The following is a 115,343-nucleotide window of genomic DNA, read 5'->3' on the forward strand; positions in this document are numbered from 1 at the left end:
TTTCTGGCACTTCCATTAATGATTACAATTTTCATGCGTGTATCCTCCAACTTCCGATTTGTATTTCTGTTTGTTTTAAAAATGGGCAACTCCGATTGGAATTGCCCACTCATTGCACTAATTATGCGATTTTTTCTTGCTTGCACCGATTTCTGCATCAATTGATGTAAGTTTGATGTAAATCGTTGTTTTTTTAGTTTTTTATCAAATGAAGTACGTCCCGTCTATTCGGTAAAACGGTACATCTTTACATCACGTCGACTGGCGTCTCCGTGCGTTTTTCGCCTTATGTCGGTGTTCGCAAGCGCACACCGCCGCAAGGCTCAGTTTCTCATCTTAATAGAGCTTTGCACCTGCTGGAATGTGGTTATCAACCATCAGAAGATGAAGCTTTTCTTCGCCTTCTTCTTCATGAATAGCACTGAGGAGCATACCGCAAGAGTCAATGCCCATCATAGCTCTCGGTGGAAGATTTGTGATAGCAATAAGAGTCTTTCCAACCAGTTCTTCCGGCTCATAAAAGCTATGAATACCGCTTAAAATGGTTCTGTCTGTGCCTGTTCCGTCATCAAGAGTAAACTGTAACAGCTTCTTTGACTTCGGTACTGCAACGCACTCTTTAACCTTTACTGCACGGAAATCTGACTTGCTGAATGTATCAAAATCAACCATTTCTTCAAACAATGGCTCGACTTTTACCTTAGAAAAATCAATCTTTTCAACCGGTTTTTCAGCCTCTGCCGAAGCTGCTTCGGAAGTCTTGGAAGCTTTCTTATCAGCGTCCAGTGACTTCATCGTCGGGAACAGCAGTACGTCACGGATTGCCTGGGAATCGGTCAGCAGCATAACCAGACGGTCGATACCGTATCCGATACCACCTGTCGGCGGCATACCGATCTCCAGTGCATTCAGGAAGTCTTCATCCGTATGATTTGCTTCCTCATCGCCAGCAGCAAACGCCTCTTCCTGTGCTTTGAAACGTTCTCTCTGATCGATCGGATCATTTAACTCAGAGTATGCGTTACACATCTCGCGGCCGTAGATATACATCTCGAAGCGCTCAACCAGCTCCGGATTGGACGGTTTTCTTTTGGTCAGCGGAGATACCTCAACCGGGTGATCCATAACGAAGGTCGGCTGAATCATCTTCTCCTCGCAGAACTCCTCGAAGAACAGGTTGATGATATCACCCTTCTTATGGCGCTCCTCAAATACAACATTGTGCTCTCTTGCGATTGCCTTTGCTTCCTCGTCAGTTTTAACAGTGTTGAAATCAACGCCGGAGTATTTCTTAACTGCATCGATCATGGTGATGCGCTCGAACGGCTTGGACATATCAATCACAGTGCCGTTATAGCTGATGACAGAGCTTCCGCAGACTTTCTCAGCCAGGTAGCGGAACATACTCTCGGTCAGTTCCATCATGCCCTCATAGTCGGTGTATGCCTGATACAGCTCCATCAGGGTAAATTCCGGGTTGTGACGGGTATCAACGCCCTCGTTACGGAATACACGGCCGATCTCGTAAACACGCTCTAAGCCGCCTACGATCAGTCTCTTTAAGTAGAGTTCCAGAGAAATACGCAGTTTTACATCTTCATCCAGAGCATTATAATGGGTCTCAAACGGACGGGCAGCCGCACCGCCGGCATTAGCTACCAGCATCGGGGTCTCCACTTCCATAAATCCGCGTCCATCCAGGAAATTGCGGATCTCCTTGAGGATCTGAGAACGTTTTACAAAGGTGTCTTTTACTTCCGGATTCATGATGAGATCCACATATCTCTGACGATAACGGATATCCGTGTTGGTCAGTCCGTGAAATTTCTCCGGCAGAATCTGCAGACTCTTGGACAGCAGTACGATGGACTCTGCGTGAACGGAGATCTCACCCATCTTGGTGCGGAATACGGTACCCTTGATTCCGACAATATCACCGATATCCATCTTCTTGAAATCTTTATAAGCCTCTTCGCCTACGCTGTCTCTGGCAACATAAGACTGGATATTGCCCTTTAAATCCTGCACATTGCAGAAAGATGCCTTACCCATCACACGTTTGGACATCATACGTCCTGCGATCGTAACCTCTTTGCCATCCATCTGCTCAAAGTTATCCTTGATCTCGCTGCTGTGTGCAGTTACATCAAATTTTGTAATCTGGAACGGATCCTTTCCGTTGTCCTGAAGGTCTTTCAGTTTCTCGCGGCGCACCTTTAATAACTGATTTAAGTCCTTCTCTTCGTTCTTATTCTGCTGATTCTGCTCTGCCACTTTCTCTTTCACTCCTTCGTCTCTTTATGATACTCGCTGGATGTCCAGGATCTTGTACTGGATAACGCCCGCCTGTGTCTCTACGTCTACGGTCTCGCCAGCTTTCTTGCCAAGCAGGGCACGACCAACCGGAGACTCGTTGGAGATCTTACCATCTAAGCTGTTTGCCTCGGTGGAACCTACGATCTTAAATTCCATCTCTTCATCCTCTTCGACATCCAGTACCTTTACCTGGCATCCGATGCTGATCTTATCCAGATCGATCTCATCCTCAACAACAACCTCTGCGTTTTTCAACAGTTTCTCAAGGTCTACGATTCTTGCCTCGATGTCTCTCTGTTCATCTTTTGCTGCATCATACTCAGCGTTCTCAGACAGGTCGCCCTGCTCTCTCGCCTCTTTGATCTTCTGTGCGATCTCCTGGCGTTTATTTACTTTCAGATCATGAAGTTCATCTTCATACTTTTTCAATCCTGTGTAAGTTAAAATGTTCTTCTTTTCTGCCATGACAGCTATCCTTCCTTCTATCGATTCATCATTGAATCCCCTAATAATTGCATCGCACTATTATACATGATTCTTGGTGTAATGTCAAGAATCACAAAGTGCCATAATGGCTTTAAAAACAAGGGAAAATCCTACATTTTCGTGCTTTTTCTGTGCCTTCCGATTTCGTCCACCCATGTAACACAACCATCGTTTTGATTCCACACATTCATCCTTCTCTTAAATTCTCTCATCCACCAGCCGTTCCAGCTCCTCCAGCGTCTCCACCTGGTTTATATCATTGCGAAGCGCCGACGAATGTGGAAATCCTGCCGTATACCATGCCACATGCTTACGCATCTCCCGCATTGCGATCTCCTCGCCGCGAAATTCCGTCTGAAGCGTCCCATGGCGGACAATCATCCTCTTTACTTCCTCCGCAGTCGGCGGCGGCAGAAGTTCTCCGGTTTCCAGATAGTGGAGAATCCGTTTAAACAGCCATGGATTTCCTTTCGCGCCGCGCGCCACCATGATGCCGTCGCAGCCGGTTTCTTCCTTCATTCTCTTGGCATCTTCCGGTGTAAATACATCACCGTTTCCCCAGACCGGGATTGAAACCGCCTCTTTGACCTGACGGATAATGTCCCAGTCCGCCTTTCCGGAATAATACTGCTCTCTCGTCCGTCCATGCACGGCTACCGCCGCCACGCCGCAGCTCTCTGCCATCTTCGCAAACTCAACCGCATTGATATTCGAATCATTAAATCCCTTGCGGAATTTGACCGTAACCGGTTTATGAAGTTTCTTTACCATCGCCGTCAAAATCTGCTCTGCCAGCTTCGGATCCTTCATCAGTGCCGAACCTTCGCCGTTATTGACAATCTTTGGCACCGGACAACCCATGTTGACGTCGATGATGGCATACGGTCCTTCCTCCAGCTGCAGCGCCATCTCGCTCATGATCTCCGGATCTGAGCCAAACAGCTGCACCGCAACCGGCTCTTCTTCCGGCCGCGTCTCTAATAACGGCTTTGTATTGCGGTTCTTATAAAGAAGCGCCTTCGCGCTGACCATCTCCGTGTACATCAAACCACATCCCTGCTCCTTACAGAGCAGACGGAACGGCAGATCCGTCACACCTGCCATCGGCGCAAGGGCGATTGCATTTTTTAATTCTACGTTTCCAATCTTCATTTTATTTCTAATCTTCCTGATACCGTTCCATCTGCTCGTCGTCTAACAGTTCGTCCGCCGGGATTCCCAGCACCTTCACCTTATAATACAGCTCCAGCGATTCCAGCAGCTCACGCTTCTCCGCCTGATACTGCTTGATTTTAAGCGCGCTTCCGATCTCGTCAAAGAGGTAATCATTCTCCTCCGCCTCAACCTTAAACTGCAGTCTGCCATCCGGCATAAACTCCAGCAAAATAATACCGCCGATGTCCTCTGTGTACATGACACACATGATCTGCAATTCCTGCTTAATTGACTCCGGCAGCCCCGAAAACTGCTCATTCAGATAATATTTTTCCACATACGAATTCGCACCGCAGAGTACGGTGGAGTCCCCATCTGTATTGGGATTCTGCATTTCTGCCATTTTCTTGCACCTCCATCTGTTTCATTTTCCATTGCCCACAAACAGGGCTGACGCACGAACGGAGAGCAGGCTCTCCCTTTATCCCTGAGAAGCCTGTTCTCCGTTCATATGCCAGCCCATCTCACAAGCAGCCATCAAATTCCTTAACGAATCAGCAGCTTACTAATCTCATACTGATCTTCCGGAATATCCTTCTTCATATTCAGCGCCTCCTGAATATCAAAATCCAGAAACTCGCCGTGCTTATACGCTACCACGCGGTTGGTCTTTCCTTTTTCCAGCAGCTCCACCGCCTTGGCGCCCATGATGGACGCATAGACGCGGTCTTTACAGGTCGGCGCGCCGCCTCGCTGCATATAACCAAGGATCGTCGCACGTGTCTCGATGCCGGTTGCCGCCTCGATTCGCTTCGCCATCGACGCGGAATGTCCGATGCCCTCGGCATTAATGATAATATGATGTCTCTTGCCGCGTTTCCGGTTATCGATGATGCGGTTGATCAGCATCTGCTCATTGCCATCGTACCGCTCCGGAAGCAGAATATCCTCGGCGCCGTTAGCGATACCGCACCACAGGGCGATATATCCCGCGTGGCGTCCCATAACCTCGATGATACTGCAGCGCTCATGGGAGGTGGAAGTATCTCTTACCTTATCGATCGCCTCCATCGCCGTGTTGATCGCGGTATCAAACCCGATCGTATAATCGGTGCAGGCAATATCCAGATCGATCGTGCCCGGAAGACCTACCGTATTGATTCCCAGCGCGGATAACTTTCCGGCGCCGCGGTAGGAACCATCGCCGCCGATGACGACCAGACCGTCAATGTTGTGCTTGCGGCAGATTTCTGCGCCGCGCTTCTGACCTTCCTCGGTCATAAATTCCGGACAGCGGGCTGTGTATAAGATCGTACCGCCACGGCCAATCGTATCTGCCACGCTGGTTCCGTCCATGTCCACAATCTCTTCCTGCAAAAGTCCAGCGTAACCACGCATGATACCTTTTACCTTCATGCCCTTGTTGATCGCAGTCCGGACCACCGCACGGATCGCTGCATTCATACCCGGCGCATCGCCGCCGCTTGTCAGTACACCAATCGTTTTAACCTCTTTTGCCATCGCTTATTCCTCCGTCCTAAGGCTTTCCGCTTCACATCCCCAACCGTGAACCAGCCGTTTTATTTTCGAATCTTTTGACCCTTCTGATACCAAATTGTTCTGCACTGCGTGCTACCACAATTTTCAAACAATTTTATTGTAATTCATTTTATAGGTCATTTCAAGATTTTTTATGATATTTTTTTAACATGTCGCCAAAGCGTGTTACTGTTCACACATACGTGCCCAGTTACCAAAGCTTCCAATGTCCAATGCAACTTTTAACACTTATGAAGAAATCTTCCCCAGCGGCTTCTCCACCACCTTGACGTTCTTCTCGCCCAGCATCTCGCTGAGCGTCGTCACCAGCGCCTCGCCTGCCCGCACATTCCAGTTGCGCGGCAGAACCTTTTTCGCGCGCTCACGTCCCAGGTAAATGATCACGGTGTCATTTCCATCACTTGTTTTCAGGAGGTCGAGAAGTTCTTTCTCTCCCGCCAGATACGCGTCCTTGTCCGCATACTGAATCCACAGCTCGCGCGGCACCTGCGAAAATGGGATAATCTGCTCGCAGATCAGTTTTCCGACCGGCTCATCGCCGACCGATGCGCGTCCGCGGATAAAGACTTTTTCATCCTTTATCAGCATATCGCGCCGTTTTTCATAATCCTTCGGGAATACCAGCACTTCCACACTTCCCGCCAGATCTTCCACCGTCAGGAACGCCATCATTTTGTTATTCCGGGTCGTCTTAACCGTTTTCTCGGTGATCATTCCGCCGATCGTCACATACGCGCCGTCGTGAATCACCGCCGAACCGGTCTCCTCATCCACAACAAAATCGGAGCTCTTCGCCGTCACATTTTTCTCCCAGGTGCCGATATATTCCTCCAGCGGATGCCCGCTGACGTAGACGCCCAGCATTTCTTTCTCGTATGCCAGATATTCTTCCCTCGAATACTCTCCGACATTCGGAAATGTGATCTGAAAACTCTTCTTGTCCTCTTCCGCTGCAAAATCAAAGAGTGACATCTGCCCTTCCATCGTATTTTTCTTCTCTTTATTCTTCTGATCGACCATCGAACCGCAGACCATACATTTCTGCTTGCGGGTTCCCGGCAGCCCGTCCATCGCACCGGATTTGATAAAGCTTTCCAATGTGCGCTTATTGACCTCCCTGCCCGACATCCGGTCAATGAAATCTTCCAGCGATCGGAATTTTCCATGTTCGGTCCGCTCCCGCACAATCTCATCCACCACCGACTGACCGATACTCTTGATCGCCGATAAACCATAGCGGATCGCACCGTCCGAAACGGAGAAGCCGCCCTCGCCCTCATTGATATCCGGCGGCATGATCTTCATCCCCATCTGACGGCAGCTCATGATATATTCCGATACCTTCGAAACATTATCCTTGACCGAGGTCATCAGCGCCGCCATGAATTCGACCGGATGGTAATATTTCAGATATGCCGTCTGGTAGGAGACAACCGCATACGCCGCCGCGTGCGACTTGTTGAAGGCGTATTTCGCAAAATCGATCATCTCATCGTAAATATGGTTCGCCGTCTTCTCGTCGATCCCATTCGCAATACAGCCCTTTACGCCCTCTTGTGCATTGCCGTAGACGAAATTCTGGCGTTCTTTCTCCATGACTGCCGCTTTTTTCTTTGCCATCGCACGGCGCACCAGGTCGCTTCGTCCCCAGGTATAGCCAGCCAGATCGCGCACGATCTGCATAACCTGCTCCTGATAGACGATACAGCCATAGGTCGGCGCCAGAATCGGTTCTAACTGCGGGCACTCATAGACAATCGAAGCCTTGTCATTTTTGCCTTTCAGATAACGTGGAATGAAATCCATCGGACCCGGACGATACAGGGAAATACCGGCGATCAGATCCTCCAGGTTTTCCGGCTTTAACTCTTTCATGAATCCTTTCATGCCGGAACTCTCCAGCTGGAACACACCGTCATTTTTGCCGGTTCCAATCGAATCCAGCACCTTTTTATCGTTGTAATCGATCCTATCTATATCAAGCGGTTTTCCGGTCGTTTTCTCCACCAGGCGAACCGCATTCTGGATAACCGTCAGGGTTCTAAGACCCAGAAAATCCATTTTCAGAAGTCCCAGCTCTTCCAGCGTCGTCATCGTAAACTGGGTCGTGATCGAACCGTCAGATGCCCTGGACAACGGCACATACTCATCGACCGCCGCACGGCTGATGACAACCCCCGCCGCATGCATGGAGGTATGTCTCGGCAGCCCCTCCAGACGTTTACTCATGTCGATCAGATATTTGACCGAATCGTCCGACTCATACGCCTCACGCAGATCCGGACTGGCTTTGAGCGCCTTGTCTAGCGTCATGCCGAGATCACCCGGAATCATTTTTGCGATCGCATCACACTGTGCATACGGCATATCGAGCGCGCGCCCCACGTCGCGGACGACACCCTTTGCCGCCAGCGTACCGAAGGTAACAATCTGCACGACGCGGTCTTTTCCGTATTTCCGCACGACATAGTCGATCACCTCCTGACGCCGTTCGAAACAGAAATCGACGTCGATATCAGGCATGGAAACTCGTTCCGGATTCAGGAAACGCTCGAAAATCAGCTGATAGCGGATCGGGTCGATGTCCGTGATCTCCAGACTGTACGCGACGATACTGCCCGCCGCCGAACCACGTCCCGGACCGACCATGATACCGTTTGATTTTGCAAAATGGATAAAATCCCACACAATCAGGAAATAATCGACATATCCCATCGAATGGATAACGTCCAGCTCATACCTCAGGCGCTCCCGCAGCGTCCCATCGTCGTTCGGGTAGCGCTTGTGAAAGCCCTCCCCGCAGAGCTTCTGCAGATATTCCCAGGACGTATATCCGTCCGGGACATCATACTGCGGCAGCTTCGTCACGCCAAACTCGATCTCGACATTGCATCTCTCGGCGATCTTGTGCGTGTTGTCAAGTGCTTCCTGTGCATACGGAAACAGCGCACGCATCTCCTCCTCGGATTTGACATAGAACTGCCCGCCCTCATAGCGCATCCGGTTCTCGTCCGTGACTTTTTTGCCCGTCTGGATACAGAGCAAAATATCGTGCGATTCCACATCTTCTTTATAAATATAGTGGCAGTCGTTCGTCGCCACCAGCGGAATCTGCAGTTCCTGGCTCATCCGCATCAAGCCCTGGTTGACCGTCCGCTGCGCCGGGATGCCGTGATCCTGCAATTCCAGAAAGAAATTGTCCGGTCCAAAGATATCGCGGTATTTCTGCGCCGACTTGCACGCTTCCTCATACATGCCTCTCGACAAATACCTCGGGATCTCGCCCGCCAGACACGCGCTGAGTGCAATAATGCCTTCATGGTAGGTTCTCAGCACCTCGTCATCCACACGCGGTTTATAATAAAATCCCTCGACAAATCCCTTGGAGACGATCTTCATCAGATTCTGATAGCCGGTATTATTTTCCGCCAGCAGAATCATATGATAATAGCGATCCTCGCCGCTTCCCGCCTCCCGGTCAAAACGCGATCCGGGCGCCACATAGATCTCACAGCCGATGATCGGCTTGATCCCATTTTCCCTGGCTGCCCGGTAAAAATCGATCACGCCGTACATGACGCCGTGGTCAGTAATCGCCAGACTGTCCATCCCCAGCTCCTTCGCCCGGGCGGTCAGTTCTTTTATTTTACTCGATGCGTCAAGCAGACTGTACTCTGTATGCACATGCAGATGTGTAAATGCCACCTTTTTCCTCCCATTCAGATCTTTTAAGGGACTGCCGTTTCCCGCGAAACGACACCCCCTCATCTATCAAAGCTCTTGTTTAACTGTTGCGTCCCCTGTCTCTTTCCGAAAAACGGTCAGAAATCTGGATTTCTACTGATTGCTCAGATATTTCTCAATTCCCTCGATCGCACTCTCCTCGTCGCTGCCATCAGCCGTTACCTTTACGTGCGCGCCCTCTGCCAGTCCCAGCGTCATCATGCCCATGATGCTCTTTGCATTGACGCGTTTTTCTTCACTTTCCACATAGATGCTGCTCTCATACTGGCTTGCTACCTGCACCAGCATCGCCGCAGGACGTGCCTCCAGACCTGAACTCAAACCAATTCTGATTTCCTTACTTGTCATAATATCCTCCTCATCGAGCCCCGCTCGAAAAAAACGGCAAAATCCGCTGCCACTACTGTATCGCACGGAATTTTCCATCCAGGAAATTCCTGCCTGTGAACAATAACCTAACTTTACTCGCCCCGCTCTTCGCGGAGGCTTTCAGCTACTGCACTTATCTTTCTGAGCCTGTGATTGACTCCCGATTTTCCAACTGGATGGCTCAGATTCTCCCCCAATTCCTTCAAGGTTGCATCCGGCATCTCCAGACGAACCTGTGCTACCTCTGAAAGAAGCTCCGGCAAGTAATCCAGCCCGACCGTATCACGGATGTATGTGATATCCGCAAGCTGCTTGACTGCCGCCGAAACAGTCTTATTGATATTGGCAGTCTCGCAGTTGACCTGACGGTTGACGCTGTTTCGCATTTCTTTCAGGATCCGGATATTTTCCAGCTCCATCAATGCCACATGCGCTTCCATCAGCCCCAGAAGTTCCACAATCTGACTGCCTTCTTTTATATATACCACATAATACTTCTTTCTGACAACTATTTTCGCATCGATGTCGAATGTCAGAATCACATTCTGAAGCTGCACCGCCTTTTCAAGCGACGCGCATACGATCTCAAAATGATAAAATTTCTCCGGATCGCTTAAGGATCCGGCTGCCAGAAAAGCGCCCCGGATAAATGCCTTCTTGCAGCACGCATTCTGAATCACCAGATTCCGCACCACCGAAAGGTTTTCCCCGACATTTCCCTGCGCATCCACCATCTTGACCGCCTCCAGCACCCGGAGTGCATTTTCGTGATCGCGCACCAGAAGCGTATAAGAACGGCTCTTTTTTAAAAATGCATTGCGCCGGATCGAAATGTCCGCCTTAATATTAAATGTATTTTTCAATAATGTAAAGTATTTTCGTGCAACCGCTACGTTTTCCGTGTGGATCCGTATGCTGAAATGATCCTCTTCATCGATATGAATCTTGCCGCAAAGGCTCAAAATCGCCGCCAGCTCTGCAATCTGGCAGTGCCTCGCCTTGCTCAGCTGATGCGACAGCTCTTCCTTTACCCGGGCTGAAAATGACAAAGTTCTCTACCTCCGTTTACCCTTTTGTCCGGTTATCCATCTCTATGTCCCGATGTTCCAGTTTAAGCCCTATTTCCGAGTGCTCCTTGAGGCGCTCATAGAGCCGGTTCGCCACCGTAACTGAACGGTGCTTTCCACCGGTACATCCTACGGCTATGACAAGCTGATTCTTTCCTTCTTTTACATAGTACGGAAACAGGAAGTCAATCATGTCATAGAGTTTATCCAAAAATACATCTGCCGTCCCGCCGCGGCGCACAAAGTCCTGCACCGCCTTCTCATTGCCGGTATGGCTTCTTAAATTCTCATCATAATAAGGATTCGGCAGGAAACGAACATCAAACACCAGATCCGCATCCGACGGAATCCCATATTTAAAGCCAAAGCTTAAGATCGTCACAAAGAGGCTGGAAAAGCGCTCGCGCCCCATAAAAATACGTTCCAGTTCCGCCTTGAGCTCCCGCGTCAGAAGCGTGCTGGTGTCCAGAATATAGTCCGCCCGCTTTTTCAGGAAATCGAGTTTCAGGCGCTCTTTCGCAATACCGCGGTCCAGCCGCTCTTTTCCTGCCAGCGGATGGGAACGGCGCGTTTCCTTATATCGCTTGATCAGCACCTCATCGCTGGCATCCAGAAACAGGATCTCATACGGAAACTGGATGTTATTCCAATCATTCAGTGTTCCCTCCAGCTGTGCCAGCTCGTCGCCGCTGCGTACATCGATTCCCAACGCTGCACAGCTTACCTCCCCGCTGCTGCTCTGCACCAGCTCCGCAAATTTTCCTACCAGCGGGATCGGGAGATTGTCAACACAGTAAAATCCCATGTCCTCCAGCATTTTCAGTGCCGCCGTCTTTCCGGCTCCCGACATACCGGTTACGATCACAAGCCGCATATTGTTCCTCCCTTTTCCATACTCTATATATCTTAATATCTTAAAAGCCCAGCATCTTTACTTCCGTCTCCAGTTTCACCCCAAACTGCTCATACACGCGCTTCTGCACCGTCCCACACAGCCCCGCGATGTCCGAAGCCGTCGCATGGTCGCGGTTGATAACGAAACCACAGTGTTTCTCCGACACCTGTGCGCCGCCCTCCTGATAGCCGCGAAGTCCGGCATCTTCGATCAATTTTCCGGCGAAATAGCCCTCAGGGCGCTTAAAGGTGCTTCCGGCACTCGGATATTCCAGCGGCTGTTTTTCCCGCCGTTTGGCTGCCAGTTCATCCATCCGCACCCTGATCGCTTCCGGATCACCTTTCTCCAGACGGATCCGCGCCGATAAAACGATATATCCGCGCTCCGGGATGCAGCTGTGGCGGTAACCCAGATCCAGTTCTTCCGTTTTAAGCTCTTTTACCTCGCCGTCCGGCGTCATCACGCGCACAGATTCCAGCACATCCTTTAATTCTCCGCCGTAAGCGCCCGCATTCATGACCGCCGCGCCGCCCACGGTTCCAGGAATCCCGGCTGCAAACTCAAATCCGGTCATTCCATCTTTCTGCGCCTCCCTGGCGGCACGCGAAAGCAGCACACCGGCGCCCAGCTCGTAGACGCCCGGTTCGCCCTCCGGACGAACCACCTCTGTAAACTGGCTTCCCAGAAGGATCATCACGCCCGGATAGCCCGCATCACTGACAAGCAGATTGCTTCCATTTCCTAATATGTAATACGCTTTCTCTGCCTCCCGGCACGCCGCCAGCACTGCCGCCAGCTCTTTTTCGCCCTCCGGGGTCACAAAATAGCGGGCTGGTCCACCAGCCCGAAAGGTCGTATGTGCGCTCATCGGCTCCTGCTCCCGCACGGAAGCAGCGCCGATGGCATCACAAAGTTTCTGATAAAAATTAGACATATCTATTTTCCTTTATTCATTTCATAACGGCTCCATCCCTTGCAAGTCGGGATTTCCGCACTAAATCACACGAATCAGACTGCGTGAATCGTTCCATTAATCTCTTCTTGCCAAGTTCGCCTGTACCCGCTTGTACAGTTCTTTCGCCGCATTATATCCCATCTTCTTGGTACGATAGTTGACTGCCGCCGACTCTACGATGATTGCCAGGTTACGTCCCGGACGGATCGGAATTGAATGGCATACAATCTTGTTGCCAAGGAACTCGGTATACTGATCTTCCATGCCAAGGCGGTCATACTCCTTGTCCTTATCCCACTCTTCCAGCTTGATTACCATGTCAATCGACTGTGTATCCTTTACGCTCTCTACACCGAACAGCGTCTTGACATCGATAATGCCGATACCGCGAAGCTCGATGAAATGACGGGTAATATCCGGTGCCGAACCGATCAGGGTTTCATCGCTGACGCGGCGGATCTCGACCACATCATCGCTGACGAGACGGTGACCGCGCTTAATCAGTTCCAGCGCTGCCTCACTCTTGCCGATACCGCTCTCGCCCATAATCAGGACACCCTCGCCAAATACATCGACCAGTACGCCGTGAATGCTGATCATCGGCGCCATCTTGACGTTCAGCCAGCGGATGATCTCCGCCATCAGATCCGAAGTCGTCTTCTCCGATACCATGCACGGAACCCCATAATGGTTACACAGCTCCAGCACTTCCTCCTCCGGTGCCATGCCGCGGCTATATACCAGACATGGTATACCCGAAGACAGCAGTTTGTCAAACATTTCCCGGCGGCGCTGCGGAGTCAGGGTCGAGATGTACGCATTTTCCACATAACCGATGATCTGCACACGGTCCTTGTCAAAATGGTCGAAAAATCCAGTCAGCTGCAATGCCGGACGGTTCACATCCGCATGCACCAGCATAACATTGTCCGTCTCCAGCTCCGGCGTCATATTGCGAAGCCCCATCTTATCGATCAGTTCTGTTATCGTCACTCCACCCATACTTTTGTCTCCTTTTATTTTTACTATTGTCTACATCCTATCACATCTTCCCCTGCTTGTCATCACGGAAAAATATATAGACTGCCTCGGCAGCTGCCCGGTTCATCTGTGGCGCAGCTTCCAGCTCCTCCACGCTCGCCTCCCGGACTGCTTCGATCGTCTTGAACGTCCGCATCAGAGACTTACGGCGCGCTGGTCCGATACCCTTGATATCATCCAGCACGGAGCGCACCTGCTCCTTGCCCCGGAGACTCCGGTGGTACTCGATCGCAAACCGGTGCGCCTCGTCCTGAATCCGGGTGATCAGCTGAAATCCTTCCGAATGGCGATCGATTGGAATTTCCACATTCTGATAATACAATCCCCTCGTCCGGTGGTTATCATCCTTTACCATGCCACAGACCGGGATTTCCAGCTGAAGCTCTCTTAATACCTCCAGCGCGATATTAACCTGTCCGCGTCCGCCATCCATCATCAGCAGATCTGGAAAACGCGTAAAACTTCCCATCGCCAGATCGCCGCCCTCGGCTTGCAGTTTCTTCGTCTCCTCCAGGCCATGGGAAAACCGCCGCAGCAGCACCTCGCGCATTGAAGCGTAATCGTTCGGTCCCTGCACCGTCCGGATGCGAAATTTGCGGTAATCATTGCGTTTCGGACGTCCATTTTCGTAGACAATCATCGAACCGACCGACTCAAAACCGCTGATATTGGAAATATCGTAGGCTTCTACCCGCTTGATTCCCGAAAGTCCGATCCACGATCCAATCTGGTTCATCGCCCCGATCGTCCGAAGTTCCTCGCGCTTGATCTTCTCCTTATCCTGGGAGAGCACCATCTTCGCATTCTTCTCCGCCAGCTCGACCAGCCGCTCTTTCTCGCCCATCTTTGGCACGACAAAGCGCACCTTCTGTCCCCGGCGCGCCGTCAGGAAGCTGGCGATAACCTCCGCGTCCTCTAACTCCTCCTGCACCCAGATCTCATGCGGCACAAACGGCGTTCCCGCGTAAAACTGTTTGACGAAGCTGTTTAAAATTTCTGCCTTGCTCTCCGAGCCGGTCAGATTCATATGGAAATGTTCCCGCCCAATAAGCTTGCCATCGCGCACGAAAAACACCTGCACAACCGCATCGCGCTCATCCTTCGCCATCGCGATAATATCCCGATCTTCCATGCTCTGGCTCGTAATCTTCTGCTTCTGCGCCACCTTTCTGACACTTTCAAGCAGATCCCGGTACTCAATCGCCTTCTCAAACTCCATCGTCTCGGACGCCGTCCTCATCTTTTCTTCCAGATATTTCATGACCGGCTCATACTGTCCATTTAAAAAACCGACCGCCTGCTTCACCGATTTCTGATAATCTGCCTGTGAAATATACCCCTGACATGGCGCGTCGCACTGGTGAATATGGTAATAGAGGCACGGACGGTCCTTTCCCATATCCTGCGGCAGCTTCCGGCTGCACGCCCGGATCCGGTATATCTTCCGAATCAGCTCGATTGTGTCTTTGACTGCTCCCGCGCTCGTAAAAGGACCAAAATACTTATTTTTATCCTTTTTCATCTGGCGTGAAAACAAGATCCGCGGGTACTCCTCCGAAGCCGTCACCTTGATGTACGGGTACGTCTTGTCATCCTTGAGCATCGTATTGTAGCGTGGGCGGTGCTCTTTGATCAGGTTGCACTCCAGCACCAGCGCTTCCAGCTCCGAATCCGTCACGATATACTCAAAACGTGCTATCTTCGAGACCATCTGCTTGATCTTCGCCGTCTTATCCCGGCTGCTCTGGAAATATTGACGGACTCGGTTTTTCAGGCTGATCGCCTTGCCGACATAGATGATCGCGTCCTTCGCATCGTGCATAATATAAACACCCGGCTGCCCCGGCAGTTTTTTCAGTTCTTCTTCTATTTGAAACATCTCAAACCATCCTGTTTTGTAATCTGCTGCCACCACGTTTTCTTACGGCACTTTCGGTTCCAAAAGTGCCTACCCGTGAACAGTTACCCAGACTCTTCTGCCAGACAGCCGCTCACTTTCCATACCGCAGGCGCGGTGCATCGTACCTCTGCTGCATCCGGATGCACTGACGGATCGCGTCCAGCTCTTCCTCCACGCTTCCACCGACCGGATTCATATCCAGACAGAAGCAGAGACTGTCGAGATCCCGCTTGTCCACCTTGCCGCTCATTCTCTGGAGCACTTCCAGCCTGCCCTCGGTCGTTTCCTGATCCAGAAATTCTGCCACAAGCGGATGCAGCTCCGGTTCCTCCTGCGGTATGTCCCAGGAATGAGTGGCTGCGTCAGACATTTTCGAACGGCGAACACCTTCATTTACGACATGAGTCGTTCTGGTTGTCCTTATTTCCTGCTGTTTCGAATTTTCCCACGGACCCGCCGCAATCCGCTCAAACCGGTATCTCTGCGCCGCCTCCGGATATTTTACCCGATCTACCTCTTCCATAAACATAGAAAGCGGTCTAACCCAGACGCCATATTCTCCATAGAGCGCCTGATAGACAACCATCTTTTCCCCCGTTTCCGAGTGGGTCGCCACCGCCAGAATCTGATATTCTTTATTTTTAAAATGCCGGTACCGCTCGCCCGGCTTTGGAATTTCCCGCATGAATGCTGATACCTCCTTAAAACATCTCGCTAAGTGTTCACATTATATCACGATTCGCCGTTCGCCTTAAATCTGCAAGCAGCTTTCTGGCTCACTTGCGCTCATTATATCATAAGAACGTATTCTCACCCGTCCACTCACGAACCCGCGCTATCGCGCTCCACCGCCCTGCTTCGCATGGCTGTTCGTTCGTTAATGCCGCAAGAAAAGAATATGTCTGCTTCGCAGCCGCATTCTTTTCTTCTGCGCTCATTATATCACATTTTGTATGCCCTTTTCTGTTTTTTATCAATTTACATCCAGATTTTCTCCATCCCCATCGCCTGTACACAAAAATTTTCGCCAGAAAATATTACATTTCCGAAAACCAAATCCGTCATTTTTCCGATTTTAAAATTTTTTTATTTTTCCTCTACTCAAATAGACTTTTTTGTAGGATAATAGTACTAATTGTGATTCTTTGCGGTCTGCTGTGCTGCGTTCATTTCACACAAAGAGCATCGACATAAACAACTGCGAATGGCAGTCTGTGCCGGACATGGACTGTGACCTGGCGGCGCAATCATCCATACAAACATATGATTTTCATCCCACCAGATGGAAACCGGCATCTGCCCCCACCGCGATACCGGTATTCTGTGCGGGACGAAACTAAGAACGGAGGATTAGATGAAAATCGGTTTTGACAACAACAAATACCTGAAAATGCAGTCGGAACATATCCGTGAGCGTATCAACCAGTTCGGTGATAAGCTCTACCTCGAATTTGGCGGAAAACTGTTCGATGACTACCACGCATCCCGGGTTCTTCCGGGCTTTGCACCTGACAGCAAGCTGCGGATGCTTCTGCAGTTAGCGGATCAGGCGGAGATCGTCATCGTCATCAGTGCTGCGGATATCGAGAAAAACAAAGTACGTTCCGACCTCGGCATTACTTACGACGTAGACGTACTCCGTCTGATTCAATCCTTTACCGACAAGGGACTCTATGTTGGAAGCGTTGTAATCACCCACTATTCCGGGCAGAACACTGCGGATGTCTTCAAACACAAGCTCGAATCCATGGGCATCAAGGTTTACCGCCACTACACCATCGACGGTTATCCGGGCAATGTTCCGCTGATCGTCAGCGATGAAGGTTATGGTAAAAATGATTACATTGAAACCAAACGTCCACTCGTTGTTGTCACCGCGCCGGGACCGGGAAGCGGAAAAATGGCAACCTGCCTTTCCCAGCTCTACCACGAGAACAAACGCGGCGTCAAGGCTGGATATGCCAAATTTGAGACCTTCCCGATCTGGAATATCCCGTTAAAGCACCCGGTCAACCTGGCATACGAGGCAGCGACCGCTGACTTAAACGATGTCAACATGATCGATCCGTTCCATCTGGAGGCTTATGGTGTGACAACGGTCAACTACAACCGTGACATCGAGATTTTCCCGGTTCTGAGCGCTATTTTCGAGGGAATCTACGGCGAGAACCCGTACAAATCCCCGACTGATATGGGCGTCAATATGGCAGGAAACTGCATCATTGACGACGAAGCCTGCTGCGAGGCATCCCGTCAGGAAATCCTGCGCCGCTACTATCAGGCATTAAACCGCGTTGTCAAAGAGGATGTCGGCAAAGAGGAAGTTTATAAGATCGAACTTCTGATGAAGCAGGCAAAACTGACCACCGATATGCGCAAGGTTGTTCCGGCTGCCCTGAAACGCGCCGAAGAAACCGGTGCTCCGGCTGCTGCCATCGAACTTCCGGACGGAACCATCGCCACCGGAAAGACAACCAACCTGCTCGGCGCTTCCGCTGCCCTGCTTCTGAATGCTGTCAAGGTACTTGGCAATATTCCGCACGATGAGCACCTGATCTCCCCGATCGCGATCGAGCCGATCCAGAAGCTGAAAGTCGAGTACCTCGGAAGCCGCAACCCGCGTCTCCACACCGATGAAGTTCTGATCGCGCTGTCCATGTGCGCCGCTACCAACAAACACGCACAGATCGCCCTGGAACAGCTCGAAAAACTGCGCGGCTGCCAGGTTCACACCTCCGTCATGCTGTCGGAGGTTGATATCAAGACCTTCAAACGTCTCGGCATCGAACTGACCTCCGAGCCGGTATATGAGCACAACCGCCTGTACCAGTAATTGATATAATCCTATATAAATAACGGCTGTATCTCAGCAAAACAGAACTCATAGATTTTTCAATATATGGATTCACATTGCTGAAATACAGCCGTTCTATTTATTGTATAAATATTTCTTTTATGCTATACATCACTTTTATTTCCGGTCGAACGAGCTTCCACCGCGCATCTCATCCTCATTTGGACTCTCTGCTGCTACAGCTTCTGCCGATTCCGGTGTTTCGTCCGCCGGTGCTTCATCCGCCGGTTTTCCTTCCAGCTTCTGCTGGTTCTGTGAGTTTTCCGCGTTCGTTTCTTCCGCAGTCTTTATCGGCTGAACCTCATCGCCTGTCTTCGCAGCCTCCGGCATCTCAATCCGGCTCTCGCCTTCCTGTTTCTTTTCCTCCAGCTCCGGGATTCCCTTTACCTCATGGAAAATCTTCATGAATTCTTTACCGGTGATCGTCTCTTTCTCAATCAGGAACGCCGCAATCTTATCAAGCGCCTCGCGGTTTTCACTCAGCAGGCGTTTCGCCTCCTCATAAGAAACCTTCAAAATATGCATGACTTCCTTGTCAATCTCTGCCGCCGTCATATCACTGCAATTCAGGACAGTTCTCCCGTTCAGGTACTGATTTTCCTGGCTTTCCAGACCCATCAGACCGAACTTCTTGGACATACCGTACTGGGTTACCATCGCACGCGCGATCCGGGTTGCTTTTTCAATATCATTTGACGCACCTGTCGTTACCGTATCAAAAACGATCTCCTCAGCCGCACGTCCGCCTAAAAATCCGACCAGCATCGCGCGGATTTCCTTCTCGGTATTTAAGTACTTCTCTTCCTCAGGCACCTGCATGACATAGCCAAGCGCACCCATGGTACGCGGCACAATCGTGATCTTCTGTACCGGCTCCGAGTCCTTCTGCAGGGCGCTGACCAGCGCATGACCCACCTCATGATACGAAACAATCTGGCGCTCTTCCTGGCTCAGGATGCGGTCTTTCTTCTCTTTGCCAACCAGAACCAGCTCAACTGCCTCAAATAAATCCTTCTGGGAAACGGCTTTCCTGCCATTCTTAACGGCTGTGATCGCCGCCTCGTTCATCATATTGGCAAGATCCGCACCTACAGCGCCAGATGTCGCCAGCGCGATCTCCTCGAAATCAACCGTCTCATCCAGTTTTACATCCTTGGAATGTACCTTTAAAATCTGCACACGCCCCTTTAAATCCGGCTTATCCACGATAATTCGGCGGTCAAAACGTCCCGGACGAAGCAGCGCCGGATCCAGAATCTCCGGGCGGTTCGTCGCCGCCATGACTAAAAGACCCTTGGAGGAATCAAATCCATCCATCTCCGAAAGGAGCTGGTTTAACGTCTGCTCACGTTCATCGTTGCCGCCCAGACGGGAATCACGGCTTTTACCGATCGCATCCACCTCATCGATGAAAATGATACACGGAGCCGACTGCTGCGCCTGCTTGAACAGGTCACGCACACGGGATGCGCCGACGCCGACAAACATTTCCACAAAATCTGAACCGGACAGAGAGAAAAACGGAACCTTCGCCTCTCCAGCTACTGCCTTGGCAAGAAGTGTTTTACCGGTTCCTGGCGGTCCGACTAACAACGCACCCTTCGGCAGTTTCGCACCAATCTTCGTATATTTTCCCGGGTTATGCAGGAAATCAACAATCTCCGTCAGAGACTCCTTCGCCTCATCCTCGCCTGCCACATCCTTGAACGTAACGCCGGTCTCTTTCTGTACATATACTTTGGCATTGCTCTTGCCGACACCCATGATGCCGCCTCCGCCGCCCATGCGCTTCATCATCATATTGAAAATGACGAACATCGCTGCAATCGGAAGCACCCACTCAAGCAGAAGCATGATAATACTGCCTGTCGCGTCCACTTCTGCCTGTTCATAGGTCGTAACACCAGCTTCATCCAGCTTCTTCTCCAAATCCGGATCGTTGATCGGAATCGTATAGTACTCCATTCCTACCAGATTTCCGTATTTGCCCTGGCTGCCGCCATATTTCTTCGAATCTTCCTTCGGCGTGATCTGAATCTTTCCATTGCCAATCACAACCGATTCTACCTCGTGATCCTTAAGCATCTGATTAAACTCGCTGTACGGCATCTTGTGCGTGCGGCTGCTCTGCCAGAGGTTGTGCATCATCGCCACGCAGAGAAGCGTAAACAGCATCGTCATGATCAGCACTGCATAATTCTGACCGCGGGGATTTTTTCCATTTTTATTCTGGTTTCCCTTATTATCCATACACTTTCTCCATTCTGTGTCACTGTACATCCGGAATCTGCCACATCAGGTTACTCAAAAGCTCCTCTAAATCTGCCGCATCTGCTTCTCATCCGGCTTCATGCCCGCTTTTCTTCCCCGTCAGCGCACAAATTTCTGCGTACTCTTATCCATTATAGTGGCAGATTGCCTATAAATCAAGAAGTGAAAATATTAAAAACTTGTGAACTCCTTATAAAATATAGGTGTTTTCTCTGCATATATGAAATGCCATCAAAATCATCCGCTGTGTATCTCTTCCCGATACAGTTACCTCGTCACAGTTATTCGAAAAATTGCTTTTTAAAAAGTCCCCATTTACATTTGTGTGTCTGATGTATCAACAGTATAATGATACATTTCACGAATTGCGTATGCAATTAGAAAATCAAGTAGTCCAAATTCCATAAAATGAAATTTTAGGGCAAATTACAGACATTGGCTTGGCTGTAGTATTTTTAAACAACGTGTGTTAGACTACTGTTATACAAATCGGGATTTGTGGAGAGATTTCCTGAACTTTCCTTATTTTACAGGCTTTTCAGCCCATTAAATAGTGAAATGATATGTATTTTCCCTTATTTTTGCCCTTATGCGGAATCCGCAAGGGAAATAAGGGAAATTTTTAGTTAAGCATTGCTCGCTACTTTATCAAGAAGTCTTGCGGAATCCCGTTTTGCTTTTCTTGTTGAGTGAGCGTAAATATTCATTGTGGTACTGACATCAGAGTGTCCTAACAGTTCCTGTACATCTTTCGGTGCAGCTCCATTGGAAAGCAGATTGCTGGTATAAGTGTGACGCAACTGGTGAAAATGGAAATCTTCAAATCCTTCCAGCTTCTTTGCCACTGATCTGCATACAATGCTGAGTGTACTCGGCAGTTCCAAAGAGCCATCTGGTCGCAGGCAGACAAAGGAGATTTCTTTGTAATCTGTCGGGACTTCCTGTGTTCCGTCAAGATGATAGTATTCATAATATACCCTGTTTTTCACATGCACTTCTTTGTAGTAATTGCGGTGATATAATTCGCCATACTGCATCCGGTTTTTGAGCTGTTCTTTTCTGGCAGCTTTCAGTATTTCAGTCAGCGTATCTCCAAAATCAACAATCCTTACTTTTTTCCGTTTCGTTGGTCCGATAATATTTTTGTGTTTCATGCCGTCGTAGCGGATACTGCGTTTTATGGTCAGGCATTGTTCCTCAAGGTTAATGTCCTGCCATGTAAGACCACAGGTTTCCCCGATACGGAGCCCGGCATAATACGCAATTTGAATCGGAAGAATAGCAGGTGGATTTTTCTTTTCCAGATATTGGATAAGCCGTTCATAATCCTCATGTGAAATCGGCTGTGTACCTTCTTCCACTTCATCATCGGAAAAGAGGTCAACTTCCTCTGCCTGCTTTTTCAGCTTAATATACTGCATCGGATTGAAACTGATTAACTGTTTTGGAAATACTGCAAAACGGAATGACTGCTGTAACACTGCGGAAAAAGAATGGATATAATCTTTGCTGTATCCCTTTTTTACTTTCCCGTCTGGAAACTCACCACCGAATGTAAGCAGATCAAGAAATGCCTGTAAATGTTCGGCAGTAACTGTTTTCAGTTTGCGGTCTGCAATCGGGTGTTTTTTGATACATCGGATTGCACCAAGATAATTTTCCACTGTACCGTTGCTGAGTGTCCCAGTTTTCAGTTCTTCTTCTGCCCACATATCCAGAAGTTCCCCTACGGTAAGATTATCTGCCTTTGCAACAAACTTCTTATCTTCGTAGTCTTCCAGTGCCTTGCGGAGAAGCTTTTCCGTCTCACTTTTACTTTCGGTTCCGGCGTATTCTTTCTGAACCATTTTACCGCTTGCATCTTCTACATAGAAACGATAGTACCATTTTTTTCCTTTTTTTCTAACAGATCCTTTTGCCATAATCGTATGTCTCCTTTCGATATCAGACAATCGGAACTGCTGAAATGCTTCTTGCGTGTAGGCATCTTATGGACAAGTCCATAAGCCAATTCGCCGCTCGTCAAATCTGTAAACAGCTTGACTCGCTTGCGCTCATTGTATCATAACTCCGATTATCTTACTATACCGATTCAGAATCGTCATACATAACTTCGGATAAAAGATTTGCAAGCCTTTGTTCTGCCGCTTCCGGTTTCTTTGAATAGAGCCTTACAACATCTGCCATATCATTAAATGCGTTGACAGTATGTGTGATCTCCCTGAGAAACATAATCTCATTATATTCATCTTTCGATTCAAATCCCATTACTTTGGCAATGTCCGCATCTTTGGTACTGCCTTTGTAATTTTTACAGGCGAACTGAAACGAATCCAGAAACAGTTCATATTGCTTTAACATTAACAGCAGTAAGTCTTTAGAAAAAGCGTCTTCTGTTTTATTGAGGTCAAGAGGAAACTGTTTGAGAATGTCGCCCATCGCATCACGAATCTGCAATTCTTTCTTATCCGTAATATCAGTTTCATATTCATCGGTTTCCCCTTTGAGCCATTCAATCGATACATGAAGTGCTTCCGAAAGACCTTCCAGTACCATCTTTTTGGTATTGTCAATCGAACCATTCTCATAACGCAGGATTGTGGAAGCGGTAACTCCCATCTTCTCTGCGACATAAGGCTGTGTCAGATTTAATTCCAGACGGCGCTGTTTTGCCCTGCTGCCAATCAGCTTGCGTAGTTCTTTATCTTTCATGCTGATGTGCCTCCTTTTTCGGTATGTCATTACTATACCACGCAACAAAATATATTGCAATATGCAATTTTAAGAAAAGCAGAAAAATTTCATAATGCTTGACAAAGCAATATAAACACGCTATACTGACAGCACAAATGAAATTGCATAATGCAATTCGAAAGGAGGTGGTCATATGACGCAAAGAAAGATTGCCTTATCTATTGAGGAAGCTGCTGATTATACGGGAATTGGCAGGAACACCCTGCGAAAGTTGGTAGAGTGGAAGAAACTTCCGGTATTGAAGGTTGGGAGAAAAGTCCTGATCAAAACGGATATGCTGGAACTTTTTATGGAAGCCAACGAGGGCAGGGACTTGAGGGATAAGGGAAATGTGAAAGCAGTCACAAGAAACGGTTCAACTTAAAAAAGCGGTTCCCGAAGAAACCGCCAAAGGTTCTATCAGACCGGAGTCATGATATACCTACACGCAAGCAGATTATACCATGTACTTCGTCTGACAGACAACAGGAAACTTATGTTTGGAAAAAAAGAAAGGACGATGATATTTATGGCAAGATCAACAAAGAGTTATGAGGAGCGTATGCTCCAGTTGGAAAAGAAAGAACAGGAAAGCCTTGAGAAAGCAAAACAGTATGCAGCACAGAAACGGGAACTGAAGAAACGTCAGAAAGATGTGGAAACCAAAAAACGGACACACAGGCTCTGCCAGATTGGCGGTGCAGTGGAATCGGTACTGGGTTCTGCGATTGAGGAAGATGATATCCCAAAGCTGATCGGCTTCTTAAAAAGGCAGGAAGCAAATGGGAAATTCTTCTCAAAGGCAATGCAGAAAGAGCCAGTTGCAAATACGGAGGAAGTGTAATGCCGGAGGGAGTGGAGTTTCCATTCCCTTCATTGCTTTTTTATGAAGGGCGCACTTATGGACAACCAGAGGTCGTCCGTATAAGTTTGCCACAGGTGGCAACCGGTCTGCGCTTACGCTTGCCGGGCTCGTTCCGTCGGCGGGGCTTTCAGCCAGACCTGCTCATGCCGCAGGAGGCACTCTTCGCCAGAGGGGCACATTCCATGCAGGCTGTTATGCACAGGGCACTCTTACGCAGAGGGTGCTCCGGCAGATACCATTTTCTTTTAGGAAAAACGTTACCTGCCGGAAATCAAAGCCGGATACGGCAGAATGGGGGAAACGGAGCATGGCGATTTTTCATTATACAGTAAAGATTGTTGGACGCAGCAAAGGAAAATCCATCATATCGGCGTCTGCTTATCTCAATGGCGATGTGATGAAAAATGAAGAAACAGGCAGGATCAGCTACTATACTTCAAAAAAAGAAGTCGTTTATACCAGCCTGCTGATGTGTGAAAATGCACCACAGGAATGGCAGAATGTACCTGCTGAAAATATCAGACGGTTCCAGAAATCTGTCCGATATAAAAGGGCAGATAACCAAAATGCTGCACTGGAAAAATTCAAACTTACTTTTCAGAAGCAGCGTTTATGGAATGAAGTCTTGAGGATAGAAAAAAGTTCAGATGCACAACTCGGCAGGTCATTTGAGTTCTCACTTCCGAAAGAATGGAGCCGACAGGAACAGATTGATTATACAACTGAATATATTCAAAAGACCTTTGTAGATAAGGGAATGTGTGCGGATTGGAGTATCCACGATAAAGGAGATGGTAATCCCCATGTGCATTTATTGGTGACGTTGCGACCATTCAATTCAGACCACTCATGGGGTAACAAAGAAATCAAGGATTGGGAGTTTGTCAGAGATGAAAATGGAAATATTGTGGTGGATGAATCCCATCCGGACTGGTGGCAGGATAAAAAGAACCCTGACCGTCATGGAATCCGAATCCCCGTACTTGATGAAAATGGAGTCCAGAAAGTCGGGACAAGGAACCGCAAACAGTGGAAACGTGTATTAACCGATGCTACCGGGTGGAACAATCCGAAAAATTGTGAGCTATGGCGGAGCGAATGGGCAAACGTCTGTAATGCACATTTGAAAACGGAAAATCACATTGACCATCGTTCTTATGCAAGGCAGGGAAAATTAGAGATACCGACGATCCATGAGGGCGCAGATGCCAGAAAAATTGACGAGAAATTTCAAAACGGACAGACATCCTCTACTTCATGGAAAGTAGAGGAAAACCAGATCATAAAAAGACAAAATGCACTGCTGGATAAAATACAGATTTCTTTTGGAAAAGTATCCAGTGCATTAACACAATGGAAGGAGCGATTGCGTGACATTAGAAGAAAGCCGGGAAGTCATTCCCATGATGGAGACAATGATAAACCAGATCGAGGAACAGCAGAATCTTATGGCAGAGATGGTACAGGAATTGCAGGAACGGGACAGGCAGCTCCTGTCTTTTCAGGAGCAGAACCAGAGTTTAAAAAGCTTAAACAGCGAATTATCCAGGCTGCTAAATCTTTTGCCAGATACAGAAGAACTGCTCTCACAGATCGAGCAACAGAAAACCAGAATCGAACAGTTGGAAAACGAGAATCAGCAATGGCAGGAATTAACGCAGAAGCTGAACAACGAGAACAGCTTATTGCAGAAACAGAACAGCGAATTGCTGACCTTAAACAGCAGATAGAGAAAGCGAGGGAGATCGATGAGCGAATGCAGAAACTTAGAGAACGTCGGGCAGGTGGAAGAACTTCTGCTGATGACCGAACAGATGCAGGACGAACTGGATCAGAAAGACCAGACAATCCAGGAACTAAACAGGCAGCTAAGCGAATCGCTGACCTTGAACGAGAAATTGAACAGCGAAAACAGAGCCGAGAATATCGAAGCATTGCGGACAAGATTAAGGCAAACAGAGGAACGATTGACCAGCGAGACAGACAGCAGGAAAAGAGCCGACGCAGAAGCCGTGGCATGGAAATTTAAGTATGAAAAAGCAGAGCAGGAAAAACTTTATGCACAGACACACCAAAAGACGGTAGAGGTAGCTGTTGAGAAAAAAGTGCCTTATGAGAAATGTGAAAAATGTGACCGTACTGCTTACCGGAAAGCAAAAGAAAAATGCGATAGCCGTAAAAGCCAGTTAGAAAAGAAATATAAAAATATGACGATTGGTTATGAAAGTATCTTGTTTCTACTGGCATGGTACAGCATAACAACAACACTGTTTACTGCGATTCTTTCGCCGGTTTTCCTTAACGACTGTATCGTCTTTTTCGGTGCGTTAGGAAAAGGAATGGGAAGTTTATTTCGGGAGTTTGTGACAGGTGCAGACTCTTTCGGACAGTTAAGCAGTGGAATACCTAACAGTATTCTTTCCGGGATTGTGTACTGGCTGATTGCCGGTACTGTCATGGCAATTTTATTCGTAATAACCGGGTGGCTGATAATCGGGATTGGTTATCAGGTAGGAAAAATCTACCGGAAATATTGTTGGGATATCATCAGTATCGTGGTAGCGATAACGAGTACAGCTGTTGTAATTTACTTTGGAGAATGGATTAAAAACGCTAATCCGATAAATCTTATTGTATTGCTATTACTGTCGCATATTATTTATATTGGAATCAGATGTTATGTGAAAGACTGGATGGAAGAACGAGGATATTATTAAAAGAGGACAGGGAAATTTCATAATCTTCCTGTCCTTAGTAAGGGACTATTGATTGTTTATATAAAGAAAAAGTATATAAATAAATCTTGACAATTAGTACGAACTCGGACTATAATACAAAAGTCCGGATTCGTACTAATTTAAGGAGGAAAAAGATGAGAAAAGATAATAATATGATAATACAGTTGCAACGATATTATGCTTTATGGAAAGAATGTACAGCAATGTATGAGGAATGGTCAAAGGATCAGGGACTGTCTTCAAATGGAGTTTTTGCTTTGTATTCATTTTATGAAAGTAATGGAAGATGCACGCAGAAAATGATAAGTGAAAAATGGAATATACCTAAGCAAACGGTAAATACGATACTAAAAGATTTTCAGAAAAAAGGATACATCAATATGGTATCTGATGATTCAGACAAGAGAAATAAGCTGATATGCCTCACAGAATCAGGAATGGAATATACGAAAGATATCATAGAAAAACTGCACTCAAAAGAAATATATGTAATCGAAAAAATGGGATTAGAGAATATAGAAAGTCTTAATGATAATACAGAGCTGTTTATCAGACTTTTCAAGGAAGGAGATTGTAAGAAAAATGAATCATAAATCATTATTTTTTAAATATGTTATTCCATCTATTATAGCATTTGCATTATCAGGAATATATGCGATAGTGGATGGATATTTTGTAGGCAATACCATAGGAGATGCTGGACTTTCGGCTATTAATATTGCATATCCGATTGTGGCTTTGATTCAGGCTCTTGGAACAGGAATTGGTATGGGAGGAGCTGTTTATTACTCAATTAATGCAGCAGAAAAGAAAGGAAAACGGGCAGAAGAATTTATTGCTACAAGCTGGTGGCTTCTTGTAATAGTAAGTGTTATCAGTACCATAATTATTTACTCCTTTTCGTCTAAAATTTTAGGATTGCTTGGAGCAGATGGAATTATATTAACAAATGCGACAGATTATATCAAAATTATAGCACTTGGAGCAATATTGCAGATTCTTGGAACTGGAATGATGCCATTCATTAGAAATTATGGAAACTCTTTCTGGTCAATGTTTGCGATGGTTGGTGGATTCATAACCAATATTGTTCTGGATTTTATCTTTGTATGGATATATGAAATGGGCATGAAAGGTGCAGCCACAGCTACAATAGCCGGACAGGGTGTGACTGCAGCAATTGCAATCATATACGCATTATATAATAAAAAGTTTTATGTGTATGTATCCTTAAAAAATGTAAAAGAAATGTGTGGCGCTATATTCAGAGTAGGTCTTGCACCATTTGGGCTAGCATTGACTCCTAATATTTCATTGGTGTTTATAAACCGATTCTCCGCTTCTTATGGGGGAGAAAAAGCTATTGCAACTTATGCATGTGTATCCTATATTATCTGTATCATATATCTCATATTGCAGGGCGTAGGTGATGGAAGTCAACCTTTAATGAGCCGTTTTTATGGTGAGAAGGATCAAGAAAGCCTGAGAGGAGTTCAGAGAATGGCATACATTTTTGCAATAATTCTTGCTGTTTGTGGTGGAATTATCATGTATGTAAACAGAGCAAATATTGGAGGGGTTTTCGGAGCTTCTTATGAAGTAAGTATTGAGATTTCTAAAATTGTACCTATATTTTTAGTGTCATTACCATTTGTTGCGATTACCAGAATAGCGACAGCTGGATTTTATGCTACTGAAAAAAGTGGATTGTCATACATTCTTACATTCATTGAACCAGTATTGATGCTGATATTTATGCTTGTTTTACCACCTTTATTTGGTGGACAGATTATGATATGGTGGAGTACGGTATTGGCACGTGTTTTTTCAGCGATTCTGGCATTCATACTAATAAAATATTGCGAAAAGGGAGATTTGCAATATGGAATACAGAAAATTTAACAATCAGATAGTAGCAAGAATAATCTAGGTTTATCTATTGTATTTTTAAGGACAGCCTCATAGCAATAGGGCTGTCCTTTTAAAATTATGAAGCTAATTTTTAATAAATTCTAGTAGATTTTGATTGGAATAATCATAACTCTAATGAATCTTCAGCATCTACCCACATCTGTAAATTCCCATCAAGATATAACCTTGCATATTCTAATGGCTCATCGATTGCAAGCGATGTCAAAGCACAATCAGATCCAGGTGTGGTTCTTAAATTTTTTTCTGCTTCCCAACAATCAATACGGAGTATATAGCCCGTATTAGTATATACATCAATGCTGTTGCACTGTGGATTGTATTCTGCAAATATTGTTCTCATCGTATCCCATCTCCTTATCATTTAATCAATCAGTAGTAGCAAAAATTAAGAAGCATTTCAATCAGTTCACCATGTCACTTTTATTTTGTGTTATACTGTCTTATAGATTTTTCTTGCCCTTGTATTTGCCCTTATCAGAGTGCATAAACACTGATGGGACGATATAACACAAGGGAAATAATAAGGGAAAGCTCACCTGCGACAAATCCAGTGTTTTCAAGGGGTTGCGAAGAATTTAATAATAAAATATAACAGTTATTAAATTTCTTAAAACAGGTGAAATCTCAATCGGGATTGACCGAACTCTTTGAGAAAAATAGGAGGAAGCAGCTTTTTATGTTGTACTTAAAATCAGCTAATTTGGAAGATATTGAAAAGGAATACGAATTTATTACTAATACCCCTTCCAATGAAAATGGATTTACGAATTTTGCGTCTGGATGTTCAAGAAAGGAATTTGAAATAAAAATATTACCTGGTTATATTAATGCTGAAAAGGGAATTGATCTGGCTGATGGATGGGTTCCAGAAACGGATTTTTTCTTATGGGATGATGAGAAAATAGTAGGATTATTTCGCGTGCGTCATTACCTTACTCCTGCACTTGCAAACGGAGGAGGCCATATAGGATATGGAATAAAGAAAGAATTCAGAGGCAAGGGATACGCCTCGGAAGGGTTGAGATTGACAATCGAAAAAGCCTGGCACATTATTAAAGAAGACGAAATATATATGTCTGTTCATAAGGATAATATGGCATCTTTGCGTGTGCAGATTAAAAATGGGGCCTATATTCATCACCAAGATGAAAAAGAGTTTTATACCAGAATAAAACGATAAATTCCCGTTTATTGGGAAGTCACAGAGAACGAAAAATCGGAATTTGGAGGTGATTTAAATGGAAAACAAAATTGTAGGTGCTATTTTCTGTTTCATGTCAGCAGTTTTAATTTCTGCACGATATATTTCTGCTGCGATATTTATGAGTGGAGTAGCTTCGTGGAATGCCACTTTATTTGCAGCAGGTCTTGAATATGTAGGTCCTTTTTTAGCAATAGCGGCTGGTATTGCGTTTATTATTGGAATCCTGTTTCTGGGATATGGGCTGTATCAGGATATTAAAAAGATAAAGAAGTAGAACAATTCCAGTTTGTCAATTACAGGTGACATTGAAAGAGTCAGCCCATTCAAGGTGCTGGCTCTTTCAAAAATTCCATTCTAAATAAATTGCATGATAAATTAGAGTAAAAATGAATACCCATTAGCCGGAAATGAATAGAAAACGAATAAAAGTGTGGTGTTTCGTATAATTATGAGTTAGTATGCATCAGACACACTTTTGTAAAAAGGGAGTTTCAAAAAAACATTCTATCATTTTTGATCTATGATATAATGTGAACACTTGACGAGGTATTTTCGAGTCTAGTGAGAACATATGCCTGACCACTTAATGAGGTGTTTCACGAATTTAGTGGTCATGGTATAATGAGCCCAGAAGAAAAGAATGCGGCTGCGAAGCAGACATATTCTTTTCTTGCGCCATTACCGAACAAACAGCCATGCGAAGCAGGGCGGTAGCGCGCGATAGCGCGGGTTCGTGAGTATCATGTCCATGCACCAAATGAAGCCAGATCAAAGTCGAAAATTGATTTCGTATTTATTATAATTGACAACAATAATCCGCAAAAAGGAGGTTCCACCATGCCATCCCACATCATCCACCCAATCCCGCCTGTTTTTGACGCCGACTCCCGCATCCTGATCCTCGGTTCCTTTCCGTCGGTCAAATCCCGAGAAAGCTGTTTTTTCTACGGGCACCCACAGAATCGTTTCTGGAAGCTCTTAGCGCGCCTGCGAAAGGAAGACGTTCCATCCTCCATCGAGGAAAAGAAGGAATTTCTGCTGCGAAACCACATCGCCGTCTGGGACACCATCCATAGCTGTTCCATCGAAGGATCCAGCGACAGTTCCATCCGCGATGTTGTTCCAAACGACCTCGCCTCTATCCTGGATCACGCTTCCATCCAGGCGATTTACACAAACGGCGGGCTGTCCGGAAAAATGTACGACCGCTTCTGCCGTAAACAGACTGGCATTGAGGCAATCAAACTGCCGTCCACCAGCCCTGCCAACGCTGCCTGGAACCTCGACCGGCTGACAGATGCCTGGAAATGTATCAACCAGATCCTGGGGAAACCCGGATCTGAAACAAAAAACACTGCTTCCGATGGCAACGCACGCGAGGCAAAAACACGCATCATCTAAACAAACACCATCTGCACCAGAATCATATAAAATACAGTCCCTGCCGGCCAATGGCGCTTCTGTCCGATCCACTGTTCCGTAAAAATCATTACAAACAGTGCCGTCAGTGCAAAGTCCAGCCCTTTCGTATTAAATGTAATCACATTTGACACTGCTCATCTTTCTTAGTAGAATAAATACATTATAACGATCGATTTTTCGGATTCAACACAGATTTGAACTATGTAAAAAAGCTTTGAAGGAATTATCTTTACAAAAATTCTTATAAAAAACTGTTGGTTACTTCGTTATAAGTCCGCACTGTAATGATTACTTTAATTTATAGAAGGAAGCAAAACCTATGAACACATATATTCCCCTCCCCAATTCAAGTGCCGGCTCGCCTGTCCAGTTCTCTGAACCAGCCGCCTACTCCTACGAAAGCTGCCATTGCTGTCCGCGAAATTGTCAGATCAACCGCACCAAAAAGCAGGGCTGGTGTCACAGCCCTGCCGGTATCCGGGCGGCACGCGCGGCGCTTCATCCATGGGAGGAACCGTGTATCAGCGGTCTTCACGGAAGCGGTACCATCTTTTTTTCCGGCTGCACGCTGCGCTGCTGTTTCTGCCAGAACTACCAGATCAGCAGCGAAGGCTTTGGAAAAGATATTTCCGAAACGCGTCTAGAGGAAATTTTTCTGGAACTGCAGACACAGGGTGCGCACAATATCAATCTGGTGACGCCGACTCAGTACCTTCCGTCGCTACTGCCCGTCTTAAAACGGGTCAAACCGCAGCTTTCCATCCCTATCGTCTACAACTGCGGCGGTTATGAGACACTGGAGGCGGTTGACGCGCTGGCTCCCTATATCGATATCTGGCTGCCGGATTTAAAATATTACTCCTCCGAGCTGTCCGCCCGCTACTCCGCCGCCCCGGACTATTTTTCGGTCGCCTCCGCAGCAGTCAAACGGATGATCGCGCACACAGGTCCGCTGGTATTGGAAGATTTCTCTGAAAATGATCAGACCTGCCAGCTCATGAAGCGCGGCGTAATCCTGCGGCATATGGTTCTTCCGAAACACAAAGACGATTCCATCCGTCTGCTCCACTGGATTCACGACAACCTCCCGGAGGGGCATTTTCTGGTAAGCCTTATGAGCCAGTACACCCCCTTCTACCAGAGCAGCAAATATCCGGAAATCAACCGCCGCATCACAAGCTACGAATACCAGAAAGTCGTCGATGCCGCGATTGAGCTGGGGCTCACGCACGGCTTTATGCAGGAAAAAAGCAGCGCGAAAGAAGAATACACGCCGCCGTTTGAGTTACAGGGGATTTGATCTTTAATAATAAGAAAAGAGCCTTCTTGATGCTTTTCCATGAACCAGAAAAAGGGTATCGATAAATTGACATTTTATCGATACCCTTTAAACTATCTCGTCCATTGGATGATACCTCTTTCTTTGAACTTTTCCTTTATTCAATTTTGATTCCTTTTTCAACAATTTCTGAATCGTTCAATCTTATTTTTTTCTTTTTTCACTTATCTATCTCTCTTTTAAAAAACGCTTCTTTTTAATGATACTTTCTCGTCATATCACTAAACCGAATCCTGTTTCTAAATATGTATGATAGATGATTGACTGATTTTTATTTGTTGATTTTGGTTTTCCTTTGTTCAATTTTTCTATTAAAAAATCGAACCAGTTTTATGTTTTCGGTGGAATCAGCTCCCTTCTTTTTTTGTTTTATTTCTTGTTTCTTTTGATGGTTTTATTTTAATACATATGCCTCATTTTGTCAATACTGATTTTATATTTTTTTGTTATTTTTCAGTTTTATTTTTACCATGAATGACAGCTATTAGTTTTTATCTCGCAATCTTGCCATTTTATCTCTTTATTTTTCCCCTGTTATTTTTCTTGCCAATCTTCCCATTTTCCAGTATAATCATGATATCGGTGCATTTGGCACCTGCTTCTTTATATGCAGGCAATTTTTTCACATCTTACTGGTTCCTGCGATTCTCATGTTCAGTTTTTTCGATGATTTCCATGACCATTTTCATACTTACGCACTCAAAAGGTAAACGCTAAAACTCTGAACTTTTTATTTATTTTTTAATCACTAAGCAATCTTTCTTCACATCTCAAACTTCATGACTGCTTCTTGATTTGATTCCTTAAAACTTATTCACACGGGGAAACTGTTTCTCATTTTGCTGAAAGTCTAACCTACATGAGCAAGCGGGCATCCCCTATCTGCAATTTTATTTCAGGAGGTACTCTATGGTCTATGAAACTTTTTTGAAAACAATCCAGTCGATGGTGCAGACGCGCCTCAATAAAAAAGCCAACGTCTCCCTGCGGCGTGTTCTGAAAAATAATGGACTGATGCTCGACGGGCTGAGCTTTACGAAACCCGGCTCACGGTTATCACCGACTGTCTATCTGAACGCCTACTATAATGAAGTGGAGGAAGGAATGCCGCTCTCCATTATTACCGATCAGATCCTGATGGTGTATGAGACAAATCCAGGATTTTCGGAGGATATCTGCGAGGAACTGCGTGATTTTGATGCCGTACGCGGTCGGATTGCCTACAAATTGATCCACGCCGCTAAAAATAAGGTGCTTCTCTCCCACGTCCCACATATTCCATATCTCGATCTGGCGATCGTTTTCTATCTGATCCTCACTGACAATGAGGAGGGGCAGATGACGACCCTGGTACACAGCGACCATCTTGCCCTGTGGGATATTTCTCTGGAAGAGCTCGGCATACTGGCGGAAGAAAATACACCTCGCATGCTGCCGTACCACATCAGCTCCATCGAATCCACCCTCAACCAGCTCGAAATGGAGGACATCGTTGAAACGGAAGCTCTTCCATCGGTCGCCCTCTACGTTCTGACAAATTCGCGCGGCATCAACGGCGCTGCCTGCATGCTCTATCCCCGCGTCTTAAAAGAGTTTGCCGAAAGCCTGGGCGAAGATCTGATTATCCTTCCGTCCAGCATCCATGAAGTGCTTCTCACTCCCAGCAGCGTCTCCCTTCCGCCGGAAGAACTCAATGAAATGGTTCAGGCGATCAATCAGTCGGATGTGCCCGCTGAAGACCGCCTGTCAGATCATATTTATTATTTTAGCAGGATTCAGGGCTGTCTCTACCTGCCGCCCAGTTCCACTACGACGCTTTATTCCGGAGCAGACGGAACAGTGAATCCACAATAAAGATGGCAACCGCCATCGCCCCCGCTATCTGGATCGTCTGGATCAGATAAAAATTGTACCATTTTGTCTGCCCCTGTATCAGAAAATAGACGCTCCGGTAGATCGATGCGCCCGGCACCGTCGGCAGGATTCCTGCCACCAGAAAGATCGTGACGGGCGCTTTTAACACGCGTGCAAATACCTGACTCAGCAGAGCCGCTGCCAGACTGGAAAAAAATGCCGCCGCCACCTGCGAGGTTCCCACCTGCATCGATACCAGGTACGCCAGCCATCCGGCACCTCCGGTAATGCCCGCATAAACCAGATATTTCCGCGGCATATCGACCAGCAGGGAAAAACCAAAAATCGCCAGAAATGCCCCCACGCTCTGGATCATCAATTCTCTTATCATCTCTGTCATACCGATCCTCCCGCCAGCCGGACTGCCACGATCGCCAGACCGACGCCCGACGCAACCGCCAGCGCCACCACGACTGCCTCCGCCATCCGCGCGACTCCCGAACTGTAATCTCCATTCAGCGTATCGCGGATTGCCGCCGTAAATGTGACTCCAGGCACCAGCGGCATGATTGCGCTGATAATCACTACATCCAGGCTCATTCCCAGAAATGCCCCACGGCGCAGCAGATACGCCGCAACCGCCAGTGCAAACGAGCCAAGTGCATTTTGACAGAAATCGTTCAGCATAAGGTTGGACGCCGCCCGCAGGACAAACGCAAGAACGACTCCCACGACAGCCGCCACCAGACATTCGCCCGGACCGCCTCCAAACATCACCGCAAAAAATCCCGTCGTTGCCGCATAGCCAATGCATTTCTTCCAGAATCCGTATAATGTCGTATTAGCAATCCGATCCAGTCGTTCCTGCGCCTCCCCGACGGACAATTTTCCGCTGCAAAATTCCCTTGAAACATTGTTTACCTGATAGATGCGGTTCAAATTCGTTGCCCGGTTTTCCACCCTTTTTACCAAGGTAAGCGGCGGAAGTGATGCATCCGCAATCGTCGCCACGATCCCCGTCGTCACGACAAACACATCTGCCCGTGCAATCCCTGAATGCTTTAAAATACGATGAATCGTGTCCTCCACACGGTAGACCTCCGCTCCGCTCGCCAGCATGATCTCCCCCGCCCGGACCGCCATCTCCATCAGCGCGCCATATTCCATACCAACCACCCTCTGATTTACGAATTTTCGTAACTGTTCAGTACCTTCACAGTCACGCGCAAAAATCCATTAAAAATTGCCCGCGGCAATGAGATTTTTGCCTGCTGGCCCATGTTTTCGTACGGTCAGCGCAGTAAATGCGCAGACCTACTGAACAGTCACGGATTTTCCAAATCCAGCAACATTTTCTTGACCTCTACCATACGGTCACGCAGCACGACCGCTTCCTCGAAATTCAGCTCGGCTGCCGCCTGATTCATCTTCTTCGTCAGTTCCTTTACGAGTTTTTCTAATTCCTGGCGATCCATCGATTCCAGATCCTTCGTTACCTTATTCGTAACCGGTTCGGCTGCCTGCGAGATCGTGATCAGATCCCGGACAGCTTTCTTGATCGTCGTCGGCGTAATGTGATGTTCCTCATTGTACGCCTGCTGAATCGCGCGTCTTCGCTCCGTCTCTTCGATCGCCGCCCGCATTGAATCCGTGATCGAATCTGCATACATGATAACATGCCCCTCAGAATTTCGCGCTGCTCGGCCGATCGTCTGAATTAGGGACGTTTCCGAACGCAGGAATCCCTCTTTATCCGCATCCAGAATCGCCACCAGCGCAATCTCCGGGATATCCAGACCCTCACGAAGCAGGTTGATGCCGACCAGCACATCGAAGACATTCAGACGCATATCTCGGATAATCTGGGCGCGTTCCAACGTGTCAATATCCGAATGCAGATATTTGACGCGGATTCCCGCATCGCGCATATAGTCGGTCAGGTCTTCTGCCATCCGCTTTGTCAGCGTCGTTACAAGCACCTTAAACCCTCGATCCACTTCCCGGTTGACCTCCGAAATCAGATCGTCGATCTGTCCCTCGACCGGTCTTACCTCAATCGGCGGATCAAGAAGTCCCGTTGGACGGATCACCTGCTCTGCCCGCAGAAGCTCATGATCCTCCTCATACTCGCCCGGTGTTGCTGAAACGCAGAGAATCTGATCCAGTTTGCTCTCAAATTCTTCAAAATTTAACGGTCGGTTATCCAGCGCCGACGGCAGGCGGAAGCCATATTCTACCAGCGTTTTCTTGCGCGACTGGTCGCCCGCGTACATCCCGCGCACCTGCGGCAGCGTGATGTGCGACTCGTCCACAATCACCAGAAATTCATCCGGGAAATAATCCATCAGCGTACACGGCGGTTCTCCCGGTTTCGAACCAATCAGATGGCGCGAATAATTCTCGATACCGGAACAGAAGCCCGTTTCCCGCATCATTTCCACATCAAAATTCGTCCGCTCCGCGATTCTCTGTGCCTCCAGAAGCTTATCCTCACTCTTAAAGTAAGCGACCTGCTCCTTCATTTCCTCTAAAATATTGTTTGCCGCAATCTCCATCCGCTCTTTCGGGATGACATAATGCGATGCCGGGAAAATCGCGATATGTCCCAGCTGCGCCTTGATCTCGCCCGTCAGCGTGTCAATCTCTGTGATCCGGTCTACCTCATCCCCGAAAAACTCAATCCGGTACGCATCGCCGCCCGAATACGCCGGGTATACCTCCAGCACATCGCCGCGCACCCGGAACGAACCTCGCTTGAAATCCATGTCATTCCGGCTGTACTGAATGTCGATCAGCTTGTGAATGACCTCGTCGCGGTCCTTCTCCATGCCCGGGCGCAGGGAAATAACCATGTTTTTATAATCGATCGGGCTTCCCAGACCATAGATACAGGAAACCGATGCCACAATAATCACATCCTGCCGCTCCGACAGCGCCGCCGTCGCTGAATGCCGCAGCTTATCGATCTCGTCGTTGATGGAGGAATCCTTCTCGATATATGTGTCCGTGGACGGGACGTAAGCCTCCGGCTGGTAGTAGTCATAGTAGCTGACAAAGTATTCCACCGCGTTATTGGGAAAAAATTCCTTCATTTCCGAATAAAGCTGGGCTGCCAGCGTCTTATTATGTGCGATAATTAACGTCGGCTTATTCAGATTCTGAATCACATTTGCCATCGTAAACGTCTTGCCAGAGCCCGTTACCCCCAGTAATGTCTGGAACTGATTTCCTTCCTTGAAGCCCTCCACCAGCTTTTCAATCGCCTGCGGCTGGTCGCCGGTCGGGCTGTATTCTGATACCAACTCAAAATGATCCATTGCTTTCTCCTGATTTGATATAATTCACAAATAAAGAATGTGCCTTTTTGTGTAATAGGGGATTCCAAGGAATTTCCTAGTACACAAAAAAATACCATTAAGTATTTCTATTATACCAAATCCACCCATGAATGTATACATAAAAGCAGAATAAATCAGCACAAATGTTCGATTTCAGACACCTGTTCACAGGTAGTAATTTTCTGAATTTTCTAAACTGAAAATTCCGTACGATACAGTTCTGGTTGCAGATTTTGCCGCCATTCCTATTATTTGTTTACTGTATTATTTCTTTCTTCCCGTGACTACTATCAGAACGATTCCTAATACTCCCATCATCCCCGCATACCCCACAAACGGCACGCTCACGCCCTCACTGAATCTTCCCATCCATTTCAGCACAAACGGCGAACACGCCGCTCCCAGATTGCAGCCGACCAGCACGATTGATGTGGCTGTATTGATAGAAGACTGCGGAATCTGCTCGGAAATCTGGTGGAAGGAATAGGTAACCAGAACGGTATAGAAAAATCCGACGATACTGATGCCAATTCCAATCAGCGGCAGATTGCCCGCATATGCGGTCAGAAGCATCCCCGCTCCAAGCATCAGGCATCCAACCCCCGGTAATTTTTCCTTCCACCACATCGTCAGTTTTCCAAAATAAACACCGGCAGCTATTCCCATCAGCATCATGAGCGTGAGAATGATGCTGGCTTCCGACTCCGTTCCAAGTTTCTTCTCTAAAATCAGCATCGGGACACGCAGGGAATTGGAACAGTAGATGCAGATGACAAATCCCGCAAACAGTGCATAAGCAATGGTCAGGACTTCTTTTTTCCAGCATTCTCTTTTTCCATCTGCCTCCGCTTCCAGACTTTCTTTCTCTGCCCCTGCACTCTGTGAGCCCGCACTCTGTCCCGTCTCCATTCTTCCCGGAACCCATACAAGATACAGAAGTACAATCACAAATCCGAGCGCGTACACCCAAAATGCCAGATTCCACCGGATCAGCACCAATTTTCCAGCAACCAGCGTCATAACCGCGCTTCCCAGCACCTCCGCCGATCCGCGGTATCCGAGCAGCGCCGCTTTTTCCCTGCCTTCATAATATTCACTGAAAATGCTGATGGCTTTCGCATTAATGAGTCCAATCCCGATCCCCAGGAAAATCCTGGATGCGAGCACCACCGGATATTCCTGTACAAACACCGGTACCATGCCGCTGACCGATAAAAGAAGCAGACCGCCCACAATCATTGGACGGTCTTTCATATAACGCGACAGCCATGCATTCAGCACGATCATGACAGTGATCGCAAACGACGGTGCAGAGATCAATATCTCCACCTGTGCGGTTGTATATTCACTGAAATGCTGCAGCAGCGATGGCAGCACGATCGAAACAGAATACGCCGATGTCAGTATCAATGACAGCGATAGCAGCGCTATTTTCTTCATTTGTTCTTTCATATTGGTTTCTCCCCGAATGTTAGTTTTATACTAGAATTTTGATTGCTTCTGTCCTATCCATTCACAATCGCAGGCAACACAATCCATGTATCGTTTCTTAAAACAATACTCCATTCCTTTTATCATAAATGAAATTCATTCAGAAAGAAATACTTAATTTTTTTTTATTCTAAGATTTTTATTCTAAGGTAGATGTTTCACTGTTCACACATGTGTTCCCAGTAACGGGATTTTCAGTTCAGAAAATTCCCACCTGTGAACAGTTACGTTTCTTCGTTACCTATCCCCGCGCAAACCAGTCTTTCATGCACTGAAGCACCTGCACCAGCTCTTCTTCCTTGATAATATACGGAACCATCGCGTACAGATAATTTAAGAACGGACGGCTGAACACGCCGCGTTTGTACGCATATTCCTGATACCCTTTCAGGACTGCCGGATCATATACCTCGACACAGACACATCCGCCCATCATGCGGACCTCCCTGATTCTCGGATCGGTAAATCCTTCCATCTCCCGACGGGTGATAGCTTCGATCTTCTGAATCTTTTCCATATAGTTCTGCGTCTCAAACAGCTCAATCGAGGCAAGCGCCGCGCTGCACGCGAGGGCATTTCCCATAAAGGTCGGTCCGTGCATCAGCGCATGTTCCGGGTTATCATCGAAAAATCCATCAAATACCTTTTTATTTGCCACAGTCGCCGCGTGACCAATGTAACCGCCGGTCAATGCCTTTCCGAGGACCAGAATATCCGGTAGCACCCGATCTGCCACAAAGCGGTTTCCGGTTCTGCCAAATCCGGTTGCCACCTCATCAAAAACCAGCAGCACGCCGTACTTATCACAGAGTTCCCTTGCCTTCTCCAAAAATGAAATGTCGTACATCCGCATTCCGCCAGCACCCTGTAAAAGCGGTTCCACCAGCACGCAGTTCAACTTGTCATGATACTGTTCAAATGCTTTCTCCAGCGCCGGGATCTCAGTCGGAATGTGAACCACATACGGGCTTGCACCATAGGCTTTTAGCACAAAATGGTAGTCCTCATCATCGCCTGCCTCCATCGTCTTAAAGGTATCGCCGTGGTACGCGTGTTCCAGCGCCAGAATCATCGTTCGCTTCTCATCACCGCGGTTCATATAATACTGCAGCGCCATTTTCAGCGCTACCTCAACCGCCACGCTGCCGGAATCTGAAAAAAAGCAGTAGTCCAGATCGCCCGGCAGCCAGGACGCCAGTTTTTCTGAAAGTCTGCGCGCCGGCTCATGCGTCAGCCCGCCCAGCATCACATGAGAAAATTTTTCTACCTGTGAAATAATTGCCTGATTGATTACCGGATGTTTATATCCATGAATCACACTCCACCAGGACGAAACCGAATCAATCAGCTTCTGATCCTTCGTGTAAAGATATACCCCATTCGCATCCACGATCTCGTAAGGTGCTTTCATTGTTTTTAACTGTTCATATGGATACCAGATCATTTTTCTTCTCCTTTATCTTCTGTCTTACGCATACAGCCCTTTCAGCGTCTCCACACCCATGGAAAGCTCCGTATCCCCATCCGCCACACAGGCAACAACCGGAATGCCCGTGTAATATTCACACATTTTCCGGTTATCCTCATGAAGCAGATTTCCCGTCTCATAATGGTTGAAAATAATCCCTTTCAGAGCAATTCCCTGTTGTTTCAGATAATAGGCAGTAAGCCCCACGCCATTGATCGTCCCAAGCCCCGCATCTGCAATCAGCAGGCAGCCAAGCCCGCACGCTTTTACTACTTCTGGAAGACGGATATCCGCCTCGTCTATGCAGAGTGGACAGAGAATTCCGCCGCTTCCTTCCATCGTCACATACTCATATTTTTCACAGACTTTGTGAAAATCTTCCAGCACCCGATCCATCTGGACCGGGTTGCCCTCCAGACGGGATGCCAGATGCGGCGATACCGCCGTCTCGTACACATACGGACACATTTCCTCAAGTGGCTGCCCGATTCCCGACATTGTTTTTACCTGCAGAGCATCTCCTGGAATCAGGCTTCCATCCGCACGCCGCTCATTGCCGCTCATTGCCGCTTTATAATACGCCGCATCCGCGCCGCTCTCCCGCAGTTTTTTCACAATCAAGCCTGTCACATACGTTTTTCCAATATCCGTTCCCGTACCTGTTATAAAAATCCCCTTGCTCATCTTTTATCCAAGTCTCCCTCCCTGAATCAGCGGAATCATCCGTTTTCCTATGATGGCAGCCACAATACAGAGCACGATATCGCCCGGAACTGCCAGAACAAAGCAATATAAAAACAGCGCTCCTACGCCGATCGGCGAATTCAGATAGAAATTGCTGATCACGTAGTAATAAATCATTCCAAATGCATAGACAATAAAAAGTCCCAGAAAATTAGCTCCCAGCAGGCGCCGGTAACTCGGATGCGTCTTGGCATTGGCAATCTTACCATTCACATACGCCGCAACCGCAAATCCGATGATATATCCAAAACTCGGCTGGAAAATATATCCCGGTCCGCCGCCCTGAGTGAAAATCGGAAGTCCAATTAAACCTAATACGATATAAACCACAACCGCCAGCGCCCCGTTGACCGGACCTAAAAGCAGACCCGCCAGCATCGTAAATAAAAACTGCAATGTAAATGGAACCACCGGAACCGGTATCTTGATAAATGCTCCCACTGCAATCAGTGCGACAAACATCGCGCACAAAACTAAATCCTTTGTCTTCATGTGTTTCAAACCTTTTTCCTCCTTGGTTATCTGAATGATTTCAGGCATCCGAAGCCATTCTATTCTCGCACATGTACATAAATTTCTCTCCGCAACCCCTGTTCCAACCATCTAAAACAGCAGCGGCCGTTCCAGATCCCGGGTAGTCGAAACAGATGCAGAACTGATTGCAAGCATAACATAGCCTTTTTCTATTGTCAACCTATTATTTTTATATAGTTAACAATTAGTTTTTTATCTGTTTTTATCTCTTTCCTTCCCATAATCTTGTTTCTTATATCCCTTGATATACATACGTTTCCCGTCCGTCCACACATTCACTGCCCCTGAATCCGCCGTTCTCCAGATCTCCGTTCCCGTCTGTTCCAGACGTTCCACCGCCTCCGGTGCCGGATGCCCGTAAGTATTTCCCTCTCCATAAGAGAGCACCGTGAAAGCTGGGGAAAAGCACTCCAAAAACTCCTCTGAGGAGGAACCGTTCGAACCATGGTGTGCAGCTTTTAACAGTGTCACTTTTTCCCCCTTTTTGTCCTCTTCCATTCCCAGAATTTCTCTTTCTTCCTCCACTCCAATATCTCCAGTCAGAAGCATACGAAACTTTCCATACGTGACATCAAACACCAGTGAATGACTATTTCGCTCCTCGACTGGCTTTTCCCCCGCCTCCGGGTACAGGCACCGAAGCGCCAGGCTTTTCGCCCGCACCGTTTCTCCCCGATACAGATAATAGACTTCCGCACCCCGTTTTCTGGCAAGAGTTTCCAGTTTTTTATATGCCTCCTGCCCTTTTCCCGCCGCCGGAAGTGCCAGATTCCGCACCCGGATATCTGCCTCCTCCTTCAAAAGCCACTCGATCCCGTTCGTGTGATCCGCATCCGCATGGCTGACCAGAATCCAGTCCAGCGTGCGGATTCCCTGACTTTTCAAAAATGGTCCCAGCACATTTTTCCCGATTTTTTTATCCTGGCTGCTGCCACAGTCCGAAAGAATTGCCTCATCCCGCGTCCGCAGAAAGACGCCGTCGCCCTGTCCTACATCGAGGAACCAGCTCTGAAAGCCATGAACAGGCTTAACCACTAAAAAGACTACCGCCACAGCAATAAATACACTATTTTTTCCCTGTGCATTCCAGTCTTTTGGAAACCGAAAAATCCCTTTTCTCCCTAAATTCTCTCTTGCTTCTCCCACACTCCACACATATCGAATCCCCAGCGCCACATAAAACACCCCTATTTTCCACATTTCCGGGCGTCCTGCCACGATGGAATGAAACGGCACGCGTTCCACCTGGATGCAAAGCCATTCATACAACTGAAAAATATAATGCCCCGGACCCGTACATGCACTTGCCGCTATTCTGAATATTTCTGGTATTTCTGATATTCCCGATGCCGCACCTCCAAAATCCGAAAGTACTCCCGCAATGCTGCTGCCTCCGCCCATTCCCCCCATTTTTCCTCCCACAAACGCTATACTGTAAATTCCAAGCGCCAGCAGACCGCTTCCGGCTGCATACGTGAGAAGCGGAATCACGATCAGGTTCAGAAAAATTCCCAACATCGGAAATGTAAAATAGTGATACAGCTGAATCGGCATTGTATAAAGCTGTATTGCCGAGCTGAGCATGAGTGTTTCATATCCTTTCTTTTTTTCTTTCTCTTGTTCCTCCTCTTCCCGCTCTTTTCTCTTTTTTCCCACTTTCCGCAGCTCCTCCGTCTCCAGCCCAATCGCGGCAACCGCGCCATAGGAAAGCTGCAATCCCGCCGAAAAGAGCAGATACGGCGACTGCCACGCCTGTAAAATCAAAGATAGCGACAGCGCACTCAGCAGATCGTAACTCCGCCCCAGATATGCCGCCAGACAGGACACCTCTACCATAAATACCGCCCGGAATACCGATGCTCCAAATCCGGTTACTAAACCATAAAAGGTAAGAAGCGCTGAAGCACCCAGTCCCGCCCATCCATACGATATGCCCCAAAAACGCAGTGCACTGTAAACGCTCATGCCAATCAAAGAGACATGAAGCCCGCTGACTGCCAGAATATGTGCAATCCCATTATCCTGAAACCGTTCGCGCAGCTCTTCCGATAACCCGGATTTATCCCCCAGCAAAATTGCCTGGAAAATCCCTGCCTCTTCTGGAACACAGATTTCCTGAAAAACAGCCGTCGCGTACGCCCGAAAGCATTCTGCCTGACTTCGGAGAGGGGAACTTTTTCCTTCTGAAATAAAAATCCGATCCGCCGTCACCCGGTTTCTGATTCCTAGTCCCCGATAATACATCCGATACGAAAACTGCCCCGGATTGCGCGCTTCTTCCAGAAACTCAGCGTTTCCCGTCAGATGAATCTGACTTCCGCAGGGTGGCAGAATTTTCTCTTCACACTTCTCCAGTAAATCGCTTTTACACGATATCAGTACCTTTCTTACACTTTCATCCTCTACCTCCACCCCCGTCAAAATCATCGTACACCACCCATTTTTTTCCGAAATAGAATCCAGTGTTCCCGATACCGCCACCTCTGCCGAACCGCCCTTCTGCGTTACCATCCGTTCCAGCGCATCCGGGCGCATTTCCACCATCATCCGTCCCCATCCTGCCAGGAAACAGAAAAACAGCAGAAAGACACGGCACATCATCGGATCTTTCCAATTCCAGACGCGTTCTGCGTCTGTCTGAAAGTCCGAATCTACCCGTCCTTCTGCTGTTTTTATGACTGCAAGCAAAAAAAACGCTGCTGCAATTATAAACCACACCGTCATGCCCATCTGGTACGCTGCGACCTCTCCAAGTACGAAAGCCACCATCATCCACATTACCGGTCGTTTGATATTCAATTCCTCTTTTCCTGTATTCTACAAAACATCAACAAAATCCCATTGCTGCTCTCTTCCAAATATGGCATATACATTCTGTCTGACAGTTACTTCACAATATACTTCTCCTCTCTCTCCAGAGGCTGCACCAGCGAAATCACATTCCGGTACGTCACATCTGCCGAGCCATTGACCGTGATCTGTACTTTATTTACCGTCTGAAGCTCTGTCAGCGAATCGACGATCGCGTAAATCGGAATATACTCCGCCACATCGATATCCCCGGAAATAAAACTGCTATCCAGGTTGACATAGCAGGTATTATCTGTCAGTGATACGTTTAATACCTTTGTATTTTTCGGCATCACTGAAAGCCCGCCATTCTGGGAACCTGCCAGCAGCTGTTCCACTACCAGGCGTTCCAGCGACGTGTTCATACTGTGAAATACTTCCCGTTTTTCTGCCACCAGACCATCTTTTTCTTCATTGGCAAAATACAGGGTCAGCTCTACTTTTTCATACGAATTGACATCCGAAATACTGTCTACAAAATCACTTCCTGCGATCGCGCCCACCGGGTTCCCATGTGTGTCCAGGAGCGGCTGTCCCTCGCAATTAATGCTGATATAATCGACTCCCTTAACCTGTGTAAAGGTCTTTGCCAGCGCCGCCCGGCACAGAATCTCCCGCGACGCTTTCGTATTCATATATTCCTGATTAAAATTCAACGTCAGCACGTTATTGTCCCGGTTAATATCCAGGAATTCAACCTTATCGCTTAAAACTGCCTGATACTCCGGGTTTTCCGGCGCCGCAAGGATCTGCCCCGCCAGCTCCCCGATCAGGATCTCAGCGTCCGCCGTCTCCGTCTGATAGGAAACACTCGCCAGCCCCGTGCGCGTCGAATTGAGATAATAAATCTGATAGACGCCGTCCTCACCCGCCGTCGGATGCACCTCTTCTTTTTTTCGGCATCCGCTCAGAAGAAGCAGACATGCCAGGCAAAGGATCAGCCACGAACTTACGCTTCCTGCCCGTTTTCCAGAGCTTTTTTTTCTTATTTTCTCCATTTATTATTTCCTGTTGTTATTTTGCAATCTATCTCACAATAGACATTTCCCTGACCTCACATTCGAACACTGCAACACTCAAATACCGCAACATTCAAACACTGAAACATTCGAACACGACAGCATTCAAACACCGAAATATTCGAACACGACAGCATTCAAACACCGAAATATTCGAACACCGCAGCACCAGCAACCATCTCGAACCTCTAAACCGCCCAGAACCACGCTGTCTACGGAATATAATTCAACGGAATCCGCACCGTAAAGGTTGCTCCCTTGCCTTCTTCACTCTTCAGGCGGATCGCGCCCTGATGAAGAAGAATAATATTCTTCGTGATCGCAAGCCCCAGCCCGGTACCGCCTGTCTCGCGTGAGCGCGCCTTATCTACACGGTAAAAACGCTCAAATACGCGCTCCTGGAATTCTTTCGGGATTCCCACGCCATTATCCTCTACCTTCACATAAAAGAACTTGTGGTCAGCATCCAGCGTCACCCAGACTTTTCCCTCTTCGCGGTTATACTTGATCGCATTTTCCACCAGGTTCGAAAGTGCCAGGCTCAATTTTACCTCGTCCACATCCGCCGATACTTCCCGCTTGCTCTCATACGTGATCTCAATGTTCCGCCGCTTCGCGATCGGGGTCAGACGTTTTAAAATCTGTTCCAGAAGACCATTGATCGAAGTCTGGGCAATATTCAGATCCGGCGATGATTTATCCATTTTGACTAACGTCAGCAGATCATCGATAATCTTGCCCTCGCGGTCAATCTCCGCCGAAATATCCTGCATAAACTCCTGATATAACTCCGCCGGGGCGTTCTCCATCCCCATCAGAGAATCCGCCAGCACCCTTATCGAAGTCAGCGGTGTTTTCAGCTCATGCGACACGTTGGAAACAAACTCCTGACGCGACTGATCCAGGTTTTTCAGCTTCCGGATGGTCTGCATGACTGCCTCCGAAATGTCCCGCGTCTCCCGATATGTTTTTACATCAATATCCTGATCCAGATTTCCCTCTGCCACCATATCGAGCTGCTGCTGCAGGCGGCGGAATGGTTTCAGCAGGCAAGCCGCCGCCAATAAATCTGCGATCAGAATAAAACAGAACATAACGAGCTGCAAAAATCCCGTCTTCTGCACAATTTTCTCCTGCAAAAGCGCCGAATTTTCCGTGGACGCCATCAGAAGAAGGACTCCCTGCACGCCTGCCGTATTTTTCCCATTTCCGGCTGCCACATCCGAATCGATCGGCGCTGCATCCGTGCTTTTTGCCTGAATCGGCTGCGCTACATAGAAATACTTTTTCTTCTGGTTCAGATAGCTGGAAGTTTCCCCGTCAAATGCCTTTAACACATCCGATACAACCAGCGTTTTCCCTCTGGAAAGACCAAATGTGTCTTTCAAAACCTTAAAGCTGTCGTCCACCAGCACGATTCTTCCGTTCATCAGATCCGCCGTTGTACTAAGTTCCGCATCCAGCGCCGGATTTGGATTTCCCGACAGCAGTACATTGATATAATCACTGCTGCGTATCTTGTTTGCTAAAATCAGACACCGGTTCTGCGCTTCCGCCATCCGTTCTTCCACATGGCTCTGGTAAAAATACCCCGATGTAAAACGAACCTGTACCAGAAGCGGAACCAGCGTCAGAATCAGAAAGGCGAGGAACAGAGGGATTCTCATCCCGATCGTGTGCTCCATCGCTTTCCATATCTTTCTTTTATGTTCTGCTATTCTTCTCATGTTCCTGTCCTGAACGATTACAATTCACACGCTCTTTGCGTTGCTTAACTTACTGACATTGGCTGTGAACTGTAACCCCGAAATGCTGCTCTGTAACTGCGTTTTTCACAACAACGATCCGATTTCAAGCTTCTTCGTTGCCGCAATCGCCAGCGCTCCCGGTCCGATATGGCAGGCTACACTTAAGGACAGCGGCTCTACACGGACTTCCGTCTCCGGGAAAAGTTCCCGAAGCTCGGCTGCCAGCTCCTGCGCCATCTCATCATCGTCGGTATGCGCTACATCAATATACGTTTTTTCTCCCGTCATATCATCAAACCGATTTTCCAGATCGCGGGTGATCGCCGTGATCATCATGGAACGCGCCTGTTTCATCGTCCGCGCCTTCGCAAATGCGTCCAGCTTCTCGCCCTGTATCGTCAGAACCGGTTTTAAACGGAGAAGTGTTCCGAGCGCTGCTGCCGCTGGTGTGATTCTACCGCCCTTTTTCAGATATTTTAATGTGTCAACCGTGATATAAATAGTTGAATCCAAACCTGTCTCTTCCAGCTTTTTGCAGATCGCCTCCGCGTCCATGCCGGCTGCCGCCATGTCAAGCGCATCCTGCACCGAACGGCGCTGGGTCACGGAAATCCTGTGATTATCCGCCACCTGCACTTTTCCGTCGAAATCATCTGCCAGCATCTTTGCCGTCTGGCAGGAGCTCGAAAGCCCACTGGACATCGGAATGTGCACAACTGCATCGTATTCCTCCAAAAGTTTTTCCCAGAGATTTAAGATCGTCTCCGGGGACGGCTGGGATGTGCTCACATCGTGATCCCCGCTCAGATGCTCGTAAAATTCCTTCTGTGTCAAATTTATATCTTCCAGATACTCGGTTCCATCAATCATAAACGGCATCGGCAGGACATATACGCCCATCTCTTTCGCCTGTGCCTGTGTAATTCCGCTGTTGCTGTCTGTAACAACCGCTACCTTCATGCTTGTTTCCTCCTGTTTTCCCTGTGAATCTGCTGCCATCCTATTTTCCTTTCCGCATAACACTTTCTTTTCTAAAAATGTCTGCCCTGGAACAGCCTCCGAGCGGTTCACATAGATGATTTTATTTTATCCTATTTTCTTATGAAATGGAAGAGAGAAGTAACGGGATTTTCAGTTCAGAAAATTCCTACCTGTGAACAAAAAACTGCCACAAAACAAGCCCCGACCATTTCTCTGTTTATGATCTTTTCTTGCTTTATGGCAGTTTTCCCGATTCTTATTGACGGTTATATTTATACTTTCCTAATATATTCGAAAATTCTCCCTATTTCACCAACAGCGACTCTCCCGTCATCTCCTTCGGCTTCTCAAGTCCCATCAGTTCAATCAGCGTCGGCACAATATCGCAGAGGCGTCCGCCCTCGCGCAGCTTGTACGCCGGGTCAGCGCCGACCAGGACAAACGGCACCTGATTGGTCGTATGAGCGGTCCACGGCTCGCCGGTTGCCTCATCGACCATCACCTCTGCATTACCGTGATCGGCGCAGATAAAGAGAACGCCTCCGGCTGCCTTGATGGCTTCAACTGCACGTCCTACGCAGGCATCGACGGTCTCAATCGCCTTGATCGCAGCCGACTCCACGCCCGTGTGACCTACCATATCCGGGTTTGCAAAATTGATGATGATGACATCATATTTGCCGGACTCAATCGCCTCCACCAGCTTATCGCACACGATCGGTGCGCTCATCTCCGGTTTCAGGTCGTAGGTCGGAACCTCCTTCGGAGACGGAACCAGAATGCGGTCCTCGCCCTCGTTCGGCTCTTCCACGCCGCCGTTGAAGAAAAATGTTACGTGTGCATATTTCTCGGTCTCGGCGATACGTGCCTGCGTCATATGGTGCGCCGCCAGGAACTCTCCAAACGTGTTCTTAATCTCTTCCTTCTTGAACGCAATCAGCTTGTTCCCGATCGTCTCATCGTAATCGGTAAAGCATACAAACGTCAGGTCAAGCTTCTTCTCTCTCGCAAATCCGGTAAATCCCTCATCGCAGAATGCGCGGGTGATCTCTCTTGCACGGTCCGGACGGAAGTTGAAGAAAATGACGGAATCGCCATCCTGAATCGTGGCAACCGGCTTTCCGTCCTTCTCTACATAGAACGGTACGACGAACTCATCGTTTACCTCTTTATCATAGGATGCCTGAATGCCTGCACACGCGCTTTCTGCCTTCTCGCCCTCTGCCTTTGTCAGCACATCATAAGCTTTCTGGACACGATCCCAGTTTTTATCACGGTCCATCGCATAGTAGCGTCCCATCACGGAAGCCACCTCGCCGATGCCAAGCTGCTGCATCTTCTTCTCTAATTCTGCTACGAACTCCTTGCCGGAGGTCGGCGGTGTATCACGTCCGTCCAGAAAGCAGTGCACATACACTTTTTTAAGTCCCTGACGTTTTGCGAACTCCAGAAGTCCGAATAAATGAGTCAGATGGCTGTGAACGCCGCCGTCTGATACCAGTCCGAACAGATGCAGGGCGGAATCATTTTTCTTGCAGGTGTCTGCGGCTGCCAGAAATTCCGGATTTTCAAAGAAATCGCCATCCTCGATTGATTTCGTGATACGGGTCAGCTCCTGGTATACGATACGTCCGGCGCCCATATTTAAATGACCAACCTCCGAGTTACCCATCTGTCCGTCCGGCAGACCGACCGCCAGACCGCTGGCATTGCCGCGCACAAACGGGCACTGGCTCATCAGCTGATCCATGATCGGTGTCTTTGCCTCACACACGGCATTGTGCTCACAGGTATCTCTCATGCCGTATCCATCGAGAATCATTAATACGGTTGGCTTTTTTTTCATCTCTTTCTTCTTCCTTTCCTTCCATGAAATGAACCGTTTTTCTGAAACAACCGGATGAACCAACAATTTTGATTGTTTCAGGTCAAAACCTTCACCTTCTTTTTTTACTGGCAAAAAGGGGACTGCCACGCCTCACACGTGCGACAGCCCCCTTTTACCCATCTCTTATTTATAATTTACAATCTTTCCAAAATCTGCCTTTAAGGATGCGCCGCCTACCAGACCGCCATCGATATCCGGCTGTGCAAACAGCTCCGGAGCCGATGCTGCGGATACGGAACCGCCGTACTGAATGCGGATCGCCTCTGCGGTCGCCTCATCGTACACTTCCTTGATGCACGCACGGATCGCGCCGCACACTTCCTCAGCCTGCTCGGTGGTCGCTACCTTGCCGGTACCGATCGCCCAGATTGGCTCGTATGCGATCACAGCTGTCTTTGCCTGCTCTGCGGTCACATTCTGGAATGCGATCTTGATCTGCTGGCGGATCCAGTCAAGCGTGATGCCCTGCTCTCTCTGGGTCAGAGTCTCGCCGCAGCAAATGATCGGGGTCAGACCGTGCTCAAATGCTTTCAGTACCTTCTTATTGACCGTCTCATCGGTCTCTGCAAAGTATTCTCTGCGCTCGGAATGTCCGATAATCACGTATTTAACGCCTGCATCGGTCAGCATATTCGGGGAAATCTCGCCGGTGTAAGCACCTTTCTCCTCGAAATACATATTTTCAGCGCCGACTGCGATGTTGGTTCCCTCGCACGCTTTTACAACCGGGATAATATCAATCGCCGGTACACAGAATACAACGTCTACATCTTCCGAAACAACGAGCGACTTCAGAAGCTCTACCAGAGCTACTGCCTCCGACGGCGTCATGTTCATTTTCCAGTTGCCTGCTACGATCTTTCTTCTAGCCATGACTATTCTATTCCTCTTTTCTGTTTGTTTATTTGTTACTGTTCACGCATACGTGCCCAGTAACGGAATTTGCCGTGGCTTCGCATTTAAATACGGCAAATTCCTGCTGCCACCACGTTTTCTTACGGCACTTTCGGTTCCAAAAGTGCCTACCTGTAAACAGTAACATTTATTTATTATTCGCTGCCGCTACGCCCGGAAGCTCCTTTCCCTCTAAGAATTCCAGGGAAGCGCCGCCGCCGGTAGAAATATGGGTCATCTTGTCGCCAAATCCAAGCTGGTTGACCGCTGCTGCAGAATCGCCGCCACCGATGATCGTGGTCGCTTCGGTGTCTGCCAGTGCTTTTGCAACTGCGATTGTACCCTGTGCAAGAGTCGGGTTCTCAAATACACCCATCGGTCCGTTCCATACAACTGTCTTAGCAGATTTTACGGTGTCTGCATACAGCTTTGCAGTTTCCGGTCCTATGTCAAGTCCCATCGTGTCAGCCGGGATAGCGTCAACCGATACATTCTGTACCTCGATCGGTGCATCGATCGGATCCGGGAAGGATGCTGCTACAGCTGCATCAACCGGAAGAAGCAGTTTCTTGCCAAGCTTCGCTGCCTTCTCTACCATCTCACGGCAATAATCTAACTTTGTATCATCGACTAAGGATTTACCAATCTCCTTGCCCTGTGCTTTTAAGAAGGTAAATGCCATGCCGCCGCCGATGATCAGCGTGTCGCACTTCTCCAGCAGGTTGGAGATAACGTTTAATTTATCGGCTACCTTCGCGCCGCCTAAAATGGCAACGAACGGGCGGACCGGGTTATCTACTGCATTTCCAAGGAAATCGATCTCTTTCTGCATCAGGTAACCAACTACTGCGGTGTCCACATACTGGGTCACGCCTACGTTTGAGCAATGTGCGCGGTGTGCAGTACCAAATGCATCGTCCACATAGACATCACACAGGGATGCCAGATCCTTGCTGAACGCCTCACCGTTCTTGGTTTCCTCGGCACGGTAACGGGTGTTCTCAAGCAGAACAACCTCGCCATCCTTCATCGCCTCAACGGCTGCCTTTGCGTTCGGTCCAACCACTTCCGGATCGGCTGCAAATTTCACTTCCTGTCCCAGAAGTTCAGACAGACGAACGGCTACCGGTGCCAGAGACAGCTCCGGCTTCGGCTCTCCCTTCGGTTTGCCGAGGTGAGAGCAGAGAATTACCTTTCCACCGTCCGCAATCAGTTTTTTGATCGTCGGAAGCGCTGCCACCAGACGGTTTTCATCGGTGATCTTTCCTTCTTTTAACGGTACGTTGAAATCACAGCGTACCAGAACGCGTTTGCCCTTTACATTGATATCATCCACGGATTTTTTATTCAGCATATCCTGTCTCCTTTACATTATAAAAGAATAAAAAACAGGTCCGGTCCCGACCGAGGACCGGACCCATCTTGAATCCTTATGATTTTCTATCGAATCGATAAAATTATGCCAGCTCTGCGAAGTATTTGATTGTACGAACCATCTGGCTTGTGTAGGAGTTCTCGTTGTCATACCAGGAAACAACCTGTACCTGATATAAGTCATCACCGATCGGAGATACCATAGTCTGTGTAGAATCAAACAGGGAACCATAGCGGATACCTACGATATCGGAAGATACGATCTCATCCTCGTTGTAGCCGAAGGACTCAGTCTGAGCTGCCTTCATAGCCTCGTTGATAGCTTCCTTAGTAACGTCAGCTTTCTTAACAACGGCTGTCAGAATGGTAGTGGAACCAGTCGGAACCGGAACACGCTGTGCGGAACCGATGAGCTTTCCGTTTAATTCCGGAATAACCAGACCGATCGCTTTTGCAGCACCAGTGGAGTTCGGAACGATGTTGACAGCGCCTGCTCTTGCTCTTCTTAAATCGCCTTTTCTGTGCGGTCCGTCCAGAATCATCTGATCGCCTGTGTAAGCGTGGATGGTGGACATGATACCGGACTGAATCGGAGCATAATCGTTTAATGCCTTAGCCATCGGAGCCAGGCAGTTAGTTGTACAGGATGCTGCGGAGATAATCTTATCTTCCGGTTTCAGTGTCTTGTGGTTTACATTGTATACGATAGTCGGAAGGTCATTGCCTGCCGGTGCGGAGATAACGACTTTCTTAGCACCTGCATCGATATGAGCCTGTGCTTTTGCCTTGGATGTATAGAATCCGGTACACTCCAGAACTACGTCTACACCAATCTCGCCCCACGGAAGTTCAGCAGCGTTTGCCTTTGCGTAGATAGTAATCTTCTTGCCATCTACTACAATATAATCTTCGCCAGCTTCTACCGTATGTCCATCGTATCTGCCCTGAGCAGAATCATACTTTAACAGGTGAGCTAACATTTTCGGATTTGTCAGATCGTTGATAGCTACGACTTCGTAACCCTCAGCGCCAAACATCTGTCTGAAAGCCAGACGACCAATACGACCAAAACCATTAATTGCAACTTTTACTGCCATGATCTCATTCCTCCTAGAAATTCATCTTCATGATTGTTAAATATTAATCAACCCTGCTTGTATTGTACCCAACTTTTCCTAAAATAGCAAGTGGTTTTTTGTAAATTTTACAGCAAATATTCAGTATTTTCTCTCTTGCTGCGCACAACTTCGACGGATTGTCATACCTTAAATGGAATTTTGTGCTGACAGCCTTAATTTTGCATAATTTTTTAACCAAATGCTCTAATTCGAACTATTTTCATTTTAATCGATCTCTTCTTGTTTGTGAACCTCACATGGCTAAAGTCACGTGCTTCTCGGCCGTTTTAAACGGCAAGACTAAATATCGGCGGATACGCCAGTATCTTAGAATTCGTGCGGATACGCACTTTTTCCACACCGGATACGGCTGGTTTCCACATTACAGGTAGTCCGCTGTATATCTGCCTGCGTTTATGCTGCTTTTAAGTTGTTTACTTCTACATAAAGCTTTCTTAAATCTGCATAAACACAGGAGGTTCTACGCTTCACTACAGGGACTTTTGCCTCCAGTGAAGACCTTTCCGTTTCCGGCAAGGGTTTTAAAAGTTCCCGTATAAAATATCTCGCTCCAATATTATAGGCTGCTGACAGGTCGCAGTTATACTGCTTTCCTGTCTGGAAGATACATAGGCTATGGTTCTCCGGATTTCTTACTACCGCTCCACTTCCGTCACAGGCCAGCCTGCTGGTGTTCCGGGCACTAACTCTGGACACACGAATCCTGTTCCGATGTGCCTGATGTTCACATAGCTTCTGAATATCCCTCTTTCTCCATAAATGAAGTTTTTGCTTCTTTTTTCCGGATATTTTTCCTTGCATTTCCAGATACTCAAAAACAATTACACCTGCCTGATATTCTACGGCATATTTCGTGATTTCCGCAGCTATTTTACGGGACAGTTCCATATTCAGCCTTTTTGCATAATCCCATCGGCTTTGAACCTGTCTGGAGGAATGTTCTCTCTGAAAACGGCGGATTCTGCCAAGCACATGATACAAATGGTCTTTATCACTGGGGAAATTTATAAATTTACGTCCCAGAATAGTGCCATCTGCACGCATGATACTACAAACTGCATCCGTATTGATTCCTAAATCAACGCTGCATATCACCTGCTGTTTTACAGCTGTTTTCGATAAGGTTACTTCCTCTGTGTATGAAAATCGAAGGAAATATTTATGATGTTTCCTTTCCAAAGTTGGTGCGGATGCCTTTTTCCCGCTCCACTTTTTCCGAAGATATTCCATATCGGTATGAAGTAATTTTACCTGAAACCACTTCCACTCACGCCCATCAAATAGCTTTAAATGTGCCACATCTTCTCCCGGTTCTGCTTCTCTATACATGACATCCCGATAGAATACCGGCATCGCATGATTCTCACAGACCAGCTTCGGTTTCCCCCTCAGTTCTCCCTTTTCCCACAAACTAAGGCGTGATTGATAGGAGGACACGGCTCCAAGTGCGTGTTGAATCGCCGCTCTTCTCAGATAAGATGGCATCTTAGGAAAATGACGGTCAAACGGAAATCTGGCATGATTCTTTTTTGTCTCATGTACCAGATGTTCCGCCTCATTAAAGCGTTTTTGTAGATTTTTGATTTCTGAAAGTTCTTCCCAGATCTCTGCATACACCGGAATCAGATAGGAAACTGCTTTCCGAAAAATATCCAGCGTAGAGCGGAGCGGTATATTCTTTTTTTTAATTTCTACTCCATAGCTGGATACAATCTGCATAAAGGTCCCTGCTTTCTGTTTTCGATATTTCGCACACTGTGCAAAATGATACTGTAAAAAATACGCATTTCTTCTACCTACGAAAGTAATTTTTCTTTCGTAGGTAATACACTATATTTACATTTATATTATACCATGCATCTCTTTGCAAAGCAAACATTTGTTCTATATCTATTAAAATAATTGGCACACCTAACTCATCACTACTACAATATACTTATGGGTAATCCCCTTACATCCAGTAAGGATTTATCCATCTCATTACTTAAACTGTTAGAATGTAGGATGCAATGGTATATCGACTTCATCACTAGGACTTAGCGTCCGTACTTTAGACTGATAACCAGCTCCTCATTCACAGTGTTCGTTTTATGCAGGTTGAATCACATTAAGTGCATTCGTGTCACACACAGTAGTTTGAGCAGGTAATGAGTAAATCTGGTATTTATCCATTGTAATATTTTTAAGGAGTGACAAATTTATGAACGCAGTAGGTATTGATGTTTCAAAAGGTAAAAGCATGGTTACAATTCTAAGACCATTTGGTGAGATTGTATCCTCTCCTTTTGAGATCAAGCACACATCCAGTGATATCCTTTCACTAATTAAACTTATTCACTCTATCGAAGGTGAATCACGAATTGTAATGGAGCACACCGGACACTATTACGAAGTACTTGCTCAGCAATTTTCAGCAGCTGGTCTGTTTGTCAGTGCTGTTAATCCTAAGCTAGTCAAAAACTTTAATAATGACTCTCTTCGCAAAGTTAAATCTGACAAAGCTGATTCCATCAAGATCGCCCGCTATGCTCTTGACAAATGGCAAAATCTTAAACCATATAGTATTGTGGATGAATTGCGCACACAACTAAAGGCCATGAATCGTCAGTTTCATTTCTATGTGAAACAAAAAACGGCTATGAAAAATAATCTTATTAATCTCATTGACCAGACATACCCAAATGCAAATACTTATTTTAATAGTCCACCCCGCAGTGATGGCTCCCAAAAATGGGTTGATTTTGTCTATACGTATTGGCATGTAGATTGCGTTCGTAAAATGTCTCTAAATTCTTTTGTTAAACACTATCAAAACTGGTGCAAGCAAAAAAAAATATATCTTCAATAAATCAAAAGCCGAAGAAATTTATACCAAGGCAACGGAACTTGTCCCGGTATTTCCTAAAAACGAAATAACCAAACGCATCATTAGACAAGCTATCGCTCAGCTTAACAGCACTTCCGCTACCGTCGAAACAATACGCATTCTCATGAATGAAACCGCCTCAAAACTTCCAGAGTACCCGATTGTTATGCAGTTTAAAGGGATTGGTCCATCTTTTGGTCCACAGCTTATGGCTGAGATCGGTGATATAACCAGATTTACACATAAAGGAGCCCTTACTGCTTTCGCCGGGGTAGATCCTGGCGTAAACGAGTCTGGCTCCTATGCACAAAAAAGTGTTCCAACATCCAAACGTGGGTCTTCAAATTTAAGAAAGACTCTTTTTCAAGTAATGGATGTTCTTATTAAAACAATGCCGCAAGATGATCCTGTATATCAATTCATGGACAGAAAACGTGCCCAGGGTAAACCGTACTATGTTTACATGACTGCAGGCGCTAATAAATTTCTCAGAATTTATTATGGACGAGTGAAGGAATATCTCTGTATTCTTTCTGAGTCAAGCTAATTCAAAACTTTTATTTGCAAACCAGCACTGCTTGTGGTGGTCTTATTTTAGTGCCTAATTTTAACCATGTAAAATTTTATATTTTTTTACCCATTAAGTCTTGACTTTTTATTTGCAGGCTAAAGTAACGAGAATGCGGTGTGCCGTTTTTCAACCTTTTTCCATCCAGCGTCTCGTAAACCGTTACACTTTCGTTATTGTACACGCATACGTGTCCAGTAACGGAATTTGCCGTGGCTTCGCATTTGAATACGGCAAATTCCTGCTGCCACCACGTTTTCTTACGGCACTTTCGGTTCCAAAAGTGCCTACCCGTGAACAATAACCCGGCCACTTTGCAATTCGCCATCCAGCGCCTTGTAAACCTCCACACTTTCTTGCAGATCGTTTCTTTTTTTACTATAATAACTTTAATCATCGTTTTGGTTTACACATTTTGCAGACCGGATCAACTCATTTCCTACATCAAATAAATTCCGGAGGTTTTATATATGAAGATAAAGGAAGGAAAATCAGCGCTGGAACAGAATCTGTACCGATCCTTTCTGCTCCTTTCCGCTACCCTGGTGCTCATCTCACTCGGTTTTACTCTGTTTTTTGATATTTCCAGGCAGCGAAAGGATATGGACAAGCTGATCAGCGGTACTGCTTCTTATATTGCTGCAATTCCGGATGTCGCCGCCATGCTGGAAAACGGCTATCCTGATTCCACCGTGACCCGCGACCTGGATTCTCTTTCTTCGAATATACCAGATATCAATGTCATCGTCATCAGTGATAAAAACGGACTGCGCTTTTACCACACGAACCGTCTGAAAACCGGCGATTCCTACGTGGCAGGTGACGAGGACGCTATTCTGGCAGGAAGCGATCCATATATCACAACCGGCTACGGCACGCACGGCATGCAGCGGCGCGCCTTTCACGCAGTAAAAAACAGCGGCGGAGAGATCGTCGGTTTTGTGATGGTTTCCCTGTTCACCGCTACCCTGTCCGCCCAGCACCGCAGTCTGCTGTTCTTTTATATAATTATATTCCTGATCATGATGATCGTCAGCATTTCCCTGACGCACACAATGTTCTCCCTGCTGCGCGACTCCCTGTTGGGATATGACCCGGAAGAACTCGTCAATATTTATACCCGCCAGGATGAGGTCATGAATATGATCGACGAGGGACTTGCCGCAACCGATCTGGACGGCAGAATTCTCTTTGCCAACCAGAAAGTTTCCACAATACTCGGTCGTCCTGCAAACGACCCTCCGCTCACCCACCTCACGATTCAGGAATTGTTTCCACAGACCGCTTTCGATCAGGTCATAAAAACCGGCGAAAGTGTAACGCACGAGAGCATCAGCTTCGCCGGACGCCAGCTCATCGTCAAGGAGGTGCCGATCCATGGACGCGGTAAACAGGCGCGCCGGGGTGTCCTGATCGTTTTATTTGACCGCACCGACCTCCTGCGTCTCTCCGACGAGCTTTCCGGCGCCCACAATATGTTGGACACGCTGCGCGCGTTCAACCATGAATTTTTAAATAAGCTGCACATCATTCTCGGCTACCTACAGACCGGGGAGATTCAGCAGGCGATGAATTTTATCACCAACAGCAGCCTTGTCTCCAGCCAGTCCGTCCGTGAGACAGCCAACTGCATCCGCGTTCCGAAAATCTGTGCGCTTGTGATCGGGAAAATGATGCACGCCGCCGAGCTTGGCATCCGCCTGCAGGTCAGCGCCGACAGCACCTGCCGCGACCATGATCTGCTGATCCCGGTGGAAGGATTTGTCACCATTCTCGGCAATCTGATGGAAAATGCCATTGAAGAGCTAAGCCACGATCACACCGCCAGTCCGGATGTCATTAACGCATCTGAAAGCCCGCGCGAGATCCACATCGGCATCTACTGCCGCCCAGACGTCAACATCATCACCTGCGAGGACACCGGGCACGGCATACAGCCACAGCTGCTCGATCATATTTTCGAAAAAGGTGTTTCCTCCAAGGGCGAGAACCGCGGAACCGGGCTTTTCCTGGTTCATGAGCTGATGGAGGAGTACGGCGGAACCATTGATATCGACACAGAGCCTGGCGAGGGCACCTGCTTCACCCTGACATTTACCCGAAAGGAGACAGAATCTAATGTATAAAGTCATTATTATAGAAGATGATCCGATGGTTGCATCCATCAATAAACAGTATGTCGAGCTGACCTCCTCTTTTCACGTGGAGGCAACTTTCAAAAACGGCATCCTTGCCCTGCAGTATCTGCAGAACTGCACGGTTGACCTGATTATTCTCGACTACTACACGCCTCAGATGAACGGTGACGAATTTATCGATCAGCTCCACGCGGCTGGCATGACCCCTGCGATCATCATGGTAACCTCCGCCAACGACGCAGAGACCGTCCGCCGGCTTATATCCCGCGGCGTCACCGATTATCTCGTCAAACCATTTGAATATGACCGTTTCAAAGCCGCCCTGGAACGATTTGCGAAACGTCAGGAGGAACTGAAAACATCGACGTCCGCTTCTGACCTGGGACAGGCGGAGATCGACCGCCTCTTCTCCGTCCCGGATGCCTCCTCCCAGAGCGCTCCGCTGACAAAGGGCTTAAATGAACGCACCCTTGGACTGATCCGTCTCTTTCTCTCCGAACATCCGGAGGAGGTCTGGTCCAGCGAACAGATTTCGGAACAGGTTCATTTGTCCCGTATTACAGTCCGGCGGTACTTAAATTACTTAGTCGAAACCAACGAACTGGTCAGCATGATCGATTACCAGACCGGTGGACGCCCTTCTATTAAATATAGATATTCCGGAAAATAAGAACCACTTCGTTTTCCAGCAATATTCAGGTTTTTCCTGCCTTTTCGCGGCTGCAGCTGTACAGATTCACCATAGAGCCGAATCTATACTGCAGTCGCTTTTTTATAGTCATTTTTATTTACAATACTTACAAAACTGTATTTAAAATTACATAAATTGACTTCCCTTTTTCAATCTTATAAACTGCTTATAAAAGAAATAAACAAATTCTTAAAAAAGAATGGAGGGAAGTTCTATGTTAGAACACATTATGGGATACTTTGGAACTTACACACCGGCAGCCGACGGTGCCATCGCAACATTCCAGTTCGAGTATCTGACCACACTTGGTTTCGCAGCCATCGTTATCTTCTTAGGACGCGCGATTGTCGCTCACAGCGCCCTGCTCAGAAAATATGCTATACCGGCTCCGGTTATCTCCGGTATCATCTTTTCTGTTGTTGTATCTATCATCAAGGGTTCCGGAATCATCGGTTTTTCCTTTGATGCAAAAATCGTAAAAGACTTATGCCAGAACTTATTCTTCCTGTGCGTAGGTTTCGGCTTCAGCTACAAGATGTTAAAACACGCAGGCGGAAAGCTTTGTATCGCAATCGCAGTTGCGGCCTGTGTCCTGATTACCTTACAGGATGTCGTTGGTTACCTGGTAGGCAGCGCCATCGGTCTTCATCCGCTTCTGGCTCTGCAGTGTTCTTCCTCAGCTATGTCCGGCGGTGTTGGTACTGCTTCTGCATTTGGTCCTATCTTCGAGAACATGGGTGCTCCGGATGCAACCACAGTCGGTGTAGCAGCCGGTACTATGGGCAACATCATGGGTTCCTTAATCGGTGGTCCGGTTGCAGCTTTCCTGATTTCCCGTCACGGTCTGAAATCTGACCCGAACGACAGACCGGAATCCTCAAAATCTGGTTCAGCAGCTGTTCTTAACAACACTCGTATGATCAAGGCATTCGCCCTGTCTCTGCTTGTAGCAGCACTTGGTATGCCGATCTACTGCCTGTTAGACAACATCCCGATGATCGAGATGCCGAAATTCATCGGTTGTCTGTTCGCAGGTGCTATTGCAAGAAACATCATGGATGCAGCTGGTATCGAATTCCCGGTTCCGGAGATCGACGCTATCGAGCATATGTTCCTGGAACTCTACCTGGCACTGGTTCTGATGACCATCGATATCACAAAGCTGGCTCCGGTAGCTGGTCAGATGGGTATCATCCTCCTTGCACAGGCTATCCTGATGGCACTCTTTGCAATCTTCGTATCCTTCAACTTATTTGGCCGCGATTACGGTGCAGCTGTTATGGCAGCTGGTAACTGTGGATGGGGCTGTGGTTCAGGTCCGAACGCAGTAGCAAACGAGAAAGCCGTTATGGATCAGTATGGATGGCACACCGTTGCTTGGGTTCTGTATCCGTCCTTCGCAGTTATCATCGACGATATTTACAACCCGATTTTCCTTTCCATCTTCTCCAGCCTGATTACAAAATAATCACTGAGACGAGATAGGAACACTTCATATAAGACATCTTTTATATAACAACATACCTAAGGCTCAATTGAAAATGTAACCTGAAAGAAGAGCGTCCGGTTCCCCCACATAAACCGGACGCTCTTTTTTTCATAGAAATTTTCTATCTATCTATCTTCTATCTTGGTCTTGTCTTATCACTGTTTTTTATGTTATACTTTTATAGAGTTTTAATATTCTTTTAATCGCTAAGGCAGCATTCGACAGAACCGCTGCGTTTTTTTATATACTGATAAACTACGAAAAGGTGAGATCTATGAAAATAAAAAAACTAGTAAAATTGGCACCAATGATGCTTCTTACCTTCCTGCTCGGACTTTCCGGCTGTTCCGGCAGCACCTCCGCAGATGCGCGGGTCAACGACCATCCCAGCGAAGCAGACGAAGAGCTGCACGTTCTGACCATCGGAACTGCCGACAGCGGCGGAACCATGTACCCGGTTGGCAGTGCCATCGCCTCTGTTTTAAGCGGACATGATGAACAGCTCAAGGTCAATTTAAGCGCCTCCAACGGTTCCTACACGAACGTGGAAAATATCAAAAACGGACAATTTGATATGGGACTGGTCAGCGGCGATGTGGCATTTTCCGCCTATCAGGGAACGGACGAATTTTCCGGTCATCCGGTCGAATCCCTGCGGGCGATCGGGGCCGTCTATTCAAGCCTGTCCACCTGGATGGCGCCGGAATCCGAGCATATCTCCTACGTTCATGAACTCGCCGGACACCACATTGCCGTCGGACCAGAAGGATCCACCACAGAGCTTTCCGCCCGCACCGCCCTCAAAGCAGCCGGGCTCAATATTGCCAACACTGCCCTTGAAAACTACAGCTTCTCCGCCAGCGTGGACTCTGTCTTAAACGGTAAACTCGACGCCGTCCACAGCTTCGCCGGAATCCCGGTCCACAGCCTGACCGACCTGGCCAGCCAGACGCCCTGCCGCCTGCTGGAGTACACTGACGAAGAAATGCAAAAAATTCTTGCAGCCAGCCCCTTCTACGTCCGCGCCACCGTCCCAGCCGGTACCTATCCGGGACAAACCGAGACACTGAAAACCTTTGGAATCAAATGCCTTCTCTGTGTGGACGCATCCATGGACGAACAGCTGGTCTACACCATCACCAAGATTCTCGACGAATCCCGTGAAGAACTGATCAGCGCCCACCCATCCTTAAGTAACTTATCTGATCCGGAATATATATGCAGCCAGCTTCCTATTGCGCTGCATCCGGGAGCTGAGAAATATTATACGGAACAGGGGCTGTTGAAAACAGAGTAACACCAAAACCTGGCGCATGGACGAATTTTCCTAAGACAACAAAGCCAGGGCTGCAGCATTCCGCAGTCCTGGCTTTTTCGATGCCCGATTACCTGATTATTTTTACTTCCGGATCTCCCGCAGCAAATTCACCATCTCGATTGCTCCCATCGCGCAGTCAAATCCCTTATTTCCGCTCTTTGTTCCCGCTCTCTCGATCGCCTGCTCGATCGTATCCGTCGTCAGCACACCGAACATAACCGGCACGCTGCTTGCCAGAGAAACCTGTGCGATTCCTTTCGAAACCTCGCTGCACACATAATCATAATGGCTTGTGCTTCCACGGATAACTGCACCCACGCAGATCACCGCATCATACTTTCCGCACTTCGCCATCTCCGACGCAATCAGCGGAATCTCAAAAGCACCTGGAACCCACGCAACATCTACGTCCTCCTCCGAGACATTGTGACGGCGCAGCGCATCCTGCGCGCCTGCGACCAGTTTCGAGGTGATAAACTCATTGAATCGTGCCGCCACAATTCCGATCCTCATATTATTTTCCGCTACTACGTTTCCTTCAAATGTACGCATAAGTACCATCCTTTCCGACGATCTATTTTCGCCTGTCACTTTTTCTATTTAAAATTCAAAATATGTCCCATCCGCGCCTGCTTCGTTTTCAGGTAAAATCCATCATACGGCGTCGCCTCCATCTGAATCGGCACGCGCTCCTTGATTTCCATGCCAAAATCCGAAAGCTGATATACCTTATCCGGGTTATTGGTCAGAAGACGCAGCGTCTTGATTCCCAGATCCTTTAAAATCTGTGCCCCAATGTAGTATTCCCGCAGATCGCCCTTAAATCCCAGCGCCAGGTTCGCATCCAGCGTGTCCATGCCGCCATCCTGCAGCTTGTAGGCGCGCAGCTTATTTAAAAGCCCGATGCCTCGTCCCTCCTGCCGCATATAGAGGAGAACGCCTCGTCCCTCTTTCTCAATCTGGGTCATCGCCGACGCAAGCTGCTGTCCGCAGTCGCACCGCAGGGAACCAAATGCATCGCCGGTCAGGCACTCCGAATGCACGCGGCAGAGTACATCTTTCCCATCTCCGATATCGCCCTTGACGAGTGCCACATGGTGTTCTCCATTTAAGAGATTCAGGTAGCCATACGCGCGGAATTCGCCGTATTTCGTCGGCATCCGCGTCTCTGCCACACACTCGACCAGCTTTTCATGTCTCTTGCGGTACTCCTGCAGCTGTTTAATGGAAATCATCGCCAGACCCCATTGTTCTGCCATCGCAAATAATTCTTCCGACCGCATCATCGTTCCATCCTCGCGCATGATCTCGCAGCACAGACCGCATTCCGGCAGCCCTGCAAGCCGCATCAGGTCTACCGTCGCCTCTGTGTGACCGTTGCGCTCCAGAATGCCGTTTTTCTTCGCCATCAGCGGAAACATATGTCCCGGACGGCGGAAATCCTCCGGCTTTGTGTCCGGATCCACGCACGCGCGCGCCGTAATACCGCGCTCCTCGGCAGAAATACCGGTGGTCGTCGTTTTATGGTCGATCGATACGGTAAACGCCGTCTCATGGTTATCCGTGTTATCCATCACCATCTGTGGGAATTGCAGCTTCCGGCAGATTTCTGCGCTCATCGGCATACAGATTAAGCCCTTCGCATGCGTCGCCATGAAATTGACATTTTCTGTCGTGGCAAAACTTGCCGCGCAGATAAGATCGCCTTCATTTTCGCGATCCTCGTCATCCGTAACCAGGATTAAATGTCCCTGTTTCAGCTCGTCCAGAGCCTTTTCAACTGTATCAAACTGCTTCATTGTTCTCCTCCTCTATTAAAATCCATACCGCTGCAGAAATTCTCTTGTCATGCCCTTTCCTGCCTTATCCTCTTCTTCCGCTCCTATCAGCTTCGCCACATACTTTCCAATGCAGTCATTTTCCAGATTGACGATATCGCCTGCCCGCTTAAACGCAAGTGCTGTCTCCTGCAGCGTATGCGGGATGATGGATACGGAAAATGATACATGATCCACCCGTGCGACCGTCAGGCTGATTCCGTCGATCGCGATCGATCCTTTTTCCACAATCAGCCGCAGAATCGGTTCTGGAGCCTGAATCGTATACCAGACGGCATTTCCGTCCCGGCGCACATCCCGGATGGTTCCGGTTCCGTCGATGTGACCGGAGACGATATGTCCGCCAAACCGTCCGCCCGCCAGCATCGCCCGCTCCAGATTGACCGGGCTTTTGACACCCAGCGCCCCCAGGGACGAACGGTTCAGCGTCTCATGCATCACATCCGCACAGAAATAATCTCTCCCAAATGACGTGACCGTCAGACACACACCGTTGACCGCAATGCTGTCACCCAGATGGACATCCGAGAGCACCTTGGACGCCGCAACCGTCAGCCGTGCCGATACCGCCTGACGCTCAATCGCGCGGATCCTTCCCACTTCCTCTATGATTCCTGTGAACATCTTTTCTCCTTTTCAAATCAGCGATTTTTTCCCATTCTAACACCGCCTCATGCATCTTGACCGGACACTTCATATTCCAGCAGCAGATCCTCTCCCAGCCACACTGCCTCCGGCTTTTTAAGAAGAAATGCCTCCGGTGGCGCATCCACGCCGGTTCCCCTTACCGGGGTCGGGGCACCTGCCCCTCCGAAAATCTTCGGTGCAATGTAGGCCTGCACCCGGTTCACAAGCCCCGCCTTTAAAAACGACCATGCCAGCGTCCCGCCGCTCTCGACCATCACGCTGTCCACTTTTTCCTCGCCCAGCCGCTGCATCATCGCCTGCAAATCCAGTTCTCCCTCTTTTGCCGGGACACTTAAAACACGACAGCCGGCGTCCTCATATGCTTTCTTCCTTCCAGCATCCGATACCGCTGTCACAATCCAGGTCGGCGTCTCCCGCGCGGTCTGTACCACGGTCGATGAAAGCGGTGTCCGAAGGTTCGTGTCCGCAATCACCCGGAGCGGATTTTTCCCGCCTGGAATCCGGCAGGTCAGCTGCGGATTGTCTGCCAGCACCGTCGAAACGCCAGTCAGAATCGCCATATAACGCCCGCGGTCCTCATGCACCCGCTTCCGCGCCGCCTCGCCCGTGATCCACTGGGATTTACCCGACACCGTCGCTGTCTTTCCGTCGAGTGTCATCGCGTATTTCAGCACCGTAAACGGAAGTTTCGTCCGCATGAAATGGAAGAACACCTCATTCTGCCGTTCACACTCTCCGCGTAAAACTCCGGCCACCACTTCCAGCCCTTTTTCCCTCAGAAGCCGGATGCCGCGCCCTGCCACCACCGGATTCGGATCCGTGCAGCCGACAATCACGCGCTTCACCCCAGATGCCAGCACCGCTTCCGTACACGGCGGCTGTTTTCCGGTGTGACAGCAGGGTTCCAGCGTCACATACAAATCTGCTCCCGCCGTCTCTTCGCCCCGCTCTGCCGCATTCTTAAATGCCTCCCGTTCTGCATGAAGCTGTCCATATCGTGTATGATATCCCTCGCCGATGATGCGTCCATCCTTTACCAGCACCGCGCCGACCATCGGATTCGGATTGACCCATCCGTGCCCTTTTTCTGCCAGTGCTAACGCCTGCTTCATATATTCCCGATCCTGTGGCTGCTCACCGGGAACCTTTACATGGATTCGTTCCATCTTTTTCCCCACCTTTCCATGCAAAAAGCCCTGAAATGTGAAACACTTTTATTTTCACATCTCAGGGCTTATAATTTTTATTCCATAACATCTTTTATGATATTAATTATCGTAAATATTTTTTATGCATCCTTTCTCGATGACTTTTCTCCCTCTTTTGCCATAGCGGTATATATCCGCCATATCCATCATCCGGGGGAGTGTATCTGGAAGCTTCCCGGCACCGCCGTTTTTATTTACGTTTTCTCTTCTTTCATCCAGACTATACGGTCGGTTTTGGAATTACACCAAATCATGCGCCATGCGCTCGCGGACTTTACCGCCGGTCGGGAATTACACCCTGCCCTGAAGATATCGTTATTTTGTTGTCATTCATTATCTGTATTGCATTATAGATCCAGAGAATCCGTTTGTCAATCCATTATTTTTTCATTTATTGATGGATGACAGCGTTATCTGACATACATTTTCAGCCATTTTAAGCGCCGCCTCAAGTGTCTGCTTCCACTACTTTCCCGTTCAATTTAGCGCGCTCTACACAGCGCCCCATAATGCGCCCAATCAAAAGAAGATACACGATCACCGACACCGTCGTTCCGCCGAAATCCGATACCACTTCTGCGTAGAAAACATTTTCAACTCCCGCAAACACCGGAATCAGGAACACGCTGAGCAGGTACAGCAGCTTCCGGAACATTGACAGCGAGATCGCCACCGACGGCACGCCCATTCCGGTAAATCCATCTACGACCTCATACTGGACTGCCAGTGGAATAATCCCCATCGTGTAGACCCGGATCGCCCAGACGGTCAGTTCCACATAGGACTCATTGCGCGTAAAGAGATACACAAAATACTGCGCCAGCGTCCGTGAAAACAGGAACATAATGCTGCACTGCACCACCGCCAGCAATGTGATATACTTCTGTGCGCTCCGGATCCGATCCGGGCGTCCCGCGCCGAAATTGAAGCCCAGGATCGCCCCCGTTCCCGATGTAATGCCTCCGAGCGGCATCGTCACGATCAGCATAAAGCTCTGCACGATTGTCGTACAGGTCAAAAGCATGTCCGCCTCCGCGCCGCCATACATCTGAATTACCGTATTGAGCGAAATGATCAGCACATTGTCAAATGCAATAATCAAAAATGGCGACAGTCCCATCAGCGCAATCTTACAGACTGTCTTCACCTGCGGACATTCAAATTCAAGCCGCAGAAGCACGCGATTTCCTCGCAGAAAACGAAGGACAAAGGCCGCCGACGCAAACTGTGACAGAACCGTGGCAAACGCCGCCCCCGCCACGCCCATGTCAAACACAAAAATAAACACTGGATCCAGCACAATATTCGTTACCGCGCCAAGCGCCACCGAAATCATTCCAATCCGCGCAAATCCCTGGCAGATAATAAACTGGTTCATTCCGATCGAAAGCAGTGCAAAGACCGTTCCCAGCAGATAGATCGTAAAATACGATTCCGCATACGGCAGAATCGCCTCACTCGCACCAAACCGCGTCAAAATTTCACGTTTAAACACAAACAGAACTAACGTCAGAACCGCCGACAGCCCGACAATCATCCAGAAGCTGTTCGCCAGAATCTTTTTCGCTTTCTCATTCTGTCCCTCACCCATACGGATGCTCATGAGCGGCGAGCCGCCCACACCGACCAGATAGGCAAACGCGGAGATCAACGTCACAATCGGTCCGCTGACACCGACACCCGCAAGCGCTGTCTCCCCGATCACTGGGATATTTCCAATATAGATTCGATCGACCACGCTGTAAAGCACATTGATAAACTGCGCCAGCATCGAAGGAATCGCCAGACGGAGCACCAGCCGCCGGATATCGTCCCGCCCCAAATCATTTTCTATCTTCATATGTATCCCACCTCCGTATGAAACCCGCCCTGCTGTTTTGTTTTCATGTTTTCTTAACTTTTCCTCCCAGAACTGGTTCCATGCGTGTTTCTTTCGCCAGAGTCTACTCCCTCTTCTGTCGTTACTGTTCACACACGTGTGCCCAGCAACGGGATTTTGCCGATGCTGCGCATTCCAAATCGGCAAAATCTGCTGCCAGAACTGTATCGTACGGAATTTTCAGTTCAGAAAATTCCTACCTGTGAACAGTTACCCTCTGTCCTTTATACCGTCTGCCCGCCAAAATGTCAATGAGATATTCCTGATAAAAATTACCCCTTTTTTGTACAGTAAAAAGCGCCGGCACTGCAAGCAGGTCCGGCGCTTTTTACCCAATATCGGTTGCTGGTTGTCAACCGATACCGAAAAGATCCCAGCAGAAAATCTTGGACAGTTCGTAACGGAGTGTAATGCATCAAGGAATTTCGAGTAACTTGATTTTTTTTGTTCGTCTCTGTCCGCGTTCTTCCGCGCGGGAATGATTTTCATCCGTTCAATAAGTTAATGCGCTGCATACGCATTTTATTGCACGTTAATCAAAAAAATTTTAAAAACTTTTTTTGATATAGACTATTTTATTATGAAAACCTGTTTTCGTCAAGTTTTCAGGGGTTAAATTATTACAAGTTGTTACAGGAAAATGTATTTGAGAACGAAGAGCACCGCCAGCACATACATCAGCGGAGTGATCTTCTTTGCTTTTCCTGCTGCCACATTCAAAAGCACATAAGAGATAATTCCCATGGAAATACCCTCGGAAATGCTGTAGAACAACGGCATGGCAATGATTGCCAGATATGCCGGGATTGCCTCGGTGATATTGTCCTCATCGAAACGAATTTCAGTTACAGTTCCCACCATCAGGAAGCCAACCATGATTAATGCCGGAGCCGTCGCAAAGGACGGGATCGCCGTAAAAATCGGTGCAAACAGGGTGGAAAGCAGGAACAGGAGTGCCGATACCAGAGCAGTCAGACCGGTACGTCCTCCGACTGCAACACCCGATGCAGACTCAACGAAGGTAGTCGTTGTGGAAGTACCTAATACCGCACCAAAGGAAGTTGCGATCGCATCTGCCATCAGCGCCGGACGGATACCCGGAAGACGACCTTCCTCGTCCAGCATGTCTGCCTTGGTTGCTACACCAATTAATGTACCAAGTGTATCAAAAATATCTACAAACAGGAATGAGAAAATAACTACGATAAAATTGATAATTCCAACTGCATCGAAGTCAACGGTAAAGCATTTACCAAAAGTCTCTCCCAGTTTGGAGAAATCGGTGATTCCCAGGGTCGGGAACAGGGTGTAGAAACCATTCTCTACGTCCGGTGTGTAAATGCCGGTTACCTGGCACAGCATACCGAGAATCCAGGTTCCCAGAATGCCGTACAGAATCGCGCCTTTCACACGGTAGGTGTATAAAACCGCCATGATAAACAGACCGATCAGCGCCAGCAGCGCGCAGATACCTGCGGTATGGAAATTTTCCGGGAAGCTGATGATCGTTACCAGTGTGGAAGAGTCTACTGAAAGTCCCGCATTCTGAAGACCGATAAATGCGATGAACAGACCGATGCCGACGGACACACCGCGCTTTAAAGTCAACGGAATCGCATTGAAGATCGCCTCGCGCACGTTTGTCAGAGACAGCACGATGAAGATCAGACCCTCTGCAAATACAGCCAGCAGTGCAACATGCCAGCTATAGCCATAGCCCGCGCACACCGTATACGCCATATACGCGTTGAGCCCCATGCCTGCGGACAGAACGAACGGCAGGTTCGCCATAAATGCCATGCAGGCAGTACCGATGAATGATGCCAGAGCCGTAGCCAGAAGCACCGCAGTCGGGTCCATGCCGGTCGATCCGAGGATGCTCGGATTGACTGCCAGAATGTACGCCATCGTCATAAAGGTCGTAATTCCAGCCATGACTTCCGTCTTTACGGTCGTCTGATGTTCGGATAGCTTAAATACTTTTTCAAACATCTTTTCTTCTCCTTGTGTTTTTCATTCTATGATTCAACCGCTACAAAATCTCATGAAGCGGACGGCGCACCTTTTTGCGGGTGATCTCCACCAGCCCAAGCCGCGTCATATCCACCAGGATCGTTTTGACCGGGTCACGGGAAAGCTCTTCCCCGAGCGTCCGCATCAGCGTCTCCTGATCTTCTTTCGATTCCATATCGATAAAATCCACAATAATAATACCGGAAAGATTGCGAAGGGAAAGCTGGCGCGCCACCTCATGCGCCGCCTCCAGATTAATCTTAAGAATGGTCTCCGCCGGTGTCTTCTTGCCGGTGTATTTCCCCGTATTGACATCGATAACTGTCAACGCTTCCGTAGGTTCAATCACAAGATATCCACCGGATTTCATCCAGACACGGCGATCCGATGCACTTTTAAGCACCGATTCCAGGCGGTACAGCTTCATTAATGGAAGGTTCTCATCTGTATATAGGGACAAGTTCGGAACCGCCTGTTTTATGCTTTCATTTTTATCTGCCTGGGGCTGATTTTCTTTTTGTTCTTTGTCCTCTTCCTTCTCTTCCTCCAGCCATGCCTCAATCTTCTTCGCATACTCCGGCACATCTGTGATGATCTCCGAAAGGGTTCCTTTCTTCGCATCCCTAAGACTCTGGATATAGGGCGGCGTACCCTGCTCTAAAAGGCTGTAACAGGTGCGGCAGGCTGCCCGGGCAAAAAGTTCTTCCATCTGCTGTTTCAGCTTCTCTGTTTCTGCACAGAGTGTTTCGATGGAAGCCGACGCCCCATTCGTCCGGACAATCAGTCCAAAACGCTCATCCTTATGTGTCAGAAGTTCCTCCCGCACCTTCTCTTTCCAGGCATTATCCTTGATTTTTGTCGAAAATCCGATCTGCGGTTTTCCAACCGTCAGAACCATATAGGTACCCGGAAAATTCAGACAGCAGGTCACGGACGGATCCTTGGTTTTCAGGGCGTCGCGGGATACCTGGACGAGAAGCTCGTCTCCAGCTTTTAGTTTCCGTGGACTTACTTTCTTCTCAGAATTTCCAGAATATCCGAATGAACATAGCTGGTTCAGCTCGTCTGTATAAAGCGGAACCGGGTTTTCCGCCAGGCTGAAATATCCGGTTTTTCCACCGCCGAGGTCAATAAACGCGGCATTGATGTTTTTTACCACATTTTTCACCTTGCCGATGTAAATATTCCCCAGCAGGCTTTCATCGCCAGATTCCAGCGTCAGCGACCGGCAGTGCCCGTCCGAGAGGAGCGCCGTCAGGCTTCGATCCTTCCATTTTGTCACTATTAACTGATCCAAACTCTTCGTCTCCTCTCATTTTTTGCTGCCGTTCACACTTCGCGCTACCTGCAGCCGGATTTTGCTGGCGCTTCGCATTTCATCTTTTAATGAACATTGAAGCATTTACACGATCTCGCTTCCATACGCCTCAAGCGGCACATATTCCGGTGCGCCCTCGGCGCCCTCGTCCGCATACAGCTCCTCGCGCTCGACCTGAATGGCAAACGGGCGGTAGGTCAGCCCCAGGCTCTCATAGAATGCCTGCAATACCTGCTCCGGCTTTCCGTTTGCCGCACTGCCCGATAAGAGACGCAGGAAGACACAGATTCCTTCCGCCTGTTTTTCCTCCTCAACCGTCTCATTTTCCAGATCCGGATACCAGTCTGCGACCATCGCCGGAACATACTCTTTCCGCTCTGCGATTCGCGCCTCACAGATCAGCGGACGCAGATCCACGGTTCTCTCGCCCTTTTTCGTCTGCTTCACAAACGGAATTGTCTCGTTTTTGCAGAATGTCAGGAATTTCCCGAAAAATTCTTCTACACTGCTGCCGTCCTCCGGTGCAAATCCCTCTTTAAACCAGAATGTGTAATCAGCAGCTGCCACCAGCGACATCGCATTCTTTGCCGTCTCCGGAAGCTCGCGGTAGCTGAGCACCTCCAGCCCCTCGGCGCTGACCTCATTTAAGCGGCGCACCATCCCGGTCGAATTTCCGCTGGAATTGACATCAATATCCACATACTCCGCATGGCTGATAAGCCCCACGCTGAGCGGAGACGCAAACGACATGATCTGGTGCGGGCTGAATCCTTCGCTATAACGGATATCCACTTCCGCCCGGCGCATCACCTTCTGGAAGTAACGCATCACGTCCAGATGACCGATAAAACGCACCGTTCCCTGTTTTTGAAATTTAATTCGTATCTTCATGACCGCTCCTTCCTCATGCCCGTTCTTCGAAACAGACTCCGCCGCCGTACTTACGGACACCACATCCCGAACAGCGCATCCGGCAGTTCGGCGTTACCGTTTCCGCCTGTGCGTTCGCCCACTCGCGTTTCAAGAAATCCTTCGTCACACCCGCGTCGATAAAATCCCACGGGAACACTTCATCAAGGCTTCGCTCACGCGTCGTATAGAAATCAATGTCCACGCCGCAGGTCTCAAACGCCTTCATCCAGATATCATTGTTGAAATACTCTGACCAGGAATCGTAGATTGCACCCTGACGGTACGCCTCTTCGATCACAGCTGCCACCCGGCGGTCGCCGCGCGCCAGAACACCTTCCAGCACGGTCACATCCGCCTCATGCCAGTTATAGCGCAGACTCTTCTTATTTAACATCTCTTTCATGCGGTGGTTGACGATGCTCGCGCGCTCCAAGAACTGCTCTTTCGTGCACATCGGCGCCCACTGGAACGGGGTAAATGGCTTCGGCACAAAGAACGAGGTGCTGGCGGTTACCTGCACCTTGCCGTGGCGCTGCTCCTTCGGAACCGTGTCATAGTACACTTCCGCCACCTTCTCCGAAAGCTCGGCAATGCCCTGCATATCTTCCACGGTCTCAGTCGGAAGTCCCAGCATGAAGTAGAGCTTTACGCGGTTCCAGCCGCCCTTGAACGCCTCGGCAGAACCATTTAAAATGTTTTCCTCGGTCAGACCCTTGTTGATAACGTTACGCAGACGCTGGGATCCCGCCTCCGGTGCAAAGGTCAAGCTGCTCTTCTTCACGTCCTGCACCTTGCTCATGACATCGAGGGAAAATGCGTCAATACGCAGGGACGGCAGAGACACATTGACGCCCTTTCCGTCAAACTCGTCGATCAGAAAATTGACGATTCCCTCCAGCTTCGTGTAATCACTGGAGCTCAGCGAACTCAGCGAAATTTCCTCATGTCCGGTGCTCTTTAGCATCGTCCGCGCCAGACGTTTCAGTTCCTCCAGGCTGCGCTCGCGCACCGGGCGATATACCATGCCCGCCTGGCAGAAACGGCATCCACGGATACAGCCGCGCATGATCTCGAGAACCACACGGTCCTGCGTCGCGCGCAGATACGGAACCACCGGCTTCTCCGGATACCAGGTATCGCTCATATCCATGACAAGCTGCTTGGAAACGGTCTGCGGCGCGTGCGGGTTGTTCGGCGTCATCGCCTCGATCGTGCCATCCTCTTTGTACGTCACATCATAAAATCCCGGCACATAGATACCCGGAATCTGCGCCGCCTGCTCCAGAAATTCCTTCCGGCTGCCGCCGCGCGCCTTGATCTCCTTGTAACGGTCGATCAGGTCAAAATAAACCACCTCGCCCTCGCCCATATAGAAGAGATCAAAAAACGGCGCGATCGGCTCCGGATTGTAAGTACACGGACCGCCGCCGATAACGATCGGATCCTCCTCAGTGCGATCTTCTGCATGGAGCGGAATCTGTGATAATTCCAGCACCTGCAAAATATTGGTGTAGCACATTTCGTACTGGATTGTAATTCCAAGGAAGTCAAATTTTTTGATCGGATCCTGGCTTTCAACAGCAAACAGCGGGATCTTCTGCTCCCGCATGATCGGATCTAAGTCCATCCACGGGGAATAAACGCGCTCACAGTAAACGTCATCCCGGCGATTGAACATATCATAAAGAATCTGGATGCCCAGATGGGACATACCGATCTCATACACATCCGGAAAGCACATGGCAAACCGGACTGCTACCTTCGACGGATCCTTCTTCACCATATTCACCTCACCGCCAATATAACGCGCCGGCTGGGAGATCTTGAGAAGGATTTCATCACTTAATGCTAATTTTCTCATAAAATTATTTTTACCTACATTTCTCATTTTTTGCGATGTGTTCATCGCTGTTTTTTAGTTCTTTTTTTGTTCTTCTCCGTAAACGTAAAAATACAAATTCTTGTCAAGTATTTTTTTGCAGACAGTTTACATAACTTTTTTCACTCTTACAGCAAAAAATTGTTTCTGAAATACGCACAATTCTGATTTTTCATTTTTTTACGGACAAATCTGTTGCATATGTGCAGATCAGACCGCATTATTATACGGTATTTCCCGCGTTTCCGCAACAGATTCTTTCCCGAAAGAAATTTTTCGAACTCCTATCATCGAACTTTTTATCAAGTTTTCCGAATATTCATCAAATTCAGGAATCTCAAATAACATCGGCTCGATGAGCTTTGCCGTTCCCATGACCAGTACGCTTTTCAGCGCACCAAAGTCCGGGGGCTTTTCAAAGACAGCAAGACTGACATTTTTATTCCTCTCAAGTCCTATGAACTTCTCGCCGCCTTCTGTAAAAATCCAAAACTGGCCATCGTGATAGCTATATTCCAAGAGAGTACATCGCACATAGTCACCGATTCCGGCAGCTAATGCACATACTACATTGCCGTGAGGGGACCCAGAACCTCCATTTCATTAGTTCGCTTAGCGCGAACTTCTGTATTGTCTGATTCAGAACAAAAAATACCCCGTTGGTTTTGAGGTAAATTGTTATCAGCTTACCACATATATTGTTCTTTTCAAATATTCCGCAAGCATATATAACGGAACATTTGTCAGCCAGTCTTCCTGCTTATAATTTGACATACTGCTACGAATCGCCATGCCCGGCTTATATTTATCGCAAAATGCCCTCAAACTCCTGGCACGGAGATTCTGTTCTGCCTTCACCTCAATCGGAACGCAGTCTAAATCTCCCTGCAACATAAAATCTATCTCTCCAGTTGATCGTGCTGTTGCAAAATAATAAAGCGGATATCCTGCAGCGTGCAACTCCTGTGCAACATACTGTTCCGTAAGTGCCCCCTTGAATTCTTCAAAGATCCGGCTTCCCTCCAATAGAAGTCTTGCTGATAGTCCGGCCTTTGCTGTTAACAATCCCACATCGAACATGAACATTTTAAAACTGTTCATTTCCATGTACGCAATCAGTGGAATATCTGGCTTTGATACTCTATAGCTTTTCAGGATTAACCCTGCATCTTCCAACCACTGAATTGCAAGTTCAAAATCTTTTGCCCGTGCACCCTCTCGTAGTGCTCCATACATAAACTTACGATTTTCCTTAGCCAATTGGGAAGGAATCGAATTCCAGACCATCATGATGCGCGGAACAACTTCCTTTGGCGCATGTTTGCTAAAATCCTCTTCATAGTACTGCAGAAGATTGTTTTGGATCTCACGTACCTCAAATAGATCATCGGAATCAATATATGTCTGGACTACTTCTGGCATTCCGCCCACATAATAATACTTTTTTAACAAATCCGTATATTTCCCGGCATATGCATTGATCAGTTCATAATCTTGGGACCTCAACGCTTCATGCAACCCCTTTTCACCAACTGCCAAAATGAATTCATTGAAGCTCATAGGGCATAATTTTAAAAAATCAACTTTCCCAACAGGAAAGGATGTTCCCTGATGTAATGCAACACCGAGCAGGGAACCAGCTGCAATGATAGAATACTGCGGTGCATTCTCATAGAAATATTTTAAAGATGCCAGCGCCTTTGGTGCTTCCTGGATCTCATCAAAAATAATCAATGTATTTTCAGCCTGAAAACTCTTTCCGTACTCAATTTTGATTGCAGAAAGGATCCGCTTTAAGTCAAAGTCTAGGTCAAATACATCCTTCATTGCTTTATTATTATCAAAATTGATATAGACTGTATTTTCATAGAACCTGGCTCCAAATTCCTTCATAATCCAGGTTTTTCCGACCTGGCGCGCTCCTTGTATGATCAGCGGCTTTCTGTTCTTTTTATTCATCCATCGTTCCAGTTTCGTAAACAGCTCTCTTTCCATTAAGAAACCTCCTGCGCAACATATACATCCAAAAGCATCTGTATTCTATCTTAACACTTTTCAGGGCATATTTCCATTGCTAAACAGCATTTTTGCGGACATTATTTTATTATAAATCACATTTTTTCGATTAATATTATTATAATTCCAACATTTTTTCGGACATATTCATTCTTCCAGAAGCGCCCATTTGACGGCCTCCAGATAGACCGAAAGCGTTTCTTCTTTTTCGTGTTCCAGAAAATGGGGGAAGGTTCCGCTTGGAATACAGTTGATTTTTATAGCCATATGTAAAGTCTTTTTGTATTGCAAAAAGCTATATCATAGATATAAGGATTCCAATCAGTAATGCTTCCCGCACCGTCCAAAGACATCAAAAATGAGGTGTCCTATACAGCCTGATTGGGTAAAAAAATACCCCGTTGGCTTCCCAACGAGGCATCGAAGATTATAATGTTTTAATTTGATTTCTGATTTCAGAATGTAGATGCATTCTTGGATTTTTATTCACTTTACAGTCCAATCATATAAAATTATCCCTGGTATCACTCCAGGAATCACTGAATCAGAAACAGGCAGAATACACAGAAGATGAATTATTCTTCCATACAGAAAATAAAAATGGTCGTATTTTTCTCGAGACGACACCGGAAGAATATCTGATTCTAAGCGATCCGATTCATACAGATGACCATCAGAAAATCATCCAGGCTCTTTGCCGCCACATCGGTTACTGCAATGCCCACGCTCTAAATGCCGGTCATCCTTATGGTGCCATGCTTGATGTGGCAGATTTACGAAAAAATCATCTGGATACCTATGCTTATTTTTTCACAAAAGTTATAACAAAACCGAAAAATCACCCCTATCACTTAAAACCGGCCGGAACCTACGTGGTTGCTTACTTAATGGGAAATTACTATGACTCGAAAGCCACCTACGAAAAACTCTTTGATTGGACCGATGAACACAAGTTTAAAACCGGCAAATACTCTTATAAAGAGGCTGTGATCGACGAATTGGCCACAGCCTCTCCCAGTGAATATCTGACGAAAATATCGATACAAGTGTTTTAACCCTGCCGCTTCATCGCGTTTCCTCCGCACTGCCTTTACATTTCTCATAAGCAAATAGCGCCGCTCCCAGCGCACCGCAGAGCTGCGCCTCATCACAGATATAAAGTTTAGCACCAAGCTTCTCTTCCAATGCCTGGATGATACCCTGGTTCTTCGCCACACCGCCGGTCATCATATATTCGCCTGGATGATCCTTTCCAAGGCGGGCTGCCAACGCGCCGACTTTTGAGGCAACTGACACATTTAAACCGTGGATAATATCTGCCACATCCTTATTCTGTGCCACCAGCGACACGACCTCCGACTCTGCAAACACCGTACACATGCTGGAAATCACGATATTATGCTTCCATTCCAGCCCTTTCACACTCATTTCCTCCAGGGAAAGTCCCAGCGTTTTCGCCATCATTTCCAGAAAACGTCCCGTTCCGGCGGCACATTTGTCATTCATCAGGAAATTTTTCACGGCTCCCTGTCCGTCGATGCTGATCGCCTTGATATCCTGCCCGCCAATGTCGATGATAGTGCGGACATTCGGATTCAGATAATTTGCGCCCTTGGCATGACAGGTAATCTCCGTGATGCTGTCATCCCCGCTGTCAATGTAGGATCGTCCATATCCGGTCGTATCGATCCGCACGATCTCCTCTTTCTTAATTCCCGCTTTCTCAATCGCCAGATCCAGACTCTTCTCGGCGCTCATCATCGCACCGCCGCCGGTCGGAATAATCATCGTCGATTTAATTTTTCCATCCTGATCCAGTATGACCACATCCGTACTTGTCGAACCGCTGTCGATTCCCGCTACATAAAAAATGCCCGACTCCATCTTCTTTCTTGCCTCCTCACTGATACCTTTTCCCGGATCCATATCCTCTGATCCCTCGATCGTCTCCTCAAATGCCTGAATGCGCGTCAAAAGCTGCCCCGCGCTCTGGCTCGTAAAATCAGTCTCAATCTTAAGGAGCGGAACCTTGATATCCCGCTTGATACTCGCATACTCAAATCCATAATAATCACAGAACTTGATCGTGTGATAAATAATTCCTTTTAAATTCGGATCCAGATACAGACGGTTTCTGCGGATCGAACGGTTCATGCGGAAACACGGCATCTGTCCCAGCAGGACGTCCGCGTAAGAAAGAAACAGCTCCTCTTCCTCCATATTCCACATTTCATCCTGTACGACCGACAGTTTCCGACCACCCGTACAGGTCAGATTTTCCACATCCATCTGGATATTGTCCCGGATCATATCCTCCAGAATGCCGCTGACCCGCACGCCCAGCACACCAATGTACGGCTCCGTGTTCATTTCCGGCGTAATAAAGGACTTGATAAAAGCGCGTTTATCAAACACTTTCCCGGAATATGCCTCATATGCCTTTTTAAGCTTCCGGATCGTGCCCGCAAATTTCACTTTTTCACATTCATTATCATCATGCGGCAGATCCAGCATATATAAAAACTTACATTTTCCCGTGCTCTCCACGATATCGTAAACGCGCCGCATCGAATCGCAGCAGTTTACCAGCACCAGCTGTTCAACCTTTCCTTCCAGCACTGCCTGAATGACCGATTTTCCAAAGCCGCACAGATTTGCATGTGCAATCTGATCCGACTGTTCGAAATTTTCCGGCATTTCCTCCAAAACATAACATTCTTCTCCAAACCCCCGGAACAGCTCAATCGGGGTGTACTTACAGACGTAATAAATCATGCGTGTTTCTCCTCCTTGCCCTTTTCCAGCATTTCCACAAACGCCTGAAGCCGCGTCGATACCTGACCGTCGCTTGTATTGGCAGGGTTGCAGCCGTCACCGTCGAGAATCATCGTCGGAAGTCCTGTCTTTTCTAAGGACTGCTTAATCAGGCTGGATGCACCGATCGTTCCCTTACAGCCCCAGTGGGCAAATAAAACAGCACCATCCGCTTCCGTGATCCTGGCAAGCCGTTCCGCTTCCTCAACTCTCTGTTTCACACTGCCATTGTAAATGCAATAGACCATTTTCTCTGCCATCGCCTCATACGGGTCTTCCGCATGCATCTCCTGAAAACCATCTGCGATGAAATCACAAGCGCGGATGTGCATTTTCTTACTATAATTAAAAATATCCTTAACCGGCTCCTGTAAAAATGGCATGATGTGCATCCAGATTACCGAAAGACCATCTCCCCTCGGTGACATCCGCACATCGCGCAGAAGTTTTTCCGTATAGGTAACCGCCGTCTCTGAGCCAGCCATCAGATGGCACATAAAAAGCGCATACAATTCATTCGTCAGAGAGGTCACCGGGTCATGCGCACACCGCAGGGCAAGCTGTTTTTTATAATTCGCCGCCGCTTTCCGGCTGTTATCTACCGCACTCCGCACTGTTTCCTCCGAAATCCGTCTGTCCGTCGTCTCCTCCAGAAACCGTTTCAATTTCCGCAGCTGATCCGCCACATACAGAACCGATTCCCGGTTTTTCTCATACGGAACATCAATATAAAAGCCTGGACATTCAAATTTATCCTTTAAATACGGAAACGTCATCATATTTCCATCACACGCAAGGTTCGTATAAATCATGCAGTTCGGTTTTGGCAGAATCCCCGTCAGCGCCGCCCCCAGAAACACCCTGTGGTACGAACACATCGTCTCCGGAAATCCTTCTTCCTCCGTTTTCCGAAGAAACGTCTGCTCACACTTCGTTCCCGCCATAAAACAGGACATCGCCTCCACTGAGTACGGCGTCAGCCCTGCCGCCATCACCAGCTCTCCCGGCACAAATATGCTGACCATCGCCGCATTCTCCGGTTCCGACAGCGACTGAATGATATTTTTCATAACCACCCGCGCCACATACTGTCCCGACGACGGCAGTCCCCGATCCGGCAAAAACTGAAGCTTCTTTTCCTGCAGGCGGTATCCCGCAAGAAGCAGCCGACGCGCTTTTTCCGGATCCTTAAGCGCCTGGCTGCTCACCCTATTTCCAAATTTTTCAATTACATCCATTGTTCTTTCTTCCATTCTTTTAAGTTCATTTTTCTGTCATATCGCCCTGATGCAGATGGATATGGTTCCGCGCCTTTGCAGACAAACGGGCATTCTTTATTATAGTCAGTTGGATGGGAATTGTAAATATATCGGATATGAAACGCGAAACAGAGGGGGGAAGAACTTTACGCCTTTTCAAAAAGAATGGGCTTTCACTTAGCAAAATATATTTGCTAATGTGACAAGCCCATTCTTATTCTTTAAAATCTACCATTTATTCTATTCTTGTTAACTCTCATCGATTACAGAGAAATCAATCTTTAAATTTTCATAAATGCACGCTGACACAATATCGGAAAACGTATATTCACCCATGTCATTCTGTTCGAAATTATATACCATAATCCGGTTTTTACTTTTATCTACAATCCAATACTCCTTTACACCTGCCGCCCTGTATTTAAACAGCTTAATCATATAATCGATTCGCTGACTTCCCGGTGTAACCACTTCAATAATCCAATCAGGTGCTCCCAGACACCCCCTATCATTTAACTTGGACGAATCACATATCACACTGATATCCGGTTCCACATAGGTTCGATCATCCTGATTTAAAAAGACAGCAAACGGCGCCACATAAGTTTTGCAGGAACCATTTTCCTTCTTGATATAATCCCTTATAACCCCAAACAGTTCTCCCACTATCTCCTGATGCACCCGGCTGGGCGACGCCCTCATATAAAGAGAACCATCAATTAATTCGGCGCGTGCGCCTTCGGGAAGATTGTATATATCTTCTATGGTATAAGATTTTTGGTTGGCTAATGGCATTGTTTTCCTCCTGGATTTATCCTCATAAGGAGAATGATACTATCATTTTTCAGGCATTTAATCGCCCTATGATTGGACATTGCACATATCTTTTTTATGACTTAGAATCTCTACTATATTCTTAAAAATGCTTTCGATTTTCACGAACTTACATGGTTCTCAAACAATCCAACGATAAACGCTAAACATTCCATAGTTTTAGATCCTTACAAACTTACATGGTTCTCAAACTCTGGTATCTGGTAATGATTCATCATTGATGTTTTAGATCCTTACAAACTTACATGGTTCTCAAACCAAAGGCTGTAGGACTGTCTAGGAGTGCTCGTTTTAGATCCTTACAAACTTACATGGTTCTCAAACAAAGATTCTGCGTATTTTCCTAACTTTATCGTTTTAGATCCTTACAAACTTACATGGTTCTCAAACACCCCAAACCTTTGTAACAATCCCAGCAAAGTTTTAGATCCTTACAAACTTACATGGTTCTCAAACTTATGTTGCGTGATTGGCTAAGTGCTAAAAGTTTTAGATCCTTACAAACTTACATGGTTCTCAAACTTCTTACTTGTAGAGCTATTGTAGAAAATGTTTTAGATCCTTACAAACTTACATGGTTCTCAAACTTACGTCGGTGGCGTAGCCGCCGTTTTTAAGTTTTAGATCCTTACAAACTTACATGGTTCTCAAACACGATACATGACGCCTTCGTCGAATTCCTCGTTTTAGATCCTTACAAACTTACATGGTTCTCAAACGTGCTGTGTATTATTATCTTGTGTATTTTGGTTTTAGATCCTTACAAACTTACATGGTTCTCAAACTAGCTAATGATGTTTTAGTAGTAAAAGAAGTTTTAGATCCTTACAAACTTACATGGTTCTCAAACAATTTACATCTACATGGCAAGTAAAATCAGTTTTAGATCCTTACAAACTTACATGGTTCTCAAACAAGTGGCGGGAAAGTGACGAAAAAGAGTTAGTTTTAGATCCTTACAAACTTACATGGTTCTCAAACCTATACTTTGCTATACTCTGCAATCGACAGTTTTAGATCCTTACAAACTTACATGGTTCTCAAACTACCGTCTTACCTTTTTTATTCCGAACGAGTTTTAGATCCTTACAAACTTACATGGTTCTCAAACTGCAAGGACAGGTTTATTCAGCAAAAGCATGTTTTAGATCCTTACAAACTTACATGGTTCTCAAACGTGCTGGGTGACATATTAATCCCCCTATGGGTTTTAGATCCTTACAAACTTACATGGTTCTCAAACCACTTGTAGGAGGACTGTTTGATTCGGCAGGTTTTAGATCCTTACAAACTTACATGGTTCTCAAACCTCAAATTTAAAAATTTTACGGTTCTCACCGAACTTTTACATACTGACATATGCTGTAAGCCTATATTTCTAATACCACGTTGTATATTTTACCACTTAAAACTCAATCAGGCAATCCTGCTCATCCAATATATGATAATCTTCACAGTTCAACCGTTCTTTTTGTGAAGATTCTACTAACAAAACATTTATTTTATAATAAAATACTGTTTTATACAGTTCCTTCACCTGGGTACTGCTCAAATAATCTTTTAGATTAACCAATACAACCAGTCTAATATTCCTCAAAAGCGCCAATATTTTCAAATACTCTGTCAATTTTTCCAACAATGAACTGAACTTATCTTCCAATTTAACATCATATATTTTAAATAATTCCACCTCGTTCAAATCTGTTACAAATTGAATTGCATACGGCAACTTTTGACTAATATCATTCAAATAACGCACTGTTTCCGTATTCAGCATACTCTTTGAAAGAAAGTATTCTTCCTGTGAAATCATATGCATTTCCTGATAAAGTTTATTTAAATTTTTCCGATTATTTATCTCAAATGAAAATGGATTTACTACAATTTCTGTACACTTATCTAAATTCATTTCCTTTTGATCTGCTAGTAGAAACTGCCCTTCTTCCCCAGAAATCTGAGCAAACAATTCCCCCACCAGTTCCGCAAATGTTTCTGCACGCTCCAGAACCAATACCTGTACTTTATTTTCATGAAAATCAATTTTCAACTGATACGGCGCATGAACTAACTTCATAAAATTATCAGCCTTTCATCACCATCTAATACTTCTGATTTCGATTCACCTACGATATACTCCATTTTGGAATATTGCTTTTCTGTCACTTTCAACATTTGAACCAATCCAGCTTGTGGTTTGTTTTTCTTTATATTTTCTACAATGCCATCTGCAACCACTGAATTCTGTGCAATTTTACAGTATACAGATTCCTGAAGCATGAGGAATCCATTTAAAATCAAAAATTTCCGAAATTTCCGATATTCTCTTCGATCTGTATCTGTAATAACCGGAAGATCAAACATCACTAAAATTCTCATATACCTATAACTCATTTGTATAAAACCGAATCAAAGAAACATCTTGTTCCTCTAATGCATCAAATATACTGCGGCAATATATTTTAACCGCTTGGCTAACTAATTCTCTTTTTTTATTAATAACAACTTCCTGATTACAGATATTCACTAATTCCATCTTCTGTTCATGTTCAAATACGTCTAATTTCATTCGATATACTTTCCGGTCAATCAAAATTCGAAACGGCTCCATTAAGTCAGAAGCCAGATTAAACGGATTGAACATATTATCATGAAATAAACCTAATTGTGTCAAATACCCATTTGACACAATTTCCCGATTAAACAGGGATAGAATAATACTATATCCATAATTCAATGCTGCATTGATATTGTTTTCTGCCGTTCTGGTAAAATTTTTTCCGAAAACAGCATTAAAATATACTTTTGCAGCATGACCCTCTCTATTTGTTGTATCACCAAATGTTATCTCATTCAGATAACTATAAAGCAGCTCACTTTCTTTCCGCCTTAACTCCTGTAAAAATTCTGCCTGCTTATGTATCTTTTCATATACAATTTCAGTCCATATAGTGGTTTTCCTTTCATCCGTCCAACTCATCTGCTTCTTTATCTTTGCACTAGAATTATGTGCCCCATAATAAGGAATTAACTCTGAAATTGGATTCCGTTTTTCATCACAAAATATCACTTTAATTTTATGCTTTACCAATTCGGATAATAACGCTGCTGTAATCGATACAGATGTTGACTCAACCATCAGCATTCCAATTTCTCCCAAATGAATTTTTGTTGTAACATCCTTTCGTACTACCATGTAGCCAAGCTGGTAATCCAGCTTGGCATTGGATGATATTACAACAGTACGCCAACTCATATTTTTAGTAAATCAATCTCTTGTTGGAATAAACCTGTTGGAGATTGACTTATTAGCACTAATTCACTTGCTCCCATAATTTTCTTGTTCATAGCCACTTTTCCTGCCTGTGAACTACCTCCTAATTCTCTCAAATCAATAATATCTCCTGTCCTAAAATATTCTACTAGTGCCTTCAATATTCTACACTGCTTTTCCAATGATAATGTTAAAAATTCATTTCTTTTTCCAATAATAGAATTTTTCATTGCACCACTTTGATTCTGATAAATTGAATTCTGATATTTTATAATAAATTTATCATACATTGCATTGTTTCTAGTTTTTGTCAAAATCACATTTTTATTTTTGTCCACTTCTTCATAATATGTTTTTTCTATAGCTTTTTCTATCTTTTTTATATAACATGTTTCTTCTTCTGAATATGCCATCTGTGTCGCATTTTTCAATACAATCTGTTCCACTGATTTTCCTCCGAGATAATAGTAATACCCATTATATCGCACTAACGACTCTCTCGGAATAAACTTCTTACAAATGCGAAGTTCTATTATTTCTTTTCCCTTATTTTCCTCTATCAGCACCTTTTCAAAATATTTCAAAATCGCCTCATTTGTCAATTCAGACACTCGTCCCAAGTAAATTGGAATCGCCTCAAGACTTCTTATTTTTTTACCTTTTACATCATATTCCAGCAAAGTGTACCCCGAAGCTGATACAGATGTCAAACCGCCATATTTTGTAACATCCAAAAGTCTTGCATCATTCATCTTAACCGGAATATATCCGCTGCCAGCAGCTTTGTTTTTATTCCAGATAGTTGCTTTCCTGGTTATTCCTCCATGTGCCTCCGCACACCTCTTAGTAACTAATGGTGTATTTTTTGCCAATATAGCCTTTACAATTTTAATACTACCTGCTTCTTTATCGGAACTTGCTATCCATGCCGTTTCATTTCCTCTTTTTACTGTCCAATCGAACATCCGGTTCATATTGTATTTATTTTCTGCATTCTGCGGATTCTTTTCTGCTTCCCGAATAAAATTCAACGGATTTTTCGTAAATTTCACATGATACGTATTTCCAACCACTATATTTAAGTATGCGTCATGTGCATGATGAAAATCATTTATACTGCGAACCTTATACAATCCATATATATGTCTGAACTCCGACACATTCGACGCTTTTGAAAATATGATATCCACATCTGGAAAAGCTTGTCCCAATATCTCTGTAATACTCTTTGTTCCCTGTCTTGTTTCCACCAATTGCCGATTGATAAAACCTGCTTTTTCCTCTTCCGAAAAGCCATACCTCCTCGTTAAACGCATATACTTTTCTTCTGATATAAAACCTCTTTCTTTCAGTTCTTTCCAGAACGGACTCATCTTTTTCTGAATATCCACCTCAATCGGAAATACATCACTTTTATGTGCATTTTTTTCCTTCTTTACCAGCACCAGATTCTGCTCTAAACTATCATCCTTCACAAAATGTCTCGGATAAATATGATCGATATCATATAAATTATCATTCATCAAATCTTCAAATCGAATAGACTCGCCCGTATACATACAGCGCCCCTTCTGCAGGTAATACAAATATAATTTTTTACTGCGGAATGCCTGCTCTGTTTTTTCATCAATCTCTTTTTTCCAGTCTATCTCCTCTTTTTTAATTGCTTTATAAAGATTCTGCAATTTCTGCTTTCGTGATTCTGTTCTCCTTCCTTTCTCCGCATCTTCGCGTGCCATCTCCACAAAAATACGTCGTGGAGCACATCCCAGCACCTTTTCAAGCTCTTTTACAATTAACAAAGTCTGCCATACCATGCGCTTAACCGGTGCTGACAGATACATTCCTTCCAAATCTTCAATCGTCCATTCAGAAAGGCTCTTCTCACACTCAAGCGTTTTTTCTCGTACTTCTTCGCTATATGTATATCGTTCACTTAAAAGCCCCATCAAATTTTCATTTGTCTCCCATAATGAACGAATCAATGTCCGAATCTCCCCTTCTTCTCTAGAAGCCCCCTCCAGTAACAGGAATTCTTTAGAAAGTCGTCCCCATCCTTCAAATTTCATACCAGTAATACGACGAATCTGCTCTTTTGACAATCTATCTCCATAAACTTCACTTAACCGTTCGCGAAGGAATTTTTTATCCTGTCCATATACTGTCCCCCAAAATATAATTTTTTCCATCATATTCTGGTTTTTACCATAATGGGCTTCTTCTCCCAAAATTCCTATAAATTTTCCTAAAGAGGACAAATAACTATGGAAACCACCATCTATTCCTGTAACTGCGTCCTTTTCGTCTTTTTCAAGCAGGCCGTTCAACTTCAGATAGTTTTCCAACTGCTTCATCGATACTTTTTTCCCAGTATGTTCAAAGACATCCTGATATATCTGCTGTTTTAATTCTACCGATATTTTTTCTCCTCTAATTTTTAAATTGTTTAATTCATTCAATACCTGAAATTTTTCATACAACAATGATTGTTTTGGCAATGCCTGCTCATCAGATAAATACGTGCAATGTTTTACCATTCTTTCTATAAAATGTTCTGCACTTGCCTTTAAATCAACCTTTTGTTCAAAATTCCATGGATACACAGTACCTTTTTCTTTTCGCTCTACCCAGCCATGTGCACATTCCTTTCCTAAATGTTGCTGCCCAAGAGGACCAACATAGTACGGGATCGTAAATGTAAACAGAGCTATTATTTTTTCTGATACACTTAATCCTGTTTCATCTCTTTCACTTAAAAATGGAAGGTATTTTTCTGCATTTTTCAAAATGACCTTCATTTCTTTTGCATGTACCTGATTTGGAATCACTCCATTAGAAGCTGTCAGTTGTTTTTGGAGAAGTGTATCCGAATCTATCTTACCCAAAAATTCCTGTACTGTAGCATCATCCTCTGGAAACCCTGTTAAAATTTTCTTTATATTTTTTAACAATTCTTCTCTGGAAGTTTTTACTGTCCTTCTCTCTATTTTACCGAAACTATTTACACTTCCAACATAGGCACTATAAGTACCATTCTTCATGATTCGAAACATTTCATCATATGCCTTATGGTCATATTGTTTAAAGACGGCTTTCAGTTTAGCCAAATCCTTTCGATGCTCTTCATAGACAGCCACCCGCGCTTCTGACAAATATGAATATCCTTTCATAATCTCCGCCAGCAAGCCAAAATCATGCATTTCTTTTGCTGTCAATATAAGTTCAAATGCATCATCCCCTATCATATTACGGACTTCCTCTGCCATTTCTTCATAATTGGACGTTCGAAATGAAAGAGAGATTTTTTTGTGTTCTTCATCAATCTTCTGCCCAAAAAGGTCTATCATTTTAGTATCAAGTCCACATATCATCTGCATGAGGCTATAAACTGGTTTATTCTTTTTATTAATCCCCATTATTTCAGATATATGTTCCAATGTTGCCTTTCTAGAGCATCCACGTGCTCCAAGTATCTGTTCTAATTTCTTTAAATCCACCGTTTCTGGAAGTTTGATTCCCTCTCCATCCGCACATACAGCTAATCTTTGATACATATCAAAAAACGATTCTAATGATTCCGAGGTTCCCAACGTTTTATTTAAAAAATGGCCTCTATGTTTAAACATATTTAACAGCGCCAGATAAATAAGACGAACATCATGAGGTTGATCTGACATGATCAGTTCTTTTCTCAGATGAAAAATTGTCTGATATTGGCTAAAATACTCTTTGTCCGTGTAATCTTTATCAGCAAATATCGCATACTTCTGTTTATTATTTTCCTGTCTATCATCAAGATAATATTTACTGTCGTCCAGGCGTGCAAAAAAATTAGCATCAACTTTTGCAATTTCATCGGCAAATAATTCTTTTAAAATTCCAATTCTAGCTACTTCCCGCTGACGTCTTCTTCGGTTAATCCTATATGCCCGCCGTTCTTCAGCTGTATTAGCACGTTCGAACAAACGAACTCCCCACAAATCTTTTCCCTTCGCCCGCATCAAACGATATTCTTTATCTGTTACAGCCCATCCGACTGAATTGGTTCCCATGTCAAGACCTAAATAGTATTCCATTTTCTCTTTCATGTACTTTATTTCCTTCTCTATACCCTTGATCTTTTTTATCCTTTATGTTACCATAAGTTTACAAACTTACATGGTGAGTGCAAATAAGGATTATCCGAAATTGTATGCCCGCATTGTGCGGCAATAAAAAGGCTCGAAAGAGTCTTTTTATTTTTGTAAAACCATCAAAGCAACAATCTTCCGTCAATATTTTCATATTTTATATATTCAATGTTACCATATGCTATATCAATATTTCAAGCTGCATTTGTAAAAAATGTCAATTCAATTAATTTCTAATGTATTTTATTTGTTGCTTTTCACTCTTTCGGCACCGCACAACTCCTCACTTCCTCATACCACTCCGAAAACTCTTCCACCAGAATATCGCAAAAATCCGCTTCTACACATATGCATGAATTTTTTCTCCACACATAGTACAAAAACGGATTCATTTTCACTCTTTTTCATTTATATCTTGTATCATTCGACGTTTACAGCAAAAGTTTCGCCACCAGCCACACTCCAGCAATTCCCAACAGCACCACTGAAAATACCGCCGACAATCCAAACACCAGCGTTCCTACTGCCAATGAAAGGATAAATCCTGCCAGGCTCAGAACAGCACCAAGTAGTCTTCCACACATGCCCAAGAGCAAGCCAACGCCCTTAAAAACAACTGCTAAAAATATAATTGCAAACAAAATCGGCATACAAACACCTCCTATCTATTTTCTTTTTTCCATACGTTATGCTTCATGATAAATGCGTCCACCCGATATCTTCTCTACGACTCCCGCCCCAGATACTCCCACACAAACCGCGATACTTCCGCCTTTTTATGGTACCGCTCCCGCACCGCATACACATGCAGCCGGGTCTTTGCACGCGTCATTGCCACATAGAACAGACGTCGTTCTTCCTCCATATCCTCATCCAGCATCGCGCGGCTGTGCGGCGTGATGCCCTCATTGGCATCGAGAATATAGACAATGGGAAATTCCAGCCCCTTGGCGCTGTGCATCGTCGCGAGTGTGATCGCATCCGTCTCCGTCCGCCGCTGCGCCGCCTGCCGGAGCAGTTCCTCCTTGTACGCGTCGATGTGTGTAAACCACTCGTCAAAGGTCTTGAAACCCGCCGCACTTTCTTTTAATTCGTCGGCAGTCTCTAAAAGTTCCTCCGGCCGCATCCGCCGGAATGCCGCATACTCGATCAGATATTCGTCGTATCCCATGCCCTGGCGGATATAATTGACGGCTGCCAGAGGTGACATCCGGGCGATGGCCCGCAGATCCCCTTCCAGACTCTCGATCCGCTCGGCAATCCAGTCTTTCTCCGCATAGAATACCTTCATCTTCTCGAACGAAACCGTCTCATCCGGCATCGCATCCCGGCTGATATACCGCTTCGGACGGTTGATGACCTGCAAAATATCTTCCCGCGCCCGGCTTCCCATGGCGATCCGGATATAGGTCAGGATATTTCGCGAAATCCAGTGTTCATAGAGGTTCGGCACCGTATCCCTTGTCCGGAAAGGAAGGTTGTATTCCATCAGCTTTTCCATCAGAAAACGAGGACCAGCATTGGTCCGGTATAAAACTGCGATATCCCCCGGCCGCACTCCCGACTGCAGATACAGCTGTATCTCCCTGACAATGGCCAGATTTTCTTCCCCCGGATCCTGCCAGAGCTTCGTGATCACGTTCTTCCCATGCCGTCCCGTTGTATGGATGGCCTTTGAAAAACGTTTCTGGTTTTCTCCGATCAGCCGCAATGCCGGTGCCACGATCTCCTCGGTACTGCGGTAATTCACATCCAGAAGAATCCGTCCGGCACCCGGATAATCCCGCTCAAACCCCAGCATAATCTCCGGTTTGGCCCCACGAAACCGGTAAATCGACTGATCATCATCGCCCACGATAAAAAGATTATCTTCCGGCTTGGCTAACATCCGCACGATCTCATATTGAAGCCGGTTGATGTCCTGAAACTCATCGATCAGGATGTACCGATACCTTCTCTGCCAGGCAGACAGGATATCTTTTCTTTCCGTAAAAAGTTCCAGACACAGCACCATCATGTCATCGAAATCGATGAGTCCGGCCCGGCTCATTTTCTCTTCATAGCCTGCATAGAGCTGACGGAAAACTGCATCCGGACAGTTTTTGGAATAGTAATGTTCCAGTGCAATCCTCTCTCCCTTGACAGAGCTTATCTCACTTAAAATGGAGGCTGCAAACTCATTTTCATCCTCCGGCTCCAGACCTCCGGCCTGAGCCAGCTCCCGGACAAACTGCATCTGCTGCTCTTCCCGGACAATATTGTCAGCAGTATATCGGTATGCCAGCTTTAAGATCCTAAAAAAGATCGAATGAAACGTGCCGAAGGTGACTCTGGATCCGCCGCCGGTCAATGCTTCATATCGCTCCCGCATCTCCTCGGCTGCTGCCCGGGTAAAGGTAATCACAAGAATATCCCCCGGATCGATTCCGTACTCCTTCGTCAGATACTGGACCCGATGGGTGATCACCGTTGTTTTCCCTGATCCCGGTCCCGCCAGAACCATCATGGGACCATCTTTATGCATGATTGCCTGTGTCTGTGCTTTACTGAATGCCATTTCCTGTTTCCTTACTCCACAATTCAAGAATATCTCGGCATATTTGCTTCGAAATTCGCATTTTGACGTGCAAGACATCCTTCTGCCGCGCATCTGAAGCAAATCTGTCAAGTACAAATGTAAGAAAAGTGCGCCTTGGAATGTATTTCTCACAAAGCGCACCTTTTCACTGCTTTTCATGCATCTACGATACATGAAAAAGCAGTTGTTTATTTACTACCTACTGATTTAATCTGCGAAGCCAAACTTGCTTCAAGTCGAACATCGACGGTTACGACAGCCTACTGCTGTGCCTCCAGAAGCTCAATTCCCTTCTTGATACGGCTGATCGACTCTTCCTTGCCAAGCACTTCCATAATCTCGGTCGCGCCTGCCGGCGTCATCTGCTTGCCGGATACAGCGGTACGGATCGGCCACATTACGAAGCCGGTCTTAACGCCCTCTTTGGATACATACTCGGACAACGCCGCGTACAGGGCGTCGTTGGAGTAGTCTTCCTGTGCTTCCAGAATCGGCAGAACATCTTTTAATACCTTTAAGGATGTCTCCAGATTGGTCTTCATCTTCTTGTGAACATACATCTGCGGATCGTACTCCGGCAGTGTCTCGAAGAAATCGATGTGTCCCTCAATATCCGGGAAAATCTCGATTCTCGTCTTAACCATCGCCGCGATCTTCTTCAGATCCAGATCCTTGGTGATTACTTTTTTGATGTACGGCTCTGCCATTTCATAGAACTTATCAAAATCCATCGCCTTGATGTATTCGCCGTTCATCCATTTCAGTTTTACCATATCGAAAACAGCCGGAGATTTGCTGATATTCTTGTAGTTGAACTCTTTTACCAGCTCGTCTAAGGAGAAAATCTCCTGATTATTTTCCGGTGACCAGCCAAGCAGGGCAACGAAGTTGACAACTGCCTCGGAAACGAAGCCCTGATCGATGAGATCCTGATAGGAAGAATGACCGCTTCGCTTGCTCAGCTTCTTGTGCTCCTCGTTCGTGATGGTCGGGCAGTGCACATAAACCGGAACCTCCCATCCGAATGCGTCGTACAGACGATTGTACTTCGGTGAAGAAGACAGGTACTCGTTACCGCGGACTACATGGGTGATCTGCTGTAAATGATCGTCCACCACATTTGCGAAATTGTAGGTCGGGAATCCATCCGATTTGATTAAAACCATATCATCCAGCTCGGAGTTATCTACGGAAATATCCCCGTAAATCTCATCGTGGAAGGTAGTCTTTCCCTCGGTCGGATTGTTCTGACGGATGACAAACGGCTTTCCTGCCTTTAAGTTTGCCTCTACCTCTTCCTTGGAAAGGTGCAGGCAGTGCTTATCATAGGTCATGATCTCTTCGCCGTTTACTTCTCTCTTTAAGCTGTTTAAGCGTTCCTGATCGCAGAAACAGTAATAAGCTTCGCCTTTATCGATCAGCTTCTTCGCATATTCCATGTAGATGCCCTGTTTCTGACGGTCGCTCTGTACATACGGGCCAACCGGACCTCCGATGTCCGGACCTTCGTCATGCTTCAGTCCGGTATCGCGCATCGTATTGTAAATGATCTCGGTCGCGCCTTCAACGAAACGCTCCTGATCGGTATCCTCGATTCGTAGGATAAAATCGCCGCCCTCATGTTTTGCAATCAGGTATGCGTATAATGCAGTTCTTAAGTTTCCTACATGCATTTTGCCTGTCGGGCTCGGTGCGTATCTGGTTCTGATCTTTGTCATACTTTTCACACGGCTGTCTGGAAGCTTATGTTCCAAACAGTTTTTCCTTTCCTAGAAATAATTAAAATATTGGAATTATAAAATAAAGTAACTGTTCCGTAAGTCTGCGCATTTACTGCGCTGACCGTACGAAAACATGGGCCAGCAGGCAGGTAATTTATATCACGCCTTCATATTCAGCAGATGGCACGCCAGCTGGAAATAAATCATCAGGCTGCACGCATCCACGATCGTCGTGATCATCGGCGACGCCATGATCGCCGGGTCGAGATGGATCGTCTTCGCCGCAATCGGAAGCACACATCCGATCGTCTTCGCGATGATAACCGTGCAGAACAGGCTGATAACTACCGTCAGGCAGATGAGTACCTGCCCCGGATACTGGATCATCAGGCGCACGAAATTGACAAGCGCCAGAGAAAGTCCACAGAGCATTCCCACGCGGATTTCTTTCCACATAACTTTCAGAATATCCGCCGGTTCTACCTCGCCGACCGCCATACCACGGATGATCATCGTGCTCGCCTGGCTGCCGGAGTTTCCGCCCGTATCCATCAGCATCGGAATAAACGTAACCAAAAGCGGAATTACCGAAAAGGCATTCTCATATTTTAACAAAATACCGCCGGTCACCATACTGCTCAACATCAGGATCATCAGCCACGGAATACGATTTCTCGCAAGCTGGAACACGCCCGTCTTCAGGTACGGCTTCTCACTCGGCAGCATCGCCGCCATCTTCTCGAAGTCCTCCGTCGCCTCCTGCTCCATGACATCCATGACATCATCGACCGTGATGATGCCGACCAGACGGTCTTCGCCGTCCACAACCGGTAAACTCAAGAGGTTGTACTCATTGAACGTCTCCACGACCTTTTCCTGGTCTTCCGTCGTATACGCCTTGATCACATGCGGATCCATGATATCGCCCATGAGCGCCGCATAATCATTCATCAGAAGATCCTTGACCGTCACAACGCCCTCTAAGCGGCGTTTTTCATCCATGACGTAGCAGGTGTAAATCGTCTCCTTGTCCACACCATATTTCCGGATATAATCAAATGCCTGCTCCACCGTCATATTTTTCTTGAGTCCCACGTACTCCGCCGTCATGACGCTTCCGGCGCTGTTTTCCGGGTAATTGAGGAACTGGTTGATCAGTTTTCTCGTATCCGGGCTGGAGTTCTGAAGTACGCGCCGCACGATCGTCGCCGGCAGCTCCTCCAGCATATCGACCGCATCATCGACATACAGGTCGTCAATGATGGCACGCAGCTCATTATCCGTAATACTGGTAATGATATGCTGCTGCTGTTCGACTTCCAGACAGGCAAATACCTCCGATGCCAGCTCTTTCGGCAGCATACGGAATACAACGACCGTCTTCTCTGAATCCAATTCTTCGATAAATGAGGCAATATCCACCTCATTCATCTCGACCAGCTGGCTTTTCAGCTCCCGGTACTTCTTCCCGGACAGCAGAGCCAGCAGCTCTTCTTTCTTCTCTTCTTCTAACATTCCCGTCTCCTTCCAAAATATTGTCATTTTGGAAATCGGACAGGCTGCTCCCTTCCTGCTCCTGCACACAGGCAGAATGCCGGAAACTTATCCACAGATGCGGCAGTGTACACAAGGAATCCGCTGTTTGCAGCTGTCATTCCTGCAAATGCATGTGTACGCTGCCTTCGGTTCTGGGTAGCTGCCGTCTGATTCCGCCTTATGACTCCGGCTTTCCATTGTGTTCACTCCTCTCCTGATTTTCTCGCATGAAAACATCCGGCAGATTGATGCTCGATACCGGATGTCTCTTTTTATTATAATAATTGAATGAAAAAATAGCAATCTTTTTATCGAAGTTATCCAAAAAAACGTTGTAAAAAAGTAATTGTTCACGGGTAGGCACTTTTGGAACCGAAAATGCCGCTCAGATACCACCACGGCGGCAGCAGCTTTCGCACACCCGCGGCTCCCGGCAAAAAGAGCGAAGCGTCAAAAAAGATCGGACAGAGCAGGAGGCTCGCAAGGATAAACACCGGAATCAGCGCCGCCAGAAATCCCGGCTTCCGGCAGACTGCCAGGCATCCAAAGGCATACATGGTCACGAAGAAGAGATAAAAAAGCAGCTTTCCCGCCTCTAAAAGCGGCTCTGCCCCATTTCCCGACGCCAGAAGCGCCGCATAGGCCGAAATGGATGCTAAAAAGACAAACGCCGCGATCTCCGCCGTCTGCAGCAGCCACCGCTCCCGGCTCCGAACCGCCGCATAAAGCCCACGCTCTGCATCCTCGCCCGCCATGACAGCTGCCGCCAGCCCCATGATAAAAAGGAAAACCGCCGTCAGCCCGCGCACTGGAAAGACCACCTTCATCGCCCCTGTCTGCAGTGCCGTTCCTCCCTGTAAGGTCTGATAATCAAAGGTAAAGGTGCTTCCGTTGCTGCGGTATTTTTCATAAAGTTCCATCAGCACGCCGCACGCCTTTTCCCGCGCCTCCGTCGTCTGGCAGCGCGCCATCACCGTCTGGAATGCCGCTCCATTTTTCCCATAGTCCGCCAGCAGTTCCCGCCCATACACCTCGAACAGTTCAGAAAATATCTTTTCTGATATAATTTTCTCTGCCACTGTGGACGGCGACACCAGCACGCGGACCGCACGGGTATAATGCCCCTCGTCCAGCCGTTCTTTTAATCCCTCTGGAAACAGGTAGGCGCACTCCGCCCGTCCGGTCATAACCGCCTCCTTTGCCTCTTCCTCCGTCCCGCACGGATAAAAGAAAAATGAACGGCTCTCTTCCGATTCCAGTCTTTCTGCAAGCGCCTGATTCCACGCATCCGTTCCCGGGCAGAGCGCCACCGCGATCCGCCCGGAATCCCGTTTTTCCACCTGATGGAGCGCGCCCATTCCCAATGGAAAGATCAGAAGAAACAGGAGGAACACCGGGCGGTAAAGAGCCCGCCGCAGCGTCATTCCAAACATACAGAACCACCACGCCAGCTTCCGCATCCGTCAATCCCTCCTTTTTCCGGCGGCAAGCGCCAGTGCAAAGCATGCCAATGCCGCCGCAGCCAGTTTCCACAGCACCGGAACCGCCCCTGTCTCCTCGCCCGAAGCAATAAAGCGGATTCCATCCATCCAGAGCACCGTCACCGTCATATTTCCGACTTTCTGAACCAGCTCCGGCAGAAAGACGGACGGGATGATGCCGCCCGCCAGAAAGAGAAATACCACATTAACCGCAAACAACGTCAAAATCGCCGCTGCCGAACTTCTGCACACCTCATAAAACAGCAGAATCCACGCCGAAACTGCCGCGCAGGTCAGCCCCCACGCCGCCAGTTCTTCCCGCCCCGCCAGCGCATATCCCTTCTGCACCGCCCAGCCATAGCCGCCCGCCGTGACTGCCATCAGAAGAAGCGTCATGCACAAGCATTTGCAGAAAAGCGGATACCACCGCCGGATCCCGATACGCCGAAGCCCCTGTTCCAGCGCCTCCGTCTGGGGCGCCAGAAACGGCGCTGCCGGGATTCCGGTAAGAATCATCAGAAATACAATCCCCGAAATTCCATAAAAGACCGCCGTCGATACATCCCCCGCCGCGCTGACCGTTTTCTTCCGGAAAAGTGCCTCCCGGTTCATCGCATATTTTAAAAAGATACGGTTCAAATCCTGTTCAGACACCGGAATCTGTTCCGGCACTCCCTGGATATTTAAACATTCATTTGCCGCGTAGATCGCCGCCTGCGAAGTGCCAAGCATCGAACTGCCCGACTCTGCCAGCTCCCTGAAAACGGTGCCTTCCAGCCCGCTCTCATCCGGAAACCAGATCGTGGCGGGCTGGTTCGTACCGTCCAAAATGCCGCGCGCCATGCCGGACGGCACCTCGAAAACCGCCTGAAGCTCCCCGCTTTTCATCTTTTGGAACGCTTCATCGTGTTCCAGATATGAAAAGTCGCAGAGACTTTCCACGCTGTCCAGCGAGGCAATCATTTTGGTTATCTTTTCCGAAAGCGCATCGTCCTCCGGAAGCACCACGCCCACCTCGATTTTCTTTAATGAAGTTTCCCCATATAAAACCTTAGATGCCGAAAACGCCGCCATGCCGACGAGCAGCACCATCACCGCCAGCCCTGCCAGAAAATACGGCAGCTGGCGGAGCAGGCGCTTTCCGGTCAGCAGCAGATATATCATATATGTTCGCATTTTCCGCCGCCTATGACATGACTTTCAGGAGAATTGCGAACAGGTTGCCTGTTATCTCCGTTGTGACCTGGTTATAATCCTCCTCGGAGGAAGCCAGCACATCAAATGGAACGCCGTCCGGCTGCGCGATCTCATCCTCCAGCGGGTTGACATAATAGGAACCGGCAAATTCAACATAAGAACTGCTTCCATTTAACAATGTAGTTTCCAGACGCAGGGAATCCATATCGATATGGACGCTCTCGCCCTTTGAAAGGTCGCTGACCGCGCCATTCGCCGTGAGCGACGCCTGAGACGCACCGTTACTCTGCAAATCCAGCTTTACCTCATAGCTGCCGTCCGCGATCTGATAATCGCCATCCAGGATAAACTGGTATTTCTCTTCGTCATCTTCCAGGGTCGCAATTACCTGACCACTCCAGCTCTTTCCAGCCTCGTAAGCGCCTGTTTTATCCAGGGAAACCGTGATAATCTGACCGTCCGAATCCTCAATATTTAACGCCCCATTCACATTCGACAGCATGTTGTAACCGCCGCCAAAGGAAATATCACCATAAAAACGGACATTTTCTTCCTCAACCGTTGCATCCGTCTCGTAGGAAAATCCAGCCATTTTGCCGTCTTTTCTCACATAGACATCCATCGTCACATCCCCGATGGTATTTTCCATTTCCTCTACCAGATTGTCCAGCACCGCTTCCGCCTGGGCCCAGAGTTCCTTCTGCTGTTCCTCCGGATCCACGCTCTCTCCGTCCCCGTCCGCTGCATAGATGCCGCTTGCGCCGCCTGCCAGTTCCAGATAGCGCACCACATCCTGCTTGAGCGTCTCATCGTTCAGGAAAAATTCTCTCGTCGTCTTTGCAAAGCTGATCAGCGCATCCTTCGGCAGAGTCACATGGTAACCGCGGCAGTTCTCGCTCTGTCCGTCGATGGTAAACTCTTTTTTGTCATTCTCAGTGACGGTCATAGCCGCTTTGAGGTCATCAATCGCCTTGCTTCCCTCTTTGTAGCGGTTCCAGAGTGCTTTCAGATCCAGCATCGGCTCCTCGTCCGAAAGCGCTTCCTTGTACTGTCCCAGATAATTTGCCAGCCCCTCAATATCAATCCCCTGCTCTTCGAGCTTCTGCGCCGCATACGGAGAATTAATGAGCTGTCCTTCCAGATCATTGGCATAGTCAAGGGTAAACATACGGCTGGAAAGTACCGGAATCGCCGCCATGATCTGTGTATCATCCATGTAAAGCTGTGCGTCCGCCAATTCTCCTCCGCCATACTGCAAGGAAAGATTTAGCAGCTGCCGTCCGCTGTCCACATCGCGCTTCACATCCAGACCGATGCCCGCACCGCTCATCTGGTTCAGGGATTCATCGGAAATACCTGTCATACTTAACTCCATCCCCGTCTGCGCGGATCCCTTCTGTAAAAGTTTTTCCAGCTCTTTCGTCCCAAAGATCTCCTCAGACGGATTTAACTGCCCTTCCGCCGTGATGCTCTTGAACGCATCGATCACTGTGTCCTTCGGGTCTGCCTGATGGCTGAGCATCACACCGCCGCCGACCACGGCCACCGCTGCGGCTGCTCCGGCTGAAATGAGCCATTTCTTCCTGCCAGAACCATTTCCGCCCGTTCTGCCACCGTCACTGCCGCCTGCAGCATTTCCACCGATTCCGCCGCCAGCACCAGCGGATCCGCCTGCACTGGTTCCATCCGCTGTGTCAGATGCGGCCGTAAGCGCCTGCGCCGCTGCCTCTGCCGGGTTTAGCGGGGTTGAATTGCTTGACATGTTTGTATTGTTTGCATTGTTTGTGTTGTTTGTGTTGTTTCCCTCTTTCACCTTGTACCTCCTCCTGTTTTCTCACTCTTAAAACGTTACTGTTCACGCATACGTGCCCAGTAACCTTAAAACCTCTGTATCAGCTCCCGCGCCGAAAGCCCTGCCTCCGTCGGAACCAGCACACCGCCCTTTAATACATACAGGGTTGTACACGCCCCTATCTCTCCCATCTCATGGGACGTCAAAAGAACTGTCCCCCCTGCTTTCACATAGCTCCTGATATAAGTCAGGATCTGCTCCTTTGCCTCCAGGTCAAGCGCTGCCCCCGGTTCATCGAGAATCAGGATATCCGCGCGTCCGGAGAGTGCCGCCGCGATGCTCAGCCTCTTTTTCTCTCCGCCTGAAAGCCGTCCCGCCTGCGTTTTCAAGAATCGATCCACACCCAGCACATGACCGACGCCGCATTCCAGATCCCGCTCCATCTCCCGCCGTTTTCCCCGGAACCAGAGACGGTAATTATCAAATGCCGTCAGCTCCGGGATCAATGGATTTTCCTGAGGCACATAGGCGATTTTTTCTTCTAATAGACGATGTCTTCCAAGCGCCTCCTGCCCGTCAATCCGAATACTCCCCCGATTCGGCTTGCGGATCCCCGCGAGGATCGAGAGCAGCGTCGTCTTGCCGCATCCATTTCCGCCGACAATCCCGATGCATTCCCCTGGATTTGCCCGAAAAGAGACATCTTTTAGGATCGTCCTTCCGCGGTACCGTTTTTCTATCCCTGTTACCTCTAACATATTTTTCCTCTTTGTAAAGTAAAAAGGAACACCGCAAAGCAGAAGCGAACCGCTTCTCTGCCTTGCAGCATTCCTTACTTTATCTGGTCTGCGCCGCAGTGATGCAGGCACATTGATTTTATGATGGATGATTGCAGCACATCGTGTGCATTTGCAATCTATTTATTATTTATTTTCAGCCAGATCGCCTGGTTTCATGCTCAGGTTGATACGACCCATCTTATCGACCTCGATTACCTTTACAGTAACTTCATCGCCGATGTTGACAACATCCTCTACCTTCGCTACGCGCTTGTCCGAAAGCTTGGAAATATGAACCATACCATCTTTGTTCGGAGCCAGCTCTACGAATGCACCAAAATTCATGATACGGACAACGGTACCTGTCAGAATCTGACCCGGCTCGATGTCGGTCACGATGCCCTTGATGATGGAAACTGCCTTGTCGATCATTGCCTGATCGGTGCCGCATACAGATACGCTTCCGTCATCCTCGATATCGATCTTAACGCCGGTCTGCTCGATGATCTTGTTGATTACCTTGCCCTGTTTGCCGACTACATCGCCGATCTTCTGCGGATCGATGGAGATCTGAACGATCTTCGGAGCATACTGGCTGACGGTCTTTCTCGGCTCGGAGATAACCGGCGCCATAACTTCATCCAGAATGTAGAGTCTTGCCTCTCTCGTCTTAGCGATTGCCTCCTCGATGATCGGGCGGGTCAGACCGTGGATCTTGATATCCATCTGGATGGAAGTAATACCCTTGTGAGTACCGCCTACCTTGAAGTCCATATCGCCGAAGAAGTCTTCCAGACCCTGGATATCGGTCAGAACGATGTAATCATCATCGGTGTCGCCTGTTACCAGACCGCAGGAAATACCAGCTACCGGAGCTTTGATCGGTACACCTGCTGCCATCAGGGACAGAGTGGATGCACAGATACTTGCCTGGGAGGTAGAACCATTGGATTCCATCGTCTCAGATACGGTACGGATTGCATACGGGAACTCTTCCGCAGTCGGAAGTACCGGCACAAGCGCACGCTCCGCCAACGCACCATGACCGATCTCACGGCGTCCCGGTCCTCTGGACGGTTTGGTTTCGCCTACGGAGTAGGACGGGAAGTTGTAATGGTGCATATATCTCTTGGATGTCTCGTTCTCATCCAGTCCGTCGATCTTCTGTGCCTCGGACAGCGGAGCCAGTGTACAGATATTTAAAATCTGTGTCTGTCCACGGGTGAACATACCGGAACCGTGTACACGCGGCAGAATGTCGATCTCTGCTGCCAGCGGACGGATCTCGGTGATACCGCGGCCATCCGGACGCTTGTGATCTTTGAGGATCATCTTGCGGACAGTCTTCTTCTGGTACTGATATACAGCCTCACCCAGAACAGCCAGCCACTCCTCGTTATCAGCAAATGCCTCTTCCAGGCGCTCGGTGATTGCGCGGATATTCTCTTCTCTCTTCTGTTTCTCGTCTGTAAATACAGCCTCTTCCATCTCTTCCTGCGGAACCAGCTCACGAATCGCTGTAAACAGCTCTTCCGGAACTGCACAGCTCTCGTAGGAATGTTTCGGCTTGCCGCACTCTGCTACGATGGTGTCGATGAATTTGATGATCTCCTGGTTTACTTCGTGTGCCTTGAAGATCGCATCGATCATGATGTTCTCCGGAACTTCCTTTGCGCCAGCCTCGATCATGATAACCTTCTCGCGGGTGGAAGCAACGGTCAGAGCCATATCAGATACTTTCTTCTGTGCGTTGGTCGGGTTTACGATAAACTCGCCGTCGATCATGCCGATCTGGGTGGTCGCACACGGACCATCAAACGGGATATCGGAAATGCAGGTTGCGATTGCAGAACCTAACATTGCGGTATACTCCGGGCTGCAGTCCTGGTCAACGGATAATACGAGGTTATTTAAGGTAACATCGTTGCGGTAATCCTTCGGGAACAGTGGACGCATCGGACGGTCGATAACACGTGCAGTCAGAACTGCGTTCTCAGATGCCTTTCCCTCTCTCTTGTTAAATCCGCCCGGAATCTTTCCGACCGAATACATCTTCTCCTCAAACTCAACGCTTAACGGGAAGAAATCAATACCGTCACGCGGCTTGTCAGAAGCTGTCGCGGTTGATAATACGGTTGTATCTCCATAATGCATAAATGCAGCACCATTTGCCTGAGCTGCTACACGGCCAACATCCACTGTTAAAGTTCTGCCAGCCAGTTCCATCGAAAAACTCTTGTACATCTCATATCTCCTTTCATCTTGTTTTGCAGAAGAACCTTCACATTCTCATACGCCGCTTTCGGTTCCAAAAGTGCCTTTCTGTGAAAAGTAATACCGAAACTACTGCTCTGCCCGCAAATATGTTTTTCTGCTTTACGGGTACAGCAGCGGTCTCGGACTTTTCTTCTACATAAACAACTAGGGTGGATTGCTCCACCCTATACGTTTTAATCTTAATTACTTTCTGATGCCTAACTTCTCGATCAGTGCACGGTATCCTTCCAGATCGGATTTCTTTAAGTAATCCAGAAGACCACGTCTCTGTCCTACCATCTTCAGAAGTCCGCGGCGGGAATGATGATCCTTCTGATTGGATTTTAAATGCTCTGTAAGCTCAGCGATTCTAGCGGTCAGAATTGCGATCTGAACCTCCGGTGAACCTGTATCGCCTGCTTTTCTTCCGTACTGTTCGATAATAGCTGCTTTCTTTTCCTTTGAAATCATTGTGATTTCCTCCTTAAAATTATTCTTACCGTATGCTAAGTTTATGTCGGAGTCGTCAAAAAACTGAGCACCGGCGGACTCATACGTATTTAGTATAACACAATATGTTTTCGGTGTAAATCATTTTATGCAGGTTTTTTCTCGATTTTTATTCCCGTTTCTTCCTATGCTCCTGGTCCCACTGCAATATTTCCACCATTATCCCCCGAAGGACCTCCCGGTCCTGCCTGGGTCGGTGCCGCAGTCTCTGGCGCTTTCGTCTCCGCCTGCGTTGACGCTGTGGTCGGTGCCGGACCCGGTGCCTGTGTTTCTGCCGGTGCTGGCGCCTGCGTCTCTGCCGGCGCTGGTGTTTCTGCTGGCGCCGTGGTCTCTGCCGGCTTCGTCTCCGCCGGTTTTGCCGTACCGCTCGTCGTACTCTTCTCCGTACCAGGCAGATTGTAGCAGATCACCGGAGTTCCTGCCGAAATATTGTCAAAGATCGTCTTTGCAACACTCGGCGGCAGATTGATACAGCCGTGGGAACCGCCCGTCTTGTAAATCGCACCGCCAAAACTGCTTCTCCACTTCGCATCATGCATACCGATACCATTATTGAACGGCATCCAGTAATTAACCGGCGTCCGGTAATTCTCACCCTTCAGGACCGCATTTTTCTGCTTATATGCCAGCGGATACGAGCCTGCCGGGGTTCCCCAGCCTTTCGCTAGGTTTCCAGATACGAAATCCGACTCTACCACCAGCTTTCCTTCTTTATAGAAGAAAAGGTGCTGTCCGGTCAGGTTGATCTCCACGTAAGTGTCGCCGTAGTCATTTGCCCCATGGCTCGCCGCCTTCTGGGAATACTCCGGCTCACGCGTCGTACTCTCGCCGGAGGCAATTATCGCTGCCAGCGCTTCCGTCTCTGCCGCCTGGTTGATCTTCCAGCCATAGGTTCCGCCGCTTACCTGAATCGTGGAACCATACGATGTTTTCAATGTTTTCGCTTTGTTTGAAGTATTGTGTGCTTTCGCCATCTCAGACACGTACTCCGACACCTTGGAGGAATCTACCGAAACACTTCCGTCTGCATTGGCAATCAGCCACCTATGAATCTGATCTCCATTTAAGGTCTCCGTCGAATCGCCAAACTGGTATGTCACGCTCATTTTCGCGTATTTATTCATCTTATCCAGCTGTTCTGCCAGAGATGCATCGTCTTTCAATACCGTCGGCTTCTTATAGACATCTGCTTCCTCCAGCGATAAATGATCCTGCAGATTCTCGATCGCACCCGTTACCGCCTGTGTCAGCTTCTCCGCCTCGACTGCCGTTCCTTCCTGTTCGGGCTCAATCGAATATCCCTGTCCGGACACATACTCAGAAATCTTTGCATTGACCGGTTCTACCGCTTTCTCCGGGTCTAAACACGATAAATTCCGGATCTGGCTTTCCAGCGCCGCATCGTCATACGCCACCATGGTTCCGATCGTATATTCTTCCTGTTTCATATGCCACAGCCATGCGAACGGGTTCTGCGCCGCTACCATCTTTTCCAGGCTGCCGTCAAACTCCGCATGCAGTTTGATATCGGTTCCGGCGATGGTTTCTGTCTGATTATTTCTCTCATCGATCGTCAGTGTATAACCATTCACACCTTCCGCAATCAGTTCCTGCACCTCTGCCGCTGTCTTTCCGGACGCGTCAACACCGTTGATCTGCGTATTCGGAAAGAAACGGGTCTTATATTTCTGGGACATTCCCACATAGACGCCTCCGGCTGCCACGAGCAGAATGCCCGCCGTACAGGCAGCGATCCACGCCGCCTTTTTACCGTTTTTTCTATGCTCAGCTTTCAGAGCTGCCTTTTCCGGGGTGGCTTCCGTCCAGGATGCCGTCTTTCCGGAATCCTGTCCCCGCTGCGGCGCCGCATGGGCTGCCTCCCGCCCTGTACCCGCGCTCTGATTTCCACGGGCGCGGCTGCGCTTTCGACTGGCTGTCTCCTCCGGCTCTTTCTCCGGCAGGCGTTCCGGCTCTTCCCACCGGTTCTGATCCTGACGCTCTGGCTGGTGTATGTTTTCCATGTCCAGCTCTGCTTCCCTTAGGATCCGTTCTTCCATATCCCGGTCGAAATAATCATCATCCAAATAGCCCTCATCCGGCTCATCCAGATAATCTTCATCTTCCAGCATAATCTCCCGGCTGTTCATCGCCGTATTTCGTCTCACCGGCTCCCGCCCATCTTCGCGGCTGCCGGAACGTGAATTTTCATTCAAATTCCCGTTTCTATCTGTCATCTTCCTATTCTCCCTTTAAAAATCCAATACGGGTTCCTACTCCCGGAAGGACCTGCCATTCAAGTAATGGTTTTATCATTTGACATATTTTTCTGACAAAAATCCATGCTATCTGTGTTGCTGGTCCTCCATCGTCCTATTGTATATAAGTTTTAAACGGAAGTCAACTTACAAAACTCTGTCATTTTCTGGTATATTCTGTTACGTTTCTGTTCACGGGTAGGCACTTTTGGAACCGAAAGTGCCGTAAGAAAACGTGGTGGCAGCAGGAATTTGCCGTATTTAAATGCGAAGCCACGGCAAATTCCGTTACTGGGCACGTATGCGTGAACAGTAACTATATTCTGTTACAGAACGCGTAATGGGACGTGATTTTCTATGAAACAGAAACAAAGAGCTGCCGCGCCGCATTTTTATGTCAGCCCGACAGCTCTTTTCTATTTTTGTCCTGTCCGTATTCTATTTCTCCAGCTTTCCGAACAGTCCTTTCTTCTTATGTTTCTCGCCCTCCGGTGCAATTCCGTTCATGGCATCGTCAAACTTGCGAAGCGCTTCCTTCTGTGCCTCGGTCATTCGCTCCGGAACCTGCACCACCAGCGTCACGAAATGGTCGCCGCGCACGTTGCGGTTACGCAGAGACGGAACACCTTTTCCTTTCAGACGGACTCTCGTATCTGTCTGGGTTCCCGGTTTGACCTCATACTCTACCTCGCCGTCCACCGTCTTGATGCGGATCGGACCGCCGAGTGCTGCTTTCACGAAGGAGATCGGCACGGTTGAGTAGATCGTTGTATCCTGACGCTTGAAGATCGGGTGCTGGGATACCACTACTTCTACCAGCAGATCTCCGCGCGGACCGCCGTTGGTACCTGGTTCGCCATTGCCGCGGTCACGCAGCATCTGACCGTTGTCGATACCTGCCGGGATCGTCACTTTGATCTTCTTTCTCTTCGCTACATAGCCGGTTCCGTAGCAATCCGGGCATTTATCCTTGATGATCTTTCCGGTTCCGTTACAATCCGGACAGGTCTGTACATTCTGAATCTGACCAAAGAACGACTGCTGCGTGTACATGATCTTGCCTTTACCGTTACATTTCGGACAGGTCTGCGGCTGGGTTCCCGGTTTTGCACCCGTTCCATGACATTTCTCACAGGTTTCCTTTAAGTTTAACTCCAGCTCTTTTTCACAGCCGAAGATCGCTTCTTCAAAAGTAATCCGCACACTAGTACGCACATCCGCGCCGCGCATCGGTCCGTTGCTTCTGCCGCCGCGGCTGCGTCCGCCGCCAAAAATATCTCCGAAGATATCTCCGAAAATGTCTCCCATATCGCCGCCGTTGAAATCAAAACCACCGAATCCGCCAGCGCCGCCTGCACCGCCGTCAAAAGCCGCATGGCCGAACTGATCATACTGACGTCTCTTCTCCGGATCACTCAGTACGCTGTACGCCTCCGATGCCTCCTTAAATTTATCGGCTGCCGCCTGATCGCCCGGATTTGCATCCGGATGATACTTTTTGGCCAGGGTTCTGTATGCTTTTTTGAGTGTCGCATCGTCCGCATCTTTCGGGACGCCTAAGACCTCATAGTAATCTCTCTTACTCTCTGCCATTTCAGCTCTTCCTTCCCAAAATCCGCCGGTACATTTGACCGCATCCGGCAGAGTTTCTATCGTATCTATTTATCTTCCCACAACGTAACTGTTCAGTACCTTCACAGTCACGCGCAGTAAATGCGCAGACCTACTGAACAGTTACCCCAAAACCTACAAATGGGGGTCTGCCGCAGATTCCTGCGACAGCCCCTCACTGCGTTTTTCTATTGATACCCCGATGCCCCGGATTGCTCCGCACTACCTGCTCCCGCAATCCTCAAAAGCATTCGTAATCCGCTCATTTTTCTTTGAAAAATGGCTGCCTATTATATTATACCTCTTTAAAGTCGCCGTCAACTACATTATCGTCGTGCGGTGCACTTCCTGCATCAGCTGCACCCTGAGCACCGCCCTGTGCTCCTGCTGCGCCAGCTGCCTGTGCCTGCTCGTAAACCTTGCTGAAGAGTGCCTGTGCACTGTTCATCAGTTTCTCCTTGCCAGCCTTGATTTCATCAATCTGTGCATCGGTCATCTGGTCGATCGGAGCTTTGTTGATAGCTTCTTTCAGTGCATTTAAGTCAGCTTCTACGGCTGCTTTATCGTTTGCATCGATCTTATCGCCTACATCCTGCAGAGCCTTCTCGGTCTGGAATACCATGGAGTCAGCTTCATTTCTTGCATCGATGCCCTCTTTTCTCTTCTTATCCTGTGCCTCGTACTCAGCTGCCTCTTTGACTGCCTTGTCGATATCGGAATCGGACATATTGGAACCAGAGGTAATCGTGATGTGCTGCTCTTTACCTGTACCAAGGTCTTTTGCAGATACATTTACGATACCATTTGCATCAATATCGAAGGTAACCTCAATCTGCGGAACACCTCTTCTTGCCGGAAGAATGCCATCCAGACGGAAGGTTCCCAGTGTCTTGTTGTCCTTTGCGAACTGTCTCTCGCCCTGTACAACGTGGATATCAACAGCGGTCTGGTTATCAGCTGCGGTAGAGAAGATCTGGCTCTTCTTGGTCGGGATTGTGGTATTTCTCTCAATCAGTCTGGTTGCTACACCACCCATAGTCTCGATGGACAGGGACAGCGGAGTTACATCCAGAAGAAGGATATCACCGGCACCAGCATCGCCAGCCAGCTTACCACCCTGGATAGCTGCACCGATTGCTACGCACTCATCCGGGTTTAAGGATTTGCTCGGCTCTTTACCAGTCAGACGTTTTACTTCTTCCTGTGCTGCCAGCATACGTGTGGAACCACCTACCAGAAGTACTTTGCTTAACTCAGAAGCAGTGATACCAGCATCTTTCAGTGCGTTCTGTACCGGAATTGCGGTTCTCTCGATTAAGTCTCTGGTCAGCTCATCAAATTTAGCTCTGGTCAGGTTCATATCCAGATGCTTCGGTCCCTCGCTGGTTGCAGTGATGAACGGAAGGTTGATATTGGTTGTAGTTGCGGAAGAAAGCTCTTTTTTCGCTTTCTCAGCTGCTTCTTTCAGTCTCTGAAGCGCCATCTTATCAGCGGAAAGGTCTACACCCTCTGCTTTCTTGAACTCGTCGATCATCCACTGGGTAATACGGTTATCGAAATCATCGCCGCCCAGATGTGTATCGCCGTTGGTTGCCAGAACCTCGATAACGCCGTCACCGATCTCGATGATGGAAACATCGAATGTACCGCCACCTAAGTCATATACCATGATCTTCTGCTCTTTCTCATTATCAAGACCATACGCAAGCGCTGCTGCCGTCGGCTCGTTGATAATTCTCTTTACATCCAGACCAGCGATCTTACCTGCATCCTTGGTTGCCTGACGCTGTGCGTCGTTGAAGTAAGCCGGAACAGTAATAACTGCCTCGTTTACCTTCTCGCCCAAGTAGCTCTCTGCATCTGCTTTCAGCTTCTGCAGAATCATCGCGGAAATCTCCTGCGGCGTATATTTCTTGTCATCAATGGTTACTTTGTAGTCGCTGCCCATGTGTCTCTTGATAGAAGAAATTGTCTTCTCAGCGTTGGTAACTGCCTGACGCTTTGCCGGCTCGCCGACCAGTCTCTCGCCTGTCTTTGTAAATGCCACAACGGACGGTGTGGTACGGATACCTTCTGTATTTGCGATAACAACCGGTTTACCACCTTCCATAACGGCTACACAACTGTTTGTTGTACCTAAGTCAATACCGATAATCTTGCTCATAGTTATTTCCTCCTGAAATTATCTTTTTCTGGCAGTTCTCTTTCTCCTCATGGGAGCTAAATTCTGCCGCCTGTCTGTCTATATTATATCAAATCAACCACCAGCACCGAATTCTGGGTGCCAGCTGTCTACGTGTTACCTATTTTAATTTGCCACTTTTACCATGCTGTGGCGAACCACGCTGTCACGGTATACATAGCCTTTCTGGAACTCCTCGGCTACCACATTCTCACCCAGGTTTTCATCCTCAATATGCATCACTGCATTGTGGAAGTTCGGATCAAATGGCTGACCAACCGCTTCGATTGGCTTTACACCTGCATCGCCCAGTGTTTTTACGAGCTGCTTGTAAACCTTATCCATGCCCTCGGCGAAAGCACTTTTTTCTTCGCCCTCCGGGATGGTCGCCAGACCACGCTCGAAATTGTCCACCACCGGGAGAATCTTCTCGATGATGTCCTTTGCGCCAATCTCATACATTGCTGATTTTTCTTTCTCCGTTCGTTTCCGGAAATTGTCAAATTCAGCCATCGTGCGCTTCAGGCGATCCGTCAGCTCCTCGATCTGCTCATCTTTCTTATCCTTCTTCTTGGAGAAAAATCCTTTTTTCTCTTTTTCTCCCTCCGGCGCTTGTGCGTCTTCCGAAGAAGCTTCCTTTTCCTTCACTGCCTCAGCTTCTGCCTGATTTTCTGTTTCTTTTACCTGCTCCTCATTTGCCGCCTCGGCTGCTTTGGAATCTATCTCTGTCTTTGCCATGTCTCTCACCTCTTTATTTTGCACATCCGTGCTACTCGGTATCTTTATGATTGAATGTCTGATCGAGCTGGCTCTTTAATGAGCGCAGGGTCGATACAACTTTGTCATAATCCATTCGTTTCGGTCCAACGATTCCTATCGTTCCCCGAAGTCCGTCCCCCAATTCATAATTGGCAGTAACGATACTGCAGTCCTTCATCGACTGCACCTGTGTCTCACTTCCGATGTAGACCTGAATCTCATTTTTCTTATCGCTGTCCGCATCGTCCTCGGTAAGAATCTCTCTCCAGAGGTCTTTCTGCTCCAGTGTCCCGATGAGCTGGCTGGCTTTCGCGCCATCGCTCAGTTCCGGATATTTGAAAATGTTCGTCGTACCTTCGGTGTAAATCTGTAAATCTTCCTCGCCGGAACGAATCGCCTCGGCCACCTCGCTTAGTACCACATCCACGATGTGGCTGCGCTCGCCTGCCTGCCCTTTCATCCGGGTAATGACATCCAGATTAATCTGCTCCATCGTCAATCCGTTGAGACCGCTATTTAAAAGAATATTCAGATTCAGGATGTCCTCATCGGTAAGCTCTGCATCAAGTGTCACAATCGAGTTCTTGATAATGTTGCCTTCTAAAACAGTGACAATCAGGAGTTTCCCGGCTTCCACTCTGGAAAGCTGTATAAACTTGATCTTCGTCTGGTGATACTGCGGTCCGCTGATCAGCGTCGCATAATTCGTATTGCTCGCCAAAAGCTTTGCCATCTGCTTTAACAGAAGCTCCACCCGATCCACTCTCTGGATGACCATATCACGCACTTGCGTGACCTCCGTCTCTTTCTCATGAATCAACTGATCTACATAGAAACGATATCCTTTATCCGAAGGAATCCGGCCTGCCGATGTGTGCGGCTGAATGATATATCCCAGTTCTTCCAGATCCGACATCTCATTTCGAATCGTCGCCGAACTGAGTTTCAAATCGGAATACTTGGAGATCGTTCTGGAACCAACCGGCTCTCCGGTCTCCAGATAGTTCTGGATAATCGCTTTCAAAATCTTTTCTTTTCTCTCATCCAGTTCCATCCAATCTCTCCTTCCGTGCATCCGCTTCCGCCGATCTCTTAAACCCGCTCTGGAAGTTTTCTGTTAGCACTCAATCTATCAGAGTGCTAATATCTACAGTTCATACTATATTACTTACGCAAGTATTTGTCAATGATTTTTTTCGGTTTTTAAAAAATTTTTTTTCTTCTTTTTTCGAATAAAATTTTCCATTCTGCATACCCTGTTTTTAGGCACGCTGATTTTCACACTTTCTATAGGTAGAAACTCCCTTACCCGCTTTCCCGTTTGTGTTCGAACAAGTTTTCGACTTGTCGAACCTCCGACTGCTTCCAGAGCCCTATTTCCGGCTCTCCGGCTTGACATTTAACATTTTTGTAATATAATAGTAACAAATTATAACATTTGTAAACGCATTGCAATATTTGTGAGATACACAATCGTTGCGGTGAGACAAATGAATCTAAATTGAAATGAGAGGTTTTTATTTGATGAATATGATGAACACCATGCGGCGCGGTCTTGCCACAACGGCAATGAGCCTGGTCTGTCTCATGGCAGGCACCATGAATACACTGGCAGCCACAGATGCCGGAACCGAGCTTGTCTCCCAAATAGATGCGGCAACCGGTGAAGAAACAAACGGCACTTCCACCGAAGCAGCCCAGACACCATCTGGTCCGGCTTCCGATCCGGAGCTGATTAGAAAGCAGACAAACGCTGCTGCGGAAGAAGCAGCTGACACGAACGCTTCCGAGGCAGAAGTCGCTGCATTTTCAAATGAGTCTGCACAGGCGGAGGCAGAGAACGCTGACGAAGCTGCAATGACTGAAAATACTGACACAAATGCTGCTGCCGAGGCACAGGAAGCAGATGCACCTGCTGAAATCTACGCCGGACGTTTTACGACAACTGCTTACTGCAGCTGCCGCAGATGCTGCCGTGGCGGAAAGAACCGCACTAAATCCGGCACCATTCCGCAGGCAGGACATACCATTTCCGCCGACTTGCGCGTATTCCCGCTCGGAACCAAACTCCGCATCAACGGCGTTGTCTATACCGTCGAGGACAGCGGCAGCGGCATCCGCGGAAACAAACTGGACATCTTCTTCAACTCCCACAGTCAGGCACTGCAGTATGGAAAGAGAAGCGCCGATGTCTATATTGTCCGATAATTACATTGATTTTAAGCAAAAAAGGGTCTTGCAGATAGAAAATCTTTCATCTGCAAGACCCTTTTTTTATAATTCTTATTTGTAACTGTTCAGTACCTTCACAGTCACGCGCAAAAATCCATTAAAAATTGCCTACGGCAATGGGATTTTTGCCTGCTAGCCCATGTTTTCGTACGGTCAGCGCAGTAAATGCACAGACCTACTGAACAGTTACCCTTATTTTACTTAATCCGTCAGCGCCTTATGATATTTCGTTTTCCGGTAAATTTTCCAAATAATGATACCCGGAATGCTCACGGTACATACGACGGTACTCACGCCTCCGATTACTCCATATATTCCAAATAAGATGGCTGCGATGATGTTCATACTTAATTCCTCCTGACTCATTCATTTTTCAATGCAAGCTCACTATGCTTTGTTCCCCATTTTATTCTTTTTATCCAAAATGAAAAGAGTTTCGGCGCATCCTTAGCAAGACTTTAATCATCCTTTCGCTTTCTTACGTTATTCATAATAATTTCGAAATATAAGTTAAAAGCGTGAAAATATTGATTTTAAAGGGTTTTTTCAATTTTTTAAAACTTTTTCAATTTTTTTCAAAAAAACGCTTGCATTTTTTGGGAAGGCGTGATAGTATATAGGAGTCGCTGATGAGCACCGCTTCAAAAGCGAGAAAATCATATCGAGGCGTGGCTCAGTTTGGTAGAGCGCTGCGTTCGGGACGCAGAGGTCGCGTGTTCGAATCATGTCGCCTCGATTGAACAAAATTAAATATGGCCTGTTGGTCAAGCGGTCAAGACGACGCCCTCTCACGGCGTAAACCCGGGTTCGATTCCCGGACAGGTCACTGGAAAGAGATTCGAGATTCGAGTCTCTTTTTTATTTTCTTCATTCTTGACCTTTCACCAAATCATGTAAACTATAACTGATTTTTGCCGATGCTCCGCATTCCAGATCGGCAAAATACGCTTTTCTACAGTATCGAACAGAATTTTCAGTCCAGAAAATTCCTGCCTGCAAATAGTAACTCTCCTTTTTTCTTCTTCATATACTGCAATATAGCCAATATGAAAAGAGGTATCTTTTTATGGAAACATACAACTACGATGCAGCAGCAGTGCCTGGGGGGGATGCTGACACGACTCCGGCGGCGGCACCGGAGACGGATGCGGCAGCAGCTGGAACCAGTGATACGGCACAGTCTGGATTTAGTTCTCAGCCTCCTGTTATCTTAACATATCCGGACAGCTCATCCAATGATCTTCAGGTATCTCCGGGCTTCGGACCATACGGGGATGTGATGCCCAGCCTGCCGTCCAATAATTATGACCGCCCAAACACCGGCGGCTGCATGAACTGCGGCGGTTCCAACTGGAAGCCATCTCCAAATGGCGCGCTCTGGACCTGGGGCATTCTCTCGCCGTTCTTTTCCACCTCATCGGAGATCGCGCACCTGCGTTTCTACAATGCCGCCTCCATCCGCGAACCCATCGATATATACCTGAACGGGCGTCTGGTCGTATCCGATCTGGATTACATGAATTATACGCGCTATATGCACATCATCCCCGGCATCTACCAGCTGACCGTCTACCGCCGGACCAATCCGGGCTTCGCCATCGTCAACACGAATATCCGGCTTCGCAGCGGTTACAGCTACACGCTGGCGGTTCTGGGTACTTTTAATGATTTTTCGGTACAGATGCTCAACGCCTGATCGCTTTTATTTGAGAAAAGTGTAAATGCGCAGACCTACTGAACAGTTACAGAAAAGCTTCTTCGCGCGAGTACACATCCTCGCGGAGCGTTTTTTGTTTCATAGGACGCAATTTCCTAGGACGCAATTTCCTATGAAAAAAGAGACCGCCACGTTCACGCGTGCGGTCTCTCTTCCGTGTCCTCTGCAATTATAAATTTATGATGAGAATATAACTGTCCGAACCTTAAACAGCCATCTATTTTTCCGGCTCATCTGTCCGGTTTGCTTCCTCGATCTTTGCCAGATGCGCGGCTGCAAATTCTTTGATTGCCTCAAAACTCTGCGGGCTGATCACATGTTCAATGCGGCAGGCATCTTCCACTGCCACCTCTCTTGGCACATCCAACGCTACCAAAAGCTTTGTCAGTAATGTATGACGCTCATAAATCATCTCCGCGATCTTCCGTCCCGACGGCTCCAGAGTGATATATCCCTCATGATCCATCGAAATATAACCGTTTTCACGAAGATTCTTCATCGCAACGCTGACGCTTGGTTTTGAATACCCCAGCTCATTGACTACATCGATCGAACGGATCATCGGCTTGCGATAGCTTAACATAAGAATCGTTTCCAGATAATCCTCTGCTGACTGCTGTATTTTCAAAGTGATTCCCTCCAAACTTCTAACACATAACCGGTCTGGCTTCGTGCCTCCCCGTCTCCCGCAGAATCATCTGCCCAAGCTTCCGACCAGTTACCATAATATTATATATTAGAATACCATACTTGGAAGAATATTTCAAACCATATTGAACAATATATCGGTTCCAAAAGTGCCTACCCGTGAACAGTTCCCCGGCGGATGCCCCTATACTATACAATCTGTTTTTTCATATTTTTCATCTAATACTTAGCAAGCTGCACAGTGTTCCTGCAAAATTTCTTCCAACGCGGTTTTGCTGCTGGTGTGGCAGCGGACAACTTCTGTCCGGCTTCCCTTTGCACCATCAACCGCCGTCCGAATCATTTTATGGGAAACGGTGCTTGTAAAGAGTACAAGCAGATCCGGCGCTCCGATCTGTTTGCCGAAATCCGCCGTCATCTGTGTAAATACCTTTGCCTTACAGTTAAATGATTTGCAGATTTTCACGTACTGGCTGACCATGCGGTCATGACCACCTACAATTACAACACTCATATTTTATCCTCCGAAAGTTAGCTCTGTCTAACTGCTGATGAAGTTAGTGTACACTAACTCATCTTGTTTGTCCAGAGGAAAATTGAAATTCATAGAAAATTCATAGAAATAAACGTACCGTGCAAGACTATTTTTCACCAACCAACCTTATCTTACACGGTATGCATTTTCCCATTATCCATTTTTATCCAATACTAATTTTTATCGTATTTTACGCTTTTAACACCTCCTCTGTTACTCCCGTTTTTCCTATCCCAGCTTTATACACCTCCAATCCTGATATCGCTATATCAAACATCCAATCCGTTTCGCACAGAA

General features: G+C 47.3%; 91 protein-coding genes, 2 tRNA genes, 1 pseudogene, 1 CRISPR repeat array and 1 riboswitch (1 of these 96 running past the window's edge). Of the genes and pseudogenes, 23 read left to right on the plus strand and 71 right to left on the minus strand.

Going from position 1 to position 115,343, the window contains the following annotated elements; genetic code table 11:
• Nucleotides 1–336: 336 nt before the first annotated feature.
• From lysS to DW720_RS09730, 13 genes are all read right to left on the minus strand, one after another.
• Nucleotides 337–2,274 (minus strand): lysine--tRNA ligase, encoded by a 1,938-nt coding sequence (gene lysS, locus DW720_RS09670; protein ID WP_118743182.1) that lies wholly within the window; start codon nucleotides 2,272–2,274, stop codon nucleotides 337–339.
• 24 nt (nucleotides 2,275–2,298) lie between these two features.
• Entirely contained in the window at nucleotides 2,299–2,781 is a 483-nt protein-coding gene (gene greA, locus DW720_RS09675; RefSeq protein ID WP_107001044.1) for a transcription elongation factor GreA, read from the minus strand.
• A 219-nt stretch (nucleotides 2,782–3,000) separates the two neighbouring features.
• Nucleotides 3,001–3,954 (minus strand): tRNA dihydrouridine synthase DusB, encoded by a 954-nt coding sequence (dusB, locus tag DW720_RS09680; protein WP_117795850.1) that lies wholly within the window; start codon nucleotides 3,952–3,954, stop codon nucleotides 3,001–3,003.
• Between the two features lie 7 nt (nucleotides 3,955–3,961).
• On the minus strand, nucleotides 3,962–4,360 hold the full coding sequence (locus tag DW720_RS09685; protein ID WP_022359305.1) for a DUF6145 family protein: 399 nt from the start codon (nucleotides 4,358–4,360) through the stop codon (nucleotides 3,962–3,964).
• Between the two features lie 143 nt (nucleotides 4,361–4,503).
• Nucleotides 4,504–5,478 carry a 6-phosphofructokinase gene (pfkA, locus tag DW720_RS09690; RefSeq protein WP_022359304.1) on the minus strand — a complete coding sequence of 325 codons (975 nt, stop codon included), beginning with the start codon at nucleotides 5,476–5,478 and terminating at the stop codon, nucleotides 4,504–4,506.
• A 267-nt stretch (nucleotides 5,479–5,745) separates the two neighbouring features.
• Entirely contained in the window at nucleotides 5,746–9,222 is a 3,477-nt protein-coding gene (locus DW720_RS09695; RefSeq protein ID WP_118743176.1) for a DNA polymerase III subunit alpha, read from the minus strand.
• Between the two features lie 132 nt (nucleotides 9,223–9,354).
• Nucleotides 9,355–9,609 (minus strand): HPr family phosphocarrier protein, encoded by a 255-nt coding sequence (locus DW720_RS09700; RefSeq protein ID WP_107001048.1) that lies wholly within the window; start codon nucleotides 9,607–9,609, stop codon nucleotides 9,355–9,357.
• Between the two features lie 113 nt (nucleotides 9,610–9,722).
• On the minus strand, nucleotides 9,723–10,679 hold the full coding sequence (whiA, locus tag DW720_RS09705; RefSeq protein ID WP_022359301.1) for a DNA-binding protein WhiA: 957 nt from the start codon (nucleotides 10,677–10,679) through the stop codon (nucleotides 9,723–9,725).
• Between the two features lie 16 nt (nucleotides 10,680–10,695).
• The gene (gene rapZ / locus DW720_RS09710; RefSeq protein WP_022359300.1) at nucleotides 10,696–11,571 is read right to left on the minus strand and encodes an RNase adapter RapZ; all 876 of its coding nucleotides are present in this window, start codon (nucleotides 11,569–11,571) and stop codon (nucleotides 10,696–10,698) included.
• 40 nt (nucleotides 11,572–11,611) lie between these two features.
• Entirely contained in the window at nucleotides 11,612–12,526 is a 915-nt protein-coding gene (gene murB / locus DW720_RS09715) for a UDP-N-acetylmuramate dehydrogenase (RefSeq protein WP_118522556.1), read from the minus strand.
• Nucleotides 12,527–12,622: 96 nt separating this feature from the next.
• The gene (gene hprK / locus DW720_RS09720; protein ID WP_022359298.1) at nucleotides 12,623–13,549 is read right to left on the minus strand and encodes an HPr(Ser) kinase/phosphatase; all 927 of its coding nucleotides are present in this window, start codon (nucleotides 13,547–13,549) and stop codon (nucleotides 12,623–12,625) included.
• 40 nt (nucleotides 13,550–13,589) lie between these two features.
• Nucleotides 13,590–15,467, minus strand: coding sequence for an excinuclease ABC subunit UvrC (gene uvrC / locus DW720_RS09725; RefSeq protein WP_118467289.1), 1,878 nt, complete (start codon nucleotides 15,465–15,467; stop codon nucleotides 13,590–13,592).
• Between the two features lie 112 nt (nucleotides 15,468–15,579).
• The gene (locus DW720_RS09730; RefSeq protein WP_022359296.1) at nucleotides 15,580–16,173 is read right to left on the minus strand and encodes a DUF1653 domain-containing protein; all 594 of its coding nucleotides are present in this window, start codon (nucleotides 16,171–16,173) and stop codon (nucleotides 15,580–15,582) included.
• A 669-nt stretch (nucleotides 16,174–16,842) separates the two neighbouring features.
• On the opposite strand from DW720_RS09730, the gene DW720_RS09740 reads away from it, so the two are divergent.
• A complete protein-coding gene (locus DW720_RS09740; RefSeq protein ID WP_022359314.1) occupies nucleotides 16,843–18,321 on the plus strand; it encodes a DUF1846 domain-containing protein in 1,479 nt (492 codons plus the stop codon).
• A 138-nt stretch (nucleotides 18,322–18,459) separates the two neighbouring features.
• Here DW720_RS09740 and ftsH read toward each other — a convergent pair whose 3' ends face one another.
• The 3 genes from ftsH to DW720_RS09755 all read right to left on the minus strand — a co-directional run bounded on the left by ftsH (nucleotide 18,460) and on the right by DW720_RS09755 (nucleotide 23,325).
• A complete protein-coding gene (gene ftsH, locus DW720_RS09745; protein WP_118743174.1) occupies nucleotides 18,460–20,592 on the minus strand; it encodes an ATP-dependent zinc metalloprotease FtsH in 2,133 nt (710 codons plus the stop codon).
• A 647-nt stretch (nucleotides 20,593–21,239) separates the two neighbouring features.
• Nucleotides 21,240–22,535: a tyrosine-type recombinase/integrase gene (locus tag DW720_RS09750; protein ID WP_009321335.1), complete on the minus strand. Its 1,296-nt coding sequence runs from the start codon at nucleotides 22,533–22,535 to the stop codon at nucleotides 21,240–21,242.
• Between the two features lie 160 nt (nucleotides 22,536–22,695).
• On the minus strand, nucleotides 22,696–23,325 hold the full coding sequence (locus tag DW720_RS09755; RefSeq protein WP_009243739.1) for a helix-turn-helix transcriptional regulator: 630 nt from the start codon (nucleotides 23,323–23,325) through the stop codon (nucleotides 22,696–22,698).
• Nucleotides 23,326–23,500: 175 nt separating this feature from the next.
• On the opposite strand from DW720_RS09755, the gene DW720_RS09760 reads away from it, so the two are divergent.
• The 7 genes from DW720_RS09760 to DW720_RS09790 all read left to right on the plus strand — a co-directional run bounded on the left by DW720_RS09760 (nucleotide 23,501) and on the right by DW720_RS09790 (nucleotide 28,851).
• Entirely contained in the window at nucleotides 23,501–23,731 is a 231-nt protein-coding gene (locus DW720_RS09760; protein ID WP_002578307.1) for a helix-turn-helix domain-containing protein, read from the plus strand.
• Between the two features lie 144 nt (nucleotides 23,732–23,875).
• The gene (locus DW720_RS09765; RefSeq protein WP_002578306.1) at nucleotides 23,876–24,190 is read left to right on the plus strand and encodes a DUF3847 domain-containing protein; all 315 of its coding nucleotides are present in this window, start codon (nucleotides 23,876–23,878) and stop codon (nucleotides 24,188–24,190) included.
• A complete protein-coding gene (locus DW720_RS16215; protein WP_058692446.1) occupies nucleotides 24,190–24,543 on the plus strand; it encodes a hypothetical protein in 354 nt (117 codons plus the stop codon). Before DW720_RS09765 ends, DW720_RS16215 begins: the two co-directional genes overlap by 1 nt.
• Nucleotides 24,519–26,240: a MobA/MobL family protein gene (locus tag DW720_RS09775; RefSeq protein ID WP_109214826.1), complete on the plus strand. Its 1,722-nt coding sequence runs from the start codon at nucleotides 24,519–24,521 to the stop codon at nucleotides 26,238–26,240. The genes DW720_RS16215 and DW720_RS09775 overlap by 25 nt, the downstream gene beginning before the upstream one ends.
• Nucleotides 26,224–26,928 (plus strand): DUF6040 family protein, encoded by a 705-nt coding sequence (locus DW720_RS09780; RefSeq protein WP_021369328.1) that lies wholly within the window; start codon nucleotides 26,224–26,226, stop codon nucleotides 26,926–26,928. Before DW720_RS09775 ends, DW720_RS09780 begins: the two co-directional genes overlap by 17 nt.
• A gap of 155 nt (nucleotides 26,929–27,083) precedes the next feature.
• Nucleotides 27,084–27,542 carry a MarR family transcriptional regulator gene (locus DW720_RS09785; protein ID WP_108817235.1) on the plus strand — a complete coding sequence of 153 codons (459 nt, stop codon included), beginning with the start codon at nucleotides 27,084–27,086 and terminating at the stop codon, nucleotides 27,540–27,542.
• Nucleotides 27,532–28,851 (plus strand): MATE family efflux transporter, encoded by a 1,320-nt coding sequence (locus DW720_RS09790; RefSeq protein ID WP_109214827.1) that lies wholly within the window; start codon nucleotides 27,532–27,534, stop codon nucleotides 28,849–28,851. The genes DW720_RS09785 and DW720_RS09790 overlap by 11 nt, the downstream gene beginning before the upstream one ends.
• A gap of 133 nt (nucleotides 28,852–28,984) precedes the next feature.
• Here DW720_RS09790 and DW720_RS09795 read toward each other — a convergent pair whose 3' ends face one another.
• The gene (locus DW720_RS09795; RefSeq protein ID WP_002578301.1) at nucleotides 28,985–29,221 is read right to left on the minus strand and encodes a DUF6061 family protein; all 237 of its coding nucleotides are present in this window, start codon (nucleotides 29,219–29,221) and stop codon (nucleotides 28,985–28,987) included.
• 336 nt (nucleotides 29,222–29,557) lie between these two features.
• On the opposite strand from DW720_RS09795, the gene DW720_RS09800 reads away from it, so the two are divergent.
• The 3 genes from DW720_RS09800 to DW720_RS09810 all read left to right on the plus strand — a co-directional run bounded on the left by DW720_RS09800 (nucleotide 29,558) and on the right by DW720_RS09810 (nucleotide 31,486).
• The gene (locus tag DW720_RS09800) at nucleotides 29,558–30,061 is read left to right on the plus strand and encodes a GNAT family N-acetyltransferase (protein ID WP_118743173.1); all 504 of its coding nucleotides are present in this window, start codon (nucleotides 29,558–29,560) and stop codon (nucleotides 30,059–30,061) included.
• Nucleotides 30,062–30,119: 58 nt separating this feature from the next.
• A complete protein-coding gene (locus tag DW720_RS09805; RefSeq protein WP_107001055.1) occupies nucleotides 30,120–30,359 on the plus strand; it encodes a hypothetical protein in 240 nt (79 codons plus the stop codon).
• Between the two features lie 563 nt (nucleotides 30,360–30,922).
• Nucleotides 30,923–31,486, plus strand: a complete 564-nt coding sequence (locus DW720_RS09810) for a DNA-deoxyinosine glycosylase (protein WP_118467285.1) — start codon at nucleotides 30,923–30,925, stop codon at nucleotides 31,484–31,486.
• On the opposite strand, the gene DW720_RS09815 is transcribed toward DW720_RS09810, so the two are convergent.
• Nucleotides 31,483–31,629, minus strand: coding sequence for a hypothetical protein (locus tag DW720_RS09815; RefSeq protein WP_243017769.1), 147 nt, complete (start codon nucleotides 31,627–31,629; stop codon nucleotides 31,483–31,485). The two genes, DW720_RS09810 and DW720_RS09815, sit on opposite strands and share 4 nt — an antisense overlap.
• 197 nt (nucleotides 31,630–31,826) lie before the next feature.
• Here DW720_RS09815 and DW720_RS09820 point away from each other — a divergent pair, with 197 nt between their 5' ends.
• Nucleotides 31,827–32,807: a radical SAM protein gene (locus DW720_RS09820; RefSeq protein ID WP_118743172.1), complete on the plus strand. Its 981-nt coding sequence runs from the start codon at nucleotides 31,827–31,829 to the stop codon at nucleotides 32,805–32,807.
• Between the two features lie 948 nt (nucleotides 32,808–33,755).
• On the plus strand, nucleotides 33,756–34,700 hold the full coding sequence (locus tag DW720_RS09825) for a DUF5688 family protein (protein WP_118749586.1): 945 nt from the start codon (nucleotides 33,756–33,758) through the stop codon (nucleotides 34,698–34,700).
• Here the strand turns inward: DW720_RS09825 and DW720_RS09830 are convergent.
• The 16 genes from DW720_RS09830 to DW720_RS09905 form a co-directional block, all read right to left on the minus strand.
• On the minus strand, nucleotides 34,654–35,100 hold the full coding sequence (locus DW720_RS09830; protein ID WP_243032244.1) for a threonine/serine exporter family protein: 447 nt from the start codon (nucleotides 35,098–35,100) through the stop codon (nucleotides 34,654–34,656). The two genes, DW720_RS09825 and DW720_RS09830, sit on opposite strands and share 47 nt — an antisense overlap.
• Nucleotides 35,097–35,867: a threonine/serine exporter family protein gene (locus DW720_RS09835; protein WP_107001060.1), complete on the minus strand. Its 771-nt coding sequence runs from the start codon at nucleotides 35,865–35,867 to the stop codon at nucleotides 35,097–35,099. Before DW720_RS09835 ends, DW720_RS09830 begins: the two co-directional genes overlap by 4 nt.
• A 158-nt stretch (nucleotides 35,868–36,025) precedes the next feature.
• Nucleotides 36,026–38,017 (minus strand): excinuclease ABC subunit UvrB, encoded by a 1,992-nt coding sequence (gene uvrB, locus DW720_RS09840; RefSeq protein ID WP_118749587.1) that lies wholly within the window; start codon nucleotides 38,015–38,017, stop codon nucleotides 36,026–36,028.
• Nucleotides 38,018–38,302: 285 nt separating this feature from the next.
• Nucleotides 38,303–39,490, minus strand: a complete 1,188-nt coding sequence (locus DW720_RS09845) for an MFS transporter (protein ID WP_118749588.1) — start codon at nucleotides 39,488–39,490, stop codon at nucleotides 38,303–38,305.
• A gap of 280 nt (nucleotides 39,491–39,770) precedes the next feature.
• Nucleotides 39,771–40,973: an adenosylmethionine--8-amino-7-oxononanoate transaminase gene (gene bioA, locus DW720_RS09850; RefSeq protein WP_022359179.1), complete on the minus strand. Its 1,203-nt coding sequence runs from the start codon at nucleotides 40,971–40,973 to the stop codon at nucleotides 39,771–39,773.
• A 24-nt stretch (nucleotides 40,974–40,997) separates the two neighbouring features.
• Entirely contained in the window at nucleotides 40,998–41,681 is a 684-nt protein-coding gene (gene bioD, locus DW720_RS09855) for a dethiobiotin synthase (protein ID WP_118749589.1), read from the minus strand.
• 3 nt (nucleotides 41,682–41,684) lie between these two features.
• Nucleotides 41,685–42,233: a biotin transporter BioY gene (locus tag DW720_RS09860; protein ID WP_233430256.1), complete on the minus strand. Its 549-nt coding sequence runs from the start codon at nucleotides 42,231–42,233 to the stop codon at nucleotides 41,685–41,687.
• A 234-nt stretch (nucleotides 42,234–42,467) separates the two neighbouring features.
• Nucleotides 42,468–45,074, minus strand: a complete 2,607-nt coding sequence (locus DW720_RS09865; protein ID WP_147355510.1) for a ComEC/Rec2 family competence protein — start codon at nucleotides 45,072–45,074, stop codon at nucleotides 42,468–42,470.
• Between the two features lie 86 nt (nucleotides 45,075–45,160).
• Nucleotides 45,161–46,123 carry a GerMN domain-containing protein gene (locus DW720_RS09870; protein WP_118570818.1) on the minus strand — a complete coding sequence of 321 codons (963 nt, stop codon included), beginning with the start codon at nucleotides 46,121–46,123 and terminating at the stop codon, nucleotides 45,161–45,163.
• A 233-nt stretch (nucleotides 46,124–46,356) separates the two neighbouring features.
• Nucleotides 46,357–47,871 (minus strand): ATP-binding protein, encoded by a 1,515-nt coding sequence (locus tag DW720_RS09875; protein ID WP_118743164.1) that lies wholly within the window; start codon nucleotides 47,869–47,871, stop codon nucleotides 46,357–46,359.
• A 105-nt stretch (nucleotides 47,872–47,976) separates the two neighbouring features.
• Complete coding sequence (locus tag DW720_RS09880) at nucleotides 47,977–48,852, minus strand: DegV family protein (protein WP_118743181.1); 876 nt, start codon at nucleotides 48,850–48,852, stop codon at nucleotides 47,977–47,979.
• A 325-nt stretch (nucleotides 48,853–49,177) separates the two neighbouring features.
• Nucleotides 49,178–50,719: a 2,3-bisphosphoglycerate-independent phosphoglycerate mutase gene (gpmI, locus tag DW720_RS09885; RefSeq protein ID WP_022359186.1), complete on the minus strand. Its 1,542-nt coding sequence runs from the start codon at nucleotides 50,717–50,719 to the stop codon at nucleotides 49,178–49,180.
• A gap of 165 nt (nucleotides 50,720–50,884) precedes the next feature.
• Complete coding sequence (gene tpiA / locus DW720_RS09890) at nucleotides 50,885–51,634, minus strand: triose-phosphate isomerase (protein ID WP_118743163.1); 750 nt, start codon at nucleotides 51,632–51,634, stop codon at nucleotides 50,885–50,887.
• Nucleotides 51,635–51,803: 169 nt separating this feature from the next.
• Nucleotides 51,804–53,009, minus strand: coding sequence for a phosphoglycerate kinase (locus DW720_RS09895; RefSeq protein ID WP_107001070.1), 1,206 nt, complete (start codon nucleotides 53,007–53,009; stop codon nucleotides 51,804–51,806).
• A gap of 103 nt (nucleotides 53,010–53,112) precedes the next feature.
• Nucleotides 53,113–54,126 carry a type I glyceraldehyde-3-phosphate dehydrogenase gene (gene gap / locus DW720_RS09900; RefSeq protein WP_022359484.1) on the minus strand — a complete coding sequence of 338 codons (1,014 nt, stop codon included), beginning with the start codon at nucleotides 54,124–54,126 and terminating at the stop codon, nucleotides 53,113–53,115.
• Between the two features lie 435 nt (nucleotides 54,127–54,561).
• Nucleotides 54,562–55,887 (minus strand): IS200/IS605 family element transposase accessory protein TnpB, encoded by a 1,326-nt coding sequence (locus tag DW720_RS09905; RefSeq protein WP_118481883.1) that lies wholly within the window; start codon nucleotides 55,885–55,887, stop codon nucleotides 54,562–54,564.
• A 481-nt stretch (nucleotides 55,888–56,368) separates the two neighbouring features.
• On the opposite strand from DW720_RS09905, the pseudogene DW720_RS09910 reads away from it, so the two are divergent.
• From DW720_RS09910 to DW720_RS09935, 5 genes and pseudogenes are all read left to right on the plus strand, one after another.
• Nucleotides 56,369–57,581: pseudogene (locus DW720_RS09910) on the plus strand (IS110 family transposase).
• Nucleotides 57,582–58,072: 491 nt separating this feature from the next.
• Complete coding sequence (locus DW720_RS09920) at nucleotides 58,073–59,728, plus strand: ATP-binding protein (RefSeq protein ID WP_118467257.1); 1,656 nt, start codon at nucleotides 58,073–58,075, stop codon at nucleotides 59,726–59,728.
• A complete protein-coding gene (locus DW720_RS09925) occupies nucleotides 59,721–60,410 on the plus strand; it encodes a response regulator (protein ID WP_118749590.1) in 690 nt (229 codons plus the stop codon). Before DW720_RS09920 ends, DW720_RS09925 begins: the two co-directional genes overlap by 8 nt.
• Before the next feature lie 235 nt (nucleotides 60,411–60,645).
• Entirely contained in the window at nucleotides 60,646–61,899 is a 1,254-nt protein-coding gene (locus DW720_RS09930; protein ID WP_022359481.1) for a sodium/glutamate symporter, read from the plus strand.
• 295 nt (nucleotides 61,900–62,194) lie between these two features.
• Nucleotides 62,195–63,217 (plus strand): TAXI family TRAP transporter solute-binding subunit, encoded by a 1,023-nt coding sequence (locus DW720_RS09935; RefSeq protein ID WP_118749591.1) that lies wholly within the window; start codon nucleotides 62,195–62,197, stop codon nucleotides 63,215–63,217.
• A gap of 102 nt (nucleotides 63,218–63,319) precedes the next feature.
• Here DW720_RS09935 and ribE read toward each other — a convergent pair whose 3' ends face one another.
• The 11 genes from ribE to DW720_RS09990 form a co-directional block, all read right to left on the minus strand.
• Nucleotides 63,320–63,790, minus strand: a complete 471-nt coding sequence (ribE, locus tag DW720_RS09940) for a 6,7-dimethyl-8-ribityllumazine synthase (RefSeq protein ID WP_022359479.1) — start codon at nucleotides 63,788–63,790, stop codon at nucleotides 63,320–63,322.
• A 44-nt stretch (nucleotides 63,791–63,834) separates the two neighbouring features.
• Nucleotides 63,835–65,037, minus strand: a complete 1,203-nt coding sequence (locus DW720_RS09945; RefSeq protein WP_107001076.1) for a bifunctional 3,4-dihydroxy-2-butanone-4-phosphate synthase/GTP cyclohydrolase II — start codon at nucleotides 65,035–65,037, stop codon at nucleotides 63,835–63,837.
• A gap of 15 nt (nucleotides 65,038–65,052) precedes the next feature.
• Nucleotides 65,053–65,700: a riboflavin synthase gene (locus DW720_RS09950; RefSeq protein WP_118523239.1), complete on the minus strand. Its 648-nt coding sequence runs from the start codon at nucleotides 65,698–65,700 to the stop codon at nucleotides 65,053–65,055.
• Nucleotides 65,701–65,747: 47 nt separating this feature from the next.
• A complete protein-coding gene (gene ribD / locus DW720_RS09955) occupies nucleotides 65,748–66,890 on the minus strand; it encodes a bifunctional diaminohydroxyphosphoribosylaminopyrimidine deaminase/5-amino-6-(5-phosphoribosylamino)uracil reductase RibD (protein ID WP_118749592.1) in 1,143 nt (380 codons plus the stop codon).
• A gap of 241 nt (nucleotides 66,891–67,131) precedes the next feature.
• Nucleotides 67,132–67,247, minus strand: a riboswitch (FMN riboswitch).
• Nucleotides 67,248–67,380: 133 nt separating this feature from the next.
• Entirely contained in the window at nucleotides 67,381–68,772 is a 1,392-nt protein-coding gene (locus DW720_RS09960) for an MATE family efflux transporter (RefSeq protein ID WP_118749593.1), read from the minus strand.
• Nucleotides 68,773–69,441: 669 nt separating this feature from the next.
• The gene (locus tag DW720_RS09965; protein WP_022359656.1) at nucleotides 69,442–70,803 is read right to left on the minus strand and encodes an NCS2 family permease; all 1,362 of its coding nucleotides are present in this window, start codon (nucleotides 70,801–70,803) and stop codon (nucleotides 69,442–69,444) included.
• Nucleotides 70,804–70,843: 40 nt separating this feature from the next.
• On the minus strand, nucleotides 70,844–72,121 hold the full coding sequence (locus DW720_RS09970) for a ribonuclease E/G (protein WP_118471966.1): 1,278 nt from the start codon (nucleotides 72,119–72,121) through the stop codon (nucleotides 70,844–70,846).
• A gap of 105 nt (nucleotides 72,122–72,226) precedes the next feature.
• The gene (locus tag DW720_RS09975) at nucleotides 72,227–73,033 is read right to left on the minus strand and encodes a TIGR03936 family radical SAM-associated protein (RefSeq protein ID WP_118471964.1); all 807 of its coding nucleotides are present in this window, start codon (nucleotides 73,031–73,033) and stop codon (nucleotides 72,227–72,229) included.
• 13 nt (nucleotides 73,034–73,046) lie between these two features.
• On the minus strand, nucleotides 73,047–74,915 hold the full coding sequence (locus DW720_RS09980; protein WP_118743180.1) for a TIGR03960 family B12-binding radical SAM protein: 1,869 nt from the start codon (nucleotides 74,913–74,915) through the stop codon (nucleotides 73,047–73,049).
• Between the two features lie 228 nt (nucleotides 74,916–75,143).
• On the minus strand, nucleotides 75,144–75,467 hold the full coding sequence (locus DW720_RS09985; RefSeq protein ID WP_270224132.1) for a pyridoxamine 5'-phosphate oxidase family protein: 324 nt from the start codon (nucleotides 75,465–75,467) through the stop codon (nucleotides 75,144–75,146).
• A gap of 147 nt (nucleotides 75,468–75,614) precedes the next feature.
• Nucleotides 75,615–76,928: an ATP-binding protein gene (locus tag DW720_RS09990; RefSeq protein ID WP_107001083.1), complete on the minus strand. Its 1,314-nt coding sequence runs from the start codon at nucleotides 76,926–76,928 to the stop codon at nucleotides 75,615–75,617.
• A 785-nt stretch (nucleotides 76,929–77,713) separates the two neighbouring features.
• Here DW720_RS09990 and DW720_RS09995 point away from each other — a divergent pair.
• Nucleotides 77,714–78,004, plus strand: a complete 291-nt coding sequence (locus DW720_RS09995) for a hypothetical protein (protein ID WP_147355511.1) — start codon at nucleotides 77,714–77,716, stop codon at nucleotides 78,002–78,004.
• A 10-nt stretch (nucleotides 78,005–78,014) separates the two neighbouring features.
• Here the strand turns inward: DW720_RS09995 and DW720_RS10000 are convergent, their stop codons facing one another.
• The 22 genes from DW720_RS10000 to hrcA form a co-directional block, all read right to left on the minus strand.
• Nucleotides 78,015–79,724, minus strand: coding sequence for an acyl-CoA dehydratase activase (locus DW720_RS10000; protein ID WP_118743155.1), 1,710 nt, complete (start codon nucleotides 79,722–79,724; stop codon nucleotides 78,015–78,017).
• Nucleotides 79,721–81,001: a 2-hydroxyacyl-CoA dehydratase family protein gene (locus DW720_RS10005; protein ID WP_118684663.1), complete on the minus strand. Its 1,281-nt coding sequence runs from the start codon at nucleotides 80,999–81,001 to the stop codon at nucleotides 79,721–79,723. Before DW720_RS10005 ends, DW720_RS10000 begins: the two co-directional genes overlap by 4 nt.
• A 270-nt stretch (nucleotides 81,002–81,271) precedes the next feature.
• Nucleotides 81,272–81,817 carry a Uma2 family endonuclease gene (locus DW720_RS10010; RefSeq protein WP_118743154.1) on the minus strand — a complete coding sequence of 182 codons (546 nt, stop codon included), beginning with the start codon at nucleotides 81,815–81,817 and terminating at the stop codon, nucleotides 81,272–81,274.
• A 129-nt stretch (nucleotides 81,818–81,946) separates the two neighbouring features.
• Nucleotides 81,947–83,165: a CRISPR direct-repeat array (repeat unit 36 nt; unit sequence GTTTTAGATCCTTACAAACTTACATGGTTCTCAAAC).
• A gap of 96 nt (nucleotides 83,166–83,261) precedes the next feature.
• Entirely contained in the window at nucleotides 83,262–83,930 is a 669-nt protein-coding gene (gene csn2, locus DW720_RS10015) for a type II-A CRISPR-associated protein Csn2 (RefSeq protein WP_118743153.1), read from the minus strand.
• Nucleotides 83,927–84,232: a CRISPR-associated endonuclease Cas2 gene (gene cas2 / locus DW720_RS10020; RefSeq protein WP_118684667.1), complete on the minus strand. Its 306-nt coding sequence runs from the start codon at nucleotides 84,230–84,232 to the stop codon at nucleotides 83,927–83,929. Before cas2 ends, csn2 begins: the two co-directional genes overlap by 4 nt.
• 4 nt (nucleotides 84,233–84,236) lie before the next feature.
• A complete protein-coding gene (cas1, locus tag DW720_RS10025) occupies nucleotides 84,237–85,109 on the minus strand; it encodes a type II CRISPR-associated endonuclease Cas1 (protein WP_118743152.1) in 873 nt (290 codons plus the stop codon).
• Nucleotides 85,106–89,215 (minus strand): type II CRISPR RNA-guided endonuclease Cas9, encoded by a 4,110-nt coding sequence (gene cas9, locus DW720_RS10030; protein ID WP_243023777.1) that lies wholly within the window; start codon nucleotides 89,213–89,215, stop codon nucleotides 85,106–85,108. The genes cas1 and cas9 overlap by 4 nt, the downstream gene beginning before the upstream one ends.
• Nucleotides 89,216–89,688: 473 nt before the next feature.
• A complete protein-coding gene (locus tag DW720_RS10035) occupies nucleotides 89,689–89,907 on the minus strand; it encodes a hypothetical protein (RefSeq protein ID WP_118684671.1) in 219 nt (72 codons plus the stop codon).
• 74 nt (nucleotides 89,908–89,981) lie between these two features.
• Complete coding sequence (locus DW720_RS10040) at nucleotides 89,982–91,814, minus strand: ATP-dependent helicase (RefSeq protein ID WP_118743151.1); 1,833 nt, start codon at nucleotides 91,812–91,814, stop codon at nucleotides 89,982–89,984.
• A gap of 281 nt (nucleotides 91,815–92,095) precedes the next feature.
• Complete coding sequence (gene gltX / locus DW720_RS10045; protein WP_118743178.1) at nucleotides 92,096–93,553, minus strand: glutamate--tRNA ligase; 1,458 nt, start codon at nucleotides 93,551–93,553, stop codon at nucleotides 92,096–92,098.
• A gap of 162 nt (nucleotides 93,554–93,715) precedes the next feature.
• The gene (gene mgtE, locus DW720_RS10050) at nucleotides 93,716–95,071 is read right to left on the minus strand and encodes a magnesium transporter (RefSeq protein WP_118467208.1); all 1,356 of its coding nucleotides are present in this window, start codon (nucleotides 95,069–95,071) and stop codon (nucleotides 93,716–93,718) included.
• Between the two features lie 371 nt (nucleotides 95,072–95,442).
• Nucleotides 95,443–96,552, minus strand: coding sequence for an ABC transporter permease (locus DW720_RS10055; protein WP_118743150.1), 1,110 nt, complete (start codon nucleotides 96,550–96,552; stop codon nucleotides 95,443–95,445).
• Nucleotides 96,553–96,555: 3 nt separating this feature from the next.
• Nucleotides 96,556–97,749 (minus strand): ABC transporter permease, encoded by a 1,194-nt coding sequence (locus tag DW720_RS10060; RefSeq protein WP_118743149.1) that lies wholly within the window; start codon nucleotides 97,747–97,749, stop codon nucleotides 96,556–96,558.
• Between the two features lie 10 nt (nucleotides 97,750–97,759).
• Nucleotides 97,760–99,583, minus strand: coding sequence for a zinc ribbon domain-containing protein (locus DW720_RS10065; RefSeq protein ID WP_118743148.1), 1,824 nt, complete (start codon nucleotides 99,581–99,583; stop codon nucleotides 97,760–97,762).
• A gap of 65 nt (nucleotides 99,584–99,648) precedes the next feature.
• Nucleotides 99,649–100,320 carry an ABC transporter ATP-binding protein gene (locus DW720_RS10070; RefSeq protein WP_118695792.1) on the minus strand — a complete coding sequence of 224 codons (672 nt, stop codon included), beginning with the start codon at nucleotides 100,318–100,320 and terminating at the stop codon, nucleotides 99,649–99,651.
• A 165-nt stretch (nucleotides 100,321–100,485) separates the two neighbouring features.
• On the minus strand, nucleotides 100,486–102,585 hold the full coding sequence (locus tag DW720_RS10075) for a polyribonucleotide nucleotidyltransferase (protein WP_118743147.1): 2,100 nt from the start codon (nucleotides 102,583–102,585) through the stop codon (nucleotides 100,486–100,488).
• Between the two features lie 216 nt (nucleotides 102,586–102,801).
• On the minus strand, nucleotides 102,802–103,068 hold the full coding sequence (gene rpsO, locus DW720_RS10080) for a 30S ribosomal protein S15 (protein WP_022358577.1): 267 nt from the start codon (nucleotides 103,066–103,068) through the stop codon (nucleotides 102,802–102,804).
• A gap of 164 nt (nucleotides 103,069–103,232) precedes the next feature.
• A complete protein-coding gene (locus DW720_RS10085) occupies nucleotides 103,233–105,341 on the minus strand; it encodes a L,D-transpeptidase family protein (protein WP_118743146.1) in 2,109 nt (702 codons plus the stop codon).
• A 459-nt stretch (nucleotides 105,342–105,800) separates the two neighbouring features.
• Complete coding sequence (gene dnaJ / locus DW720_RS10090) at nucleotides 105,801–106,955, minus strand: molecular chaperone DnaJ (RefSeq protein ID WP_107001096.1); 1,155 nt, start codon at nucleotides 106,953–106,955, stop codon at nucleotides 105,801–105,803.
• Nucleotides 106,956–107,268: 313 nt separating this feature from the next.
• A complete protein-coding gene (dnaK, locus tag DW720_RS10095) occupies nucleotides 107,269–109,137 on the minus strand; it encodes a molecular chaperone DnaK (RefSeq protein ID WP_022359496.1) in 1,869 nt (622 codons plus the stop codon).
• Between the two features lie 144 nt (nucleotides 109,138–109,281).
• Complete coding sequence (gene grpE / locus DW720_RS10100; RefSeq protein ID WP_118743145.1) at nucleotides 109,282–109,893, minus strand: nucleotide exchange factor GrpE; 612 nt, start codon at nucleotides 109,891–109,893, stop codon at nucleotides 109,282–109,284.
• Between the two features lie 31 nt (nucleotides 109,894–109,924).
• Nucleotides 109,925–110,968, minus strand: coding sequence for a heat-inducible transcriptional repressor HrcA (gene hrcA / locus DW720_RS10105; RefSeq protein ID WP_022359494.1), 1,044 nt, complete (start codon nucleotides 110,966–110,968; stop codon nucleotides 109,925–109,927).
• A gap of 470 nt (nucleotides 110,969–111,438) precedes the next feature.
• Between hrcA and DW720_RS10110 the strand changes: the two genes are divergently transcribed.
• Nucleotides 111,439–112,122 carry a 3D domain-containing protein gene (locus DW720_RS10110; RefSeq protein WP_182427993.1) on the plus strand — a complete coding sequence of 228 codons (684 nt, stop codon included), beginning with the start codon at nucleotides 111,439–111,441 and terminating at the stop codon, nucleotides 112,120–112,122.
• A 225-nt stretch (nucleotides 112,123–112,347) separates the two neighbouring features.
• Here DW720_RS10110 and DW720_RS15745 read toward each other — a convergent pair whose 3' ends face one another.
• Nucleotides 112,348–112,491 carry a hypothetical protein gene (locus DW720_RS15745; RefSeq protein ID WP_022358601.1) on the minus strand — a complete coding sequence of 48 codons (144 nt, stop codon included), beginning with the start codon at nucleotides 112,489–112,491 and terminating at the stop codon, nucleotides 112,348–112,350.
• Between the two features lie 317 nt (nucleotides 112,492–112,808).
• On the opposite strand from DW720_RS15745, the gene DW720_RS10115 reads away from it, so the two are divergent.
• From DW720_RS10115 to DW720_RS10125, 3 genes are all read left to right on the plus strand, one after another.
• Nucleotides 112,809–112,882, plus strand: a tRNA-Pro gene (locus tag DW720_RS10115).
• Between the two features lie 18 nt (nucleotides 112,883–112,900).
• Nucleotides 112,901–112,972, plus strand: a tRNA-Glu gene (locus DW720_RS10120).
• Nucleotides 112,973–113,212: 240 nt separating this feature from the next.
• Entirely contained in the window at nucleotides 113,213–113,842 is a 630-nt protein-coding gene (locus tag DW720_RS10125) for a DUF4397 domain-containing protein (protein WP_118743143.1), read from the plus strand.
• A gap of 238 nt (nucleotides 113,843–114,080) precedes the next feature.
• Here DW720_RS10125 and DW720_RS10130 read toward each other — a convergent pair whose 3' ends face one another.
• The 3 genes from DW720_RS10130 to DW720_RS10140 all read right to left on the minus strand — a co-directional run.
• Nucleotides 114,081–114,491: a metal-dependent transcriptional regulator gene (locus DW720_RS10130; RefSeq protein WP_118743142.1), complete on the minus strand. Its 411-nt coding sequence runs from the start codon at nucleotides 114,489–114,491 to the stop codon at nucleotides 114,081–114,083.
• A 246-nt stretch (nucleotides 114,492–114,737) separates the two neighbouring features.
• On the minus strand, nucleotides 114,738–115,025 hold the full coding sequence (locus DW720_RS10135) for a DUF2325 domain-containing protein (RefSeq protein WP_022358490.1): 288 nt from the start codon (nucleotides 115,023–115,025) through the stop codon (nucleotides 114,738–114,740).
• Nucleotides 115,026–115,236: 211 nt separating this feature from the next.
• Nucleotides 115,237–115,343 carry the end of a glycyl-radical enzyme activating protein gene (locus DW720_RS10140; RefSeq protein ID WP_118743141.1) on the minus strand. 880 nt of this gene lie beyond the right edge of the window, so the window shows 107 of its 987 coding nt (coding positions 881–987); its start codon lies off the right edge, out of view; the stop codon is at nucleotides 115,237–115,239.

Source organism: Clostridium sp. AM27-28 (assembly GCF_003480955.1).
Taxonomy (GTDB): Bacteria; Bacillota; Clostridia; order Lachnospirales; family Lachnospiraceae; genus Otoolea; species Otoolea fessa.

What these genes read in the sequence shown, in the direction of transcription:
- DW720_RS09965 (WP_022359656.1), bottom strand. Translation starts at nt 70,803, where the DNA reads ATGTTTGAAAAAGTATTTAAGCTATCCGAACATCAGACGACCGTAAAG.
- DW720_RS09895 (WP_107001070.1), bottom strand. Translation starts at nt 53,009, where the DNA reads ATGCTGAATAAAAAATCCGTGGATGATATCAATGTAAAGGGCAAACGC.
- gap (WP_022359484.1), bottom strand. Translation starts at nt 54,126, where the DNA reads ATGGCAGTAAAAGTTGCAATTAATGGTTTTGGTCGTATTGGTCGTCTG.
- DW720_RS09980 (WP_118743180.1), bottom strand. Translation starts at nt 74,915, where the DNA reads ATGAGAAAATTAGCATTAAGTGATGAAATCCTTCTCAAGATCTCCCAG.
- DW720_RS09920 (WP_118467257.1), top strand. Translation starts at nt 58,073, where the DNA reads ATGAAGATAAAGGAAGGAAAATCAGCGCTGGAACAGAATCTGTACCGA.
- DW720_RS09785 (WP_108817235.1), top strand. Translation starts at nt 27,084, where the DNA reads ATGAGAAAAGATAATAATATGATAATACAGTTGCAACGATATTATGCT.
- DW720_RS09700 (WP_107001048.1), bottom strand. Translation starts at nt 9,609, where the DNA reads ATGACAAGTAAGGAAATCAGAATTGGTTTGAGTTCAGGTCTGGAGGCA.
- DW720_RS10075 (WP_118743147.1), bottom strand. Translation starts at nt 102,585, where the DNA reads ATGTACAAGAGTTTTTCGATGGAACTGGCTGGCAGAACTTTAACAGTG.
- DW720_RS09740 (WP_022359314.1), top strand. Translation starts at nt 16,843, where the DNA reads ATGAAAATCGGTTTTGACAACAACAAATACCTGAAAATGCAGTCGGAA.
- DW720_RS09930 (WP_022359481.1), top strand. Translation starts at nt 60,646, where the DNA reads ATGTTAGAACACATTATGGGATACTTTGGAACTTACACACCGGCAGCC.
- DW720_RS09805 (WP_107001055.1), top strand. Translation starts at nt 30,120, where the DNA reads ATGGAAAACAAAATTGTAGGTGCTATTTTCTGTTTCATGTCAGCAGTT.
- uvrB (WP_118749587.1), bottom strand. Translation starts at nt 38,017, where the DNA reads ATGGATCATTTTGAGTTGGTATCAGAATACAGCCCGACCGGCGACCAG.
- murB (WP_118522556.1), bottom strand. Translation starts at nt 12,526, where the DNA reads ATGTCTAATTTTTATCAGAAACTTTGTGATGCCATCGGCGCTGCTTCC.
- DW720_RS09950 (WP_118523239.1), bottom strand. Translation starts at nt 65,700, where the DNA reads ATGTTCACAGGAATCATAGAGGAAGTGGGAAGGATCCGCGCGATTGAG.
- DW720_RS10040 (WP_118743151.1), bottom strand. Translation starts at nt 91,814, where the DNA reads ATGGCATTCAGTAAAGCACAGACACAGGCAATCATGCATAAAGATGGT.
- DW720_RS09830 (WP_243032244.1), bottom strand. Translation starts at nt 35,100, where the DNA reads ATGACAGAGATGATAAGAGAATTGATGATCCAGAGCGTGGGGGCATTT.
- bioA (WP_022359179.1), bottom strand. Translation starts at nt 40,973, where the DNA reads ATGATCTGGTATCCATATGAACAGTTAAAAACAATGAAAGCACCTTAC.
- DW720_RS15745 (WP_022358601.1), bottom strand. Translation starts at nt 112,491, where the DNA reads ATGAACATCATCGCAGCCATCTTATTTGGAATATATGGAGTAATCGGA.
- greA (WP_107001044.1), bottom strand. Translation starts at nt 2,781, where the DNA reads ATGGCAGAAAAGAAGAACATTTTAACTTACACAGGATTGAAAAAGTAT.
- DW720_RS09905 (WP_118481883.1), bottom strand. Translation starts at nt 55,887, where the DNA reads ATGCAGATTGTATCCAGCTATGGAGTAGAAATTAAAAAAAAGAATATA.
- dnaK (WP_022359496.1), bottom strand. Translation starts at nt 109,137, where the DNA reads ATGAGCAAGATTATCGGTATTGACTTAGGTACAACAAACAGTTGTGTA.
- DW720_RS10085 (WP_118743146.1), bottom strand. Translation starts at nt 105,341, where the DNA reads ATGACAGATAGAAACGGGAATTTGAATGAAAATTCACGTTCCGGCAGC.
- DW720_RS09775 (WP_109214826.1), top strand. Translation starts at nt 24,519, where the DNA reads ATGGCGATTTTTCATTATACAGTAAAGATTGTTGGACGCAGCAAAGGA.
- DW720_RS10005 (WP_118684663.1), bottom strand. Translation starts at nt 81,001, where the DNA reads ATGGATGTAATTGAAAAATTTGGAAATAGGGTGAGCAGCCAGGCGCTT.
- DW720_RS10110 (WP_182427993.1), top strand. Translation starts at nt 111,439, where the DNA reads ATGAATATGATGAACACCATGCGGCGCGGTCTTGCCACAACGGCAATG.
- cas9 (WP_243023777.1), bottom strand. Translation starts at nt 89,215, where the DNA reads ATGAAAGAGAAAATGGAATACTATTTAGGTCTTGACATGGGAACCAAT.
- gltX (WP_118743178.1), bottom strand. Translation starts at nt 93,553, where the DNA reads ATGACAAAGATCAGAACCAGATACGCACCGAGCCCGACAGGCAAAATG.
- dnaJ (WP_107001096.1), bottom strand. Translation starts at nt 106,955, where the DNA reads ATGGCAGAGAGTAAGAGAGATTACTATGAGGTCTTAGGCGTCCCGAAA.
- DW720_RS09880 (WP_118743181.1), bottom strand. Translation starts at nt 48,852, where the DNA reads ATGAAGGTAGCGGTTGTTACAGACAGCAACAGCGGAATTACACAGGCA.
- hrcA (WP_022359494.1), bottom strand. Translation starts at nt 110,968, where the DNA reads ATGGAACTGGATGAGAGAAAAGAAAAGATTTTGAAAGCGATTATCCAG.
- cas2 (WP_118684667.1), bottom strand. Translation starts at nt 84,232, where the DNA reads ATGAGAATTTTAGTGATGTTTGATCTTCCGGTTATTACAGATACAGAT.
- DW720_RS10135 (WP_022358490.1), bottom strand. Translation starts at nt 115,025, where the DNA reads ATGAGTGTTGTAATTGTAGGTGGTCATGACCGCATGGTCAGCCAGTAC.
- DW720_RS09845 (WP_118749588.1), bottom strand. Translation starts at nt 39,490, where the DNA reads ATGAAAGAACAAATGAAGAAAATAGCGCTGCTATCGCTGTCATTGATA.
- DW720_RS09860 (WP_233430256.1), bottom strand. Translation starts at nt 42,233, where the DNA reads ATGAAGACAAAGGATTTAGTTTTGTGCGCGATGTTTGTCGCACTGATT.
- mgtE (WP_118467208.1), bottom strand. Translation starts at nt 95,071, where the DNA reads ATGTTAGAAGAAGAGAAGAAAGAAGAGCTGCTGGCTCTGCTGTCCGGG.
- DW720_RS09810 (WP_118467285.1), top strand. Translation starts at nt 30,923, where the DNA reads ATGCCATCCCACATCATCCACCCAATCCCGCCTGTTTTTGACGCCGAC.
- cas1 (WP_118743152.1), bottom strand. Translation starts at nt 85,109, where the DNA reads ATGAGTTGGCGTACTGTTGTAATATCATCCAATGCCAAGCTGGATTAC.
- uvrC (WP_118467289.1), bottom strand. Translation starts at nt 15,467, where the DNA reads ATGTTTCAAATAGAAGAAGAACTGAAAAAACTGCCGGGGCAGCCGGGT.
- pfkA (WP_022359304.1), bottom strand. Translation starts at nt 5,478, where the DNA reads ATGGCAAAAGAGGTTAAAACGATTGGTGTACTGACAAGCGGCGGCGAT.
- DW720_RS09960 (WP_118749593.1), bottom strand. Translation starts at nt 68,772, where the DNA reads ATGAAGATAGAAAATGATTTGGGGCGGGACGATATCCGGCGGCTGGTG.
- DW720_RS09800 (WP_118743173.1), top strand. Translation starts at nt 29,558, where the DNA reads ATGTTGTACTTAAAATCAGCTAATTTGGAAGATATTGAAAAGGAATAC.
- DW720_RS09685 (WP_022359305.1), bottom strand. Translation starts at nt 4,360, where the DNA reads ATGGCAGAAATGCAGAATCCCAATACAGATGGGGACTCCACCGTACTC.
- DW720_RS09790 (WP_109214827.1), top strand. Translation starts at nt 27,532, where the DNA reads ATGAATCATAAATCATTATTTTTTAAATATGTTATTCCATCTATTATA.
- rapZ (WP_022359300.1), bottom strand. Translation starts at nt 11,571, where the DNA reads ATGCGGCTTGTGATCGTAACCGGTATGTCGGGAGCCGGAAAGACGGCG.
- DW720_RS16215 (WP_058692446.1), top strand. Translation starts at nt 24,190, where the DNA reads ATGCCGGAGGGAGTGGAGTTTCCATTCCCTTCATTGCTTTTTTATGAA.
- rpsO (WP_022358577.1), bottom strand. Translation starts at nt 103,068, where the DNA reads ATGATTTCAAAGGAAAAGAAAGCAGCTATTATCGAACAGTACGGAAGA.
- DW720_RS09835 (WP_107001060.1), bottom strand. Translation starts at nt 35,867, where the DNA reads ATGGAATATGGCGCGCTGATGGAGATGGCGGTCCGGGCGGGGGAGATC.
- DW720_RS09925 (WP_118749590.1), top strand. Translation starts at nt 59,721, where the DNA reads ATGTATAAAGTCATTATTATAGAAGATGATCCGATGGTTGCATCCATC.
- ribE (WP_022359479.1), bottom strand. Translation starts at nt 63,790, where the DNA reads ATGCGTACATTTGAAGGAAACGTAGTAGCGGAAAATAATATGAGGATC.
- DW720_RS09820 (WP_118743172.1), top strand. Translation starts at nt 31,827, where the DNA reads ATGAACACATATATTCCCCTCCCCAATTCAAGTGCCGGCTCGCCTGTC.
- csn2 (WP_118743153.1), bottom strand. Translation starts at nt 83,930, where the DNA reads ATGAAGTTAGTTCATGCGCCGTATCAGTTGAAAATTGATTTTCATGAA.
- tpiA (WP_118743163.1), bottom strand. Translation starts at nt 51,634, where the DNA reads ATGGCTAGAAGAAAGATCGTAGCAGGCAACTGGAAAATGAACATGACG.
- DW720_RS10055 (WP_118743150.1), bottom strand. Translation starts at nt 96,552, where the DNA reads ATGCGGAAGCTGGCGTGGTGGTTCTGTATGTTTGGAATGACGCTGCGG.
- DW720_RS09825 (WP_118749586.1), top strand. Translation starts at nt 33,756, where the DNA reads ATGGTCTATGAAACTTTTTTGAAAACAATCCAGTCGATGGTGCAGACG.
- DW720_RS10010 (WP_118743154.1), bottom strand. Translation starts at nt 81,817, where the DNA reads ATGCCATTAGCCAACCAAAAATCTTATACCATAGAAGATATATACAAT.
- DW720_RS09990 (WP_107001083.1), bottom strand. Translation starts at nt 76,928, where the DNA reads ATGGAAAGAGAGCTGTTTACGAAACTGGAACGATGGATGAATAAAAAG.
- DW720_RS09750 (WP_009321335.1), bottom strand. Translation starts at nt 22,535, where the DNA reads ATGGCAAAAGGATCTGTTAGAAAAAAAGGAAAAAAATGGTACTATCGT.
- DW720_RS10060 (WP_118743149.1), bottom strand. Translation starts at nt 97,749, where the DNA reads ATGCGAACATATATGATATATCTGCTGCTGACCGGAAAGCGCCTGCTC.
- bioD (WP_118749589.1), bottom strand. Translation starts at nt 41,681, where the DNA reads ATGAGCAAGGGGATTTTTATAACAGGTACGGGAACGGATATTGGAAAA.
- DW720_RS09765 (WP_002578306.1), top strand. Translation starts at nt 23,876, where the DNA reads ATGGCAAGATCAACAAAGAGTTATGAGGAGCGTATGCTCCAGTTGGAA.
- dusB (WP_117795850.1), bottom strand. Translation starts at nt 3,954, where the DNA reads ATGAAGATTGGAAACGTAGAATTAAAAAATGCAATCGCCCTTGCGCCG.
- DW720_RS10070 (WP_118695792.1), bottom strand. Translation starts at nt 100,320, where the DNA reads ATGTTAGAGGTAACAGGGATAGAAAAACGGTACCGCGGAAGGACGATC.
- grpE (WP_118743145.1), bottom strand. Translation starts at nt 109,893, where the DNA reads ATGGCAAAGACAGAGATAGATTCCAAAGCAGCCGAGGCGGCAAATGAG.
- DW720_RS09730 (WP_022359296.1), bottom strand. Translation starts at nt 16,173, where the DNA reads ATGCGGGAAATTCCAAAGCCGGGCGAGCGGTACCGGCATTTTAAAAAT.
- ftsH (WP_118743174.1), bottom strand. Translation starts at nt 20,592, where the DNA reads ATGGATAATAAGGGAAACCAGAATAAAAATGGAAAAAATCCCCGCGGT.
- gpmI (WP_022359186.1), bottom strand. Translation starts at nt 50,719, where the DNA reads ATGAAAAAAAAGCCAACCGTATTAATGATTCTCGATGGATACGGCATG.
- hprK (WP_022359298.1), bottom strand. Translation starts at nt 13,549, where the DNA reads ATGGGTGGAGTGACGATAACAGAACTGATCGATAAGATGGGGCTTCGC.
- DW720_RS09755 (WP_009243739.1), bottom strand. Translation starts at nt 23,325, where the DNA reads ATGAAAGATAAAGAACTACGCAAGCTGATTGGCAGCAGGGCAAAACAG.
- DW720_RS09870 (WP_118570818.1), bottom strand. Translation starts at nt 46,123, where the DNA reads ATGGAGAAAATAAGAAAAAAAAGCTCTGGAAAACGGGCAGGAAGCGTA.
- DW720_RS10125 (WP_118743143.1), top strand. Translation starts at nt 113,213, where the DNA reads ATGGAAACATACAACTACGATGCAGCAGCAGTGCCTGGGGGGGATGCT.
- DW720_RS10000 (WP_118743155.1), bottom strand. Translation starts at nt 79,724, where the DNA reads ATGATTTATTACGTCTGTAAGTACACCCCGATTGAGCTGTTCCGGGGG.
- DW720_RS09875 (WP_118743164.1), bottom strand. Translation starts at nt 47,871, where the DNA reads ATGAGAAGAATAGCAGAACATAAAAGAAAGATATGGAAAGCGATGGAG.
- DW720_RS09945 (WP_107001076.1), bottom strand. Translation starts at nt 65,037, where the DNA reads ATGAAGCAGTTTGATACAGTTGAAAAGGCTCTGGACGAGCTGAAACAG.
- DW720_RS09975 (WP_118471964.1), bottom strand. Translation starts at nt 73,033, where the DNA reads ATGAAGATACGAATTAAATTTCAAAAACAGGGAACGGTGCGTTTTATC.
- DW720_RS09935 (WP_118749591.1), top strand. Translation starts at nt 62,195, where the DNA reads ATGAAAATAAAAAAACTAGTAAAATTGGCACCAATGATGCTTCTTACC.
- DW720_RS09760 (WP_002578307.1), top strand. Translation starts at nt 23,501, where the DNA reads ATGACGCAAAGAAAGATTGCCTTATCTATTGAGGAAGCTGCTGATTAT.
- DW720_RS10035 (WP_118684671.1), bottom strand. Translation starts at nt 89,907, where the DNA reads ATGCCGATTTTGTTTGCAATTATATTTTTAGCAGTTGTTTTTAAGGGC.
- ribD (WP_118749592.1), bottom strand. Translation starts at nt 66,890, where the DNA reads ATGGAACGAATCCATGTAAAGGTTCCCGGTGAGCAGCCACAGGATCGG.
- DW720_RS09795 (WP_002578301.1), bottom strand. Translation starts at nt 29,221, where the DNA reads ATGAGAACAATATTTGCAGAATACAATCCACAGTGCAACAGCATTGAT.